Source organism: Sediminibacterium sp. C3 (assembly GCF_000508085.1).
GTDB lineage: Bacteria > Bacteroidota > Bacteroidia > Chitinophagales > Chitinophagaceae > Sediminibacterium.
The window spans coordinates 1,821,844-1,909,142 of record NZ_KI669560.1; the positions used below are offsets into that span (position 1 = coordinate 1,821,844).

At 39.1% G+C, this 87,299-nt stretch carries 75 protein-coding genes, 1 tRNA gene and 2 pseudogenes (1 of these 78 running past the window's edge); 39 read left to right on the forward strand and 39 right to left on the reverse strand.

Going from position 1 to position 87,299, the window contains the following annotated elements; all coding sequences use genetic code 11:
* On the forward strand, window positions 1–550 hold the 3' portion of the coding sequence (locus F777_RS0108475) for a fasciclin domain-containing protein (protein WP_026751660.1). 2 nt of this gene lie to the left of the window's left edge; only the last 550 of its 552 coding nucleotides appear in the window; only part of the start codon is in view: it crosses the left edge, with 1 base visible at window position 1; its stop codon occupies window positions 548–550.
* Here the strand turns inward: F777_RS0108475 and F777_RS0108480 are convergent, their stop codons facing one another.
* The 7 genes from F777_RS0108480 to F777_RS0108510 form a co-directional block, all read right to left on the reverse strand.
* Window positions 551–922, reverse strand: coding sequence for a group III truncated hemoglobin (locus tag F777_RS0108480; protein ID WP_026751661.1), 372 nt, complete (start codon window positions 920–922; stop codon window positions 551–553).
* Window positions 923–933: 11 nt separating this feature from the next.
* On the reverse strand, window positions 934–1,701 hold the full coding sequence (locus tag F777_RS0108485) for an ABC transporter permease subunit (RefSeq protein WP_026751662.1): 768 nt from the start codon (window positions 1,699–1,701) through the stop codon (window positions 934–936).
* Window positions 1,694–2,407, reverse strand: coding sequence for an ABC transporter ATP-binding protein (locus F777_RS0108490; protein ID WP_026751663.1), 714 nt, complete (start codon window positions 2,405–2,407; stop codon window positions 1,694–1,696). The genes F777_RS0108485 and F777_RS0108490 overlap by 8 nt, the downstream gene beginning before the upstream one ends.
* Window positions 2,404–3,639, reverse strand: a complete 1,236-nt coding sequence (locus F777_RS0108495; protein WP_026751664.1) for a nitrous oxide reductase family maturation protein NosD — start codon at window positions 3,637–3,639, stop codon at window positions 2,404–2,406. Before F777_RS0108495 ends, F777_RS0108490 begins: the two co-directional genes overlap by 4 nt.
* Before the next feature lie 5 nt (window positions 3,640–3,644).
* Window positions 3,645–4,646 carry a nitrous oxide reductase accessory protein NosL gene (locus F777_RS0108500; protein WP_026751665.1) on the reverse strand — a complete coding sequence of 334 codons (1,002 nt, stop codon included), beginning with the start codon at window positions 4,644–4,646 and terminating at the stop codon, window positions 3,645–3,647.
* 67 nt (window positions 4,647–4,713) lie between these two features.
* A complete protein-coding gene (gene nosZ, locus F777_RS0108505) occupies window positions 4,714–6,690 on the reverse strand; it encodes a Sec-dependent nitrous-oxide reductase (protein ID WP_026751666.1) in 1,977 nt (658 codons plus the stop codon).
* 11 nt (window positions 6,691–6,701) lie between these two features.
* Window positions 6,702–7,196 (reverse strand): c-type cytochrome, encoded by a 495-nt coding sequence (locus F777_RS0108510; protein WP_152530894.1) that lies wholly within the window; start codon window positions 7,194–7,196, stop codon window positions 6,702–6,704.
* A gap of 104 nt (window positions 7,197–7,300) precedes the next feature.
* On the opposite strand from F777_RS0108510, the gene F777_RS16230 reads away from it, so the two are divergent.
* The 3 genes and pseudogenes from F777_RS16230 (at window position 7,301) to F777_RS0108530 (ending at window position 10,914) form a co-directional block, all read left to right on the forward strand.
* Window positions 7,301–7,924: a phosphatase PAP2 family protein gene (locus F777_RS16230; protein ID WP_051408521.1), complete on the forward strand. Its 624-nt coding sequence runs from the start codon at window positions 7,301–7,303 to the stop codon at window positions 7,922–7,924.
* Window positions 7,925–8,047: 123 nt separating this feature from the next.
* Window positions 8,048–9,595 (forward strand): annotated as a pseudogene (locus tag F777_RS0108525) (ArnT family glycosyltransferase).
* Between the two features lie 29 nt (window positions 9,596–9,624).
* A complete protein-coding gene (locus tag F777_RS0108530) occupies window positions 9,625–10,914 on the forward strand; it encodes a hemolysin family protein (RefSeq protein ID WP_026751670.1) in 1,290 nt (429 codons plus the stop codon).
* Here the strand turns inward: F777_RS0108530 and F777_RS0108535 are convergent.
* Window positions 10,911–11,399 (reverse strand): DUF6702 family protein, encoded by a 489-nt coding sequence (locus F777_RS0108535; protein ID WP_026751671.1) that lies wholly within the window; start codon window positions 11,397–11,399, stop codon window positions 10,911–10,913. The two genes, F777_RS0108530 and F777_RS0108535, sit on opposite strands and share 4 nt — an antisense overlap.
* A 22-nt stretch (window positions 11,400–11,421) precedes the next feature.
* Here F777_RS0108535 and F777_RS0108540 point away from each other — a divergent pair, with 22 nt between their 5' ends.
* The 4 genes from F777_RS0108540 to F777_RS0108555 all read left to right on the forward strand — a co-directional run bounded on the left by F777_RS0108540 (window position 11,422) and on the right by F777_RS0108555 (window position 17,823).
* A complete protein-coding gene (locus tag F777_RS0108540) occupies window positions 11,422–12,030 on the forward strand; it encodes a HupE/UreJ family protein (RefSeq protein WP_235785912.1) in 609 nt (202 codons plus the stop codon).
* A gap of 15 nt (window positions 12,031–12,045) precedes the next feature.
* The gene (locus F777_RS0108545) at window positions 12,046–14,436 is read left to right on the forward strand and encodes a M1 family metallopeptidase (RefSeq protein WP_026751673.1); all 2,391 of its coding nucleotides are present in this window, start codon (window positions 12,046–12,048) and stop codon (window positions 14,434–14,436) included.
* 94 nt (window positions 14,437–14,530) lie between these two features.
* On the forward strand, window positions 14,531–16,918 hold the full coding sequence (locus F777_RS0108550) for a M1 family metallopeptidase (protein WP_026751674.1): 2,388 nt from the start codon (window positions 14,531–14,533) through the stop codon (window positions 16,916–16,918).
* A 77-nt stretch (window positions 16,919–16,995) separates the two neighbouring features.
* The gene (locus tag F777_RS0108555; protein WP_026751675.1) at window positions 16,996–17,823 is read left to right on the forward strand and encodes an alpha/beta hydrolase; all 828 of its coding nucleotides are present in this window, start codon (window positions 16,996–16,998) and stop codon (window positions 17,821–17,823) included.
* A 13-nt stretch (window positions 17,824–17,836) separates the two neighbouring features.
* On the opposite strand, the gene F777_RS0108560 is transcribed toward F777_RS0108555, so the two are convergent.
* The 4 genes from F777_RS0108560 to F777_RS16235 are packed head-to-tail and all read right to left on the reverse strand — an operon-like array spanning window position 17,837 to window position 22,405.
* Window positions 17,837–18,757: a glycosyltransferase gene (locus F777_RS0108560; protein WP_037369273.1), complete on the reverse strand. Its 921-nt coding sequence runs from the start codon at window positions 18,755–18,757 to the stop codon at window positions 17,837–17,839.
* A complete protein-coding gene (locus F777_RS0108565) occupies window positions 18,754–19,248 on the reverse strand; it encodes a glycosyltransferase (protein WP_026751677.1) in 495 nt (164 codons plus the stop codon). The genes F777_RS0108560 and F777_RS0108565 overlap by 4 nt, the downstream gene beginning before the upstream one ends.
* On the reverse strand, window positions 19,197–19,913 hold the full coding sequence (locus F777_RS0108570) for a glycosyltransferase family 4 protein (RefSeq protein ID WP_026751678.1): 717 nt from the start codon (window positions 19,911–19,913) through the stop codon (window positions 19,197–19,199). The genes F777_RS0108565 and F777_RS0108570 overlap by 52 nt, the downstream gene beginning before the upstream one ends.
* On the reverse strand, window positions 19,913–22,405 hold the full coding sequence (locus F777_RS16235; protein WP_051408522.1) for a YfhO family protein: 2,493 nt from the start codon (window positions 22,403–22,405) through the stop codon (window positions 19,913–19,915). The genes F777_RS0108570 and F777_RS16235 overlap by 1 nt, the downstream gene beginning before the upstream one ends.
* A gap of 39 nt (window positions 22,406–22,444) precedes the next feature.
* On the opposite strand from F777_RS16235, the gene F777_RS0108580 reads away from it, so the two are divergent.
* Together F777_RS0108580 and F777_RS0108585 are read left to right on the forward strand one after the other, a co-directional pair.
* The gene (locus F777_RS0108580) at window positions 22,445–22,732 is read left to right on the forward strand and encodes a hypothetical protein (RefSeq protein ID WP_152530895.1); all 288 of its coding nucleotides are present in this window, start codon (window positions 22,445–22,447) and stop codon (window positions 22,730–22,732) included.
* Window positions 22,729–23,511: a queuosine precursor transporter gene (locus tag F777_RS0108585; protein WP_026751680.1), complete on the forward strand. Its 783-nt coding sequence runs from the start codon at window positions 22,729–22,731 to the stop codon at window positions 23,509–23,511. The genes F777_RS0108580 and F777_RS0108585 overlap by 4 nt, the downstream gene beginning before the upstream one ends.
* A 6-nt stretch (window positions 23,512–23,517) precedes the next feature.
* On the opposite strand, the gene F777_RS0108590 is transcribed toward F777_RS0108585, so the two are convergent.
* Window positions 23,518–24,054, reverse strand: coding sequence for a hypothetical protein (locus F777_RS0108590; protein ID WP_026751681.1), 537 nt, complete (start codon window positions 24,052–24,054; stop codon window positions 23,518–23,520).
* Between the two features lie 112 nt (window positions 24,055–24,166).
* Between F777_RS0108590 and F777_RS0108595 the strand changes: the two genes are divergently transcribed.
* Window positions 24,167–24,757, forward strand: coding sequence for a TrmH family RNA methyltransferase (locus F777_RS0108595; protein ID WP_026751682.1), 591 nt, complete (start codon window positions 24,167–24,169; stop codon window positions 24,755–24,757).
* On the opposite strand, the gene F777_RS0108600 is transcribed toward F777_RS0108595, so the two are convergent.
* The 7 genes from F777_RS0108600 to miaB form a co-directional block, all read right to left on the reverse strand.
* The gene (locus F777_RS0108600; RefSeq protein WP_026751683.1) at window positions 24,742–25,695 is read right to left on the reverse strand and encodes a YihY/virulence factor BrkB family protein; all 954 of its coding nucleotides are present in this window, start codon (window positions 25,693–25,695) and stop codon (window positions 24,742–24,744) included. The genes F777_RS0108595 and F777_RS0108600 overlap by 16 nt on opposite strands.
* Window positions 25,692–26,768 (reverse strand): endolytic transglycosylase MltG, encoded by a 1,077-nt coding sequence (mltG, locus tag F777_RS0108605; RefSeq protein ID WP_026751684.1) that lies wholly within the window; start codon window positions 26,766–26,768, stop codon window positions 25,692–25,694. The genes F777_RS0108600 and mltG overlap by 4 nt, the downstream gene beginning before the upstream one ends.
* Before the next feature lie 66 nt (window positions 26,769–26,834).
* Window positions 26,835–27,188, reverse strand: coding sequence for a preprotein translocase subunit SecG (gene secG / locus F777_RS0108610; protein ID WP_026751685.1), 354 nt, complete (start codon window positions 27,186–27,188; stop codon window positions 26,835–26,837).
* Window position 27,189: 1 nt separating this feature from the next.
* Window positions 27,190–28,428 carry a hypothetical protein gene (locus F777_RS17280; RefSeq protein WP_051408523.1) on the reverse strand — a complete coding sequence of 413 codons (1,239 nt, stop codon included), beginning with the start codon at window positions 28,426–28,428 and terminating at the stop codon, window positions 27,190–27,192.
* Window positions 28,429–28,450: 22 nt separating this feature from the next.
* Entirely contained in the window at window positions 28,451–28,972 is a 522-nt protein-coding gene (lptE, locus tag F777_RS0108620; protein WP_026751686.1) for an LPS assembly lipoprotein LptE, read from the reverse strand.
* Entirely contained in the window at window positions 28,956–30,233 is a 1,278-nt protein-coding gene (locus F777_RS0108625; RefSeq protein WP_026751687.1) for a sigma-54 interaction domain-containing protein, read from the reverse strand. The genes lptE and F777_RS0108625 overlap by 17 nt, the downstream gene beginning before the upstream one ends.
* Window positions 30,234–30,243: 10 nt before the next feature.
* The gene (gene miaB / locus F777_RS0108630; protein WP_026751688.1) at window positions 30,244–31,671 is read right to left on the reverse strand and encodes a tRNA (N6-isopentenyl adenosine(37)-C2)-methylthiotransferase MiaB; all 1,428 of its coding nucleotides are present in this window, start codon (window positions 31,669–31,671) and stop codon (window positions 30,244–30,246) included.
* Window positions 31,672–31,786: 115 nt separating this feature from the next.
* Here miaB and F777_RS0108635 point away from each other — a divergent pair, with 115 nt between their 5' ends.
* Window positions 31,787–32,737 (forward strand): DUF3078 domain-containing protein, encoded by a 951-nt coding sequence (locus tag F777_RS0108635; RefSeq protein ID WP_026751689.1) that lies wholly within the window; start codon window positions 31,787–31,789, stop codon window positions 32,735–32,737.
* A gap of 38 nt (window positions 32,738–32,775) precedes the next feature.
* Here the strand turns inward: F777_RS0108635 and F777_RS0108640 are convergent, their stop codons facing one another.
* A complete protein-coding gene (locus tag F777_RS0108640; protein WP_026751690.1) occupies window positions 32,776–33,897 on the reverse strand; it encodes a 5-(carboxyamino)imidazole ribonucleotide synthase in 1,122 nt (373 codons plus the stop codon).
* A gap of 223 nt (window positions 33,898–34,120) precedes the next feature.
* Between F777_RS0108640 and hppD the strand changes: the two genes are divergently transcribed.
* Window positions 34,121–35,254 carry a 4-hydroxyphenylpyruvate dioxygenase gene (gene hppD / locus F777_RS0108650; protein WP_051408524.1) on the forward strand — a complete coding sequence of 378 codons (1,134 nt, stop codon included), beginning with the start codon at window positions 34,121–34,123 and terminating at the stop codon, window positions 35,252–35,254.
* Between the two features lie 120 nt (window positions 35,255–35,374).
* Here the strand turns inward: hppD and F777_RS0108655 are convergent, their stop codons facing one another.
* From F777_RS0108655 to F777_RS0108670, 4 genes are read right to left on the reverse strand one after another with little or no spacing between them, the layout of a single operon-like run.
* Entirely contained in the window at window positions 35,375–36,979 is a 1,605-nt protein-coding gene (locus F777_RS0108655; protein WP_081720492.1) for a Na/Pi cotransporter family protein, read from the reverse strand.
* Between the two features lie 6 nt (window positions 36,980–36,985).
* A complete protein-coding gene (locus F777_RS0108660; RefSeq protein ID WP_037369282.1) occupies window positions 36,986–37,543 on the reverse strand; it encodes a PepSY-associated TM helix domain-containing protein in 558 nt (185 codons plus the stop codon).
* Window positions 37,515–38,039, reverse strand: coding sequence for a GNAT family N-acetyltransferase (locus F777_RS0108665; protein ID WP_026751694.1), 525 nt, complete (start codon window positions 38,037–38,039; stop codon window positions 37,515–37,517). Before F777_RS0108665 ends, F777_RS0108660 begins: the two co-directional genes overlap by 29 nt.
* Entirely contained in the window at window positions 38,020–39,219 is a 1,200-nt protein-coding gene (locus tag F777_RS0108670; RefSeq protein ID WP_026751695.1) for a chloride channel protein, read from the reverse strand. The genes F777_RS0108665 and F777_RS0108670 overlap by 20 nt, the downstream gene beginning before the upstream one ends.
* Window positions 39,220–39,269: 50 nt before the next feature.
* Between F777_RS0108670 and F777_RS0108675 the strand changes: the two genes are divergently transcribed.
* On the forward strand, window positions 39,270–39,500 hold the full coding sequence (locus F777_RS0108675) for a YdcH family protein (RefSeq protein WP_026751696.1): 231 nt from the start codon (window positions 39,270–39,272) through the stop codon (window positions 39,498–39,500).
* Window positions 39,501–39,525: 25 nt separating this feature from the next.
* Here the strand turns inward: F777_RS0108675 and F777_RS0108680 are convergent, their stop codons facing one another.
* Entirely contained in the window at window positions 39,526–41,574 is a 2,049-nt protein-coding gene (locus tag F777_RS0108680; RefSeq protein ID WP_161631502.1) for a tetratricopeptide repeat-containing sensor histidine kinase, read from the reverse strand.
* A gap of 190 nt (window positions 41,575–41,764) precedes the next feature.
* Entirely contained in the window at window positions 41,765–43,090 is a 1,326-nt protein-coding gene (ahcY, locus tag F777_RS0108690; protein ID WP_026751698.1) for an adenosylhomocysteinase, read from the reverse strand.
* Window positions 43,091–43,207: 117 nt separating this feature from the next.
* Between ahcY and F777_RS0108695 the strand changes: the two genes are divergently transcribed.
* Window positions 43,208–43,705, forward strand: a complete 498-nt coding sequence (locus F777_RS0108695) for an Lrp/AsnC family transcriptional regulator (protein ID WP_026751699.1) — start codon at window positions 43,208–43,210, stop codon at window positions 43,703–43,705.
* Window positions 43,706–43,734: 29 nt separating this feature from the next.
* Window positions 43,735–45,189: a protein adenylyltransferase SelO gene (locus F777_RS0108700; protein ID WP_081720541.1), complete on the forward strand. Its 1,455-nt coding sequence runs from the start codon at window positions 43,735–43,737 to the stop codon at window positions 45,187–45,189.
* A gap of 7 nt (window positions 45,190–45,196) precedes the next feature.
* On the opposite strand, the gene F777_RS0108705 is transcribed toward F777_RS0108700, so the two are convergent.
* From F777_RS0108705 to F777_RS0108715, 3 genes are all read right to left on the reverse strand, one after another.
* Window positions 45,197–45,691 carry a GNAT family N-acetyltransferase gene (locus tag F777_RS0108705; RefSeq protein WP_026751701.1) on the reverse strand — a complete coding sequence of 165 codons (495 nt, stop codon included), beginning with the start codon at window positions 45,689–45,691 and terminating at the stop codon, window positions 45,197–45,199.
* On the reverse strand, window positions 45,688–48,315 hold the full coding sequence (locus tag F777_RS0108710; protein WP_026751702.1) for a valine--tRNA ligase: 2,628 nt from the start codon (window positions 48,313–48,315) through the stop codon (window positions 45,688–45,690). Before F777_RS0108710 ends, F777_RS0108705 begins: the two co-directional genes overlap by 4 nt.
* Window positions 48,316–48,379: 64 nt before the next feature.
* Window positions 48,380–48,643 carry a hypothetical protein gene (locus F777_RS0108715; protein WP_152530896.1) on the reverse strand — a complete coding sequence of 88 codons (264 nt, stop codon included), beginning with the start codon at window positions 48,641–48,643 and terminating at the stop codon, window positions 48,380–48,382.
* Between the two features lie 105 nt (window positions 48,644–48,748).
* Between F777_RS0108715 and F777_RS0108720 the strand changes: the two genes are divergently transcribed.
* The 7 genes from F777_RS0108720 to tilS are packed head-to-tail and all read left to right on the forward strand — an operon-like array spanning window position 48,749 to window position 58,516.
* Window positions 48,749–50,080 carry an exonuclease domain-containing protein gene (locus F777_RS0108720; RefSeq protein ID WP_026751704.1) on the forward strand — a complete coding sequence of 444 codons (1,332 nt, stop codon included), beginning with the start codon at window positions 48,749–48,751 and terminating at the stop codon, window positions 50,078–50,080.
* A gap of 34 nt (window positions 50,081–50,114) precedes the next feature.
* Window positions 50,115–52,367 (forward strand): Tex family protein, encoded by a 2,253-nt coding sequence (locus F777_RS0108725; RefSeq protein WP_037369288.1) that lies wholly within the window; start codon window positions 50,115–50,117, stop codon window positions 52,365–52,367.
* A gap of 26 nt (window positions 52,368–52,393) precedes the next feature.
* Entirely contained in the window at window positions 52,394–52,927 is a 534-nt protein-coding gene (locus F777_RS0108730) for a DsrE family protein (RefSeq protein WP_051408525.1), read from the forward strand.
* A gap of 2 nt (window positions 52,928–52,929) precedes the next feature.
* The gene (locus F777_RS0108735; protein ID WP_026751707.1) at window positions 52,930–54,252 is read left to right on the forward strand and encodes a DEAD/DEAH box helicase; all 1,323 of its coding nucleotides are present in this window, start codon (window positions 52,930–52,932) and stop codon (window positions 54,250–54,252) included.
* A 51-nt stretch (window positions 54,253–54,303) separates the two neighbouring features.
* A complete protein-coding gene (locus F777_RS0108740) occupies window positions 54,304–56,772 on the forward strand; it encodes a penicillin acylase family protein (protein WP_026751708.1) in 2,469 nt (822 codons plus the stop codon).
* 11 nt (window positions 56,773–56,783) lie between these two features.
* Window positions 56,784–57,134, forward strand: coding sequence for a hypothetical protein (locus F777_RS0108745; protein ID WP_026751709.1), 351 nt, complete (start codon window positions 56,784–56,786; stop codon window positions 57,132–57,134).
* 2 nt (window positions 57,135–57,136) lie between these two features.
* On the forward strand, window positions 57,137–58,516 hold the full coding sequence (gene tilS / locus F777_RS0108750; protein WP_051408526.1) for a tRNA lysidine(34) synthetase TilS: 1,380 nt from the start codon (window positions 57,137–57,139) through the stop codon (window positions 58,514–58,516).
* A 6-nt stretch (window positions 58,517–58,522) separates the two neighbouring features.
* Here tilS and F777_RS0108755 read toward each other — a convergent pair whose 3' ends face one another.
* On the reverse strand, window positions 58,523–59,167 hold the full coding sequence (locus F777_RS0108755; RefSeq protein ID WP_235785913.1) for a rhomboid family intramembrane serine protease: 645 nt from the start codon (window positions 59,165–59,167) through the stop codon (window positions 58,523–58,525).
* Window positions 59,168–59,180: 13 nt separating this feature from the next.
* Complete coding sequence (locus F777_RS0108760; protein WP_026751712.1) at window positions 59,181–59,654, reverse strand: 23S rRNA (pseudouridine(1915)-N(3))-methyltransferase RlmH; 474 nt, start codon at window positions 59,652–59,654, stop codon at window positions 59,181–59,183.
* Window positions 59,655–59,748: 94 nt separating this feature from the next.
* On the opposite strand from F777_RS0108760, the gene F777_RS0108765 reads away from it, so the two are divergent.
* Window positions 59,749–62,142 (forward strand): hypothetical protein, encoded by a 2,394-nt coding sequence (locus F777_RS0108765; RefSeq protein ID WP_026751713.1) that lies wholly within the window; start codon window positions 59,749–59,751, stop codon window positions 62,140–62,142.
* A gap of 38 nt (window positions 62,143–62,180) precedes the next feature.
* Here the strand turns inward: F777_RS0108765 and F777_RS0108770 are convergent, their stop codons facing one another.
* Entirely contained in the window at window positions 62,181–62,930 is a 750-nt protein-coding gene (locus tag F777_RS0108770; protein WP_026751714.1) for a hypothetical protein, read from the reverse strand.
* A gap of 158 nt (window positions 62,931–63,088) precedes the next feature.
* Window positions 63,089–66,880 carry a YDG domain-containing protein gene (locus tag F777_RS0108775; protein WP_026751715.1) on the reverse strand — a complete coding sequence of 1,264 codons (3,792 nt, stop codon included), beginning with the start codon at window positions 66,878–66,880 and terminating at the stop codon, window positions 63,089–63,091.
* 498 nt (window positions 66,881–67,378) lie between these two features.
* On the opposite strand from F777_RS0108775, the gene F777_RS0108785 reads away from it, so the two are divergent.
* Entirely contained in the window at window positions 67,379–69,307 is a 1,929-nt protein-coding gene (locus F777_RS0108785; RefSeq protein ID WP_026751717.1) for a TonB-dependent receptor plug domain-containing protein, read from the forward strand.
* On the opposite strand, the gene F777_RS0108790 is transcribed toward F777_RS0108785, so the two are convergent.
* Window positions 69,304–70,563, reverse strand: a complete 1,260-nt coding sequence (locus F777_RS0108790) for an aminotransferase class V-fold PLP-dependent enzyme (protein ID WP_026751718.1) — start codon at window positions 70,561–70,563, stop codon at window positions 69,304–69,306. The genes F777_RS0108785 and F777_RS0108790 overlap by 4 nt on opposite strands.
* A 70-nt stretch (window positions 70,564–70,633) precedes the next feature.
* On the opposite strand from F777_RS0108790, the gene F777_RS18170 reads away from it, so the two are divergent.
* From F777_RS18170 to F777_RS16245, 3 genes are read left to right on the forward strand one after another with little or no spacing between them, the layout of a single operon-like run.
* Entirely contained in the window at window positions 70,634–70,951 is a 318-nt protein-coding gene (locus F777_RS18170) for a hypothetical protein (protein ID WP_201767588.1), read from the forward strand.
* A 20-nt stretch (window positions 70,952–70,971) separates the two neighbouring features.
* On the forward strand, window positions 70,972–71,499 hold the full coding sequence (locus F777_RS18175) for a glycoside hydrolase family 3 protein (RefSeq protein WP_201767589.1): 528 nt from the start codon (window positions 70,972–70,974) through the stop codon (window positions 71,497–71,499).
* Window positions 71,500–71,528: 29 nt separating this feature from the next.
* Window positions 71,529–73,310: a beta-glucosidase gene (locus F777_RS16245; protein ID WP_255326571.1), complete on the forward strand. Its 1,782-nt coding sequence runs from the start codon at window positions 71,529–71,531 to the stop codon at window positions 73,308–73,310.
* Window positions 73,311–73,318: 8 nt separating this feature from the next.
* On the opposite strand, the gene F777_RS0108800 is transcribed toward F777_RS16245, so the two are convergent.
* Both F777_RS0108800 and F777_RS18595 read right to left on the reverse strand, forming a co-directional pair.
* Window positions 73,319–74,188, reverse strand: a complete 870-nt coding sequence (locus tag F777_RS0108800; RefSeq protein WP_026751719.1) for a sensor histidine kinase — start codon at window positions 74,186–74,188, stop codon at window positions 73,319–73,321.
* Between the two features lie 309 nt (window positions 74,189–74,497).
* The gene (locus tag F777_RS18595; RefSeq protein WP_081720542.1) at window positions 74,498–74,833 is read right to left on the reverse strand and encodes a PAS domain-containing protein; all 336 of its coding nucleotides are present in this window, start codon (window positions 74,831–74,833) and stop codon (window positions 74,498–74,500) included.
* Between the two features lie 29 nt (window positions 74,834–74,862).
* Between F777_RS18595 and F777_RS0108805 the strand changes: the two genes are divergently transcribed.
* The 11 genes and pseudogenes from F777_RS0108805 (at window position 74,863) to F777_RS0108855 (ending at window position 85,101) form a co-directional block, all read left to right on the forward strand.
* A complete protein-coding gene (locus F777_RS0108805; protein WP_161631503.1) occupies window positions 74,863–75,387 on the forward strand; it encodes a DUF4833 domain-containing protein in 525 nt (174 codons plus the stop codon).
* On the forward strand, window positions 75,387–77,105 hold the full coding sequence (locus tag F777_RS0108810; protein WP_026751721.1) for a hypothetical protein: 1,719 nt from the start codon (window positions 75,387–75,389) through the stop codon (window positions 77,103–77,105). Before F777_RS0108805 ends, F777_RS0108810 begins: the two co-directional genes overlap by 1 nt.
* A 63-nt stretch (window positions 77,106–77,168) precedes the next feature.
* Window positions 77,169–77,242: transfer RNA gene (locus tag F777_RS0108815), tRNA-Arg, on the forward strand.
* A gap of 152 nt (window positions 77,243–77,394) precedes the next feature.
* Complete coding sequence (locus F777_RS17285) at window positions 77,395–77,988, forward strand: TetR/AcrR family transcriptional regulator (protein WP_051408527.1); 594 nt, start codon at window positions 77,395–77,397, stop codon at window positions 77,986–77,988.
* A 103-nt stretch (window positions 77,989–78,091) separates the two neighbouring features.
* Window positions 78,092–79,341: pseudogene (locus tag F777_RS16255) on the forward strand (inositol-3-phosphate synthase).
* The gene (locus F777_RS0108830; RefSeq protein WP_026751722.1) at window positions 79,338–79,790 is read left to right on the forward strand and encodes a phosphatidylglycerophosphatase A family protein; all 453 of its coding nucleotides are present in this window, start codon (window positions 79,338–79,340) and stop codon (window positions 79,788–79,790) included. Before F777_RS16255 ends, F777_RS0108830 begins: the two are co-directional and overlap by 4 nt.
* On the forward strand, window positions 79,784–80,161 hold the full coding sequence (locus F777_RS0108835; protein ID WP_026751723.1) for a GtrA family protein: 378 nt from the start codon (window positions 79,784–79,786) through the stop codon (window positions 80,159–80,161). Before F777_RS0108830 ends, F777_RS0108835 begins: the two co-directional genes overlap by 7 nt.
* 6 nt (window positions 80,162–80,167) lie before the next feature.
* Window positions 80,168–82,717, forward strand: coding sequence for a DUF5686 family protein (locus tag F777_RS0108840; RefSeq protein ID WP_235785914.1), 2,550 nt, complete (start codon window positions 80,168–80,170; stop codon window positions 82,715–82,717).
* A 41-nt stretch (window positions 82,718–82,758) separates the two neighbouring features.
* Entirely contained in the window at window positions 82,759–83,490 is a 732-nt protein-coding gene (locus F777_RS0108845) for a CDP-alcohol phosphatidyltransferase family protein (protein ID WP_026751725.1), read from the forward strand.
* A gap of 78 nt (window positions 83,491–83,568) precedes the next feature.
* Window positions 83,569–84,168: a DUF4833 domain-containing protein gene (locus tag F777_RS0108850; RefSeq protein WP_026751726.1), complete on the forward strand. Its 600-nt coding sequence runs from the start codon at window positions 83,569–83,571 to the stop codon at window positions 84,166–84,168.
* Between the two features lie 9 nt (window positions 84,169–84,177).
* Window positions 84,178–85,101 (forward strand): phosphatase PAP2 family protein, encoded by a 924-nt coding sequence (locus F777_RS0108855; protein WP_037369292.1) that lies wholly within the window; start codon window positions 84,178–84,180, stop codon window positions 85,099–85,101.
* Between the two features lie 12 nt (window positions 85,102–85,113).
* On the opposite strand, the gene F777_RS0108860 is transcribed toward F777_RS0108855, so the two are convergent.
* Together F777_RS0108860 and F777_RS16260 are read right to left on the reverse strand one after the other, a co-directional pair.
* Window positions 85,114–85,734, reverse strand: coding sequence for a phosphatase PAP2-related protein (locus F777_RS0108860; RefSeq protein ID WP_026751728.1), 621 nt, complete (start codon window positions 85,732–85,734; stop codon window positions 85,114–85,116).
* 15 nt (window positions 85,735–85,749) lie between these two features.
* Window positions 85,750–87,299 (reverse strand): PIG-L family deacetylase (locus F777_RS16260; protein ID WP_037369295.1); only part of this gene is annotated, 1,550 nt, incomplete at its 5' end.

An 87,299-nucleotide genomic window follows, 5' to 3' on the forward strand; every position in this document is an offset into this window, starting at 1 on the left:
GAAAACAAAACCGATTCTCTATTCTTGCTTATTTATTTTATTGGGTGTAAGTTGCGCTAGCGAAAACGCTGAAGCTCCTGCTGATGCTGCCAGTACTGAACAAACTTCTGTAGGACAATCTGCTGTTAAGGATGAAACTTCCAGCCCTAATATTGTTCAGGTAGCTATAGGAAGTAAGGATCACAGTACGCTCGTAGCTGCTGTTAAAGCCGCCAGTCTGGTGGATGCCCTTAGTAATGCAGGACCATTTACTGTATTTGCACCTACAAATGCTGCATTTGAAAAATTACCTGCCGGAACAGTTGAAGGGCTTTTAAAGCCAGAAAAGAAGGCTGATTTAAAGAACATCCTGGAGTACCACACTTATGTTGGCGTTTTGAAATCCGAATATATGCAGGATGGACAGGAATTTGAACAAGTGAATGGCGGTATAGTAAAAATCACCAAAAATGGTGATAAGATTTTAGTAAATGGCTCTGAAATTGTAGCCTCAATTGTTACTTCCAATGGAATTATCCATGTAATTAACGATGTTTTATTGCCTAAATAATTAACTGAACATCTTTATTTGCATTACAGTGGCAATACTGGTTGCACGTTGTTTAGCCAGTTCGGCTTTTTCTCCTTCAAATAATTGATCTACCGTTTCAGTAAATAACATTAACCATTTTTGAAAATGCTCCATCTTCATGGGGCATTTTTTATGAATATCCTTGTGTTTGGCCATAGGATTTCCGTCGTAACCACCCGTAAAGAACAGAATATTTTCCCAGAAATCGTACATGACTGGTAAGTGCTTTTCCCAGTTTACGGGAACAATTTCCGTAAAGAAAAACGAGATAGAAGGTTCTTTCAGAACCTTTTCGTAAAAACTGTTAACTAGTTTTTCAATATCCCCTCTATTGGTAATATCTGTTTTCATGTTGAATGATTTTAGAGGTCTTTTCGATTAAATTTTTTCAATGAAATAATCAATGGTAAAACAATCCATCCCAGCAAGAGCATAAATGAAATTATCATGCCTTTGGTGTTACCAAAGAATTCATTGAATATGGCACCCGTATATCCCAGTAATGCGGCAGAATCCAGTTGCAGCAGCATTAAAATTCTGGATAGATCTATTGGGCTTAAAGCTGTTAAGGCAACCATTGGTTTTTCAATAGGGTAGTCTGAGAATTGAAACATCAAAAACAACAGAATGCCATCAAAAAGTAAGGCAAAGTAAATCCAGAGAATAATGGTTAGGCCTATGCCTTTTGCTTTGTCTTTGTAAATGATGGTGCATAGCATTGCCAATGCTACGAAAATGACAGTAATGATTATGCCGATGGCTAACATAAGAATCGACTGGCTAAAATCACTGTAAATTAGCAGGGGAATACCAGCACCTAAAACGAATGCGAGTACCATGCTTCCGGCTAATCCTCCAAACAGGCTAAGCCAGATGTCTTTTCTTTTTATAGGGTGACTTATCAGTAGTTCAATAAATTCAGCGCTATTGTAAATATAAATGGCCGCAAATAGTATGGAAACCAAGGGAACCGTAAGTAATATAAGATTCAGTAATGTTAATATTCCCTTTGCGCTATTGTCTTCAAGCGTAAACGATGACCAGCCTATTACAGCCAGCATAATTGTATAGGCAATAACGAATTTGTTTTTGAGTATATCAAGTAAAATATATTTCAGAATTCTATTCATTTACTTTGCTTTTTAAAATTCTTAGAATGGCTTCTGATATATTAGTAGTTCCTGTAGATGTTTTCAATTTCTCAACAGATTGATGGAAAGCTACTTTTCCTTCCTGCATGAAAATGATTTCTGAAACCATATTGTCTAGTTCACTAAGAAGGTGAGAAGTGATGATTATCAATTTCCCATTGTTTCTTTCTGCAATAATTTTTTCTTTCAGAATTTCAGCCGATATAGGATCCAGACCTGCGGTCGGTTCATCCAGTATCAGTATGGGAGGATTGAACATGAAAGCCAGCACCGCACTTACTTTTTGCATAGTACCACCGCTCAGTGTTCCCATCTTTTTATCAAGAAGGCCATCCATTCCAAAGGATTGATACAAAGAAAGATCCAGGTTTTCACTGGTATTTCTGATGGATTGAACCATTTCAATAATCTGGCCAATCGTCATGTTTTGCGGATAGCGGCCAATTTGTGGCATATATCCAATCATCTTTTTATAAGCTATATCCTTGGTGATTAATTGACCATTAATAATTACTTCACCATTGTCGGCCATCACCATACTAAGAATAATTTTGATTAATGTGGTTTTCCCACAACCATTGGGTCCGATAAGTGCAATACACTGGCCTCTGTTTAAATTAAGATCAATTCCTCTTAAGACTGAGAGTTTGCCAAATGATTTTGATATGTCTTTAATTTCTATCATAATTTCAACGCCTTCATCAAAGGACTTTCATCAATAAAGTTTTCAGGTGTTAAACTGGGTATTTTCTTTTCCGACTGGTCAAGTAGGGAAACAATAAAACTACGGTAGAGTAACATGCTGGTTGGGTTTGATTCTACAATAACAGCATAAAGACTAAGTGGCCTGTAAGGCACATCCCCAATTTTATCTTTGTTCAAATCGTAGCCTGTGTACTTGTCCCAGTAATTGTTTTTGAATTGGTTTAATAATAGAGTTCCATTCGTACTCACATCAAATGTGTTTTTGATGAAGTTATTTTTTTGAATGATATTATCCATACAGTTGGCCTGTATTTTAAGTCCCCATCCGTTATTGGTGAACTGATTGTTTTCAACCAAAGTTCTGTTGCTGCCATCCATAAAAACAGCAGCTGTATTTCTATCGAATGTATTTCCAGTTAAAATACAATCCGAAATTTCTTTAAATAATATTCCAAACGCAGCATCTCCCCAGTTATCAGCAAAATGATTGTTGCGCATGGTTATTTTCTTTGAGAACATAACAGCAACACCTGCTCCGTTTTTACTGAATTTGTTAGAATAGTAGGCATCATCGTTAGAATTCATAAAATGCAGGCCATAACGGATATTGTTGTAGGCTTTGTTTTTCCAGATGGTAGAATTGTTCACAAACTCAAAATAAATGCCATCTCTGCACCCGCTAATACTATTTCCGATTATCTGGAGACTGTCGCTTTTCCAACAGTGTATTCCATTCCCAATTGTTTGTTCTTCTTTGCCAAAAGAAATAATTCGGTTGTTTTTAATTACACATTTTTTGCTGAACTGTATATATATACCAAAAAAGTTATCATACAAATCATTATTGATAATCTTTACATTCTCGGATTCATACACTTTTATGCCGCCGGGGTCATCCAATGTAGCATAACCGGAATGTTGAATTTTAAATCCACTGATTGTTACATTACTGGCTTTAACCGATAAGACTTCAAATTTTCTATCACCATCAATGATGGGAAGATTGATTCCAATTAATGTAACAGACTTGTCAATTAGAATATTTCTTTCTTTGTAAAGACCTTTGAATACAATTATCGTATCGCCTTTTTTTGCATCAGTGATTGCTTGCTTAATCTTCTTGTATTTCTTATCGGGGCCTACGTGTAGTTTAGTTGAATGCCCCGTAATTCCCGATAGCAAGAGTAGCACCAAAAAGAAAACATACTTCATGTTTATTAGTTAATTTCTTCCCAGGTTGAAACTTTTCCTGCAAAACTTGCGGCAAATTTTTCGGCTTCATGTTGCTGTGCAAATGCAGCAGTATTGCCATTCATAGGGCTTTTGATGGTTTCATGCAAAACATACCATGCTTTGGTAGCATCAATCAATACGTTATTGCCATTATAATCGTTGATATACCATTTGTCAATTACCGTTTTTTTATTATTACTGCTGAATGCCAACATGCAACTTAGGTCATCAAACTTAAATACTTTTCCTTTGCTGGTTATATATTCTGCTCCAAATCTAACATCAGCATACGTCATCTTACACGATTCACACAGGTCTTTATTTAAAACCAGCGGCTCTGGATTTTTTGATCCACAGGAACTAAGCGTTATAATAGTAATGAGCAGCATGGTGGTATTTGGTTTAATCCACTTTTTTAGCCAGCCGAATTCTATGGCAACTGCAATTAAGGCTAATAAACCTGCCACAATAAACAACCAGCCGCCAATATCCGGTACAGAAAATGCGCCAAAGTTCAATAATTGTTTAAATCCGATAAGCGGTGGTTGATAAGCCATTCCCGGAACAATGATAGCTGCATTAGGGTCTAAGTTGTGTCCATAGTTGTATTCCCATCTCCAGAAATCTACCATGGCAATTATTCCAAAAACTACAAATGCTATAAAAGTGGTTAGTAGCATTTTTTTTCCGCCTTTTATGCCTGTAATCAGCATTAATAAAGCGTAAAATGAAATGATATAGGGTAGGAGGGTAAATTCAATAAAGTTTTCAGCGTGTAAGGTTTGCATACCAATATAATGGTTCAGACCATTAATAATGTCAACATCACCTCCCAATTTATAAGAGAAAATTTGCAGTCCTAATCCCTCTGGATATTGTGGTGCATCCAGTTCTATTCTCCAGATAGGAACAAAGATGGATATACCTAAACAAATGGCACTTACAATCAATAGCATTTTTGATTGTTTACTTATTTCTTGCTTCATCTTCAAAAATTTTAAATGAAAAAGGAGCAGTAGGTTTTCACTTCCTGCTCCTTTTAATGAATCCAGCTTACTTAGATTCAGGAACTGGTTTGCCTAAACTAAAGCTAAGCGGAACATTGCTTCCTGCAGGGGAAACCCTTACATAACCCTGCATTTCCTGGTGCAAAGCACTACAGAAATCGGTACAATACATGGGGTACATACCTGCTTTCTTAGGCACCCACTTTAAAGTGGTGGTTTCACCAGGCATGATTAACAGTTCTGCATTATCTGCACCTTTAATGGCAAAGCCATGAGGCACATCCCAGTCTTGCTCTAAATTGGTTACATGGAAATACACTTCATCGCCAACTCTAATACCTTCAATATTATCCGGAGCAAAGTGTGAGCGGATAGAAGACATGTAAACATGCACTTTGTTTCCTTCTCTAACCACTTTGGCATTGGCTTCACCGGCAGTAACATACGGATGTTTGTTTTCTCCGATTTTGTAAATTTTATACTGACCGTTGTTTCTGATAATATCAGCTGGGGCAGACTGTGCGTAGTGAGGCTCACCAATGGTTGGGAAGTCTAAAATCAACTGCATTTTATCTCCGCTGATATCATATATCTGAGCACTTTGTGCCAGTTCCGGACCGGTTGGCAGGTATCTGTCTTTGGTGATTTTATTGTAGGCAACCAAATACTTGGGTGATGGCTTCTTGGTATTTCCGCCAGGGATGCTCAAGTGACCAACAGAGTAGTAGGTTGGTACACGATCCACAACGGTTAAATCTTTAATATTCCATTTTACCACTTCTGAAGAAACAAAGAAGGAAGTATAGGCATTACCCTTACCGTCAAACTCTGTATGCAAAGGTCCAAGACCTGGCTTCTTCACTTCTCCGTACAATGCAGCATCATACTTAATTACAGGGATACCTTCGTAATCACCATCATATGATTTATCAGCAATTGCTTTCTGAATTTTGTCAAAGCTAAATACAGGAATCAAAGCAGCTAATTTACCAGAGCCAACAATGTACTCACCGGTAGGATCAACATCGCAGCCATGAGGAGATTTAGGACAAGGAATAAAGTATACGATGTCTTTAAGTTCCTTCACATCCAACACCAATACTTCTTCTTCCATTTTTGAAGTAGCAGAGTGGGTAGCTTCGTTCCATTTGTTGTGCGCATATTTTGCCTTAACTTTCTTACCCTTGCCGGCTTTAATGTATTCCTCAGCTTTTTTCCAGTTAACAGCCATAATAAAGTCCTTATCTTTCTGAGAAGCATTTACTTCCAGTAAAGTACTTGCCTGTTCTGTATTGTAGCAACTGAAGAAGAACCATCCGTGTGATTTGCCTTTACCAGCTCTGGCAAGGTCAAAGTTTACGCCAGGTGTTTTCAACTGAAATGCCAGTTTCATTTCACCGGTTTCCTTTGCAACGCTAACAAAGGAAATATGTCCTTTGAAATTCTTTTTATAGGAGTTGATAGGAACGTCTCCGTTGTCTTCATCAGAAGGTACGCTGAAGCGGGTCCCCGCAACAATGTATTCAGAGTTTTCTGTTCCGAAAGGAGAACTATGGTTACCGGCAGAATTAGGCAATTCAATAATTTCTGCAGTCTTAAATGTTTTCAAATCAATTCTTGCCAAACGGGGTGTGTTGTTACCATTGGCAAATACCCATTTACCATCGATTTCGCCATTGGTCTGGCTCATTTCTGTATGGTGCAAATCGTCCCAGGGAACAAAACCGTTGGAAGTATTCAACATGGGTTTGGTTTCTTCACTGTATCCCCATCCTTTTTCTGGATCCACAGAAAATACAGGGATCACTCTTAAGAGTCTGCCACTTGGCAAACCGTAAACGCTCATCTGGCCACTGAAACCACCTGATACAAAATTGTAGTATTCGTCGTATTTACCAGGTGCTACATAAGCTTTGGCAGCAGCGTCTCCGCTAACGGCACTTCCTGAATTTTTAGGCTTGCAGGAAAATAACGCTGTAGCTGCAAAAACAGCGGCAATTGTGGTGGATTGAATAAGTTTCATAGTTGTTTATTTTATTTAGCGCCATCGTTTTTGCGCATGAATTCTAATATTTCTCTGGCTTCTGTATCAGTTAGGCTTTGATTAGGCATTCTCACCAGACAAAGCTCTAATTGTGCCTGTACTTTAGGATCTTTTTCAATCATTGGATCCGGATTGGTAATAAAGTTCATAATCCAATAAGGAGCGTTTCGGGTTGTTACGCCTTTCCATCCTGGACCAACCAGTCTTTCTTCAGTCATTTTATGACATGAATTACATTTGGTTGCTGAAATTGATTCACCTTTTGCAGCCATGGCCTGATCCAGAGGACCAACCGTTACATTGGAAGCGTCAAATTTACCTTCCCCTCTTTTAGGGTCATAATCGGAAGGAGAAGATGCAGTGGCTGCCGGGGCTTCCTGAGTTGAGCTGGCTGATGAGTCAGCTTTCTGGCCTCCGCCTCCACAGGCAATAACCGCTAATGTACTAGCAGCTATCAGTAGAAAAGCAATTGGTTTGATATTCATAATGCTAAATTTTATGTAAAACTATTTATCTGAAATCCGAACTTTTATGACTGTGGTCATATCCTTAAAAAAATAATAACTGCATATTCTTCTTATTTTGCGTTATGATTCTTTCAATAACCTTATCTGCAGATTGGATACAGAAAATCATACAGGCCGATCAGGAACTGTTTCTGCTATTGAATAAAGGATACACAAATTCTTTTTTAGATGCTATTTTTCCCTGGTACAGAGAAGGGAATGCCTGGGTTCCTTTTTATCTTTTTTTGGTGGTATTTTCTATTTTGAATTTTGGGAAAAAGGCATTTCCTTTTATTCTTTTTGCTGTTATAACCATTGTTTTGACAGACCAAATAAGCAGTAGCTTGGTTAAACCCTTTTTTGAAAGACCCAGACCCTGTAGGGATCCTTATCTCATGAATCAGATTAGAATGCTACTAAATGGGTGTTCAGGAGGATATAGTTTTACTTCTTCGCATGCCACCAATCACTTTGGGTTTGCCGTATATCTTCTGGTCACTATCGGAAGTATGATTGGTAAATGGAAATATTTATTGTTGGTTTGGGCAGCAACAATTGCCTATGGTCAGGTATATGTTGGCGTTCATTACCCTTTAGACATTTTCTTTGGAGCTTTACTGGGATCTTTAATTGGATGGATTACCGGATACTGGCACAATCGTACTGCTGAAAAAATCAGTTTGGCAGAAATATATAATACAATCTAAATGATTAGCAATCGGTTTTATTTTTCCGTTCTGGCTGCCTGTTTGGTGGTTTATTGTCTTGGGGCGGTTATGATCCCCCTAATGGATATTGATGCTTCCCAGTATGCATCTATTAGCCGTGAGATGCTGCAGCGAAACAGTTTTTTACAAATATTTGATCAGGGACAGGATTATCTGGATAAGCCACCTTTATTATTCTGGTTATCCGCTTTGTCAATGAAAATATTTGGCATTTATGACTGGGCTTACAGAATACCATCCCTATTGGTTTTATTGGCTGGGTTGTATGCAACAGGTAAATTGGCAAGAATCTTTTAGAATGAAGATATAGCCCGCATAAGTGTAATGGTACTTGCCAGTTCTCAGGCTGTTTTTTTAATTAGCCATGATATCAGAACCGATACCATGTTGATGGGCTGGGTAATATTAACTATCTGGCAGCTGGCTGAATGGTTTAGGTCTCAGCAATGGAAAAATTTTATTGGCGCCTTTGTTTTCATTGCTTGTGGAATGATGACCAAAGGACCTGTTGCATTAATGGTTCCCAGCTTGGCATTTGCCGCTCATTTTCTTGCACAGCGAAACTGGAAACAGTTATATCGTTGGGAGTATTTATTGGGGGTAGTCATCATTGGTATATTACTCTTACCTATGTGTATGGGGCTTTATCAGCAATATGATCTGCAGCCCGGCAAGTTGATCAATGGAAGACCGATTGATTCCGGTTTGAAATTTTATTTCTGGACGCAAAGCTTTGGCAGATATACGGGAGAGAATTTTTACAAGGAAATGGGGCATTTTACCTTTCTGCTTGAAAATATGTTCTGGAGTTTTCTTCCCTGGATATTTGTTTTCTTGCTGGCTTTGCTAACAGCTTGCTGGAAAATAATCATTCAACGTTGTAAAATCAGTGAACAAGAGGAATTGATTACGCTTGCAGGATTTGTGCTAACTTATCTTGTGTTAGCCAGAAGTCAGGCTCAGTTACCGCATTATATTTTTGTTGTGTATCCGCTAGCTGCCATTCTTACTGCCAGGTTTATCTACGATTTTTTAATACTGAACCAATATCCGAAATGGATTAAACCCATGTTGGTATGGCATGGATTTATATTTTCTGTTTTATGGATTGCCGCTGGAATGATTGTGCTCTTTGTTTTCCCTCAACAATCTTTTGTGTTTATTCTGCTACTGGTTAATGGGGTTACTTTTTTTGTTTTGTCATTTAAAAACATCGCAGTTCAGAGAACCCGATTTCTGATGCCTTTTTTAATCACAGGTATTGGGGTCAATCTATTGTTGTCTACTGGTTTTTATCCTAAACTATTACAATTTCAAATGGGCAACGATGCGGCAGCATTTATTGAACGTAATCAGATAGAAAAAGCTAAATTGAAATTGTATGGTATTCACAATAGCAATGCCCTTCATTTTTACGCCAATCATATTTTCCCATTTAAGAAATCTCCATCTGATTTCCTTCCTTCAGAAAAAGTGCTGACGAGCAAGGATAGTCTGAGTAGTTTTTCTCCTCTTTTTCCAAAAGCTAAAGTAATTCATGAAGGAAATCAGTTTTCCGTATCCTTATTAACCCTGCCTTTTTTAAATCCTACAACAAGAGAGAAGGAAACGCCCAGATACATCATCATCGATTTAGACGGGAAACCTTAGACTTGTGAATTTTGCTTAATTTTACCAAAATGACTGAGTTTTTTATAATTCTTTTCTTAATTATTCTGAACGGATTGTTCTCCATGGCAGAAATTGCCTTGGTGTCTGCCAGGAAAGCCCGGTTGGAAGCCCAGGCATCCAAGGGTGATGAAGATGCTGCAAAAGCATTGAAACTGGCCAATCATCCGGATACGTTTCTATCTACTGTTCAAATTGGGATTACTTTAATAGGTGTACTAACTGGTATTTTTTCCGGTGATAAATTCAAAGAACCTTTGGCCAATTGGCTTTCAGGCTTTCCCGTATTTACTGCTTATGCAAGTACCATTGCAACTACCATCATTGTTATAATTGTTACCTATTTGTCCCTTGTTTTAGGGGAGTTGGTACCCAAACGAATTGGACTGAGTAATCCTGAGGGAATCGCTAAATCTGTTGCAGGCCCTATGCGTTTTGCCGGCTGGCTCACTTTCCCATTTATCTGGCTATTGTCAAAGTCATCTAATATTATAGTTAAGCTGATGCGCATAAAGGCCAATGAGAATCAGGTAACAGAAGAAGAAATTAAGGCCATTATCAGTGAAGGTACTGAACAGGGAACCATTGAAGAGGCTGAGCAGGAAATTATTGAAAGAGTATTTCACTTAAGTGACCGGAATATTACTTCATTAATGACGCACAGAAGCGATATTGAATGGATAGAGGGAGATAAGAAAGTAGGAGAAGTAAGGAGTTTGCTGCAAGACATGATTCACTCTGTGTATCCGGTTTGTGAAGAGGATATTGATCATATTAAAGGTGTCGTATCCATTAAGGACTTGTTCGCAGCCGACGCAGATGCAACTATTTTCTCCATTATGAAGCCAGCCATGTATGTGCCGGAAAACAATTCAGCCTATCAGGTATTGGAAAAATTCAAGCAAACAAAAATTCATCAGTGTTTTATTGTAGACGAATACGGCAGTGTGCAGGGGCTGATGACCTTAAACGATATTCTGGAAGCCATTGTAGGTGATATTCCGCAGGAAGAAGATGAAGCATATGAAATTATTGAAAGAGCAGATGGCTCTTACCTGATAGATGCCCAGATTCCATTCTACGACTTCCTGAGTAAGTTTGACAAAACAGAATGGATGGAAAAATGGGAGCAGGATTTCAATACCCTGGCCGGATTTATCATTCATCATCTGGAGCGCATACCTAAAACGGGTGAAACCCTTGAATGGGAATCCTTTACTTTTGAAATTGTTGACATGGACAATCACCGGATTGACAAAGTCCTTGTTACGTCAAGCGAGCCATTGATTACCCATGATTAGAAGCTAAATTGAATGGTTTTTTGCGGATAATCTAGTTTGTAACTTTTTTGGTTCCCCTTACTTTTTACATGGAATAGATTAATCTGACTGGTTTCGTAGTCGTGAAGAATTGAACAATGAATGTCTACGGTGTTCATTTCTTTTACTTGTTCCACTTCAAAATAAGACCAAACACTTTCTCTTATGATTTCGTAACCGATATAGTTGAATTTTACCGGCTTCCCGTTGATCTTAATTTGTAATGTCTTTCCAATATACTGGTTGATTTGCTGATCTATATAGGCTTTGTTGGCAGGTTTAATGATATCAATGGTACCGGTTGATTGCTTTTGAAGCGTTTTTTCTAGGTCATCTGTAAAAATGCGGATGCTTATTTCAGCCGTTGCTTCTTTTTCGTTATGGTTGATTTCAATCACCGAAACAAAAAAAGGGTGAAAAAGTGCAAGGCTTGCTGATAGCAGCCATTGAACAAAAATTGTAGCCATTGAACCAGTTTATTTACAGCAAATGTCGGTTTTAATTTATATTGCTGCTATGATTGATTTTGGACTTTTTTTCCAGATGGGATATGAGCATATTGCTGATTTAAATGGAATCGACCATATTCTTTTTGTTGCCGCACTTTGCATTCGCTATCAGTTTGCTGATTGGAAAAAACTGCTTTGGCTGGTTACCGCTTTTACGCTGGGGCATTCCATCACCCTTGCTTTAAGTGTTTTTAATATTGTCAATTATTCCGTTAACTGGATCGAATTCCTGATTCCGGTTACCATTGTTATTACTGCTATAAGCAATGTTTTTGTTAAAAAATTTGTGTACAAGGCCAAATTCCCGCTGATTTATTTTTTTGCCGCTTTTTTCGGATTGATTCACGGATTGGGCTTTAGTAATTACCTGAAAAGTCTCTTAAGCAAGGAGGGAAATATTGTTCCGGAATTATTGGCCTTTAATCTGGGGCTGGAGGCCGGACAGCTGGTAATCGTACTCGCTATTCTTATTATTTCACTTATATTCGTTCAGCTTTTTAAAATAAACCGAAGGGAATATTTATTATATGTTTCCGGCGGAATTTTCGCCATTGCTCTGCAAATGGCATTAGAAAGATTACCCTTTTAATAAACCAACTCAATTATGAAAAAAGTTGCGCTGTTCATGGTACTTGCTTTGTTTGCTGCTCGCACACAGGCCCAAAATATCATGAACAATCCCACATCTAATCATGGGAACAAGTTTGAACAGTTAGGAACCATTTTGCCAACCCCTAACGAATACCGGACTGCCAGCGGGGCACCCGGTCCAAAGTACTGGCAACAAAGAGCAGACTATGTTATTAAAGCAGAATTGGATGAAGCCAATTTGAAATTAAAGGGTACAGAAACCGTAACGTATTTCAATAACTCTCCGGACGTATTGACTTATTTGTGGTTACAGCTGGATGAAAATGAGCACAGTTCCAAGAACAATGCTAATTACCAGGATGCTACTTCTATGCCTCGTCAGCTAACCACCAGTCAGCTGGACAATATGGCCAACGCCAAGAAAGACAATGGGAACGGACATATTATTTCATCTTTAACTGATATTACTGGAAAAGCATTGAAATACACCATCAACAGAACCATGATGCGTGTTGATTTACCTGCACCGCTTAAGCCAGGACAAAAATTTGTTTTCAATGTGGCCTGGAGTTATAAAATCACCAACAGAATGGTTGAAGGGGGAAGAGGTGGTTATGAAACCCTGGAAGATGGCAACAATTTATTTACCATGGCACAGTGGTTCCCCCGTTTGTGCGTATACAGTGATTTTCAGGGATGGCAGAACCAACAGTTTACCGGAAGAGGAGAGTTTGCCCTTGCTTTCGGAAACTATGATGTTACCCTAACGGTTCCAGCAGACCATATTGTATTAAGTACGGGCGTTTGTCAAAACTACGCACAGGTTTTAACCCCTGCACAAATGGCCAGATGGAACCAGGCTCAGACTGCTAAAGAACCTGTTGAAATTGCCACTTTAGAAGAGGCAAAAGCCAAGGAAGGTTCAAAAAGTACACAGAAAAAAACATGGGTATACAAGGCTGAAAATGTCAGAGACTTTGCCTGGACTACCAGCCGTAGATATATCTGGGACGCCATGCCGGTTTATGTTGAGGGTAAAAAGATTATGTGCATGAGTGGCTACCCCAAAGAAGCCTATGGTTTGTACAGAAAGTTTTCAACCAAGGTAGTGGCTCATACCATCAAGTCTTATTCTAAGTTTTCTATTCCTTATCCTTATCCGGTTGCCCAAAGTATTGAAGCTTCCAATGGTATGGAATACCCAATGATCTGTTTCAATAATGGAAGAACCAATAAAGACGGCTCTTACAGCGAGCAAACCAAGGTTGGTATGATTGGGGTGATTGTTCACGAAGTAGGACATAATTTCTTCCCGATGATTGTAAACAGTGACGAGCGTCAGTGGAGCTGGATGGATGAAGGTATCAACAGTTTTGTTCAGTACCTTACAGAGGAATTATTCGATAATAAGTATCCTTCCAGAGGAGGCCCGGCCTGGGGTATTGCTGGATATATGCGTTTGCCTAAAGAGCAATTGGAGCCTATTATGACCAATAGCGAAAATATTATTTTGTTCGGCCCCAATGCTTATACCAAACCAGCAACCGGTTTAAATATTCTTCGTGAAACCATTATGGGCAGAGAATTATTTGATTATGCTTTCAAGGAGTACTCTCGCAGATGGGCATTCAAGCATCCTACACCCGCTGATTTCTTCCGTACCATGGAAGATGCTAGTGCAGAAGACCTGGATTGGTTCTGGAGAGGCTGGTTTTATGGAATTGATCCTGTGGATATAGCAATTGATACCGTAAAGCATGCGGTAATGAATCCTGATGCCAAACCAAATGTTCCTCAAGCATCCACACAAACCATGCCTTTGGCCAAGCCTTTGTTTAGTGGTGCGGCTGCTTTTGATGACATTTCAAAGCAGCGAAACAGAAACGATAAAAGCATTATTTTCCTAACCGATGCGGATACCAGCTTAAGAGATTTCTACTGGAGATATACCCGTGGATTGGAGCCTTATGATTCAGTAACCCGCGTGCCTGTCCCTAGTTTCCCTGCACCAACAGAATTGACTGCAGAAGAGAAAGCCAAGTACCAGGATGTGAACCTTTATGAAGTTACTTTTTCTAATAAAGGGGGATTAGTAATGCCAATTATTGTAGAGTTTACTTTTGAAGACGGAACCACTGAAACGGAAAAAATTCCTGCTCAGATCTGGAGAAAAAATGAGCAAAAAGTAACCAAGTTGTTCATGACCACTAAAAAAGCCAAGCATATTAAGTTAGATCCAATGAGAGAAACTGCTGATATTAACGAAGGAAACAATGTATGGCCCAAAAACGGGGTTGCTCCTGAACAAAGCAAATTTAGCTTATTCAAGAGTGCTTCCGGAAGAAGCCGTGGTCAATCCAGCGGTGCGAATCCAATGCAAAACGCCATGCAGAAATCTAACTAATACATAGTTTAAAACAATATACAATGCCACCTGCTTAAATTCGGGTGGCATTTTGTATTTTAGCCTAGCTATAGCAATTCATAAAAAATAGTGTATGAAGAAATTTTTGACGCTTGCTTTTACCATTTTAGCTGTGTATTCCGCAAAGGCGCAAAACATCATGAATAATCCCACATCTAACCATGGGAATAAGTTTGAGCAGTTGGGTACCATATTACCCACGCCCAATGAATACAGAACAGCCAGTGGGGCTCCAGGTCCAAAGTATTGGCAACAGCGAGCTGATTACGTAATTAAAGCTACACTGGATGAACCCAAACTGAGCTTAACGGGGTCAGAAACCATTACCTATTACAATAATTCTCCTGATGTGTTAACTTATTTGTGGTTGCAGCTCGATGAAAATCAGCACAGTACGGTTAACAATGCCAATTATCAGGATGCTTCCTATTTGGAGAATGCCATCAACACGAATCAATTGGATAAGCTGGCTGCGGCTAAAACTGATAATGGGTATGGCCATAAAATTTCAAGGCTAGCAGATGCAATGGGTAAGCCATTGAAATACTTTATCAACAAAACGATGATGCGGGTTGAATTGCCAGCGCCTTTGAAACCTGGTCAAAAATTTGCATTCAATGTAGATTGGAGCTATAAGATTTCCGACAGAATGACTTTTGCCGGAAGAGGTGGATATGAAATGCTGGAAGATGGAAATCATTTGTTTACTATGGCACAATGGTTTCCCCGTTTATGCGTGTACAGCGATTTTCAGGGTTGGCAGAATCAGCAGTTTTCAGGAAGAGGAGAATTTGCATTGACTTTTGGCAATTATGATGTAACCTTAACCGTGCCTTCTGATCATATCGTACTAAGTACCGGCGTTTGTCAAAACTATGCACAGGTATTAACGCCTGCACAATTAAGTCGCTGGAATCAGGCGCAAACCAGCAAGGAGCCTGTTGAAATTGCTACACTGGATGAAGCCAATCAAAGATCAACCGGTAAATCTGCCAAAACCAAAACCTGGATCTACAAAGCAGAGAATGTAAGAGATTTTGCCTGGACAACCAGCCGCAGATATATCTGGGATGCCATGCCTGTTTATATTGAAGGAAAGAAAGTCATGTGTATGAGTGGCTATCCAAAGGAAGCTTACGGACTGTATCGTAAGTTCTCTACCAAAGCAGTGGCCCATACCATTAAAACCTATTCCAAGTTCTCTATTCCTTATCCATATCCGGTAGCGCAAAGTATTGAAGCATCTAATGGAATGGAATATCCAATGATTTGTTTCAATAACGGAAGAACCAATAAAGACGGATCCTATGCGGAAGCTACCAAGTATGGAATGATTGGTGTGATTATTCACGAAGTGGGACATAATTTCTTCCCCATGATTGTGAACAGCGATGAGCGCCAGTGGAGCTGGATGGATGAAGGGTTAAATACATTCGTTCAGTTTTTAACCGAAGAAGAGTGGGACAATAAATATCCCAGCCGTCGTGGACCAGCCCGTCTAATTACAGATTACATGCGCTTGCCGAAAGAACAGCTGGAGCCTATTATGACCAACAGCGACAATATTATTCAGTTTGGTCCGAATGCCTATGCAAAGCCTGCTACTGGTCTGAATATTTTAAGAGAGACCATCATGGGCAGGGAATTATTTGATTATGCATTTAAAGAGTATGCCAGAAGATGGGCATTTAAACATCCAACTCCTGCAGACTTATTCCGTACCATGGAAGATGCCAGCGCAGAAGATTTGGATTGGTTCTGGAGAGGCTGGTTCTATAGCATAGAGCCATGCGATATTGCCATTGAAGGAGTAAAGCATGCAGTGGTGAACAAACAGCCTGCAGCAGTTGCGCCAAGAACCGGAGCACCGGCAATGCGTAGTCTGGATAAGCCATTATTCAGTGGTGCAGCAGCTTTTGATGATATATCCAAGCAGCGGAACAGAAATGATAAGAACATTATTTTTTATACCGATGCTGATACCAGTTTAAGAGATTTCTACTGGAGATATACCCGCGGTCTGGAACCATATGATTCCAGTTTTAAATATCCGGCGCCGGTGATGAATACGCCTGAACCTTTGTCAGGGGAGGCATTGGCCGCTTATGAAAATGTTCATTTATATGAAATCAGTTTTGCCAACAAGGGAGGTCTTGTAATGCCAATCATCGTAGAATTCACCTTTGAAGATGGTACCAAGGAAACGGAAAAAATTCCTGCTCAAATCTGGAGAAAGAATGAACAGAAAGTAACCAAACTGTTTATGACACAAAAGAAAGCGATATCTATTCAGTTGGATCCATTAAAAGAAACAGCTGATATTGATGAATCAAATAACAAATGGCCGAACGGAGTGCTAGATGAGCCTTCCAAGTTCAGTTTATTTAAAGGGGGTGCAGGCAGAGGAAGAGGACAGTCTTCCGGTATGAATCCAATGCAACATGCACAGCAAAAGAATTAATTAAACGATTCAATATAGATAATAATAACGCAACTTGTTTCCATTAATAAGTTGCGTTATTGCTTAAAAAACACACAATGAAAAAACTTGGGATAATTCTTTCTTTCGTTTTAATGGGATTCAATGGCTTTACAGCTGAAGTAGATACATTGATGGTACCCAGTAAGTCCATGAATAAAAATATTCCTGCTGTAATTGTACTTCCTGCCGGTTACCAAAATGCAAAACAAAATTTTCCTGTTGTGTATTTGTTGCATGGGGCAGGGGGTAGCTATCGCAACTGGATTACCCGTGTGCCTCATATAAAAGCGCTGGCTGATCAATACCAGATGGTGATAGTATGTCCTGACGGAGCGGTAACCAGTTGGTATTTTGATAGTCCGGTTGATAGCAATTTCAGGTATGAAACTTTTGTGGCTAAAGAGCTTCCGGTCTATATTGATGAGCATTACAAGACCATTCCAAATAGAAAGGGCAGGATATTAACCGGACTTAGCATGGGAGGTCATGGTTCCTTGTTTTTAGGATTCAGACATGCGGACAATTTTAGTGGGGCGGGTAGTATGAGTGGGGTATTACACGTAACAGTGATTCGACAGGGGTATGGGGTTGAGAAAATATTGGGGGATACACTGACTAATAAAAAATATTGGAACGACTGGAGTGTGTTGAATGCAATTGAGCAGAAACCTGCAGATTCACTGGCCATACTTATTGATTGTGGCATTGAAGACAGGGTGCTGCCCATGAACAGAGCAGTTCATGAAAAAATGCTGAAGCTTAAAATTGCACATGAGTATACAGAAAGACCTGGTAATCATGACTGGAAATACTGGGAAAACGCCATTGATTACCAAATCTTGTTTTTTAGCAAGCATTTCAAAAGGATGCTTGCTAAAAATTAAGTTATTGGATATTTTAGTAACCCAGTAAACCCTTTAGGGCATCAATTCTGAATTGTACTACAGGCTTCATTTTGGCAGGATGCCCCTGTAGAAAATAGCCTAATGCTAATACAAATGAAGCCCCTAATTTGAAAAGGTATTCCAACACTTTGAGCCAATAACTGGTTTTGCCAATTTCATGGGTCCTGACTCTTTCGCCTCTGCCAATACCACTGGCAACCCGGTACATATATTCAGGGGTTAGTTTTTGGGTTTCTACTACATGCTCAACAATAACCTGAGGATGGTAATATATGGTTTTGCCTATTGCTTTTAATTTGAGAAAGAATTCTTTTCCTTCGCCTCCAATTCTCAAAGTCCCTTTTACACCAGGTAGTGCTGTATTAAATCCATTTACCTGTTCAAAATCTAATTTTTTAATAATCATATTCGATTCCAGGGGATATTTATTTGGACTAAACACACAAACCTCTTTGCTGTAATCAAAATTGCCCACGAGAGAGGAAACAAAATGACTCATCCATTTGGGTTCTTCCGGAATATAACGTGGAATAATTCTGCCCCCTAATCCTCCGGCATCCGGATGCGCTGCAAAAAATGCAAGAATCAGTGCCAGATAATCAGGCTTTGCTACGGCATCATCGTCCATGAAACATAAGAGTTCCCCTTTTGCTAGGGCAGCCCCTGTATTACGGGCAAAAGAAGCGCCCTGTTGGGGTTCATTGGTATAAAAAAACAACCCTTCAGGATGATTTGCAATGAAATCTTTGCAGACCTGTTCGGTATTATCCGTTGAATTATTGTTTACTACAATAACTTCAAATTTATTTTTACCGATTGTCTGGTTGTACAAACTGCCCAATGCCTCCGGAAGATAGACGGCCCGGTTATAAGTACAGATAACAACTGATATTTCAGGCTGTTGATGATTCATTTTGGTAAAGATAAAATGGATTCCTGAACTATATGGTCCCAATGAAATTCTTTATAGAAATCAACTGAAACCGATTCTTGCTTTCTATTAAACTCAGTAAACCTAATCATGGATTCTGAAAATAAATTCCAGTTGAAATTACTAATACGGGTCAATTGATTATTCAGCTGTAAGCTGGAAATGCCTTCAGCACTTTTTTCAAATGCGATTACCGGAAGCCCTGCTGCCAGTGCATCTATTAGTTTGGTTTTAACTCCCGCTCCCAAACTAACCGGACAAATAAAACAATCCGTGGCAGCATAATAAGTCTGAACGTCCTGTACAAATCCCTCAAAAATAATTTCAGGGCAATTAGAAATATGAGCTAATAAATCCGGTTCAATCTGTACACCACTAATAATGATTTTATAAGTAAGCGACGATTTGTTCAATTTTGGAATCAGCTCTTGTATAATATCGTAAATGGCTTTTTTGTTAGGGATATAATCCAATGTTCCATTAAAGAAAACAAAACCGTATTATCTGTTAATTGGAATTTATTCAATAATGAATTTTTTAATTCTGCTCTTTGCTCAGGGGGAAAAGGTTTTTTGCGAAAAGTTCCAAAAGGAATTACCCCTGTTTTATGTAGCGGCAGACCCCAATGCTGTATTGCATATGCTCTGTCTGTTTCAGATATGAAAAAACTGAAATTAGCCAGCTGATGAACTTTCTTTTCATACCATTGATAGAGTCTCCATCCTTTTCTCCCCATATCTCTGAATCGGATGGATTCAATATTTGCTGATTTAATGAGAAATTTTTTACTGGTTAATAAACGCAGTAAAAATCCCAGCCATCCAAAATAGCTATGATCAATAATGATCCATTCTATTTGTTCTTTTCGGATGAGTCGAGTCAGATCTGTTAAACGAAATAGATTCTTCCAGCCCTGCCAGTGATTAAATAAAATAGGAAAGAGTACTAATTTGTTATTGGCAATCCTGTCAGCCCCGCATATGCTTTTATCCTCAATATTATTATCACTGGAAACTGCCAATACTACCTTTTCGTATTGGGAAAGCGATTGGTAATACTGTACAATATATTGCTGTCCACCCATATGGGCGGGAAAAACTTTAAAAGAAACAATGCCCAATACCTTGGGTGTTCTCATCAGGCTTTCTTAGGTTTTCTGATAGCGCCTGCTGCTGCCCACAAAAGCAATAACCAGATAATTGCCGAAGACCCCATGGCTGCTTTTAATCCAACCGAATAAGATGCGGGTTCAAAACGGAACTGAATATTGTGTTTACCAGCAGGAACCTGAATGCCTCTTAAAACATAATTGGTTTGAAAGATGGGGGTTTCCTTTTCGTCAACATAAGCTTTCCATCCTGCATCGTAGAACACTTCACTGAAAACAGCAAACTGATTCGTTGCAGCATTGGAAGCATAACTCATCTGATCGTTTTCTGCTTTTACCAGTTGGATACTGGCAGTACTATCGTATTGAATGGCGCCAATTGCGCCCTGATCTTTTTGATAAAGTACAGCTGTTTCTGAGGGATTAAAACTGCTTAGTTCATCCATAATAGCGGCAGGTGTTTCTTTAAATTGCAAAGACTTTACCAGCCATGCAGCCCCCAGTGCTTCCGGATTCTGTTGTACCATTGGCTGTCCGTTTTGTTGATCGGGTACAATAATATATTTCGTATTCAACATGTTTAATACGGGCAGACAATTGGGGAATTTATACAATTGACGCTCTATTAAATCCTGATAAATACTTAGTTTGGCAGGATGGTATCCACCTACGGATTTATGGAAATAGGAGCTGAGGGCACCTCCGTTAAATGCAGCCGAAATACCCTGTGACACATTCAATACCCTGTAATAGCTGGTATCTTTTAATATCTGCAGGTCTGCTGGGGAAGGGGTGAAATTATTTTCATATTCAGCAGCGTCCTGGTAATTATTTTCATTCAGGTATTTCGTGTTAATGCCAAATACATCAATCATGGCAAAAACACCAATGGCTATAATGGCATAAAGGGGCTTAATCTTTTGTTTGATAACGGCAAATACAGCCAATGCTGCAACCAGGCAGAATAAAAGGGTTCTCAGCATATCATTCATAGCCAGCGTCTTTCTGTCCGATCGTAAGCCTTCAACAAAACTTTTTACCGGAGCTTCTAATTGAGCTCTCTGTGTTGCATCCGAAATTTTCGAAATCTGGTCTAAGAGCATTTTATCTGATGAATTGCTGAAATCTGCAGTAAAATAAACCAGTGCAGCAATGGCAAATACGCCCCCCACTACCCAGAGTCCTTTTTTATATTTTTCCCAAAGTATCGAAGGGTTTGCCTCCTTTGTAATGGTGTTTAAGGTAAGTGCAGCCAGCATGCTCATTAAAAATGTGGGAACTACCAGTATCATACTGGGTGCCCTGAATTTATCATACATAGGCAGATACTTGAGCATGGCAATATTGAAACCTTCCAGGTATTTACCCCAGCTAAGTAGCAAAGTGAATACCATGGCTGCCGCCATCCAGTAAGTATATTTTTTATCTACCATTACCAGCCCCATTAAGGCTAAAAAGCAGATGATTGCACCTGCATACGGAGGCCCTGAAGTGCCAACGCCATCAATCCCCCCCCAATAAAATTGTAAATAGCCTTGTAATTGTTGCCCCAGATCTGCAGGCATATTCTGAAGGGCTGCAATGGCAGCTGATTTTTCCTGAGCAAGTTCCAGTTGATTGCTGCTTCCGCCGTAGAATCTGGGGAACATCATCACCAGGGGCTCTGTCTTATAAACACTGTAACTAAGTGCATAGTCCTTGCTCAATCCGGTCTTGGTAACGTTGGTGGTACTATCAGCGAGTACACTCCCCCCGCGAATGGATTTTTTGGCATATTCATAGGTCGTAATCAGGGTTACGGCATTCACCATAATTCCCAGGGACGCCGCCATGATGGCAAGGCCCGCTGATTTCAATAAGTGCGGTGTCTCTTTTTCCTTAATGCATTTAACTGCAAAAGCAACACTCATAAACAGAATGATGATGAATCCATAGTAAGTGATCTGTAAATGGTTGGCGCCTAAGAGCAATGAAGTGAACAGCGCTGTTAACGCAGTACCCGCTAAATATTTTTTATCGTAGATTAAAATTAAAGAAGCGATGATGGCTGGCAAATACGCAATGGCATTCATTTTGGTATCGTGGCCTGCTGCCAGAATAATAGGATTATATGTAGCATAAGTATACCCCAGCGCACTGATGATTCCTATATAGGCATTGATACTTAGAACCTGAGTCAGGAAATAAAAGCAAAGGCAGGCCAGGAAGAAAACGCCTACGGGTTTAGGTAATCCTACTAAAAATATATCTCCCAGATAGCCAACTGAAATAGGGTTTTCACTGATGCCAGTTATTTGATAAGCAGGCATCCCACTGAACATTCCATTGCTCCATAAAGGGAAGTGTCCTGTTTTTTCTTTTGACTGAAAGGAGTTTTGCGCCATCCCTTTCCATTGGGTAACATCGTGCTGTTGCAATACCTTTCCTTCAAGGGCAGGTTTGCAATAAATAAGCGCCACTACAAAGAAAATCACCACCGCCAGCGCATGCGGCATAATCGCTTTCCAATTGATCCTGTTCATAGCTCTAAAAATATGCAACAAACCTAATAACTTTATGCCATGAGACCACTTTTATTTGCCTCCAGAATGGCTTTTATCTGCAATATTTTGTTTTTGTTATGTCTGGTAATTCAACGTACCCATGATTTTCTCCCCAATAAGGAAATCAGTGCATTGGTGTTATTATTGGGTTGGATGGTGGCGCCCGTCCAAAATATGGTAGCGAACTTCTGGTACGGATTGGTGTTACTAAGCAAGTCCACAATTCGGATCCCTAACTGGATTGCTATTTTTAATGTAGTCATCCTGTTGATCCAATTTTTTGTATACTTTATTCTTCCATCGTGATCAGTAAAATATTAAACGACAAGCCCACTAAACTTTTTCTGGGCATCACGGCCTTCTTTGTTGCGAATGCGCTTATTGCCGAGTGTATTGGGGGAAAGATTTTTTCATTGGAGAAGTTGCTGGGCATCCCTCCGTTTAATTTTACCATACTCGGTCAGTCAGGTCTCTCATTCAACCTGACTTGTGGCGTTTTGCTTTGGCCCTTGGAATTTGTGATCACAGATATCGTAAATGAATATTACGGCCCTAAATCCGTAAAGCGAATCAGCTATACTGCAGTAGTGCTGATTCTTTATGCCTTCATTATGTTTTATGCTGCTATGGAAATTCCACCAGCTGATTTCTGGATTTTATCCGGAGTAGATAAAGGAGTGGCAAATATGCAGTCGGCTTTCGGAAGCATTTTCGGACAGGGGATGTGGATTATAATGGGTAGTCTGACTGCCTTCTTGGTAAGCCAGCTTGTAGATGTTACTGTTTTCCATAAAATCAAAAAAGCAACCGGGGAAAAGTGGGTATGGTTAAGGGCAACCGGTTCAACCATGGTATCACAGATGGTGGACAGTTTTGTGGTTTTATTTATCGCATTTAAAATTGGAAATGGATGGAGCTGGCAATTAGTGCTTGCAATAGCAGTAGTAAACTACCTTTATAAGTTTACCATGGCTATTCTACTTACACCTCTTATCTATTTTCTGGAAAATAAAATGGACAATTACCTCGGTAAAGAGCAAGCTCAGAAAATGAAGAGAGAAGCGATGGGGATATCCAATGCGTAAAACTACTTATGCTATGGCGCTGTTTCTATTCTGATCTAAATGATCGATGATATAGTCGTAATGGGCTTTTTCCTGTTTTTTCTGTTCGAAACGATGGCGAACGAGTACACCAATCCCATATACAACATAAGCGGCCTGAATGTAAATAAGCAATTCGTAAATTCCAATTGCAAGGCTATTGTAATAGTCCCATTTCTTGTAGGCAGGGAGTTCCCCCATATAGTATTTCCATTTCAAGTTAATGGGTAGGGCATAAGTATATATCAGGAAAATGGTAGTCATGAGCAGACAAGTAAAAAAGACATGTGCCCAGGAAGCAAAAAAGCTTCTTTGTCCAAGATCTCTTAAAACGGAATGCATCATAAATGGGACCAGTACCGTAATAAGAAGTATCCCAATCATAGAAGGGAAATTCAAAATGTAGTAATTCTCCTCTACAAACAGTATAGCTACGTCGCTGTATGCGGCATAGTTGGCGATTAGGCCAAATAAGATAGGCACCGCCCAGAGCAGATTCTCTGCACGGATGAGACGTGTTGTCATAGGGTTTGACTACGGGTACAGGACAAAAATATATCAATAAATCAAGACTTAATTGCAATTTTGCTCAATTCTGAGTGGTAATGCTTTAAAATACCAACACCTTTGTATTATTATGACCCCAAAAAGAGCGCAAAAAATAGAATCCGTACTTAAAATGCGACAATCCGGACTTACGATTGTAATGGAAAACGTGCATGATCCGCATAATATATATGCTGCCATGCGAACCTGTGATGCAGTTGGAATTCAGGATATTTATGTGTTAAATACCGAGTTGCCCCGATCCGGGTATTTTGGAATAAAAAGTAGTAGCAGTGCCAACAAGTGGCTGACCATTCACCAGTTTGATAAAGTGTCAGCGTGTTTTGAGGCCTTAAGAAAGGAATATAATAGTATTTATACCACCTATTTGGGTGAATCCAGTGCCTCTTTATATGAGATTGATTTTACCCAAAAAGTAGCGCTGGTTTTTGGGAATGAACACAACGGGGTTTCTGAGGAAGCGCGGAATCTGGCAGATGGAAATTTTGTAATTCCTCAGGTAGGGATGATCCCAAGCTTGAATATTTCTGTTGCTTGCGCAGTTTCTATTTATGAAGCCTATAGGCAAAGAAAGCAAGCCGGACTCTATGATCAGGAAGCAACTACTCATCCGAATGCAGAAAGCATCCGACAACTATGGTCAAGTTATTCAGCTGACTGAAGTTCTTCTTTTTTTCTTTGAGCTGCTTTTTGGGTTAAATAGGTAATACTAACATTCAGCTCAAAGCCAATTAATAAAATCATTGAATTAAAATAGGCCAGAATCATCAGAATCATTACCGTACCTATGGAACCATAGATTTTATTGTAGCTGCCGAAGTTATTAACCCAGTACGAAAAGATGAGTGTAGTACCTAAGATTAAAGTTGTTGCCAGTAAAGATCCAGGAGAAACCAATTTCCATCGGATCGTTACCGAAGGTGCGTATTTGTAAATGAAAGCGATGCTATAGAAAAATAAAGCAATGATTACCATCCATCGGATACTATTTAGCCAGGGCATTGTTGATTTTTTTAGTCCGAATAACTTAACAATCAGGTAGGTAAGCTGTGCTTGACCCAACAAAATAAGGGTAGAGGCAATCAGTAGAATTATAATCAATGTGGTTAACTGAATGGCTTTCCATCGCTGGTGCAGAAAGAAACGTTTATGCTCCATAATAGACCGGTCAAATGTTAGAATCAAGGACATCATTGCATTGGAAGCGTAGTACACAACCAATAAAAAACCAAAGGAAAAAATCCCGATACTTCTTTGCATCAGATCGTCCAATATATTCTCAATAAAACGATAGGTATTGGAATTGGGGCTTATGTCTTTAAATAAAGAGAGAATTTGTGGTTTGATATTCAGAAAATCCGGGAAATAGGGAAGTATGGAAAACAGAAAGAGAATCGTTGCAGGAAGTGCCATAATCAAATTGAATGAAATGGCTGCGGCTCTTTCATTTAATCCAATCTTGTTCACCTGCTTAATAAAAAAGAGAATGACGTCATAAAGAGGAATCCCTTGAAACCCAGGTATAATAAAGGTTTTACTCTTCCTGATCAGAAAGGCAATAGGAGGCCAGCTTACTATGATTCTCTCGAGTTTTGTCATTTCTTTTCTGTTCGCTTTTTCTCCATGTATTCATCTAATTTTTTCTGGTACTCCTTGGCATATCTGTTGTGTTCTTCATAGTTGTCACTGAAATGATGATATCCGCTGAAATCACTTTTGGCTACAAAATAGATATAACTGGTTTTGGGTGCATCCAGAACAATATCAATGGTTTTTGGAGAAGGAGTACAAATAGGACCTGGAGGCAGACCTTTTACTCTGTAAGTATTATAGGGGGAGGGATTGCTCAGGTACTTTTCGTAAATGCGGGTGATAGTGAAATCATTCATTGCATATTTTATGGTAGGGCAGGCCTGTAAAGGCATTTGTTTGGCAAGCCTGTTTAAATATACACTGGCAATTTTGTATTTGTCTTCCGTATAATTGGTTTCCTCATCAACAATAGAAGCCAGTATATAAACCTGTTCAGGACTTAATCCCAATGATTCAGCTTTTTGCAGACGGTTGTTTTTTAACCAGAATCTGGTTGATGCTGCCTTCAACTTTTCCAGTATAACCGTCATGGAGGCATCGGCATAAAAGTTATAGGTATCAGGTATAATCTTCGTAAACAATAATGCAGTATCCAGTCCCAGAGCGGTAAGCGAATCAGCAGATTGTAAAAATTGAACTACTTCCGTTGAGTCTGTAAAAAACTGCTTGCTGATTAATCTGGCCAGTTCTGGTTTAGTTCTTACCCTATTAATCACCAGTTTTACTTCTGCCAGTCTGCCATTTTTCAGCATTCTAACAATGTCCAGAACGCTTTGACCTCTTTTGATTTCATATCTGCCCGGTTTCATCTTGTCCCAGATATTAAAAGGGGCCCCAGCAATCCCTAATAAGGAATTGAATCTTAGTATTCCTGCTTCTTCAAAAGCAGCCAGCACCGCAGATTTCTGGGTTTGATCCTTGTAAATGGTCACCATTCTGCTTTTTTCTTCAAAACGGGTTGCAGGCAGAAAGAAAAGTGAAGCAAAAACTAACCCTGTAATAGCAATCAGGCTAATAACTACAATCATCCATTTCTTAGATGAGCTGTTTTTTTTCGGAGCTGTTTTTTTTCTTGCCATAAGGTAAATTAAATAAAAAACCCTGTCATTAAAAAGGACAGGGTTTTAATTATGTAGAAATGCGAATTATTTCTTGCTGGTATCGGTTGTAGCCGGCAAAGTAGCTGCAGGAGCTGCCTGATTATTTGCCGGAGCAGGAGCAGTAGTAGTGGTGTTGATTTTCTGTAAAACTTCTGTATTTACGTCATTGCCACCACCCTTTAAGAAAAGGGTAGAAAACAAAGCCAATACCGCAATAATGCCTGCGAAAATCCAGGTGCCTTTTTCTAATACATCGGTAGTTTGCTTAACGCCCATCAATTGGTTGCTGATACCGCCTACATTTCCAGCGAGACCACCACCCTTAGGATTTTGGATTAATACCATAAAACCAAGACCAACCGCAGCTATAACAATCAGAACCAAAAACAGATAAATCATTTTAAATACCTTTTAATTGTTGAATTTTGTCTGCAAAATAAGCGGTTTTTTCAGGATTTGAGAAACTTAATTTAATATATAGCTGAATTGCCTTGTCAATTTGGCCTTGTTTAGCCAATACTTCAGCCATTGTTTCTGTTAGAATTTCTTTGGATTCATTGGAAACCAGGGCCGTTTCTGCTACTTTTTTCTCCTGTTCCGGTGATGTACCCAAATCTTCCGGATTGGGATGATGGTTTTTCATATCCTTCAGCCAATCGGTAAACCGTCTGAGTTTAGTAGTAAGTTTATCCTGGGGTATTTTACTCAGATCTATCTGAATACCTTGTGAGGCAAAGTAATCAATGGTATGCAGTTTATCCTGAACAGGTTCAATGGTTAATTCTGCATTGTTTTCTATGGGCTTTTTAAATTCCGCCAATTGGCTGGAAAGTATACTGGCAATTTTTGCATCGCTCTTGTCCTGATCGGGGTGTTGCAATTTGCTGCCTTCCTCTTCTTCACTGTATTCTTGTTCAGGTAATAGTAAGGAGGCTGGGGGAGCAGTAACCGCGGCTGTAACAGGTGGCTCCTGAATAGGAACAACCGGCTCAGAAACCATTGCGGCAGTATGTACAGATTCAGTGTTGTCTGGTTCGGCAGGCTGCTCTGGCTGATTCAGTGTGCTGAAAACAGGGTCAAATGTTTCTGAGGAAGGAACTTCTGGCAATGTATAATCAACAGGCTCTGAAGGTGAATTCTCACGAATAACCGGTATAATGGTACCTGGTTTGTCTAGAGGTTCAATTCCTTTCATTAATTCTCTAACTGATTCTATGGTTGGAATAGAAATATCCGGATTAGGTAGTTCAGGTGCAACAAAAGACTTTTCTGCATCTTCCAGGGTTTCTTCAATCTTGGGCAGATTAATCATTTCATCCCACTCCAGATCTTTTTGTCTGATTGATCTTAACAATGCAGTATCCAATTCCTGCTTAGGTGCCTGATCAATTCCAGGATCTTTCAGCGCTTCTAATTGAAATTGCAGCCAGTGAGGATTGGTAAAATAAAGGGCTGTTCTCATGGCCTGAGAACCCACCAAAGGGTGATCTTCCTTTTTTAGTTTGGCTGCAAACAGGTATTGACCCGGGGAAAAAAAGGGATATTCATGCACCAGCTTTTCTATGACTTCCATTTTAGTGGAAGACAAATCGGAATTCCCGGTTAAGTGCATCAGTGCTTTTTCCTGCGTAAACTTCATAAACTATAAAGATACAACTCTATTACCAGTTATTAAATATTCGATTGAAGATTTCATCCGTGATATTCCGAATTACTTCGTCTAGTAATTGACCTTCTGCCTGCTGCAAAGTAAGATTGGCTGAGAAGTCGAAACTTCGGGTTACATCAAACTCCTCAACTTTGTTTTCAAGCGTCTTTCTAAGTATGATATGAACAGTAACCGTTAAACGGTTTGTGCTGGCTTGTTGTGCAGACACACCCACGGTCTGACTGGGGTCATAGTTGGTAATGCTGCCATTGATTACATAGTCGGCATCATCGTTATTGGTTCTGGTTAATTTCGTCTGGCTGGTAATCTTGGCTTGTAGCTTATCTGTTAGTTTAGGACTCAGTTGTGGATTTACATACCGTGCCTTATTGTCTATAAATCCAATCTTTACTGTTTTAACATTTGCAGGTATTACTGCATCGTTGAATTTATAAACAAAGCAACCTTGCAATAAAAGAATCAGACATGCGGTTACGGTAAAGAGGCCAGATTTTAAATTATTCGTCAATATCATATTCTTTTAGTTTTCTGTATAATGTTCTTTCGCTAATGCCTAGGTCTATGGATGCGTCTTTTCTTTTGCCTCTGTGTTTCTTCAGCGCTTTTACAATTAATTCTTTTTCCTTATCCATAATATTCAGCGATTCCTCTACTTCTTCATGCATCTGTATGGCATCATCGTGCAATATTACCGGTGAAGTGGTAACCGAATGCTGTGCAGGTAATAAATTATTGCCGCTATTGCCCGGAGCTGTAACGGTATTGATTATGGGAACTTCATTAACCGCAGGAGAATAATCATTCAGAATGGACTCTTTGGTAAAAGAAGCTGCAGCACCTGCCAATGAAGGATTCTGTAATATTTCTACAAACATCTTTTTCAATTCCGTAACATCTTTTTTCATGTCAAAAAATAGTTTGTATAGTATTTCCCTCTCGTTGGCAAATTCTCCGGAAGCAGATCCGCCGGCTATGATTGGCATTCTGTTCTCTTTTTTATCCGGAAGGAACAAACTCATTTCTCTGGCATTTACCATATTCGACTGGCTCAGTACAGATATTTGTTCAGCAATATTTTTAAGTTCTCTGATATTACCTGGCCAAGGATAGTTGATGAGCAACTGCTTTGCATCATCATCCAATTGAACAGGTGATGTTTTATACCTTTCGGCAAAATCAACTGCGAATTTTCTGAAGAGCAAAAGAATATCTTCTTTTCGGTCTCTTAATGCAGAAACGCGAATAGGCACAGTACTTAATCTATAATAAAGATCTTCCCTGAATTTTCCTTTTTGTGTAAAATCTAATAGTTCCCTGTTGGTTGCTGCAATTACCCTTACATCCGTTTTCTGAACTTTGGAACTACCCACTCTGATGAACTCTCCGGTCTCCAGCACGCGAAGCAATCTTGCTTGTGTTCCCAAGGGCATTTCCCCAATTTCATCCATAAATAGGGTACCTCCGTTCACTGTTTCAAAATAGCCTTTTCTGCTATCTACCGCACCTGTAAAAGCTCCCTTTTCATGGCCGAATAATTCTGAATCAATCGTGCCTTCAGGTATGGCTCCGCAGTTAACGGCAATAAAAGGGTTATGTTTGCGCGAGGAGAGCGAGTGTATGATTTGCGAAAATACTTCCTTACCAACTCCACTTTCTCCAACAATTAATACGGTTAAATCGGTGGCGGCAACCTGAACTGCTGTATTCAATGCATGATTCAGTGCAGTAGAGTTACCAATGATGCCGAAACGATTTTTAATACTTTGTAAATCCATTTATTTTGGTTTATGGATGATCAACAATTTTTCCCAAAAGGGTAGCCCTGGTGCAATCCGTAATATTAACCCATACATAATCGCCGGGTTTTTGCAGACTGCTCGATTTAGGGAAAACAGTTATTTTGTTCTGACTGGTTCTGCCTGTCCAATCATTGCTATCTCTTTTTGAGTCAGCTTCAATGAGCACTTTAAAAGTCTTTCCAATATCCCTATGATTGTTTCTAGTAGATAATTCTCCTTGTTTATCTACAATTTCCTGCAACCTTCTTTTCTTAACCTCCAGTGGAATATCATCTTTAAATCTCCTGGCAGCCAGGGTTCCTGGTCGTTCACTGTAGAAGTACATATAACTCATGTCAAAACCACAATAATCCATCAGACTTAAGGTATCCTGATGGTCTTCCTCTGTCTCTGTACAAAATCCTGCAATCATATCCGAAGTAATTCCACAGTCAGGTAATAGTTCCCTGATTCTGTCTACTTTAGCCAGGTACCACTCTCTGGAGTAAGTTCTGTTCATTAACTGAAGCAATCTTGTACTTCCGCTTTGTACCGGTAAATGAATGCACTTGCAAATATTTTCATATTTGGCCATGGTCATCAACACGTCGTCCGTAATGTCTTTGGGATGTGAAGTGCTGAAGCGAATTCTTAAGTCAGGACTAACAAGGGCTGCCATTTCTAGCAGGTTGGCAAAAGTTACCATCTGCTTTTTTTCTTCATCTTCCCAGTAATAACTATCTACGTTCTGACCTAATAAAGTAACTTCTTTGTATCCTGTATCTACCAACTGTTGTATTTCCTGTAAAATGGAGTATGCGGATCGGCTTCTCTCTCTGCCTCTCGTAAAAGGAACCACGCAAAAGCTGCACATATTGTTACAGCCCCTGGTAATAGACACAAAAGCGGTAATGCCATTGCTGTTTAAACGAACTGGAGAAATGTCTCCGTAAGTTTCATCTCTGCTCAATAATACATTTACTCCTTTTTGTCCTGAACTCGCTTCTTCAATTAGCGCGGGTAGTGAACGGTATGCGTCTGGACCAATAACTAGATCAACCAGTTTTTCCTGCTCCAGCAGCTGTGATTTCAGTCTTTCTGCCATGCATCCCAATACGCCAATCAACATTCCGGGTCGGCTCTGCTTTACCTTTCGGAATTCAGTTAGTCTTTTTCTAATGGTTTGTTCTGCTTTTTCTCTGATAGAGCAGGTATTAATTAAAACCAGATCAGCCTGTTCAAACTGAGGGGTAGCACTGAATTTATTTTCCTGAAGGATTGCAGCCACTACTTCACTATCCGAAAAATTCATGGCACACCCATAGCTTTCTATATAAAATTTTTTATGAAAATCAGCCGTAGATTCATCCGATTGAAAGGCTTCTCCCTGTCTGGACTCATCGTGTGTTTTATTCATTAATTCCACCAGTTCCATTCTTTGTTAATTAAGTTACAAATGTACAATTATTCCCTTGTTTATGCCAGTTTGTCAGCGTTAAATCCTCTAAAATAGCAGGGGTTTATTATATTTGAGATAGAAATAAGTACACATGAGAATATTTTTCCTGTGGTTAACCCTTTTGTTAACAACCGGATTTATTGTGAGAGGGCAGGACAATGTGGTTCAGGCATTAAAAAGAGAGATTAATCGAACAATAAAAAAGGATAATGACACAACAGGCTGGAAATGGAAAAGAGGGGGACTTTTTAGTTTCAATCTGGCTCAGGGTTCATTGAGTAACTGGGCAGCCGGAGGGGATAATTTTTCCCTTTCTGCCAACGGATATATGAATTATTTTATTCTGTATAAACAGAATCGTCATTTCTGGGATAATTCGGTAGATATTAATCTTGGCTATATTCAAAGTACCAGTTTAGGCAGTCGTAAAAACGACGATCGTATAGATTATTTAAGTAAGTATGGGTACAAAATGGACTCATCCGGCAAATGGTATGTGTCTACGCTGGTTAATTTCAGATCGCAGTTTTTTGATGGCTACACTTTCAATAACAATATTCCCACTTTTACCTCTTCATTGCTTTCACCGGCATATATCATTTTGTCAGCAGGTTTTGATTATAAGCCAGACCCCTATTTATCCGTCTTTATCTCGCCGCTTACTTCCAGGTGGATTGTCTTGGCCAACAAATCCCTTTCAGAGCGGGGGGGATATGGTGTTCCGCCAGGGGCCGGTTCCTTTAATCAGATTGGTGCTTTTGTTACATTGAATTACAACAATGAAATTGCCAAAAATATAACTTACAGGGGTAAGATGGATCTCTTTTCCAATTACCAGAACCGCCCCCAGAATGTAGACCTCTTTATGACCAATCTCTTTTCTTTTAAAATCAATAAATTCTTCTCTGCCACTTACAGTCTAGATTTAATTTATGATGACGATGTAAGATTGTTTGGGCCTTCCAAACAATCGCCGGGACTACAAACCAAAAGCCTGATTGGGATTGGTTTTTTAAAGCCACTTAATACAAAAAAAAGCTAGGACTTTTTCTATGCTAATAAACAGCCGGTAATAATTATTTATTGACTGATTACGCTCAATAAATTTTTAATTTTATTTGCTTTATGCGTAAGATCCTGGTAGTCTTTATGCATAACCGTTACATGTCCCATTTTTCTGCCAGGTTTTGTATGAGTTTTACCGTATAAGTGCACGAAAGCGTTTTCAATTTTTAACACTTCTTCCAGCCCCTTATATACCGCATTTCCGCTATGACCTTCAGCGCCAATTATATTAATAATGGCTGCTGGTAATATGGCATCGGTATTACCCAGCGGAAATTGTAACATAATTCTCCAAAGCATATCGTATTGACTGCAGTAATTGGCTTCTATAGTATGATGTCCGCTATTATGAACTCTGGGGGCTGTTTCATTTACCCAAACTTCATCTTTTTCGTCAATAAACATTTCAACAGCGAATAATCCGGGACTATTCAGTGCTTTAACAAGTTTAATGGCAATTGCTTCAACCACCCAAAGCACTTTGTCAGGGATAATGGCAGGACTCACCTGATAATCGAGCAAATTCAAAACCGGATTGACCATCATTTCAGAAGCCGGGAACAAGGCGGTTTCCCCCTTATCGTTCATGGCTACAATCATGGCAATTTCCTTCTTAATACGAACTTTTTTCTCCAATACACTGGGCGCATCAAACGCTTTATCGGCATCGAAATGGTCGTTGATAATCTGAACACCTTTTCCATCATAGCCTCCTTCCCCAATTTTATGGACAGCGGGCAAAAAATCCATATGGTCCAACACTTCTGACTTTGAACTTGTTATTTTGAAATCAGAACTGGGTATCCCATTGGATTTATAAAATTCCTTCTGTATTATTTTATTTTTTATTGTTCTGATAGCGGAGGGATGAGGATAAACCCGAACTCCTTCTGTCTGTAATTTTTCCAACGCATCTACATTTACGGCCTCAATTTCAATGGTGATGGCATCCAAACCTTTCCCGAAACGGTATACGGTATCAAAATCGGTGATATCACCTTTGGTGAATTGATGACAAAGATGTGCCGCCGGACACTGTTCATCATTCTCCAAAACATGGGTTTCTACAGTATAATTGGCAGCTGCTTGCAATAACATGCGGCCTAATTGGCCTCCTCCCAGAATTCCAACTTTCATAAGGGTAAAGATAGTTAAATTTGCAGCTATGTTACCCGATTATCCTCATAAGCGTTTCAGTGATTTACGTGTTGCCTATAATCTGCTGATAGAAGCTTTAACCATCAGTCATTGATGGGGCTCAATTTCTGGGCTGTATTCATTAGTTTACTAAATTAGAGCAGGCCCTCTCATTTTACTGTCAACTTATTTCTTGAATTTTAATTATCATAATATCAATTTTATGAATACAATTTCTGCTATGCCTGTAAACCCTGAAGTTAAACAGGGGGATTTTTTGCCATTGCACGGTACGGATTATGTTGAATTTTATGTTGGAAACGCTAAGCAAGCCGCTCATTTTTACAAGACAGCTTTTGGATTTCAGAGTCTGGCCTACGCTGGTCCTGAAACAGGTATTAAAGACAAAGCCAGTTATGTGGTAAGACAAAACAAGTTAACTTTTGTGTTTACCACTCCTCTTCGTGCTAATAATCCGATCGCTGACCATATTTACAGGCACGGGGATGGGGTTAAGCACCTGGCTTTAATGGTAGATGATGCGACAGATGCTTGGTTTCAGACAACTAGTAGAGGAGCAGTTTCTGCTATGGATCCGGTAAAATATACTGATGAAAGCGGTGAAGCAGTAATAAGTGGAATTCATACGTATGGCGATACAGTCCATTTATTTGTTGAAAGAAAAAATTACAGTGGAGTTTTCTTGCCTGGTTACGTCGCTTGGAATTCATCTTATAATCCTTCCAGTACTGGGCTTCTGTATGTGGATCATTGTGTAGGCAATGTGGGTTGGAATCAAATGAATAAATGGGTGGCTTTTTATGAAAACGTACTTGGGTTTAAAAACATTCTGAGTTTTGACGACAATGATATTTCTACTGAGTATTCTGCTCTGATGAGCAAGGTAATGAGCAACGGAAATGGATTTGTAAAATTTCCTATTAACGAACCAGCTGAAGGAAAGAAAAAATCACAGGTTGAAGAGTATCTGGATTTTTATGACGGCGAAGGATGCCAGCACGTTGCATTGGCAACTAATGATATTGTAGCTACCGTTACTGAATTGCAGAATAGAGGCATTGAGTTCCTGAAAGTGCCTGCTTCCTATTATGATGAACTACAAGATAGAGTAGGTGAAATTGATGAAGACATCGCTCCGTTAAAAGAACTGGGAATTCTGGTTGATAGGGACGAAGAAGGTTATTTGTTACAGATTTTTAGTAAACCAGTTGAAGACAGACCAACCCTGTTCTTTGAAATAATTCAGCGCAAAGGTGCCAAGAGTTTTGGAAAAGGAAATTTCAAGGCATTGTTTGAAGCCTTGGAAAGAGAACAGGATTTAAGAGGAAATTTATAAGTTCCATCTACAGCAGCCGGATGATAAAACAACAATCCGGAAAGTTAATGATGGGGCGTTAATCATTTGAAGAGGAGCTTTTTAGGCTCCTCTTTTTATTTTATTCTGTAGTTATATTGTTTAAGCAGCTTTATATTGTTCAACGGCCAATGCAATGGCTTTACAGGATGAATAAATTTCCCTGTTTAAATTGAACAGGGTTGAAATGTCTTTTTCTCTAAGACTATTCTGACCTGCATGAAAGTAATAATGCTCTATTCTGTCATTGAATCCTTTTCTGATTTGCTCTGTTAATTCATCCAGTTTCAATGCAGTGTTATTGCCGGATTCATTCATTAAGAATTGGTGTAGTTCTGTATAAAAAATATTCAGTGATGCCTGTAACTCATGAAACATCTCATATTTGACTTCATTGGTAGAATTGCTAAAATCGGTTTTGTCAGCGTTTATGTCTTTCATGCTTTTGCAGGAATACATGGCATTTCTTAAAGACTCCAGGAGCTGGTTAATAGATTTCATTTCTTCTGTTTCTCTTAACTGAGGAATTGTTTTGGCATAATATGCCAATATCTCACCTTCTGTTTCTTTAAGTATCTGATAAGATTCCAATAGCGGTAGTTCTGTTTGAAAGTTTTGAATCCAGGCTGGTTTTAAATGAAAGCTTCCCAGATTAAATGCTATCGCTTTGTTCAGATATGATTCAACTTCTTTTTTAATCATATCTGTTACAGTGGATGGAATTTCAATACTTGCATTTTGAAGGAAACTAGTGTAAGATTTTTTAAGCTCTTTAAACTGCTTGTCCAGAAAATCACCATATGGATTCAGAAAAAAGTAGATGACAATTACCCCTACAATATTGATGAATGTCTGAAAGGCAACTAATATGAGAATGGGGTCTTTGACTCCCATTTTGGCAATCAAGGCAATGATGGGCTGTATAAAAATAAAGCCCCCTGCCGAAGTAAATAGATTGAATAAACTGTTTCCTAGGGCCACTCTCTTTTTTGCAGCATTGCCACCAATGGCACCCAGAATAAGTTTTACCGTGGTTCCGAGTTCTGCACCAAGTACAACAGTAATAGCAGTTTCAATAGGGATAATATTAGAGTATAATGCGGTAAGCACTACAACTACAGTAGCAGAACTTGTTTGCACCACAGCCGTAATGGCAAATCCAATTAATAAAAAGAGGATACCGGGATAAGCAAGGTATGGCGTAAAATCAAATGCTTTCATTAATGAATCCATGCTCTCTTTCATGAATTGCAATCCTAAAAACAGCATACCAATGCCCATAAAAAAGAGGGCAATCCTTTTCAGGTTTTTTTTCTTGCTGAAAATAATCAAACTAATTCCCGAAAGTCCAATCAATGGGAAAGTAATGCTATTCAGCTCAACCTTAAAGCCCAGTAATGCAACCAGCCAGCTATTGAAAGTGCCTCCAATATTGGCCCCCAGCACAACTGCCATTGCGTTTCGCATGGTAAGAATACCAGCACCTACCAGTGACAGCACCATCAGGTTTACAATTGAACTACTTTGCAGCAAAGCAGTTACAAGAGTTCCACTAAATATGGCCCTGAGTTTCTGTTTGGTATTTTTTTGCAGGAATAGCTTAAATGAACGGCCTTCCATTTGCTTGAGTGCCTCTTCCAAATGAGACATCCCGTAAAGAAAAAGGCCAAGTCCCGCTACCAGCATCCAAAATTCACTACTACTCATTTTATCTTATTTATTGCGCATCAGTTTAGGCCCGTACCAGAGCCAGAAACCCGTTATGGTAAATACAATCAGGGCCAATCCCATAATTAAGGTATAGAACAGTTTAAAATAGCCATCCCATCCTAAATAATAGTCGATAATAGAACCGTCGTGTATTTTTTCTATATAATCTGCTCTTCTTTTTTCTATAAATAAAAGATGGCCTGTTTTTCCATCCAGCTGAAGCCCGGTAAAATGATCTTTAAAAGTAAATTTTACCATTCCCTTGTCTTTTCTAATGTCAATCCGGTCAACTTCTGTAGAAAGGGTGGGGGAAACAGAATCTCTTAAATAGTTACAGGCGTTTTTATGTAAACTATCCAGGCTAATCCATTCGGCTAAATTATCGGACTGACCCTTGTAGGTCTCGGCCATAATGAGTCCCCCGCTGTTTTTTTTCCATCCCAGTAAAATGCCGCTAAGACCTACAATAAAGAAAAAGGCAAATAGCAAAATACCTGTAATGCGGTGTATTTTTCTGAAATCCCTCAGCGTTTTAGCTTGTGCCTGTCTTTTTAATTTCATATTCAAAATTTAAACGATCCGGTTCTCCATAATAAGGCATTACCAATTCTCTGATTTTCTTGGCTCCCAGTTTTTCAATGGCTTTTTGAGAACGATAATTCTCGGCACCAATAAAAAAGTGAACGCTGTTGACCAATTGAAAGGCATAGTGAATCATTAATTCTTTTACGGCTTTGTTAAATGATTTACCCCAATATTTTCGGGCAAAAAATGTGTAGCCGATTTCAACGTAACTGGCATCTGCATCGTAATTGTAAAATCTGCTGCTTCCAATCGCTTCTCCGGTTTGTGTATCTCTGATAATAAATGCTCCTTTTGACTGAATGGCCCCTTCAAAAAAATTAAGAAATACATTTCTTTGGTATCGGTTTTTATTGGGATGTTGTTCCCATATCAATGGGTCAGATGCTACTGAATATAGCTCTTCAAAATCAGCTTCCTTTAATGGAATCAAACAAACTTTTTCATTTTTTAAATCAGTGGGTTGCCAGTTCATTGCTATTCAATTGATATATGGAGTTCTTACCTGCTGTTTTGTTTGAAATTATGGATATTAATAACGCGAAAGGTAAAAAACCGATGCCAAATAGTTCAGCAGCCAAAATTGCAGCAGTTATCGGCGACTTTGCTGCAGCTCCAAATACAGCTACCATGCCCATTCCGGCAAGGTATGCTGGAGAAAGCGGTATATAAATACTTAGTGCACTTCCTAATGTGGCCCCTATAAAAAATAGCGGAGTAACTTCTCCTCCCTTAAATCCGGATTGTATGGTGATAACGGTTAATGCTATTTTCAGAATGAATATTTGCATAGGTGCCGCTTCATTGAAACTATTGATGATAGATGGGATTCCCAGACCAGCCAGACTGTAATATGGGCTAAATAAAAGGAAACAGGAAACAATGGTTCCTCCCAGTACTACCCGTGTGTATTTATTGGTCAGACATTTTTGATTGAAGCTGGCTGTTCTTTTCATCAGGTATTTAAATAACCAGGCGGATAGTCCGAAAATAATTCCAGCCAGGATGTTCCATAACAAAGGATTAGGAGGAGTCTTGAAAGTCAATGGTATTGAATAAAGCGTATGTTCTATGCCCAGACTTCTGGTAGTCCAGTCTGCAAGGAATGAACAAATAATAACAGGCGCTAACGCAGATATTTTTTTTGGCAGGAATGATTCCCATTCAAAGGCAAATATGATTCCGGCAACGGGCGTTCCAAATACAGCACCAAAACCAGCTGCTACTGCGGATCTTAAAAAAATGCTTTCTTCTTCAGGTGAAAGATTAAACCAATGGAAGAGAGGAGAGGACAGTGAAGCAGATAGCTGCAATGCTGTGCCTTCTCTCCCTGCAGAGCCCCCCATCAAATGGGTGATCAATGTACCCATTAATACCAGCGGGGCCATCAATAGTGAAATGGGTTTTCCGCTTTGTTTTTTTATTCTGGCTAATATCCATTTGTTTCCGCTTTCGGCATTTCTGCATAAAAGATTGTAGGAGCAAACGCAGATTAAACCACCCAAAGGTAAAAGGCAGATTATCCATGGGTTCCCGGTTCTAAAATTGGTAACAATATCCAGGGTGTATAAAAAAAAAGCGGATGATAAACCCGCTAGTAAGGACACTACAAGTATAAGTGTGCTGTATTTTATTAAATACCTGATATTAATCATTTTTTAAAAAGGGTGCTGTTGCTAACTTTAATCTATAAAATTACAACAATATGGAAAAACACGATTTGCACCATGAATTCCCTGAATTTGATGCTAAAATCTCTGAATTAAAAGTAGCAGATGCGCATTTTAAAAAATTATCGGATCAGTACGATGAAGTAAATCATTCAATACATAGAATTGAATCTGGAGTAGAAAATCATGCTGATGAAGTATTGACTGAGTTAAGAAAAAAAAGACTTCATTTGAAGGATGATATATATGCTTTGTTAAGTAAATAAAACATTCAATTTCAAGTTTAACTGATTAGGATAAGGGTAGTGCTACAATAAAAGTGCTACCCTTTCCTTCTTTGCTTTTTACACAGATTTTGCCATCGTGTGCTTCTACAATCTTCTTACAGATATTTAATCCCAGACCGTAAGATTTTTCACCTTCCGTTCCTTTTCGTTTCCCGGATTTTGATATGTTGAATATCTCGGGAAGCAGTTTTTCCGGTATCCCAATGCCTTCATCTTTTATTTCTATGATGGCCTGATTGTCTTTTATCTGTAAGGAAAGTTTGATGCTAGTATCCCTTTTACTGAATTTAACGGAGTTGGTTACCAGATTAAAAACCACTCTTTTCATTTTTTCTGGATTCATAGGTACGCTGATATCCTTGTCTAAATACTGAACCGTTAATTGTTGATTTTTTTCTTTGACTTTGATATCTAATATGGCTGCGCAATCATTTATAAACTCATTGAGTAAAGTAGGTTCCTTTTCTATATTACTGCTCGAAATATCTGCAGTCGCCATGATTTCTGAGATAAGCGTCAGCGAGCTATTACAAGCAGATTTTATCATTTCCAGGTATTCTTTCTTCTGCTCTTCGTTTTCCTCCGTCATAATGATTTCAACCATGGTAGGGATGGAGGCAACCGGTGTTCTTAAGTCATGAGCTACCAGTTTCAGAATGCTGTCTTTTTCACCCAGTGTTTTTTGCAACGCCCCCATGGCAATTTCCAGTTGTTCGTTCTGAGAATGAACGGTCTCATTCAATTCTTTTAATTTTTTTACGTGCCTTTTTGATAAAATCCAGTTCCTGGCCAATACAATACTGAGTAATATGATGAAGGCTAATACAGCCAATGACATTAATAAATAAGCGCGGGAAATTTCATTTTCCTTTCTGGCAATCTGCAGCTGATTTTCCTGTTCCAGCAGTTCAAGCTGTTTATTTATATCAACTTCGTAAATTTTTTTAGTCAGCTTTTCCTCTTCTTCAAATAAGTGCTGGTATTTTGATAAATGATAGTAGGCCTTGTTGGGGTCGTCTGTCAATTCATAATATTTCCAGGAAAGTTTATGCCATTTAATTTCTCCCTTTTGATTGGGCGTTTTGTTCAGGGAGAGTCTGATTTCTTTCAGGGCATTTTCCAAATCAGTTATTCTTTCTGTTTCCTGATACAGTTCAGCCAGTTTTAAATAACTATGCTGTGCATCCATGGTTTCCCCGCCTTTTTTAAAATTTATCTGAATACTTTTTTTATAAAGGCTTTCGGCTTCTTTCAGGTTCCCTTTTTTACGAAAAACGTCTCCCATATTTCCGTATAATACCCCTTTTGCCATTTCATCATAAAACTGAGTAGATGTATCCTGCTGTTGGTGGTTACTAATGAAATTCAGTGCTTTATTATAGTAGAAGCTTGCGCTGTCATAATTCCCCAGCATATAAAAGCTAAGGGCAATATTATTCATCAACTCCTGTTTTCTGTAATAACTGGCATATTCTTTTCCTTCATCGCACAGTTCAGCATCTTCAAGACTTCTTCTAAAACTGTAGGCTGCTTCTTTGAACTTTTTCTGTTTGTAAAGAATCATTCCTAGCCGATAATTGTATTCCTTCTGAGAGCAGAAGTCGGTTTGTGTAGATTTGAACTGCCTTGCTTTGTAATAAAAAGTATAGGCTTCATTAAATAAATTGCTGGCATATAAAGCATCTCCCTTTGTATAATAGGCCATAGCAAACGCATTAGGATATTGATCAGGAGAAAGCTTATTCAATAATAATAAGACCGAATCCGCATATAAGATGGCAGAATCGCCTTTTTGCAGATAATAACAATAATAGGATGATTTATAACGATAGTAATGACCTTTCTGCTCGTCTGATAATTGCATTTTTCGAACAAGAGAGTCAATAAAAAGGCTTTCTTCCCTTTTATCTGTCACTTGTTGTTTGCTGATTAAACTGATATTAGAGTCTATAAAGCTCCCTTTTGTACTCCAGTCATTGTGGGTATCGGGCTGTTTACATCCCCAGATGATAAGCACAACCAATAATGCTGTAATGAAAGAGTTCATTTTCATTGGTAACCTGATTTTCATTTTGGCTGAGGGGTATACAATATTAAAAAAATTAATTCAAGAATTGGTGCCTGGAAAAATGATTATTGTCATAAAAGCATGGGTAGCAAAGTCCTGTTGAGTCAGTGGGAAAATAAAAAAGGCTCCACTCGGAGCCTTTTTTGTAAGAAACAGATCATATCTGCAGATTCAATTAGTAACGGTACATATCAGACTTGAAAGGACCATTTTTGCTGATACCTAAGTAAGCAGCCTGCTCGTCTGTTAACTCATCTAATTGCGCACCTACTTTTGCAAGGTGTAAACGGGCAACTTTCTCATCCAGGTGCTTAGGAAGAACGTACACTTTGTTCTCGTAGTTTTTGTGGTTCTGCCACAATTCAATCTGAGCCAAAGTCTGGTTACAGAAGGAGTTACTCATTACAAATGAAGGGTGACCCGTTGCACAACCAAGGTTCACCAAACGACCTTCAGCCAATACAATCACGTCTTTGCCTTCAATATTATACAAATCTACCTGAGGCTTAATGGTATCTTTTGTATGACCATAGTTTGCATTTAGCCAGGCCATATCAATTTCAATATCGAAGTGTCCGATATTACATACGATTGCTTTGTCCTTCATCAGGCGGAAATGCTTTTCAGTGATTAAGTCTCTGCAACCAGAAGCAGTTACAATGATATCAGCTTCAGTAACAGCAGCAGCCATTGGCTTCACTTCAAATCCATCCATAGCAGCCTGTAAAGCACAGATAGGATCAATTTCAGTTACAATAACACGGCAACCAGCACCACGCAATGAAAGCGCAGAACCTTTACCTACGTCACCATAACCACCAACAACGGCCACTTTACCAGCCATCATTACATCAGTAGCACGACGGATTGCGTCCACTAAAGACTCCTGACAACCGTATTTGTTATCAAATTTAGATTTGGTTACAGAATCGTTTACGTTGATAGCAGGAATAGGTAAAGTGCCTTTTGCCATACGCTCGTATAAACGGTGAACCCCTGTAGTGGTTTCTTCAGAAAGCCCCTTGATATTGGCAATCAATTCAGGGTACTTGTCAAATACCATATTGGTTAAGTCGCCACCATCATCCAGAATCATATTCAATGGACGATCGGCACCGCCGAAGAACAAAGTTTGTTCAATACACCAATCAGCTTCTTCCTGGGTTTGGCCTTTCCAGGCAAAAACACCAATACCTGCAGCAGCAATGGCAGCAGCAGCCTGATCTTGTGTAGAGAAGATATTACAAGAGCTCCATTTTACTTCGGCACCCAATGCCACTAAAGTTTCAATTAGTACGGCAGTCTGGATAGTCATGTGAAGACATCCGGCAATTCTTGCTCCTTTTAAAGGCTGAGAAGCACCGTATTCTGCGCGTAAAGACATAAGTCCTGGCATTTCGGCTTCTGCTAAACGGATTTCCTTGCGACCCCAATCAGCTAGGCTGATATCAGCCACTTTGTATGGAAGGCTGAAGTCAATGGTAGATGTTAATGTAGACATAATAGAATTTTATTGGTTGCAAAGCTAATTTTAAAGAATAAAAGCGCATAATTATTTGTAAGAATAGAATAAATATCTATTTAATAGCTAATTTGCAGTATATAATAGCAGAATAACATGCCTAAAGTCCTTAAAAAAGCCGAATCCACTGTTTCTTTTTCACTGGACGCCAAAGACCTGGCGATTCTTAAGTTGTTACAGCACAATGCAAGGGCAACGGTAAAAGAAATAGCCGATCAGGTTCACCTGAGTACCACCCCGGTTCATGAGCGTATTAAAAGAATGGAAGAAGCCGGGGTAATTAAGCAGTATGCAACATTGGTGGATCATACGAAAGTGAAGAAGGGATTGATGGTTATTTGTTATGTTTCTTTAAAACAACACGATAAGATAGCCGGGGGGAAATTCATCAAACGCATACAGGAAATGCATGAAGTAATTGAGTGTTACAATATTTCAGGGGAGTTTGATTTTATGCTGAAAGTGGTTGCAGAAAGTATGGATGACTATTATCATTTTCACGTTAACAAATTGTCCCAGGCAGAAAATATTGGTCATGTACAATCGGTTTTTGTAATGGGCGTAATTAAACAAACCCATGTATTGGTACATTGATTGGTTATTTTTGTAAAAACGAATTAATATTGGATTCTCTATTTCATTTCAATCATAGTTATCAATCGCTAGGAGAGGCATTTTTTAAAAAAGTGTTGCCCACGCCTGTGGGGGCTCCGGCCTTGCTTTTATTTAATCATTCGCTTGCCCTTGAGCTTGGAATAAATCAGGAACTAAATCAATCGGTACTTGCAGCCATTTTAAGTGGGAATCAATTAGCTGCTGGTTCAACACCCATTGCACAGGCTTATGCCGGCCATCAGTTTGGTTATTTTACCATGCTGGGCGATGGGAGGGCGATACTGTTGGGAGAGCATATCAGTCCTGACGGTAAAAGATGGGATATACAGCTAAAAGGAGCAGGGCCAACACCCTATTCCAGGAGAGGAGACGGCAGGGCAACTTTACGTGCTATGTTAAGGGAATACCTGATTAGCGAAGCCATGCATGGTCTGGGTATTCCCAGTTCCAGAAGTCTTGCTGTGGTAACTACCGGAGAAAAAGTTTTTAGGGAAGAAATACAAGCCGGTGCCGTTTTAACGCGTATCATGAAAAGCCATATCCGAGTAGGCACTTTTGAATATGCGCGACAGTTTTTGAAAACAGAAGACCTGGAGAAACTAACCCTGTATACTTTGGAGAGACATTATCCTGATGTGAAGGTTGAACAGAATGCAGCCCTGACTTTACTGGAACAGGTGCTGCATCAACAAGCCCGTTTGATTGCCAACTGGATGCGTGTAGGTTTTATTCATGGGGTAATGAATACCGACAATATGTCGATTGCAGGGGAGACTTTTGATTACGGACCCTGTGCGTTTCTGAACAGTTATGATCCCACCAAAGCCTTTAGCTCCATAGATACCAATGGTCGTTATGCTTTTGGTAACCAACCAAATATTGCGCACTGGAACCTGAGTTGTCTGGCCAACGCATTGCTTCCTATTATTCATTCCGATACTGATACAGCAGTGAAAATGGCTACAGAAGTGTTGAATCAGTTTCCTTCTTTGTACACACAATTGTATACAGCCACCATGGCTGCAAAAATCGGGTTTGATGAAAAGAGTATTTCCAACGAAGTAATTGATTTGCTGAAAGAACTTATGCAATGGATGCAGAAGGAACAGGCAGATTATACCAATACCTTTTTAACCATTCAAGGCACACTGTTGCCATCAGGAACTTACAATGGCAATAGCTTTGAATCATGGATGGAGAAGCGCAATTCTCTTTTATCCGTTGCAGGAATAAATGTAGATAAGGCTAAGCTAATGATGCATCAGCAGAATCCGTTACTCATCCCAAGAAACCACAGGGTAGAAGAAGCGCTGGATGCAGTGGTAGCAAACAACGACTTGCGGCCATTTAATCAACTCTTGCAGGCGGTTCAGCATCCTTATGATCCCGCGGCCGATTATAGTGCATTTCAGGAGCCACCTGTTAATGGGGATGGTTTTTATGCCACTTACTGTGGTACGTAAACAATATTTATGTGAGCGAAATTCCCATAACATAATCGTCCATTACAAAACCATGGTCTAATTCAAAAACTTTTTCGCTTTGAATGGTTAGTCCCTGGCTTTTGTAAAAAGCAATGGCTGTATTCTGTTTGTTTACCTGAAGGATTAATTCTTTCCCGCCCTTTTGCTTAGCATATGCTTTTACTGCATTCAGCAAAGCTTTGCCTGTTCCTGTTTTGTGTGCACTGGGCAGTACGTATAATTTATTGAGTTTAAATACACCATTGTTTTCATCTGAAACGGAAGCAAAACCCATGACTGCATTTTCTTTCTCTTCTGATTCAGATAAAAAAAACTGATGTCCCTTACTCATTTGCTGCACCAGGGATTCTGTGCTGTACATCATGTCTAACATATACCGGATTTGTTCTTCCGATATAATGCTTCCATAAGTAGAAGGCCAGGTTTGGTATGCTATTTCCTGAATAACAGGGATATCGTCTAATGTGGCTATTCTGATCATGCCAATGATTTCAGACTTTCTTCAATGGTTTTCATTCTGGCTTCTGCATCTGCCTGTTTTTTTCTTTCCAGTGCAATGATTTCAGGCTTCGCATTCTGAACAAATTTCTCGTTGCTTAATTTTTTCATTACAGATGCAAGGAAGTTTTGCTCATATGCAAGGTCTTTCAGCAAACGCTCTTTAATAGCATCTGTATCCAGTTGCTGGGCGGCTTCAATGAAGAACTTATCCTGCTCAATATTAATTACAATGGTATTGGGGATGGCTTCTGCCGTATAGGTAATTTTATTGGCATTCACCTGTTTCATTAATATTTGCTCTATTGCCTGATAGCCTTTGATATCCCCAGCCATAATGTGCAAGGCTACTGGATCTTTAGGCTTTAACTGATTTTTGTTTCTGGCGTCTCTTAATTTAGTGATAACCTCCTTTAATAGTGCGCCCGAAGCCAGAACAGTTTCATCCGCTTTTGCTGCTTTTTGTTGCAACTTAACAGTCAGGTCTTCTGTTTGTGGTTTTGACAGATGGAAGATTTCCTCTGTAATAAAAGGCATGAACGGATGCAACAATTCCATTAATCTTTCAAAAAAAGCAATCGTCTTATCATAAACGAGCGGAGATACCGGTTGTTCAAAACCTGGTTTGGCCCACTCCAGATACCAGCTGCAGAAATCGTCCCAGATTAAGGAGTAAATGGTTTTAAGTGCTTCACTCAATTTAAACTGAGTCATCAATTCTTCTACTTCCGAACTTGCCTGATTCAATCTGTTCTCAAACCAGTTGATGGCAAATGCAGCATCAGCAGTATCTGTTGTTGCTGCTGAATCCAGTCTGCCTTCCCACATTTTAATGAGCTTCAGGGCATTCCATAACTTATTATTGAAATTGCGACCTTGCTCCAGAGAACTCTCATCAAATAAAATATCGTTACCTGCTGGAGAAGCAATCAGGATACCAAATCTTACTGCATCAGCGCCATACTGATCAATCAGGGCCAACAGGTCGGGTGAGTTGCCAAGACTCTTGCTCATCTTTCTACCCAGCTTATCCCTTACAATCCCTGTAAAGTATACGTCTTTAAAAGGTTTCAGTCCTTTGTATTCATAGCCAGCTATGATCATTCGGGCCACCCAGAAAAAGATAATTTCCGGAGCCGTTACCAAGGTGCTGGTTGGATAGTAATAATTAACTTCTTTATTATTCGGATCGCTTAAGCCCTTGAATACTTCAAAAGGCCATAACCAACTGCTGAACCAGGTGTCCAGACAGTCATCGTCCTGGTGAATATCCGAAAGGGTTAAAGCAGTATTACCCGTGTTTTGTTTCAGCTGCTCCAACGCTTCTTCCGCTGTTTTCGCTACAGCAAAAGAGCCGTCTTTTGTATACCATGCGGGTATTCTATGTCCCCACCAAAGCTGTCTGCTGATACACCAGTCCTTTACATTTTCCATCCAGTGTCTGTAAAGGTTTTTAAACTTGGCAGGATGAAAATGTATTTCATCGTCCATAACAGCGCTTAAAGCAGGTGCAGACAATTCTTTCATGCTAACCCACCACTGTAAACTTAAACGAGGTTCTACTACTACATCCGTTCTTTCACTAAAGCCTACCTGATTGGTGTATTCTTCAATTTTTTCAATATGTCCGGCCGCTTCCAAGTCTTCCACAATTTTCTTGCGCACAGCAAAACGATCCATGCCCACATAGAGTTGGGCGGCTTCACTCATGGTACCATCGTCGTTCATGGTATCAATAATTTCCAGCTGGTATTTCTGACCCAACTGGTAATCGTTCATATCATGGGCTGGCGTCACTTTTAAGGCACCGGTTCCAAAATCCAGTGCCACATATTCATCAGGAATGATTTTGATTTTTCTGTTGATTAATGGTACAAATGCATACTGACCATGCAGTGATTTGTATCTTTCATCTGCAGGGTTTACGCAGATGGCAGCATCTCCCAAAATTGTTTCTGGTCTTACAGTTGCAATGGTAATAAAGCCTCCGTTTTCCAGTTTGTATTTTACGTGGTACAATTTACTTTGTACCTCTTTGTAAATCACTTCTTCGTCGCTTAATGCAGTCTTTGCTTTTACATCCCAGTTAATCATCCGCTTCCCTCTGTAGATATATCCTTTCTGATACAGGTCTACGAATACCTGTATAACAGATGCGTAGTAGTCCGGGTCCATGGTAAAACTGGTTCTGTCCCAGTCGAGGCTGCATCCCATTTTGCGTAATTGCTGTAGAATAATCCCTCCGTATTTCTCCTTCCATTCCCAGGCATAGTCTAAAAATTCGGATCTGCTTAGAGATGATTTGGCAATCCCTTTTTCTCTGAGCATGCCCACTACTTTGGCTTCTGTAGCAATGGAAGCATGGTCGGTTCCCGGAACCCAGCAGGCGTTTTTCCCCTGCATACGGGCCCTTCTCACTAAAATATCCTGAATGGTATTGTTTAAGCAATGGCCCATATGTAAAACCCCGGTTACATTGGGAGGGGGAATCACAACAGTATAAGGCTCTCTTTCGTCGGGTTTACTTGAAAAATATTGACGGTCAATCCAGTGTTGGTACCACTTTGCCTCAATTTCGGTAGGAATGTAATTCTTGCTCAGCTCCATAAAATCAATTGGCTGCAAATTTAAGGAAACTGAAGGAGCTGTCAGTATTTCTCTATTTGGGTTATTACCAGGTAGAAATGATCTCTGTTTTGTCGGTAAACTGATTGGAAAGGGAGGGGGACCCAAAAACATCCTCCATTTCCGGAATGCAATCTTTGGGATTGATCTTTGCACTGGTGCAAAGTTGTCCTACTTTTTGTCTGGCTTGTTTTCCTATTATTTTTACAGTCTGCTCAGGAGAGTGACAGGCGCTGAATCCCATGATAATTCCCACACAGCCAATGAGCAATGACTGGGGAATCTTTAGTAAAGCAGCATTTGGTTTCATATTATCAATTAAACGGGTTGATTGATGATTTGTTACAATCAAGAGCCGAATTTTTATCATTAGTTGTAATTTTTATCAGAATATTACAAATCTTATCTTGCAGCCATGCGATTTGCGGTAGTAGATATTGAAACGACAGGTGGATTTCCCAGTCAGCATGGAATCACAGAAATAGCAATAGTATTACATAATGGTACTGAGATAGAGGGAGTTTATGAAACATTGGTGAATCCTCACCAGCCCATTCCTCCTTTTGTTGTTGGCATGACCGGCATCACCAATGCCATGGTAGAAGCAGCTCCCTCTTTTCACGAAGTGGCTCCGCAGATTTATAATCTGTTGAAAAACAGGGTATTTGTGGCGCATAATGTAAATTTTGATTTCAGCTTTGTTAAACACCATTTACAGGAAGCCGGTTTCGATTTGGGAACGCCAAAGCTTTGCACCATCCGGTTGAGCAGAAAGGTATTTCCGGGATTCCCCAAATACGGTCTGGGGCATTTGTGCAGACAATTGAATATAGAAATTGAAAATCGGCATAGGGCAGGAGGCGACGCAAAAGCTACTGCCAAAATTCTGGACATGGTGCTTCAGAACAACGGAGAACGCCTGGTAAAGGAAATGTTGCAAAAAGAAAACCGGGAACAGTTGATGCCCCCCAATTTACCTGGTCATTTCCTGCACGATCTTCCACAGGAGCCCGGGGTATATTATTTTCATAACAAGCAGGATAAAGTGGTGTATGTTGGCAAGGCCAAGAATATTAAAAAAAGGGTTTGGAGTCATTTTACCGGTTTAGACCTCAGTAAAAAAAGACAGGATTTTTTAAGAGAGATTTATGCGGTCCGTTACGCGGTTTGTCCAACCGAATTCATTGCCAGTTTACTGGAAAGCATTGAAATCAAAAGATTGTGGCCGGCATTCAATAAAAGCCAGAAAAGGTTTGAACAGTTATGGGGCATTTATTTGTTTGAAGACAGCCGGGGTTATCTGCGTTTGGCCATAGATAAAAAACATAAAAACACACAACCCCTGCAGGCTTTTTCACTGTTGGCCGATGCACATCGGGAACTCTGGAAATGGGTCAGGGAATTTGAATTGCATCCCGCACTTTGTTTCCTTGATAAAACCATTCCCAATGAATGGCCCGATGTTCAGTTGCACAATCAACAGGTGGAGAAAGTAATTGCCTGGATTGCCGAAGAAAAAGAATCCTATATCATCAAAGAAAAAAACACCGCCATATTGGTAGAGAAGGGAAGGTTTGTGGGGATGGGAACCATTGATCATATTGAAGTGGCCGAACCGCTGGAACCCGCTTATGCTGCAGCCATCAAGGAAGCAGTAACACCTTATGCGGAAAATGAAGTGATTAAATCAATGCTCAGGAAATATCTGGAAAGATATCCTCATCGTGTGGTACGTATAGTGGAATAATCTACATTCGCCTCCCTAAAATTGAAAACTGATTATGTCTTTTGCTCCCATTATTTCCGCAAAATTGAATTTGCGTGTTACACAGGTTGAAACGGTACTGGAACTATTGGCTGAGAGTGCTACCATTCCCTTTATTGCCCGATACAGAAAAGATAGTACAGGTAATCTGGATGAAGTTCAGATTCAGCAAATACAGGATGAACAGAAAGTTTTGCAGGCTTTTACCGAACGTAAGGAATTTATTGAAAAGACCATTACAGAGCAGGGTAAGATGACGGAAGCCATTCAGGCTAAAATCAATGCAGCTACAACCATTGTAGAACTGGAAGATATTTATCTGCCGTTTAAAGTGAAGCGAAAGACCAAAGCAGTGGTGGCCAGGGAAAATGGATTGGAACCGCTGGCATTATTGTTACTGGCTCAGGGAAATGAAGACCCTGAACAGGAAGCCGCTAAATATTTTAATGAAAAAATCACCACGGTAGATGAAGCTTTACAGGGAGCCAGAGATATTATTGCAGAGAATGTAAATGAGCAGGCAGACGTACGAGCCAAGTTGAGAAAATTGTTTGAGGATACTGCTGTACTGCAGAGTAAGGTATTGGCCGATAAAGAAACCGAAGCCATCAAATACAAGGATTATTTTGACTTTTCCGAACCCATATACAAAGTTCCTTCACATAGAATTTTGGCGATTCTGCGTGGGTTCTTAGAGGGCTTCCTGAGAATCAGTATTGCTCCCTCCGAAGAAGAAGCCATTGAAATGATTGAAGATTTTTATCTGAACGGACAAAGTCCTGCTGTGGTTCATATTAAGAAAGCTATTAAGGATGCTTACAGAAGATTATTGCAGCCCAGCCTGGAAAGCGAATACCGCTCTGCCTTAAAACAGAAAGCAGATGAAGAAGCCATCAATGTGTTTGCAGAAAATTTACGACAACTATTATTAAGTGCACCGCTCGGAAGTAAAAGAGTGCTGGCCATTGACCCGGGATACAGAACAGGCTGTAAAGTAGTTTGTCTGGATGAGTCAGGAGAATTGCTGACAACAGACCTTATCTATGTGCACGAAGCGGGTAAGCTTTATGACAGTGAATATAAAATCAAACAATTGGTTAAGCAGTTTGAGGTTCAGGTAATTGCCATAGGAGATGGTACTGCAGGCAGAGAAACAGAACAGTTTATTAAAAAAATGAACTTAGGACTTCCTGTGTTTTTAGTAAATGAAGACGGTGCATCTGTTTATTCTGCTTCTGAAATTGCCAGAGAAGAATTCCCAGATTATGATATCACCGTAAGAGGATCAGTAAGCATTGGCAGAAGATTGATGGATCCATTGGCTGAACTGGTTAAAATTGATCCGAAAAGTATTGGAGTAGGACAGTATCAGCATGATGTAAATCAGTTCAGATTGAAGGAGAAACTCGATCAGACAGTAGTCAGCTGTGTTAATACGGTTGGGGTAAACCTGAATACAGCCAGCAAGCAATTGCTTAGCTATGTGAGTGGTATTAATGAATCGGTGGCGGATAATATTATCAAGCACAGGAAAACGATTGGCGCATTTAATTCCAGAGAAGAATTATTAAAAGTACCTAGACTGGGGGCTAAAGCTTTTGAACAATGCGCGGGCTTTTTAAGAATTCTTAAAGCCAAGCATCCCTTAGACGCAAGTGCTGTGCATCCAGAAGCATACCCGATCGTAGAGAAAATGGCGGCCGACCTGGGCACCAATGTAGAAGCCCTGATTGGCAATGAATCACTATTGAAGAATATAGATCCTAAAAAATATGTAACTGAACAAGTTGGACAGCTTGCATTGAATGATATTATTAAAGAATTGCAAAAGCCAGGGCTGGATCCACGTTCCGAACTGGAGCAGTTTGAGTTTGCCAATATTTATACAATTGAAGAAGTTACGGTGGGTCTGGTATTGCCGGGTGTTGTGACGAATTTAACCCGTTTCGGGGCATTTATTGATATAGGGGTGAAGCAGGATGGATTGGTGCATGTAAGTGAAATTGCCCATCGATATATATCAGATCCTAGTGAAGCATTGAAGTTAGGTCAGAAAGTAAATGTAAAAGTGCTGGAAGTAGATATTGCACGCAAGCGGATTGCACTCTCTATCAAACAAACAGAAGCCGCACCAGCAGCGGGTGTAGGAGGTAGAAAGGACATGGCGCAGCATAAGCGTTCTAATCAACCTGTAAAGAAAGAAGAAGACCTGAGTAATATGAATGTTACAGACGCATTACAGGCTTTAAAAAAGAAGTTTGGCAAATAATGTAACTTAGGAGAAAATGTAAAGCAATGAAATATTGGTTATTTGCAGTTATTGCCTCTGCCTTCTTTATGGAAGCTGCTGCGCAGAAAACAATTCGACCCTATATAACAGCATATGGGGATGTTTTCGAAGTAAATGCTCCCAAAGAAGTAGTAAACAAAAAAAATAAATATAAAATACTGATTGATATTGTGAGTCCCGCAGCCAATGCCAAAGAAATCAGTGAACATTTTGAAAACATAGCCAGAATTGCCAACCTGCATGTTGCGGCAGGGGTAAAGCCCGAGAACCTCTCTGTAATGGCGGTAGTTCATGGGTCGGCTGTCTCTTTCATTTTAAATAATGAAACCTATAAGCAGAAGTTTGGTGTAGACAATCCCAATCAACCCCTGTTTACTGCATTAAAAGCAGCTGGAATTCCTTTGTATGTATGCGGGCAGACTTTGTTCAAAAGAAAAGTAGACGCAGCAACGCTGGCACCTGAATTTGAAATTGTGCAATCTGCTGTTACCACTATTACTACTTATGCACCTCAGGGATATACGGTGCTAAAATATTAAATATGAAGGCTTCTAATGCAACTCAAACTGTTTTAAATAATCTGGGAATTGCCGGGTTCAATGAAATGCAAAATGCAACCAGATCTGCTTTTGAAACAGCTGATGGTGTATTGTTGCTTTCTCCAACCGGGTCAGGGAAGACCCTGGCTTTTTTGTTCCCTATTTTACAACAATTGAATCCGAAGGGTAATAAAGTGCAGGCATTAGTGTTAACACCTTCCAGGGAACTGGCCATTCAAATTGAACAGGTCTGGAAAAAAATGCAGACCGGCTTTAAAGTGATTTGTGCTTATGGTGGTCATGATATGCCTGGTGAAATTAATAGTTTAAAGGAAGCACCTGCGCTGTTAGTAGGAACTCCCGGAAGAATTGCCGACCACCTGAAACGAAAGTCATTTGATCCAACAGCCATCAGGCATTTTGTTTTTGATGAGTTTGATAAATCCCTGGCACTCGGATTTGAGGAAGACATAGAGTACATTACCAATCAAGTCAGAACGGCTGCACTTAGGGTATTTGTATCTGCAACAGCCTCTATTGTTATTCCTGAATTCGCTGCTCCTAAAAACCTGTCTGTTCTTAATTTTCTGAAGCAGGAAGAAGCCGTTCCGTCTGTTGAAATGTTTACAGTATGGTCCGATGATAAAGACAAAGTGAAGACGCTGTTTCAATTGCTTTGTTCCATAGGTACAGAACAGGTGTTGGTCTTCTGTAATCATCGGGAATCCGTTGAAAGAACCAGTGGCCTCTTAAAAGAAATGGGTATTGAAACGGGGATTTTTCATGGAGGCATGGAGCAGATGCAGCGTGAACAGGCGCTGATTAAATTCCGCAACGGAACTACCCAGTTTTTAATAACAACAGATTTGGCAGCCAGAGGCCTGGATATCCCCGATATTGAACATATCGTTCATTATCATCTGCCATCCACATTTGCAGAGTTTACCCATCGAAATGGCAGAACTGCCCGTATGAATAAAACGGGAAATATTTATATCATCCTGCATGAATCAGATACCATCCCCAACTATCTGGGAGAAGCACCGCCTGCTTTTACGTTACCGGAAAAACAGAAACTACCTAAGCCTTCAGGGTGGGGAACGGTTTATATTAATGCCGGGAAAAAAGAAAAAGTCAATAAGGTTGATATTGTTGGTTTCTTTCTGCAGAAGGGAAAATTACAGAAAGAAGAGCTGGGATTGATTGTTGTAAAAGACCATAACTCCTTTATTGCTATCAGAAAAAAAGTAATACCAGGCTTGTTGAAAGCGGTTCGTGACGAAAAGCTGAAAGGGAAAAAATTCCTGATTATGGAAGCCAGATAAGGATATACCTTCTGCTGAGAATTGCTTATTTTGAGTCTTTAAATATTTGCTATGAGGATAGTTCCATTGCTTGTGTCAGCCCTTTTAACCTGGGGGGCAATTCATTTATTCAATACCCAACTCTCAGTAGGAGGAAGTAAAACCCCCAGACTGGGTTATTTCTTATCTCCTCAACATGGGTTCTGGCAGAATGCGGAATCTACAGAAACCAATTACAATGATAATATTGTATTGAAAGATCTTCAGGGTAAAGTAGAAGTGTATATTGATGACCGTCTGGTTCCTCATATTTATGCAGATGAAGACAATGATGCCTACTATGTGCAGGGATACCTGCATGCCAAGTTCAGACTTTGGCAAATGGAATTTCAAACCCATGTGGCTGCCGGAAGATTAAGTGAAATTGTGGGTAAGGAGAGGGTTCCTACTGATCAGTTTTTCAGAAGGCTGGGAATGGTATACGGCGCAGAAAAAACAAAGGCCTTTGTAGAGAAAAACAATCCTGAAATGCAATCAGCCATTGATTCCTATGCGAAAGGGGTAAATGCCTATATTGCTCAGTTGAAGCCCGAGGAAATACCATTTGAATATAAATTATTGGATTATAAGCCTGAAGCCTGGACTTCTTTAAAAACGTACCTGTTCCAGATGTTCATGTCGTACGACTTAACAGGCAGAGGCGCTGTAACCGATTTGCAAATGAGCAATGCCAGAAATTATTTTGGCTACAAAGATTTTGATCGTTTGTTTACGGATGTGCAAGATTCGCTGGATCCAATTATTCCTAAAGGAACAGTGTATGCAAAACCTACAATTAAAGTAGTGCCACCTGCTGATGTTCAAACCGCTTATCTAGGGGATACTTCCGGAAATTCAACCGCAATGGCTCCATTTGTTCCCAATAAGAGCAACGGTAGTAATAACTGGGTAGTAGGCGGAAGTAAAACCAAATCGGGCAGACCCATTTTAGCAAATGATCCGCACCTGGGTTTAAACCTACCTTCTCTCTGGTTTGAAGTACAGATTTCCACACCCACTCACAGAACTTATGGAGCAAGCTTTCCAGGTTCTCCGGCTGTCATCATCGGATTCAATGACAGCATTGCCTGGGGTGTAACCAATGCCGGAAGGGATGTATTGGATTACTATGAAATGAAATTTAAAGATTCTACTTTAAATGAATACTGGTACAATGGTCAGTGGGTAAAAGCTGAAAAACGGACAGAGACTATCAAAGTAAAAGATAGTGCCAATGTGATAGAAAATATTGCTATGACGGTTTACGGACCAACCATGTACGATTATCATTATAAAAATAGTGGTTCTGGGGGGAAAAATTTAGCACTGAGATGGACTGCTCACGACGGAGGAAGCGGACTACTGGCGTTCTACAAGTTGAATCATGCCAAAAATTATGAGGATTACCTAGAAGCTATTTCTCATTGGAATTCAACCGGGCAGAATTTTGCTTTTGCCTCAAAAACAGGAGATATTGCTTTGAAACAACAGGCAAACTTTGTTGCCAGATGGTACAGACAGGGTGATTTTATTTTACCTGGTCAGGATAGTACCTATGCATGGCAGGGTTATATTCCCACCAATGAGAACCCAATGATTAAAAATCCGGAAAGAGGTTTTGTGAGTAGTGCCAATCAAAAGTCTACGGATCATACTTACCCTTATTACCTTGGTGCAGCTTCCAATTTTCCTGTTTACAGAGGGGTTATTATCAATAGAAAGCTGGCGGCTCTTAGTAATGCCACTGCAGCTGATATTCAAAAACTGCAAATGGACAACTATAATGTTTTTGCTGAAATGGCCAGACCAGTGATCATGAAATATGTAAATCAAGCGGCACTGACTGCTGATGAAAAGAAGTATGTGGATATCATGAACAGCTGGAACCTGGTAAGTGATGTAAATGAAAAAGGGGCTACTGTATTTAATGTTATTTGGGATAGTCTGGAAACAAGTATCTGGGGAGATGAGTTTGCAGGTGCAACTACCAATATTGGTTGGCCAGATGAAATAACCCTGTTGGAGAGTTTGAAGCGGGATAGCTTATATTCTTTTGCAGACAATATTAAAACAAAGAATAAAGTAGAAACAATTTCAGGTGCAGTAATGGACGCCATTAAAAAAGCTACTGTTGTTTTACAAAAAGCGGATAAAGAGGGTAAACTAGGATGGGCAGCTTTTAAGGATACCCGGGTGAGTCACCTGCTCAAAATAAATCCATTAAGTGCCTTGCATTTGCCTATTGGCGGAGGAAGGCATATCATTAACGCCACTACCGAAACCCATGGTCCAAGCTGGAGAATGATTGTGCATATGACTGATGAAATTGAGGCCTATGGTGTGTATCCGGGTGGTCAACACGGTAATCCGGGAAGCAAGTACTATGATACGTTTATCAATCATTGGGCTACTGGAAAATATTACCCGATTTTGTTTTTACATTTAAAGGATGCCCCAACCCATAAGCGTATCAAGTGGTTGATGACATTTACCAAAGCATAAAATTTTATTGTATGAAATTCATTGTATCTATATTGCTGACCGCTTTGCTTGCCTTTGTTGCCGGATTATTTACTCAGTTACCTTGGTGGATATTTGCCATCAGTTCTTTTGTGGTATCTGCGTTGATTACACAGTCTCCGGGTAAATCTTTCCTGAGTGGATTTCTGGGCTTATTCCTGTTATGGGTGATACTGGCGATCATCAAGGATGCTGCAAATGAGCATATTCTTTCTACGAAAGTATCTCAGATATTGCCATTAGGTGGATCCTATATCATGTTGATTTTGATTACCGGAATAATCGGCGGACTGATTAGTGGCTTTGCTGCTTTAACAGGAGCCTATTTAAAGAAAACCTCATAATCTTGTTAACGCGTTTTCAGCAACACTGGAATGAACATTTTGCCGGGTTACAAAAACCAGCGCAGCCTTTTTTACTCGCCATGAGTGGGGGAGCAGACAGTACTGTGCTGGCTGTACTGCTGAAATCGATTGGGGTAGCTTTTAACGTAGCCCATGTGAACTATCAGCTAAGGGGTGAAGAAAGCAACAGAGACGAAGCATTTGTATCATCCTTTTGTAGTAATCATGCTATCCCTTGCTGGATTAAACGGGTAGATACAATCCAATACAAGACTGATACGGGTTTATCTACTCAGGTAGCGGCCAGAAAGATTCGATATGATTGGTTTGATCAGTTGAGAAAGGAAAATGCAGCACTGGCAGGCTCCTGGGTAATTACTGCGCATCATGCCAATGATGCCATCGAAACCAGTGCTATGCATTTCTTCAGAGGGACGGGATTAGAGGGATTAAAAGGGATCGTAGCTGTTCATAGAGAGAAAAAAATCATCAGGCCATTACTGCCTTTTTTAAAAGAAGAAATTGAAGCATTTGCAATTGGTCAATCCATTGCTTTCGTAAAAGATTCTTCCAACGATACGGATGACTACACCAGAAACTATTTCAGAAATCAGTTAATTCCTTCTGTAAAAAAAGTGTTTCCAGGTGTGGAACAGAACCTGCTGGCTAATCTCACGCGATTCACTGAAGCAACTGAATTATATAAACAGGCAGTGATTGGGCACCTGAAAAAGTTATTGCATTGGAAAGGCAAGGAATGTCATGTGCCGGTAATGCTCTGGCAAAAAGCGAATCCACTCCATACTATTACCTGGGAAATCATTTCTCCATTTGAATTTACGGCAAATCAGATTCCGGAAGTGATAAAATTACTCACTGCCGCGAACAGCAGTTATATACAGTCAGCTACACATCGGATTATCAGGAATAGAAGCTGGATGATTATTGCACCTTTGGCAAGTGAAGAGGCAGTGAATATTGTGATTGATAAGCCAGGAGTGATTCATTTTTCAGAAGGGAAACTGGAGCTTAGTTTGCGCAACAAATCTGATGCATCCTTGTCTTCTGCAAATTCAGGTAGAGATGCGGAGGCCTCTATTGAACTACTGGATGCCCGTGCTGTGAAATTCCCGCTATTACTACGCAAATGGAAAACCGGAGATTACTTTTATCCGCTGGGGATGGGAAAGAAGAAAAAAATTGCTAAGTTTTTGATGGATCTTAAATTAAGTAAAACAGAAAAGGAAAAAATCTGGATTCTTGAGTCTGAGAATAAAATTATGGTTGTGTTGGGCAAAAGAATTGACCATCGCTTCAGATGTCTAGAGGGTACCACCCAACAATTGGCTATTACATTTACAGCCGGTTCCAATCCCACCTGAAAAAAATTAATAGCCCGCTATATAAAGTTTTATTGCATTGATGAAATTTTCAAATGCATTGAATTTGCTTAGAAAACTGGTGGTGATAATTAAAAATACGATACCGAAAATAGCTCCCCAGATATGTGCTGAGTGATTGATATTTCCGTGCCCTTTTTTAGCCAAATAAGCAGATAAAATAAGATACAGTGGGCCAAATACAAAGCCAGGAATATGAAAAGGAATCGGGAAGATTCCCATGCCCATTGTAGGATATAGAAATATGCCAGCAAAGATGACAGCAGAAACAGCACCCGATGCCCCCAAACTTCTGTAGTGATAATTATTCTGGTTATTAAAATAAGTAGGAAGCAAACAGACGATTAACGAAATGATATACAATATCAGGTATATTAATTTTCCCGACTCGCCGAATATTTGCACAAAAGTTCTTTCTACCAGATCTCCAAACAGGTAAAAAGAATACATATTAAACAACAAGTGCATGATGTCTGCATGGATCAATCCACTGGTAATAAACCGATACCACTGGTTTCTGTTGGTGATGGCCGGAGGATAAAAAATTAAATCGTCTAAGACTTTCTGGTTAGAAAATCCGGTAAAGGAAATGACACTGGTCAGTAATATGATGCTGAGTGTTATGGTTATCATAGTATCCTGGACATTAAATATGATGGTATTTTTCGTTTTTAATGATTGTACAGGCTCTGTACACCTGTTCTGCTAATATCAGCCTTACCAGCATATGGGGAAATACCAATGCCGATAAACTCCATACTGCCTGAGCACGCTGTGTAATAGCATGCTCTACACCGAATGCACCTCCAATTAAAAAGACCAGTTGTTTACAACTTTCATTGGCTCTTTGTTCAATAAACTTTGCCAATTGCGGAGAATTGAAGCTTTTCCCCCTTTCGTCCAGCAAAACCAGATAATCGTCTTTATCAATCACATTTAATATGAGCGCTGCTTCTGCTTTTTTTAATTCAGCTTCAGGTAAACTGGCTGCATTTTTGGGAGGGGCAATAATTTGCCACTCTGTTTTATAGTATTTATTGATTCTTTTGGTAAAATCATCAATTCCTTCGCTTACATAAGATTCATTGGGCTTGCCAACTGAAATCAGGCGTAGTTTCATAGATTGAAAGTAAGCACAATTTTGGGTAAATCCAATTGGCATAGCTTTTGTTCTTTTCCAAACTCAAAGTATATTACATACAAATTGCTTTCTAATGAGAAATTTAACTGTTAGTATCATTTGTTTATTGGTGTTTGGGGTAAGTACTGTGGCAAATGCACAACAAATTGATTCTATGATGAGTGTGTATGCAGAAGGATTCCCAAAAGAAAAAATACATGTTCATTTTGATAGACCCGTTTATAACACTGGAGATACCTTATTTTATAAAGTGTATTTGCTGGCGGGCAATGAACCCAGTGTGCTCAGCAAAAACCTCTATGTGGAATGGTACGACACAACCGGAACCCTCATAAAGCAGACTGTAGCCCCATTGTATCAGGCAACGGCCAAGGGCAGTTTTGAAGTACCAGCAAATTATGGAGGCGGATTTCTTCATGTAAAAGCTTTCACCAGATGGATGCTGAATGATGATGTAGCGTATTTGTTTCAGAAAAACATACCAATCAACGGGGGCAATGTAGTTATCGGTAGAATGCCCTCTCCAACGCGGGTAGATATTTTTCCGGAAAGTGGAACTTTAGTTGAAGGGGTAAATTCAAGAGTAGCTTTTAAAGCCATAAATCAAGCTGGATTACCTGTGAAAATTAAAGGGGTGTTGGTAGATGCACAGAAAAAAGTACTGGATAGCCTAAAAGTTCAGCATGACGGGATGGGCATATTTGTACTGAAACCATTGCCGGGTCAGCAATATCAGTTAAACTGGACGGATGAATTTGGAAGAGCAGGAACAACTCCTGTAAAAGATATCAAGAAAGAGGGGGTGGTGTTAACGGTTAGAACCAATAATGAAAAAGCCTTTTTGCAATTTGAAAGATCTGAACCCGCTTCTGCCAACTTTAAGCAAATGAATTTGCTGGTACATATGAACCAGTCACTTATGTACAAAGTGGGTCTGAAAATGTCCGAAAGAAATTTTCAAAGGGCAGAAATTCCGATTGATGAATTACCAACCGGCATTGTACAGTTTACTTTATTTACCTCAGATTGGATACCAGTAGCAGAGCGTATTGCTTTTATAAACAACCATACTCATGACTTTAATGCCAAGATAAATCCTATTGTTACAAATCTGGGCAAACGTGCTTTAAATAAGTTTGACATTTTTGTTTCAGATACTTCTATGACCAATATGTCGGTTGCAGTAATTGATGCCAATGCCAATACGAATGATCCGCATTCCATTTTTTCCAATTTTCTTCTGGCAAGTGAAATAAAGGGATATGTTCATAATCCTTCCTATTACTTTCAGAGTGACGCAGACAGCATCATGAACAGGCTGGATTTGGTAATGATGACAAATGGCTGGAGAAAGATAAACTGGGAGAAACTAAGAGAAGGAATCGGCCCACAACTAAAATATATGCCAGAGACAGAGTACATGTCGCTGAAAGGCTCCGTATTTGGTATTAAACCGGGAATGGTAAAAGACCAGCAACTGAATTTTGTAATGGCGGCTAAAGACAGTAGTAAATCCCTTCAGTTTGCGGCCATTGACGCCAATGGTAATTTTGAGCAGCCAGGTATATTTTTCTATGACACAGTAAAAGTTTATTACGGATTTAATAATAACTCTAAATTGAGTGGTGCAACCCAGGTGAAAATTGAGAACGGATTATTGAGAAAGGAAAATGGAGCCAAAGTGGGTTTAGGTAATTTACCCCCTATCTGGGGAGGGATTGATTCCATGGCCATTGTACGCATGAATTTTTTATTATCCGAACAGGAAAAACTTCGCAGATTAAAAGCAAGCACTACATTATCTGAAGTAATCGTTAAAACCAAGACCAAATCCAAGATTGAAATCATGGATGAAACCTATACTTCAGGTTTATTTTCCAGAGGGGATGGTTATAGTTTCGACTTAACAGAAGGAACCAATCTGGCAATTGATATCTTCACCTACTTACAGGGCAAAGTGGCTGGATTGCAAGTAACCGGAAACGGATCCGCTGTTAATTTAAGTTGGCGTGGAGGTATTCCGGATATCTACCTAAACGAAATCAGAAGTGATATTCCAATGGTTTCTACCATTCCAGTAGCAGATGTTGCGTATATAAAAGTTTTCAGACCTCCATTCTTTGGAACAGGTGCAGGTGGAGGAAGTGGTGCTATTGTTGTTTATACTAAGAAGGGAGGAGGCCAATCCAAAGGTGGCCAAAATGTTAAAGGTCTCGAAAGCACTTTGTTAAGCGGATATTCAGTTTTCAAAGAGTTCTACAATCCTGTATATGATAAAACTGCTGCATCATTTGAACCAGACACAAGAAATACCTTGTACTGGAATCCATATATTATAACCAATAAAAAGTCCCCAAGGTATCAGGTAGAGTTTTATAATAACGATGTATCTACAAAATTGAAAATTGTATTGGAAGGATTCAATGCTAACGGTAAAATGACTAGGGTAGAGCGAATATTAGAGTAATGATTTCCAGCGATTGTTATTATACTAAAATTGTGGGTTTATTGAAGTTGCTTTGTTCGGAAACGTATTTTTCTTAACCTGATAATCCCTAATAAAAACACGGTTATAATAACCAGGATGATAAGGGAGTATGCGCCATTGTCAATATTGTCGAGTTGGTATTTGGCATCGTCGTTCCAGAAAATAGTGAGCATTGTCTGATGTTTAATATTCTTATATAGAAATAATCCATATAAGATAGCAAAGTAACATTGGAAAAGCAAAAAAAGATAAACCAGTGAAGCAAGTGATGCTACTTCATGTTCAAAATTTTCCGGATGCTCAGCATCTTCTTTAATAACAATGTAGAGCGAATAAAAAAGATAAAAGGTTAAATGCGTCAGGCAGGCCAACCCTGAATAGATAGAATTGGGTGGATCTGATAACTCATTATAGAATACAATGATTACACTACTAGAAAGTATAAATGGGATAAGTTGAATCCAATGCTGCCTGATATTATTAGACTCCTGTTTGAAGAAATTTTTTACAAATAAGAAAAGCAAAGGTCCCAAAATCAGTAGTGAACCATTGGCAACAAAGAATGCAACCCTATTTAGTCCGGAATGTTCACCATATCTAAAATAGTATTGACTGGCAAAAAGCAATAAGCTAATTTCTATATAAATACCAATCAATGTCTTCTTGGTTTCTTCAAACTTACTTATTAAGTAAATAAGCAGAAAGCTGGCTATTCCAACAAATAAGGAAGAGATGATTATAATAATATCAATAGGGTAAAAAATCAATGGTAAAGTTCCGGACTATCCAATTGATTTATTTTCCCTAAACCTATTTGGATGTATAAAAAATTGAGCAAAATCGTCTCGATGGAGTTAATTTACTAAGGGGAATTAAAAAGCCCCGTCTTGTGGACGGGGCTTTGGTTTTAATTAAGTTGGTTTTGTTACTTCACTATCACTACCGTAGTAGGGGCGAACTTAACGCCTTTACCTTCTAAGGTTAGGAAGTGTGTACCAATTACACCGTTGTTCAGTCTTACCGGTACGGCGTTCGGACCTTTTACTACGTTCACCTGTTTGGTGAAGATAGAGCGTCCGGAAGCGTCGTTGATCTTCATGGTCAACTCACCAGCTACAGGGCTTACAAAGCTAGCAGTGAACACATTGTCGGTTACAGGGTTAGGGAATACCTGGATGGTTTTCTCTTCCTGATCGTTTGTATTCAATACTGGTTTTTCTTTGGTGAAGCTGATATTGCTGAAGGTAGAAGCAATTGGACTGTTTCTTCCTGCATTTACTTCAACAGTAAATACCAGTGTAGTAACGTCTTTTGGATCTATGTTTTTGGTAGAAGCGGCAGATTTGAACTGGCTGAAAGGAATAAAGTATTCCTGCTGACCAGAGCCTAGTCTGATATCAGTAGTGTATTGATTTTTCCACTCACTGATGCCGTTTTGTACCATGGTAACTCTTAGGTTATATCCACCGGCAGCGGTAAACTTAAGACCAGCATATCCGCTTAGGTCAGCTTCCATACCACCTGCTTTCAACAGTTTGAATAAAGAAACGAAATCAGAGCTATTGGCTTTTACTTCTACATTTCTTAGTACAGGGAATTCGTTGGCAGAGATCGTACGCTTAGCGTCGTTGGTAACGGTAAAGGCACTTACACTGGTAGTGTTTCTGTTGTAATCAATAGCCCATGTACCGTCAGACATGTAAAGCATATCTTTTACTTCACCGTTTAGTGACATAGAGATAGAGCTTTCATATTTGTCACCTACTGGAACAGTGATGGTAGAAGTACCATTCGCGTTTACAGTGAAAGGAACGTTACGTGTAACAATGCCAGTAGAAGATTCATTAGATCTGTCTTCGAACTTAAAGAATCCGGTTGTAGCAGCAGTACCGTTCTTGATTACCAGTTTCAGGTTAGCACCTTCGCGCTTACCAGACTCGATATATGTATCAGGACTAGCATTTACAATTGATTGGTTAACCGGAGCAACATCTTTTAGTTTAGCCAATACTTCTTTCACCATATCATTCACGATAGAAGGAGAAGCAGCCCAGATCTGGAAGTTGTACATCTGATCTTCGTTTACATAGCTGGTTGATAAGAACGCACTTTGTAAGTTAAAGCTGTTTCTGCCTGCTTTAGCACCCACTGTGAATGCAGTAGCATATTCAAGGTTTCCTTTGTCGTTTCTGATGGTGTAGTTGATGAAGTCGTATCCATCAATTTTCACTGATTCAACATCTAATAAAGTAGCACCTTTTAAACGGTCACAGATTGGTTTGGTGTGGTCGTATAATTCACCCAAAGTTTTGGTTGTGAAAGCAACCGCTTTGGTTTCTTTATTGGTATTAACATAGTCAACCGCAAATACTTCTTTGGCATTGGTAAAGCTTACGATATCAACAGGAGAGCTGTTGTAAGCTTTGTAACCTCTGTTAGACAGATCCGGCATGATGCTGGAAAGTTGCAGGCTGAAGATGCTGTTGGTGCTGGCAGAACGGATGGTTCCCTGAGCAGTTTCAACAACAGGCAGTTTGTTGTAATCAACTGCACCGTTCATATCATTGATGGCATTGTTGAGCACACGCTGAGCAATAGCATCACCCAGGCTCTTACTTTCAAGACCACCGCCGCCACCGCCGCTTACAAAAGAAGACTCACGACGATAAAGGATACGATAGTTTAGTTGAGTAGTACCATCTTCAGCAGTTACCAGGATTTCGATGATATTGTCACCTTCTCTGATTAGGAAAGGTGCACTTGCAACACCACTAGTAAGCGGAATATAAGCACCAGGTCCCATACCGGTATCAATTCTTGCCTGAATGGTAGCAAACTGATTTTCAACAGTTGCAGTAACAGTGAATTGATCAATGGCGGTTAGAACATAAGTATCATAATCCAGATCGTACTTATTGAATGCAGTATTCAATGGACCAGTAGAAGCTACCAGGTTACTTAAAAATGCATTATTATTCGGTACAACACTTAATTGATTGGCAACATACGAAATGGTATAGTTACTTGCATTAAAGGTTCCACCTGTTGCAGCACTTGGAACCACTGCACCTGGGTATACACCTAAATTGCCTCCTGAAGCCGCATTTGGACCATAGTCCATAGTAACGGATCCAATGGTTTCACCATTCTGTAAACCAGTAGAGGTAAAGGCAGTTACACCGGTAGCAGGTGAAGCAATTGTTTCACCATGGAATTTAGAAACCGCATTTGCCGTAATGGTTAATGGGGCAGGGGTTATATCTGCTGATAAGCCAGTTGGCTGAGTTAATGTATAGTTAGCAGCATCGCCACCAGAGATGGAATATCCCGTAACAGTTACTGATATAGTAGGGCCTACTGCTGCAGTAGCAAAAGAGGCAGCTGCAGTTCCACCAAGGGTAACCACATCACCAGATTCTACACCAACAAGAGCAGCTGTACCGCTTAAGGTAGCAGTCGTCAATCCATCATATACTTTGTTGTCAGCAGTTACACCTGAGATGGTTAGCGCTTTAGCAGTAATATTAGCAGTTAATCCCGAAGGTTGAGTTAAAGTGTAGTTAGTAGCGTCGGCACCATTGATTGTATAGCCAATCACCGTTACGGGTTTTGCAGTACCTACGGTTTTGTCTGCAAAGGAGGCAGTACCAATTACATCAATGGTTACCACATCACCCGATTCAATACCTACAAGAGCTGCTGTTCCACTTAAAGTTGCTGAAGTGGAAGCATCGTATACTTTATTGTTAGCAGTTAAACCAGAAATGGTTAAACCTTTCGGAGTAATATCAGCAGATAATCCAGTTGGTTGTGTTAAAGAGTAGTTAGCAGCGTCGGCACCAGTAATAGTAAATCCAACCACCGTAACTGGTTTTGTAAGACCTACCAATTTATCTGCAAATGAAGCGGTACCAGTTGCATCAATTGTTACTACATCGCCCGATTCAACACCACTTAAAGCAGCAGTGCCTGCAAGTGTAGCAGTAGTTAAACCATTATATGCTCTGCTATTAGCAGTTAAACCCGAAATGGTTAGTGCTTTTGCAGTAATATCCGCATTGGGAATTGTTGGTTGGCTTACACTGTATTTTGCAGCATCTGCTCCTGAAAGAGAAAAACCTGTGGCAGTAACGGTTTTACCTACTCCGACTGTTTTGGTTGCAAAGTTTGCAGTACCTGCCGAAATAGTAACAACGTCTAAACCAACTAAACCTCCAGTTAAAGTAGCTGTTCCAGTTAAAGTAGCAGTAGTTAATCCATCATAAACTTTATTATTGGCAGTTAAGCCAGTAATAGTAAGTGGTTTAACGTTTACTGTACTAGTAGGAATTGCAACTGTGTTATTTGTTGCGCCCTCCACTAAAGTGATATTGCCCCCCGTAATTGAACCAGGATTAATATTATCTGGCATTCTTACGTATATAGTGGTTGATGCTACATCTCCGGATCCGTCTGTTGGAACGTTTACCGAAGCGGCGAATCCTGAACCTGAAGATAAAGACACTTCAAAATTCGCAGGCGCAGTAACAACTACGTTGGTAGACGCAGTTAATCCTGTTGCTGTAAAAGTAAAGGATTGCTCTGTTGCGGCAGATCCATACGTTGCTGTAAACGCAGTGATGCTACCACTAGGAGTAATGGACTGCGCAACTGAGGTAAATGCAGTTAGCAGGAAGAAAAAGGGCATCAAAATTTTGAGTAAAATTTTTGATTTCATGAGCCTAGTTTTAATTAAATAATTTTTAAATGCCGTGCTTAAAATCAAAGCAGTTGGGGGATACGAATAGATTTAAGTATACGCGCATTTACCATAAAATTAGCCAATATGTTCCCTTTTTTGTAAGCAATTCCGCAATTGATATCAATTTTTGTGGTTTTCCAAAAATGGGAAAGCTAGTTTCTTTGTGAAACTGTCTTTTCAAAGCCCAACTTTCTATTATATCTACCAAGCAGTTTGTATTTTTTTGCAGAATTTTAGCATATAAATAACTAAAATTCAATATTTTATGAGAAGTTCTGTTAAAATTAGCCTTTGCTTGTGGAAGGTTCTGACGCAGAATATGCTTAAAATACCCCACAAATTGCGCCTTTTAAAATGTGGATAACTTTTTATTTATTCGTTTTTCGTCGCCTAATGTCAAAGTTTAGTCATCAATTCAGTTTTTAGCAGTAGATAGGAATTAGCCCATAGATTTGCTCCCCAAACTGACACTTCTTGAAAAAGACATTAATCATTCATCTTCTAATGCTATTAATTGGTCGTTTAGTTGCTCAGGATAGCAATTCCAATGCGCACCAAAAGGTATCCTTTTTGGACCCTATAACTGTAACCAGTTCTTCCATTGAAACAAGAGCTTCCAAAACAGGTAGGAATATAACTGTAATCACTGCTAAAGAAATTTCTCAGCTTCCTGTTAGAACTCCGGACGAATTGTTGCGTTTCCTTCCTGGTATCGATGTACAAACCAGGGGTGCGTTGGGGGCACAAAGTGATATCAGTATGCGGGGAGGAACTTTTCAGCAGGTTTTGGTTATTCTGGATGGGCTAAGATTGAATGATCCGAATACCGGACATTTCAGTGGCTATATTCCGGTTGTTTTAGATGAAATTGAAAGAGTTGAAATATTAAAAGGTGCTTCATCGGGGATTTTTGGATCTGATGCAGTGGGTGGTGTTATTTACATTACTACGAAAAGCTTTGCTAAACAGAAGGCCAATGGTAAAAGGGGGATTATACAAGTTGCTGGTGGAGACCTCGGACTTATGAGTAGCTCTGGTTTTTACAGCGTTTCCAATCCCTCCAATCATTTTCAGATTTCTGCGCTTAGAAACAGGGCTGACGGACCCAAGCAAAGAGGCATCAATGGATATATGCAGGAAGATGCATTTTCATTTGCATTCAGCAAACAAAAAAATAACTGGCTAACTTCTTTCAGATCCGCTTACAATGAAAGAGAATTTGCTGCACAAAATTTTTATACTTCTTTTGTTTCAGACACGGCAGTGGAAAAAGTAAAAATTTTCTGGAATCAGTTCAATGCGAATTACCAGAAAAACAAAGACCAGCTTTCTGTCTATGCAGGGTTTAAAAATACGGAGGACAATTACAAATTCAGTTCGGTTTCCTCTGCTAATTCCAGTTTCTCCAATCTCTTTCAAATTAATACTATTTATACAAGAACAGCAACAGAGCAGACAAAATTTTCATTGGGGGCTCAGTACATAGGAAGAAATATCCGTTCCAATGACAGAGGAAGACACACGGTAAATCAGCTGGCTGTTTATGGTATTTTGCAACATGCATTCAGCAATCAGTTTATATCAAATACTTCCTTAAGAACTGAGTATACAGATAATGCTGGCTGGATAGTTGTACCACAGGTTAATTTTTCGTATCAAGTTAATCAACTGCAACTTAGGGCAAGCCTTGGTTATGCATACAGAAATGCAGACTTTACAGAACTCTATAATAATTATAACAGAACGGGTGTAAGAAGCGGATCAATTGGTAATCCCAATTTATCAGCAGAAAAAAGTATTAACTACGAGGTGGGTTTTGATTGGGCAAACAATCAGTTGGGTAAATGGTCATTTAGTTTGTTTAGCAGAGATAGCAGGGATTTAATTGACTGGTCACTCACAGCATACGCTGATATGCCCAGAAAAGAAAATCTTGTAGTGAATGGAAATTATTTTTTAGCTAAAAATCAAAACCGGATTTCTGTTTCCGGTCTCGAACTGGATTATATGCTGGAAAAGAAATTAAACGAACAAAATTCCATAAGAGTAAAATCAGGATTGATCTGGTTGAGTACAGAAAGCAAGGAAGGACCTTTAAGTTTTTATCTTTCTTCTGCCCCTAAATTTCTTGCCAATTTTGCCGCAGGAATCAAATTGAAAAATGTGGATTTTAGTTTTACAGGATTATACAAAAGCAGGTCTGCACAAACCAATAACCCTTTATTAGTACCATTAAGCAGTAACTACTTCGTAATGAATTCAAGAATTAATATTCATTTCAATAAGGTTAAGCATATCCTGTTTTTACAGGCCGATAATGTTTTTAATAAATCTATTAATGACTTTGTTGGTACGCCATTGCCGGGAAGATGGTTACAAGGTGGTTTCCGATTTATTTTTTAACCAGCCATTTCCATCAGTGCATTTACAAAAGCATCCAATTCTTTCAATGTAGTAAAAACATTGGGAGTAATCCGGCAACCATGAACACCAGCTCCATCAATTGCTACTGTGTAAATTTTATATTTATTTAGTAGCGTATTTGCCATATCTGATGGTTTCATCCCCTTTATTCCCACATTGGCAATGGCGCAAGAACGTTCATTATCAGTAGGAGTATTAATTTGAATCTTTGGTAGATTGGCCACCTGCTTTGTCCAGTACTGCTGCAAAAATCTTAGTCTTCTTTCTTTATTGTCTGCACCAATTTTATTGTGAAAGTCAATTGCGAATTGAAGTGCCAGATAGGTATGTACCGGATTGGTTCCGAAATGATTCAAACGGTTGATTCCTGTTACAGATTCATTTTCACCCAAGAGTGGCCAAATTTTGCTCTGGTGTTTTTCCTTTATGTATAACAATCCCACACCTAAAGGAACTGCCAGCCATTTGTGTAAACTGGCTCCATAGTAATCACAATTTAAATCGGGTATCTTAAATTGAAGATGTGCAATGGCATGTGCTCCGTCTACCATTACTTCCACTCCGTATTTATGTGCCATATCGCATATTTTTCTTACAGGTAAAATTTGCCCCGTAATATTGATCATATGGCATATCATGATCAGTTTTGTCTTAGGGGTAATGGCACGCTCGTACAAGGAAACGATTTCTTCATCGGAAGCTGGAATATTTGGAATAGAAATAATAGTGTTTTTAATACCATATCTATTAGCTACTTGTTTAAACATATCAATCATGGCTCCGTAATCCTGTTCTGCAAATATGGCTTCATCGTCTTTTTGCCAGGGATATCCACTGATAATTAAATCGAGTGATTCCGTTGTATTTCTGGTTAAAACAATTTCTGAGGGATTACAACCAGTGAATGATGCTATTAGCTTGTTCTGTTCGGCTCTCTCATTAAACTGTCTTTTTCTCATGTAAAAGGACGCATGATAGTTTACTTCCTTAATGATAGAGAGATATTTTTCCAATGTAGGTTCAGGAAGTAAATTATAATACCCGTTTTCCAGATTTATATAATCGGGTTTTATTTTGTACAAGTTTCTGATGCCAGCCCAGTAGTTCTCATCTTCTGCAATCGGAAAAGATGAATCCTTTTTGGGTAAGCTTATTTCAGTTGCCATTGCATTGCTTAATTCCGGAATGGCCAATCCTGTAAGTGCAAAGCTTTTTATAAATGATCTTTTATTCATGCTATAACCTTGTTTATTAAAGTTAGGAATAATCAGGTTTCAGCATGGTTGTTTTTCTTAATTTCATTCTATGTTAAGACCAATTGTATTTCTATTGTTGTTGATGGGTATATGGAATAATGTATGTTCTCAGGAACAAAGTCCTCTTTATAAAAATCCCAGGTATTCCAATGCTGAAAGAGTAGAAGATCTTTTAAAACGAATGACCCAAAGAGAAAAATTCTGGCAGTTATTTATGATTCCGGGAGACCTTGGTGAACAACCGGATTTGTATAAGGAAGGTTTGTTTGGTTTCCAGGTAAGTGCAGCTAACGCCAGAAATTCTGCTGGTAATCAGATGTTGTTATACAATACAAAAGAAGATGCTTTATCCTTAGCCAAAAAGTAAACCAAATTCAATCTTATTTTGTGCATCAAACCAGGTTGGGTATACCTATTATTCCTTTTGACGAAGCATTACACGGGCTAGTACGTAATGGAGCAACTGCATTTCCGCAGTCCATTGCTTTGGCTGCTACTTTTGATACAGCAACGATGGGTGCTGTATCCAGAGCCATTGCAATTGAATCAAAAGTGAGAGGTATCCGGGATATTTTATCACCTGTACTCAATATTGCATCTGATGTAAGATGGGGCCGTACCGAAGAAACCTATGGTGAAGACCCCTTATTGGTAACACAGATGGCGGGTACTTATATACGGAATCTGGAGCAAAATGGGATTGTTGCTACTCCTAAACATTTTATTGCGAATGTAGGAGATGGTGGAAGAGATAGTTATCCAATTCATGCCAGCGAATTATTATTGGATGAGTTGTATTTTCCCCCATTTAAATATGCTGTACAGCAAGCTGGTGCAAGATCCATTATGACTGCTTATAATTCTGTGAATGGAATTCCTGCTACAGCCAATGATTGGCTGTTGAATAAAAATTAAAGCAGGACTGGGGCTTTAAAGGATTTGTAATTTCAGATGCGGGTGCAGTTGGTGGATCAACCGTTTTGCATCATACCACGGCTGATTATCCTGCGTCTTCAGCTGATGCCATTAATAATGGCCTGGATGTGATTTTTCAAACTCAGTATAAGCATCACGAATTGTTTATGCCCCCTTTTTTAGATGGCAGCATTTCTAAAGAAAGAATAGATGATGCAGTAAGAAGAGTTTTGCGCATTAAGTTCGAATTGGGGCTTTTTGATCAACCATTTATTGATGAAAATGAAGCAGCTAAGTGGGTAAATAATTCGGTGCATAAAAAATTGGCCAGGGAAGCTGCTGCTAAATCCTTTGTGCTGCTTAAAAATAGCCAGGAAGTGCTACCAATTCAGCCTGCTGTGCGAACCATTGCCGTGATTGGTGAAGAAGCAGTCAAAGGAAGGCTAGGTGGATACAGTGGCCCGGGCAATGGTGTCGCAACTATCCTGGATGGAATAAAAGCTGCTGCTGGAAAGAATCGTAAGCTTATTTATTCCAAAGGGGCTTCTGTTCAATCCGATCTTTTTTCGGTTATTCCAAGTGAAAATTTATACACCGACAACTCTGGAAGTACCAGAGGTTTAATGGCCAATTATTTTAATGGGCTGGAACCTGGTAAAAGTTTGGTAAAGATTAAAAAAGTAAATGAGCTGAATGAATCCTATACTTTTATGTCGCCTGATAGTACTCTTGATGCCAACCATTTTTCAGTCCGGTATACTGGTTATCTGGTTCCATATAAAACAGGAAAATACCAGCTGGCATTGGAAGGAAATGACGGGTTTAGAATGTATTTGGACAATCGTTTAATCATTAATCAGTGGAGTAAGTTATCCTATAGAAGAAGTATTGTGTCGCTGTTACTGGAGAAAGGAAAGCAATATGCTATTCGGGTAGAATTTTATGAATCAAAAGGCAATGCTAAAATAAAATTATTATGGAATCGGGCAGTGACTGATAGTACTGATAGGTTAATTGCAGATGCAGTCGCAGTAGCCAGACAATCCGATTTGGCATTGGTTGTTGCAGGTATTCATGAAGGAGAATTTCAGGACAGAGCTCGTTTGTCCCTGACTTCAAATCAGGAGAAATTAATTGAAGCGATTGCTGCAACCGGAAAACCTGTGGTTGTAATGTTGACGGGTGGTAGTGCCATTACTATGGAAAAATGGCTGAATAAAGTAAATGGTGTAATTATGCTTTGGTATCCGGGAGAAGAAGGAGGAAATGCGGTTGGAGATATTTTATTCGGGAAAAAGAATCCAGCCGGAAGATTGCCAATTACATTTCCTATTAGTGAGGGGCAAGTGCCCCTGGTATATAATCATAAGCCTACAGGACGAGGAGACGATTACCATGATTTAAGCGGAGAGCCGCTTTTTCCATTTGGTTATGGGTTGAGTTATACAGATTTTCAATATAGCAATCTTCGTTTTAGTAATGACAGTCTTAGTGAGACAGGAGAGATAAATATTTTTGTGGATGTACAGAATACAGGTAAAAAAGAAGGAGAGGAAGTGGTTCAGCTTTATGTAAATGATTTTCTTTCCTCAGTTGCCACTCCAGTGCAGTCTTTAGCTGATTTCAAAAGAATTCATTTAGTGCCACGTGAAAAAAAGACAGTTGTTTTTTCCCTTAGCAGTAAGTTGTTTTATCTGATTAATAAAGAAAGAAACGCTGTTTTTGAACCAGGCTTAATAAATATCATGATTGGTAAGAACAGCAAAGAACTGTTACTGAAGAAAAAATTAATGCTTTGGAAATCTGAATAAGATGAAACTTACTGAACAGTAATCGACGGGAACTCAATGGTTACAGTGGTGCCTACATTTTCTTCACTTACCAATGATATTTTTCCGTTTTGCATGTCTACAAAATTTTTCACAAGCACCAATCCAAGGCCATTTCCTTTGATATTTTTGGTGTTGGATCCCCTGAAATACGAACTGAAAAGTTTTATTTTCTCCTGATTAGGGATCCCGATTCCATAGTCTTTCACAATAATAAGTGTCTGCTCTTTTTCAAATTTAACCATTACTTCAGGCGCCTTCCTTTCTTTGGAATATTTAATAGCGTTGGCTATAATATTATCTAATATATGCATCATCAGTATTTCATCGAGAAGTAAAATAGAAGGTTCACCTGTGATGGTTAAATCAATCTGACGTTCATTTTTATTCATTAATGCAATCCGGTTAATGGAATTTTGTATAATGGGGATGATTGAGATTTCTTTCTTATTAACCGTTATTTTACCCGACTCCATTCTTCCCACAGTAAGAAACTCAGTAATTACATAGGTAAGTCGGTCAATTTCTTTGTCTATGACTTGTAATCTTTTAATGAGTTCTTCCGGCAAATCAATTTTTAGCTTCTTAAGATATATATCCAGAATTTCCATGCTGGTTCTGAAAATGGTAAGCGGGGCTCTGAATTCGTGCGATACATTTGTGACAAATTCAGACTTAATCCTGTTAAGTTCAATTTCTTTTTCAAGCGCTTTATTGGTAGAAATATCTAATGCTGTTACTGAAATATGTGTGGGAACATTTTGTTCGTTCCTATGTAACAAAACAACCTGCCAGACAGTAATTTCCTTGTTTTTTAAATTCAGATATGTGTTTGACCCGATCCAGCTGCCGTCCTTCAATAAAATATTTAAAAGTTCATCCAGTGTAAAAGCTGCGTCAAGGATTCTGAATTTCCTTAAATTAATTTCATTAACATCGGTTGATTCCTCTAATCCTATATTTCTTAATAAAGCTTTATTGGCATAAGTGAACTTGAAATTTAAATCGAAAGTGGCAAGGAAGGCAGGAGTATTATCAAGAATGTCAAGTAATTACGTCTCTAACGGGTTGTTGCGTAGCAATCGCCATGGGTACCGGATGTTTCTGGCCTGGAAATGGAGATCCGTCGCTGTGAATTACATTCCAGTCAGGATCAAAAGATGTTTTGCCTAAAAGCTGATCCTCTCGTTATTTTTCAGCTCAGAGATATTTCGACCAATAACAATGGTATCTTTCGTTTGCTCATCCCAGATAAAACTCCAGCATAAATAAATTTCAGTATTATCCTTGCTTAAAATTCTGTTTTCAAAATTGTAAATCTTACCCAGTTGTCTTACAGAAATAAATGCTTCCTGTGTGCTGGATTTATCTTCTTCAACAACTTTATCTAAAATAGAAGTACCTATAATGGTATTTGCAGGGAAGCCCAGGATGAATTCAGAAGACTTATTGCAAAATAGTATCCTTCCTTCTAAATTGATAATTTGAAAAGATGTGTATGTTATTTAGTAAATTACCGTTACAAATAATGGTGATGAGATTTTGTTTTTTTATTGGATTTCTGCTTGTTTATTCGCTTGTAAATGCTCAGGAGAATTATCCAGTTCCGGCACCTACTGAAAATAGGCTTTTTATTATTCAACACAGTAAAAACCATAATACCTATGTGTATGATGCCAATTTCACTTCAGGCAAAGTATTAAATGAGCGTGAACCTGTTACCGTATATCGGGTGGTGTACACCGAAGGTGGCGTAATTAAACCTTTGTCAGCTATTCAACGTAAACTGGCGTATGGTATTCATGCCAGAAAAGTTTCAGAAAGTTTGTTCAAGCTTAAATTGGTATCCTATAGTGGTTTAGACCTTTGGATGAAAATTGGGCAGGACGGAAAGGCATTTGTAGAAACATATATACAAAATCAAACAATTATTCTAACCCGGTTGTTCTTAAAAATGAAAGAGGGTCGAAGTGATTTGAATCCAAAGCTAGAGCATGTAATCCTATTTGGATTTGATAGTGCGGGTAACAGGACAAGTTTAAAAATAATTCCTGACTAATGAGAATAATAAAACTTTTTTGGTTGCTGATTTTAGTAATTGCGGGTAACACTTCCTTGAATGCCCAACAGCCTTCATTTCATTCTTTATATGCACATCAGGCAAAATCTGTTTATGGTGCAGGTGAAAGAATATATAGCAAAATTTATGTTCGTCAGAATAACAGGCTTTTAATGCAGCCTGTTAATGTGTATGTAGACTGGTATAATGCAGAAGGGCTTTTACTGGAGCATCAGGCCTATCTGGCTCAGAAGGGAGGTGCTGATATCAACTTTCTGGTACCTAAGCAATATGCTTCTGCCTTTCTAAGGATGCGGGCATATACACTAATTTCAATCAATCAAATCCCTGAATTTCGTTATTGTGACCAGGTTGTTCCTGTTTATCAGAGCAATTTAAGTGCTGTTGTAACCGACTCTGCATATAATAAATCATTCAAGGCTGGCCAGGATACTGCGATGAATATGTCAAATGATTTGATAATGATAACAAAACATTCACAGTCATTTGATGCAAAAGGTAAAAATGAGTGGTCTGTTATTAATAAGACAGGTGATTTTGTGAATCTTTCTGTCTCGGTTATTGAGGACGAAACTTATCTACCTTCTGTTTATTCTATATTAAAAGACAGCAAAACAGCTAGTTCTTTCATCGTTCAAAAAAGTCCTGCGTATACGGATGCTTTTATTCAGGTGAAAGGGACATTTCTAAACGACCCTGAAGTATTGAAGAATACAATGGTTTCTTTTTCATTGATGAAAAGAGGTACTGTTCCCATAATTGATGATGTGCCTGTAACAGACACCCGAACCTTTTTAATTGATCGTTTAGTTATTAATGATTCTGCCAGCCTTGGCATACAGCTAAACACTCGTAAAAAGAAGAATCAAAAGTTTGCACTACAGTTTCAACAACTGGGTTTGTTTTCTGATGCCCCGGCTTATGTGAATGATTTCGGCTACCCTTTGCCTGAGTTGCGGTTTCAATCCCCCCAAGCCAGAGATCTGGCCTCTTATGTACCTGCAGAGAATGAAGTAGTGGTATACAGTACAAGTAAAAGCCCATTACAGGTTTTGGAGGATAAGTATACAACCGGATTATTCAAAGGTGGGGATGCAATTGGGTTTAATATGATGACACCTAATGCAATTTCTTTCCCTAATATTTTTCAATTCCTTAGAGGAAAAGTTCCTGGGCTTCAAATTTCCTTTGATGATCAGATGAATGCGGGCAATGGGAAACCCCGTTTATATTGGAGATCTCAACAAGACACACTGAAATTTTTTCTGAATCAAATGATGGTGGAAATGGAGGTTATACAAACGTTGAATATTAATGAAATTGCTTTTGTAAAAGTATTCAGACCCCCGTTTTTAGGAGCTGCATTGGGAGCACCCAACGGGGCAATAGCTGTTTACACCAAACAAGGTGATGAAGCCAATTATATACCTAAAGGATCTATGCTTGCACAGATCCCGATTAAAGGATTTACTACTTATCAGCCCTTCATTGGACCACAATATAATTCTGAAAAACAGAAATCTGTAATAGATAAACGCAAACTTTTGCATTGGGTTTCTTCCCTTCATTTAACTCCTGAAGAACCTGAATTTAAAATCAATTATTTTAACAATGATAGAAGTAAGCGACACAGGGTTATTGTGGAAGGGGTTCAGCAAAACGGAAATCTAATTAGAAAAGAATGGATTTTAGAGTAAAAGAAGCGAACTTATTTTGCCATTTATAATGTTTGATTTATATTTGCAGCCCGTTAACGGAATGGCTGCGTAGCTCAACTGAATAGAGCATCTGACTACGGATCAGAAGGTTTTAGGTTTGAATCCTAACGCGGTCACTAAAAGCCACTGTAACTCTTGTTATGGTGGCTTTTTTAGTACTTGAATTGTCAGAAGTCTGTAAGATTTCTTGCTTTTCACCGATAATTCAATCAATGTACCAACATTTATTGTAATTTTGGACTCCAAAACTAATTTGGTCTAAAAGTTTATGGTAAAAGAAGATATTTTTAAGGAGGATATTATACGGGAAGCCCAGAAGCTTTTCCAGCTATACGGCCTTAAAAAGACCACTATGGAAGACATTGCCAAGGCATTGGGCAAGGGGAAAAGTACATTGTATTACTACTACCAGAGCAAGGAACTGATTTTTGAAGAGGTTCTGCAACGAGAACTCCAGGAAGTATTCAGACAAACCCAAATTGCCGTTGAAAGTGTAGAATCTGCCGAAGAAAAATTAAAAGTTTTTGCTGTCACAAGAATTAAGGTTCTTAGCAATATGTTGAATCTCTATCGCTTGGTTTGTGGAGAATTCGTTGAACAAATTCCCTGCGGAAGGGTTTTATTTAATGAGTATTCACAACTGGAGATTAATCTGATCAGGTCTATTCTTTTATACGGTATAGAAAAAGGGGAGTTCAATCAGGAGATTGAGCAGGAAATGGATTTATTGCCATCGGTTGTGGTGAGCAGTATACGTGGGATTGAGCGGGATTTTTTCAACGATAAACTCGTGGGGCTGGAGAACAGAATCGGGGCAATTTCCAATCTGTTCATGAAAGGGCTAAAAAAAACTTATCAATAAATATTTTAATAAATAAAGATCACTAAATATGAAACAAAACATCGCCCCTGCAGAAGGGAAACTAGGTATCTTGATTCCAGGTTTAGGCGCAGTAGGAACCACCATGATTGCAGGTGTAATAGCTGTTAATAAAGGATTATCTCAACCTGTTGGCGCACTGACGCAGATGGGTAATATTCGTTTAGGTAAGCGTACCGAAAATCGCTACCCTTTAATAAAGGATTTCGTTCCTTTAGCTAATCTTACGGATATCGTTTTTGGCGGATGGGATGTTTATGCAGATAATGTATTTGAAGCTGCAATGAATGCAAAGGTTCTTGAGCCCATGTTGTTGCACGCGGTTAAGCCTGAATTGGAAGCCATTAAGCCGATGAAAGCTGTTTTTGATCGTGAGTATATTAAAAACTTAGATGGTACACATATTAAGGAAGGAAGTTCCAAGTGGGATCTGGCTCAACAAGTAATGAACGATATTGAGCAATTCAAAAAAGACAATGGATGTAGCCGTGTTGTAATTGTATGGTGCGGATCTACAGAAAAATATATTGAAACCAGTGCGGTGCATGAAACCCTTGCAGCATTTGAAGCAGGATTAAAAAACAACGATCCGGCCATTGCTCCAAGTATGATTTATGCTTATGCTGCTTTAAAACTGGGTGTGCCATATGCAAATGGTGCTCCTAACTTAACCGTTGATATTCCTGCTTTGGAAGCATTGGCAAAAGAACCCAAACACCTATTGCAGGTAAGGACTTCAAAACAGGTCAGACTTTAATGAAAACCGTTCTGGCACCTGGTTTACATGCAAGAGCGTTGGGCGTGAAGGGTTGGTTCTCTACTAATATCCTGGGTAATAGAGATGGTTTAGTGTTGGATGATCCGGATAACTTCAAAACCAAGGAAGTTTCCAAGCTAAGTGTATTGGAAGACATTCTTCAGCCTGAAGTAAATCCCTCTCTTTACGGCGATTTATACCATAAAGTAAGAATCAACTATTACCCTCCTCATGGTGATAACAAAGAAAGCTGGGATAATATTGACATTTTTGGCTGGTTAGGCTATTCAATGCAAATTAAAATCAACTTCCTTTGTCGTGATTCCATTCTTGCAGCTCCGATTGTATTAGACCTTGCATTGTTCATGGATCTTGCGAAGCGTTCTAATATGAGTGGCATTCAGGAGTGGTTATCATTCTATTTTAAATCTCCTCAGACTTTACCCGGATTAAGACCAGAGCACGATATTTTCAAACAATTGATCAAGTTGCAAAATACTTTGAGACATATCATGGGTGAAGATTTGATTACACATCTTGGCTTAGATTACTACCAGGATGTAGTAGAAGCACTATGATAAAATTGCATGAAATATTATCCAGCTTTTTTAGTATTGGATATATAAAAAAAGGTGGAGGCACGGTCGCAGCTATTGCAACAGCTTTAATCTGGTTTGTTGCAGTAGCTGAGCCCAGTTCTCTGCTGGTTCTTGGCATTACCTTATTGGTAATCATGTATGGTGTTTGGGCGGGAAATGAAGTAGAAAAGAAATGGGGTAAGGATAGTAGCAAAGTGGTAATTGATGAAGTAGCAGGTATGCTTGTATCTTTATTATTTATTCCTGTTACAGCCTTAAATGTTTTTGTTGCCCTGGTACTATTCAGGTTTTTTGATATTCTTAAACCGCTGTTGATTCGCAGGTTAGAGAAGCTTCCCGGAGGCTGGGGAGTGATGGGGGATGATGTGCTGGCTGGTATTTACAGCAATCTAGTTCTGCATGTATTTCTTCTATTAAAACTATGGTAAAATCTGCATTTATAAAAGCCCAGGCATCTTCCTTAATGGCATCGGTTATAGATTTTATAATGACCGTGATGATGGTTGAATGGGTTAAGTTATATGCAGTTTTGGGCGCAGCCATTGGCACAATAACAGGGGGGGTAGTAAATTTTTTGTTGGGGAGGAATTGGGTTTTTACAGGGGGATCAAAGCCGGTTTTTGTGCAGGCCTTCCGGTATTTTTTAGTGTGGGTTGGGAATTTCATTTTAAATATTGCAGGGATGACGCTGATGATTCAGGTTATACATGCGAATTATATTTTTTCAAAAATTTTAATTTCTCTGTTGGTTGGTATTTTTTATAACTATCTGATGCAGGGAAAATTTGTATTTAAATAAATGTCTATGAAAGACAGATTTGGATTTAAAATACTTGTTGTATTAATGAGTATTTTCTTTGTTCAACTGGTTAATGCGCAGGAAACGGTGGTAAAAGGGATTGTAATAGATTCCATCACAAAAAAGCCGTTGCAGGGTGTAAGTGTTTATTTCCTGAAAGGGAGAGGAGTGGTTACCGACAGCCTTGGCCGTTACATGATTATTACCAATACCAATATTAATAAAGTTGTTGTTTCGTCTGTTGGATTCCGTCAGGTTCAGTTTACCGTGAATCGTTTTAAGATGCAGGAACTGAATATTGAATTAGGACCGGATCCATCCCTGTTAACCAATGTAACGGTCTCCACTAATAAAAGAGCTAAGTACCGGAACAAGGATAATCCTGCAGTAGAACTAATTAGAAAAGTAATTGAGAACAGAGAAAATAATAAAGTAGCCAGTTACGATTTCGTGGAGTACGAGCAGTACGAAAAAATCAATGCTGCCTTAAGTAGTTCCAACGATAAGATCACTAATTCCCGGATGTTAAAAAAGTACAGTTTTCTTTTTGAGAACAGGGATAGTTCAAAACTGAGTGGTAAATCTTTGATTCCCATTTATATGGAAGAACGCTTGTCTAAACAATATCTCCGTAAAGATCCAGCTGCTTCCAAGTCAATTATATTGGGGGAGAAGAAAGTAAATTTCGGAAGTTATATTGATAACGATGGCTTGAGTTCTTTGCTGAATCGGTTGTATGAGAATATTGATATTTACGAAAATAATATTCCCATTTTCACTTACCAGTTTCTGAGTCCTATTGCTAATGCGGCTCCTACATTCTATATGTACTATATCAGAGATACCGTCGTTGATGACTATGGTACAAAGTTGGTGAAATTGTATTTTACTCCCCGTAATACCAATGATTTGTTATTTAGGGGAAATATGTTTATTACATTGGATGGTAACTATGCTGTTCAGAAAATCAATATGTTCATCAGTAGAAATGCCAATATCAACTGGATTAAGGAATTACATGCTGATTTAGATTTTGAAAGAGGGGAGGATAAAAAGTACCATGTGGTCAAAAGTAATCTGATGGCTGATATGGGCTTGAGTAAAAGTAGTACCAGTGGTGGATTTTTTGGTGAGCGAACCGTGTCTTACAAAGGTTTCACTACCAATAAGCCATTGGCTGATTCCATTTTTCAGGGACCTGCAATCGTAAGAAATGATGCGGTAATCAGCAAGATGCCAGACAGTTTCTGGCAGTCGCGTAGACACAATCCTTTGTCTATACCTGAGTCAAAAGTATATAGCAATATTGATAGTCTGGAGAAAATGCCTTCATTCAGAAGGACCATGGCACTTTTTACTTTATTGTTTGCAGGGTATGGAAATCTTGGTCCAGTTGAAATTGGACCTGTTAACACTTTCTATAGCTTTAACCCGGTTGAGGGATTTAGGTTGCGTGTGGGTGGAAGAACAACGCCGGTTTTAAGTAAGCGTTTGTATTTTGAAACCTATGGTGCCTACGGGTTTAATGATAAGCAATGGAAGGGATTCCTGAGTGCAACTTACTCCTTAAACAACAAGTCTATTTATACATTCCCGCTGAACTATATCAGAATCAGTGCACAGAGCGATACAAAAATTCCAGGACAGGATTTAGAGTTTGTACAGGAAGACAACTTCTTGCTTTCCTTTAAAAGAGGAAACAATGAAAGATGGTTGTATAATAATATCTATCAGGCGGAATATGTAAAAGAATTTAAGAACAGATTATCATTTAGTGTTGGATTTAAAAACTGGCACCAGCAACCAGCTGGTATTTTAACGTATACCAAGGCGAATAATGATAATATTCAAAATGTAATTACCACTGAAATCAATGGTCAGATTCGTTATGCACCCAATGAAAAATTCTATCAGGGTAAAATATACCGTATCCCCATTTTTACAAAGTATCCCATTTTTACTTTAAGTGCAGCCGCTGGTGTTAAAGGTTTGTTGGGTGGGCAGTACAATTATCAGAAACTGGATTTGCGTATTGAAAAGCGAAATTACATGGGACGATTAGGGTATGCTGATGCAACGTTGGAAGGGGGATATACTTTTGGTCAGGTTCCATTCCCATTGCTGACTGTTCACAGAGCCAATCAGACTTTTGCCTACCAGCTGAACTCTTATAATATGATGAACTTCTTGGAATTTGTGAGTGACCGTTATGCTTCCTTTACCTGGGTACATCACTTCATGGGTATTGTATTTAACAGAATTCCTTTGTTGAAAAAATTGAAATTCAGAGAAGTAGCTTCATTTAAAATATTATATGGTGGAGTGAGGAATGAGAATAATCCATCATTGAATCCCAATTTATTTAAGTACCCAACCATTAATGGCGCTACCACAACTTTTGCACTGGATCCTGCCAAACCTTATATGGAAGCCAGTATTGGGGTTGAGAATATTTTCAATGTACTTCGAGTAGATTTTGTAAAACGATTGAGTTACTTGGATAATCCTGGTATTTCACCTTATGGTATAAGAACCAGATTTAGAGTTGACTTTTAATTTAAACAAGGATATATAAAAATTGAATTCAATTTTTTAAAATGAACCATTCAAAGCCAAGATTCAGAGATAAAGCACAACAAGCCATTTATGTTGTGATTAACCCCTTTGTTAAATTTTTAATTAAACTTGGACTTACACCCAATGCGGTTACTTTTATCGGATTGCTGTTGAACATACTGGTCACCGCCATATTTATTGAGGGAGCAGAGAAAGGGCATAGAGGAGAATTGAGTTATATAGGCTGGGCAGGGGCATTGGTTTTATTTGCCGGCGTATTTGATATGCTAGATGGACAGGTGGCTAGACTGGGTAAAATGTCTTCTTCTTTTGGAGCTTTGTTTGATTCGGTTTTGGATAGATACAGTGAATTGGTATTGTTTCTCGGTATTTGTTATTACCTGATTTCGCATAATTATTTCTACAGTTCTCTTTTTGCGTTTATAGCAATGATTGGTTCTTTAATGGTGAGTTATACCAGGGCAAGAGCTGAAGGGCTTGGTGTAGAATGCAAGGAAGGTTTAATGCAAAGACCTGAAAGGGTAATCACCATTGGTGTTACAGCAATAGCTTGTGGTATTACTTCTTATTTTATTGGCGGAGAGTTTAAAGTGTATTTGCCAGGTACTACAGTTCTGGTGTTTGAAACCATTTCCGTATTCACTTTCCCATTAACCATTATGGCGGTACTTACCAATTATACAGCCTTTAAACGGTTAGTGGATGCAAAGGCTGCTTTAGACTTGAAGGATAAGCAAAAAGCAGAAGGATAATGATTCATTGAAACAGGTTGGACATATTGGTGTGTCTTTAAAAGAATTAGAAAAACTTAAAAAGAAAAATTGTTAGGCGTGAATTTAGTGAGAAAGCAAGTATGGGGTTTTATTATAATACTCGTAGGTATTATCAGCAGTGTAAATATTTTATTTGCAGCAACCAGCGAAGCAGCATTTAATTTGCCTAATGAAACAGATCCACAGGATACATTTCCGGTTCCTTCAGGAATTAAGAATCAATTGTTTTATTTGCAGAGAACCACTAATACCAATACGGTAATTTATTCTCTGAATGTAAATGATAAAGGAGAACTGGATGAAAGTACACCTGTGAAAGTTTTCTGGATCCGTTATCCAGAGGGCGGGATGCGCAAAGAATTAAATTTTATACAGAAAGCATTTGCTTATGGAACTATTTCCAAAAAAAATAAGGATGGAAGTTTTACGATTCAACTGGTTGCCTATAAGAAAAAAGAATTTACACTGAAGAAATCGCCAATAGACAATACATATAAAATGTATACCCTGATAAACAATAAGGAGTCTGAAATTAAAAGGGTTTATATTCAGATTGATCCCGGCGGCACTTTGTTTAATCCAAATGTAAGGTATATAGAAATGAAAGGTAAGGAAGCTGCCACCAACAAACCCATCATGGAAAGATTTAAACCATAATTGATTTGTATGCCATTGAAGTCGAAGAAAATAAAAGCATCTTTTTTAGTTTTATTATTTTCTGTTGCCTATCTGGTATTGTCTTATTTCCTGATTGGGTTTAAGACAGATCAGCTGGTACTGGTTGGCTTGTTTAATTTTATGTATTATTTATCGGCTGTTACCCGGAAATTTATTCTTGGGTTTACTGTCTTCATTGTTTTCTGGATCATATTTGATTATATGAAGGCTTTCCCTAATTACGAATACAATACAGTCAGTATCAGGGAATTATACAATCTGGAAAAAAGTATTTTCGGATTCAATTATAAAGGATCCGTAGTTACTCCTAATGAATACTGGCTGATGAATCATAATGCCACTCTAGATGTACTAACAGGTATATTCTATTTAAGCTGGATTCCAGTTCCTTTAACTTTTGCTGGTGTTTTGTTCTTTACCAGAAAAAGAGAGTTCTTTTATTTTTCACTAACATTCCTATTAGTAAATCTTCTGGGTTTTTGTATTTATTATATTTATCCTGCTGCCCCACCTTGGTACGTTCAACAATTCGGATTCGATTTTATTGCCAATACAAAAGGAAATACCGCAGGACTTTATCGTTTTGATGAATTCTTCGGTGTTGAAATTTTTAAGGGACTGTACGAGAAAAGCTCAAATGTATTTGCGGCAATGCCTTCACTGCACTCTTCTTATCCACTTATCGTATTGTACTATGCTATACGGAATAAACTCGGTCCGGTTAATTGGGTGTTTGGTGCCATCATGATGGGTATCTGGTTTGCTGCAGTTTACAGCAGTCATCATTATGTTTTAGATGTGCTGGCCGGAATTGTTTGTGCCATTACTGGTATCTGGCTATTCCAGCGTTTTATCCATTCAAAAGGTTGGGTACACCGGTCCGTTGAAAAAGCAATTGACGCGCTGAAATAAAAAGTGAATTCATTAATTGAAAGGCTTACAAATCCTTTTAGCAATAGGCACCAGTACAAAAGGAAAAACAAAAGCTGCAATTACATCTATAGTATAATGCACGTGTTGAATCAACACCAGAATACCAACAGCTATTGCACCAGCAAACACAATGAGTTTATGGCTTTTTTTGTGCATGCATAGTGCAAAAGTTACCAGGGTTGCAGTATGGCCAGAGAAAAACAAATCTTTGGTAATAAACCTCGCACCGTAAATGGTATTGGTTATAGGGTCAATTAATTCTATCAAATCAGCCGGGGGTTCAAGGGGTACCAGGTAAATACTAAGAATTCTGGAAAGGGAAAGGACATTGAATGCCCAAAGCATTTGCAGCATTCTTGCTGGGACCTGTATGTTTACATACAGAGTCCACAAGCTTAAGGACCAGATTATTATAAAAGTAGGAATAGAAACATTGGCACTATCTATATAGTCCAATACCAGGTCATTGATGATAATGCCCTTTCTGGCTTCTATAAAAGCAAAGTAATAGGGTAGAAAAGCTACCAGTAACACCAGCACCAGAATTCCTAAGGCGAGCTTGTTTCTGAAAGCTTTTATCCTCAGAAATTCTTCCCAGTTCTTTTTCATCATGCCGCAAAAGTAGGGCTAGTAATGCCAACGAACAAATGCTTCCATGGCTGCATATTTGGTCATGCCCAGTGCAGCATATAAATTGGCAGTATTGGCATTTCTGTCTTCTGCACGTTGCCAGAATTCTCTGTTATCTGATCCCTGAAAAGGTACCATGTCTTTTTGTGACTGATGGATGAAAATGCCGAAACGCTTTTTCTTAACCTGATCGGGGCTCATAGGAATAGCCATTTCAATTTCTGCTATATCCCATTCCTGCCATGCGCCTTTGTACAACCATACCCAGCAATCTTTTACCCAATCATCGCCGGCAGCTTTGATCCTTCTGAGTGCCTCAAATACGGCTTCCAGACAAACGCGGTGTGTACCATGCGGATCTGCCAAATCTCCTGCACAATAAACCTGATGGGGCTTGATCTTTCTGAGCAGCTCCATCGTAATGAGAATATCGTCTTCGCCCAAAGGCTTTTTTTCTATGGTTCCTGTTTCGTAAAAAGGCATATTCATAAAATGCCATCTGCCTTCAGGAAGTCCTACATAACGGCAGGTTGCTTTTGCTTCCCCTCTTCTGATCAATCCCTTGATGGCTCTGATTTCTTTTGTATCCATCTGGTCTTTTTTCTTGGAAGCAATGAATCGTTCTGCTGAACTTAGCTGTTCAATACTCTTGCTGTTGTCTACGCCAAACATTTCTTCAAATCCTACAGCAAAGTCGATGAAGCGGGTAACAAACTCATCTGTAACAGCAATATTGCCACTGGTTTGATAAGCCACATGCACTTCATGTCCCTGGTCGTGCAAACGCATGAAAGTTCCACCCATACTGATGATATCGTCGTCGGGGTGAGGAGAGAAAATCAAACATCTTTTGGGGTGTGGTTCTGACCTTTCAGGGTGTGCCGGAATCACTGCATTGGGTTTGCCTCCAGGCCAACCGGTTATGGTATCTCTCAGCATATAAAATACCTGCAGGTTAATCTCGTATGCATCATCCTGTTCTACCAGTAAATCGGATAATCCATTCTCTGTATAGTCGAGTGCTGTAAGGCTTAACACCGATTTATTTAATTTCAGTGCCAGGTTTACGACCGCTCTTTTTATCATCTGTTTTGTCCAGACGCAATCTCCGGTTAACCAGGGAGATTTAATTCGGGTAAGCTCTGTAGAAGCTGTCTGATCAATAATGAAAGTACAATCAGCATGCTGTTGTAATATACTGGCTGGAATACTTTCAGTAACATTTCCTTCAACAGATTTGGCAACAATACTGGCTTTATTTCCCCAGGCCAATAATATAATTTTTTTGGCTTTTAAGATGGTACTTATACCCATGGTTACGGCCAGTCTGGGTACTTTGGTAATGGTGCCAAACTCATAGGAATTCGCCACTCGGGTACTGTTTTCAAGATTCACCAATCTGGTTTTGGATAATATACTGGAACCGGGTTCATTGAATCCAATATGACCGTTTTGTCCAATTCCCAATACCTGCAAATCAATGCCACCTGCAGCTTCAATAGCCTGTTCGTACGAAGCACAGTATTTTTTCATTTCCTCTTTAGGTG

Excerpts from the sequence above, each read along its gene's own strand:
- F777_RS0108480 (WP_026751661.1), bottom strand. The coding sequence starts at position 922 with ATGAAAACAGATATTACCAATAGAGGGGATATTGAAAAACTAGTTAAC.
- F777_RS0108485 (WP_026751662.1), bottom strand. The coding sequence starts at position 1,701 with ATGAATAGAATTCTGAAATATATTTTACTTGATATACTCAAAAACAAA.
- F777_RS0108490 (WP_026751663.1), bottom strand. The coding sequence starts at position 2,407 with ATGATAGAAATTAAAGACATATCAAAATCATTTGGCAAACTCTCAGTC.
- F777_RS0108495 (WP_026751664.1), bottom strand. The coding sequence starts at position 3,639 with ATGAAGTATGTTTTCTTTTTGGTGCTACTCTTGCTATCGGGAATTACG.
- F777_RS0108500 (WP_026751665.1), bottom strand. The coding sequence starts at position 4,646 with ATGAAGCAAGAAATAAGTAAACAATCAAAAATGCTATTGATTGTAAGT.
- nosZ (WP_026751666.1), bottom strand. The coding sequence starts at position 6,690 with ATGAAACTTATTCAATCCACCACAATTGCCGCTGTTTTTGCAGCTACA.
- F777_RS0108510 (WP_152530894.1), bottom strand. The coding sequence starts at position 7,196 with ATGAATATCAAACCAATTGCTTTTCTACTGATAGCTGCTAGTACATTA.
- F777_RS16230 (WP_051408521.1), top strand. The coding sequence starts at position 7,301 with ATGATTCTTTCAATAACCTTATCTGCAGATTGGATACAGAAAATCATA.
- F777_RS0108530 (WP_026751670.1), top strand. The coding sequence starts at position 9,625 with ATGACTGAGTTTTTTATAATTCTTTTCTTAATTATTCTGAACGGATTG.
- F777_RS0108535 (WP_026751671.1), bottom strand. The coding sequence starts at position 11,399 with ATGGCTACAATTTTTGTTCAATGGCTGCTATCAGCAAGCCTTGCACTT.
- F777_RS0108540 (WP_235785912.1), top strand. The coding sequence starts at position 11,422 with ATGTCGGTTTTAATTTATATTGCTGCTATGATTGATTTTGGACTTTTT.
- F777_RS0108545 (WP_026751673.1), top strand. The coding sequence starts at position 12,046 with ATGAAAAAAGTTGCGCTGTTCATGGTACTTGCTTTGTTTGCTGCTCGC.
- F777_RS0108550 (WP_026751674.1), top strand. The coding sequence starts at position 14,531 with ATGAAGAAATTTTTGACGCTTGCTTTTACCATTTTAGCTGTGTATTCC.
- F777_RS0108555 (WP_026751675.1), top strand. The coding sequence starts at position 16,996 with ATGAAAAAACTTGGGATAATTCTTTCTTTCGTTTTAATGGGATTCAAT.
- F777_RS0108560 (WP_037369273.1), bottom strand. The coding sequence starts at position 18,757 with ATGAATCATCAACAGCCTGAAATATCAGTTGTTATCTGTACTTATAAC.
- F777_RS0108570 (WP_026751678.1), bottom strand. The coding sequence starts at position 19,913 with ATGAGAACACCCAAGGTATTGGGCATTGTTTCTTTTAAAGTTTTTCCC.
- F777_RS16235 (WP_051408522.1), bottom strand. The coding sequence starts at position 22,405 with ATGAACAGGATCAATTGGAAAGCGATTATGCCGCATGCGCTGGCGGTG.
- F777_RS0108580 (WP_152530895.1), top strand. The coding sequence starts at position 22,445 with ATGAGACCACTTTTATTTGCCTCCAGAATGGCTTTTATCTGCAATATT.
- F777_RS0108590 (WP_026751681.1), bottom strand. The coding sequence starts at position 24,054 with ATGACAACACGTCTCATCCGTGCAGAGAATCTGCTCTGGGCGGTGCCT.
- F777_RS0108595 (WP_026751682.1), top strand. The coding sequence starts at position 24,167 with ATGACCCCAAAAAGAGCGCAAAAAATAGAATCCGTACTTAAAATGCGA.
- F777_RS0108600 (WP_026751683.1), bottom strand. The coding sequence starts at position 25,695 with ATGACAAAACTCGAGAGAATCATAGTAAGCTGGCCTCCTATTGCCTTT.
- mltG (WP_026751684.1), bottom strand. The coding sequence starts at position 26,768 with ATGGCAAGAAAAAAAACAGCTCCGAAAAAAAACAGCTCATCTAAGAAA.
- secG (WP_026751685.1), bottom strand. The coding sequence starts at position 27,188 with ATGATTTATCTGTTTTTGGTTCTGATTGTTATAGCTGCGGTTGGTCTT.
- F777_RS17280 (WP_051408523.1), bottom strand. The coding sequence starts at position 28,428 with ATGAAGTTTACGCAGGAAAAAGCACTGATGCACTTAACCGGGAATTCC.
- lptE (WP_026751686.1), bottom strand. The coding sequence starts at position 28,972 with ATGATATTGACGAATAATTTAAAATCTGGCCTCTTTACCGTAACCGCA.
- F777_RS0108625 (WP_026751687.1), bottom strand. The coding sequence starts at position 30,233 with ATGGATTTACAAAGTATTAAAAATCGTTTCGGCATCATTGGTAACTCT.
- miaB (WP_026751688.1), bottom strand. The coding sequence starts at position 31,671 with ATGGAACTGGTGGAATTAATGAATAAAACACACGATGAGTCCAGACAG.
- F777_RS0108635 (WP_026751689.1), top strand. The coding sequence starts at position 31,787 with ATGAGAATATTTTTCCTGTGGTTAACCCTTTTGTTAACAACCGGATTT.
- F777_RS0108640 (WP_026751690.1), bottom strand. The coding sequence starts at position 33,897 with ATGAAAGTTGGAATTCTGGGAGGAGGCCAATTAGGCCGCATGTTATTG.
- hppD (WP_051408524.1), top strand. The coding sequence starts at position 34,121 with ATGAATACAATTTCTGCTATGCCTGTAAACCCTGAAGTTAAACAGGGG.
- F777_RS0108655 (WP_081720492.1), bottom strand. The coding sequence starts at position 36,979 with ATGAGTAGTAGTGAATTTTGGATGCTGGTAGCGGGACTTGGCCTTTTT.
- F777_RS0108660 (WP_037369282.1), bottom strand. The coding sequence starts at position 37,543 with ATGAAATTAAAAAGACAGGCACAAGCTAAAACGCTGAGGGATTTCAGA.
- F777_RS0108665 (WP_026751694.1), bottom strand. The coding sequence starts at position 38,039 with ATGAACTGGCAACCCACTGATTTAAAAAATGAAAAAGTTTGTTTGATT.
- F777_RS0108670 (WP_026751695.1), bottom strand. The coding sequence starts at position 39,219 with ATGATTAATATCAGGTATTTAATAAAATACAGCACACTTATACTTGTA.
- F777_RS0108675 (WP_026751696.1), top strand. The coding sequence starts at position 39,270 with ATGGAAAAACACGATTTGCACCATGAATTCCCTGAATTTGATGCTAAA.
- F777_RS0108680 (WP_161631502.1), bottom strand. The coding sequence starts at position 41,574 with ATGAAAATGAACTCTTTCATTACAGCATTATTGGTTGTGCTTATCATC.
- ahcY (WP_026751698.1), bottom strand. The coding sequence starts at position 43,090 with ATGTCTACATTAACATCTACCATTGACTTCAGCCTTCCATACAAAGTG.
- F777_RS0108695 (WP_026751699.1), top strand. The coding sequence starts at position 43,208 with ATGCCTAAAGTCCTTAAAAAAGCCGAATCCACTGTTTCTTTTTCACTG.
- F777_RS0108705 (WP_026751701.1), bottom strand. The coding sequence starts at position 45,691 with ATGATCAGAATAGCCACATTAGACGATATCCCTGTTATTCAGGAAATA.
- F777_RS0108710 (WP_026751702.1), bottom strand. The coding sequence starts at position 48,315 with ATGGAGCTGAGCAAGAATTACATTCCTACCGAAATTGAGGCAAAGTGG.
- F777_RS0108715 (WP_152530896.1), bottom strand. The coding sequence starts at position 48,643 with ATGAAACCAAATGCTGCTTTACTAAAGATTCCCCAGTCATTGCTCATT.
- F777_RS0108720 (WP_026751704.1), top strand. The coding sequence starts at position 48,749 with ATGCGATTTGCGGTAGTAGATATTGAAACGACAGGTGGATTTCCCAGT.
- F777_RS0108725 (WP_037369288.1), top strand. The coding sequence starts at position 50,115 with ATGTCTTTTGCTCCCATTATTTCCGCAAAATTGAATTTGCGTGTTACA.
- F777_RS0108730 (WP_051408525.1), top strand. The coding sequence starts at position 52,394 with ATGAAATATTGGTTATTTGCAGTTATTGCCTCTGCCTTCTTTATGGAA.
- F777_RS0108735 (WP_026751707.1), top strand. The coding sequence starts at position 52,930 with ATGAAGGCTTCTAATGCAACTCAAACTGTTTTAAATAATCTGGGAATT.
- F777_RS0108740 (WP_026751708.1), top strand. The coding sequence starts at position 54,304 with ATGAGGATAGTTCCATTGCTTGTGTCAGCCCTTTTAACCTGGGGGGCA.
- F777_RS0108745 (WP_026751709.1), top strand. The coding sequence starts at position 56,784 with ATGAAATTCATTGTATCTATATTGCTGACCGCTTTGCTTGCCTTTGTT.
- F777_RS0108755 (WP_235785913.1), bottom strand. The coding sequence starts at position 59,167 with ATGATAACCATAACACTCAGCATCATATTACTGACCAGTGTCATTTCC.
- F777_RS0108760 (WP_026751712.1), bottom strand. The coding sequence starts at position 59,654 with ATGAAACTACGCCTGATTTCAGTTGGCAAGCCCAATGAATCTTATGTA.
- F777_RS0108765 (WP_026751713.1), top strand. The coding sequence starts at position 59,749 with ATGAGAAATTTAACTGTTAGTATCATTTGTTTATTGGTGTTTGGGGTA.
- F777_RS0108775 (WP_026751715.1), bottom strand. The coding sequence starts at position 66,880 with ATGAAATCAAAAATTTTACTCAAAATTTTGATGCCCTTTTTCTTCCTG.
- F777_RS0108790 (WP_026751718.1), bottom strand. The coding sequence starts at position 70,563 with ATGAATAAAAGATCATTTATAAAAAGCTTTGCACTTACAGGATTGGCC.
- F777_RS18170 (WP_201767588.1), top strand. The coding sequence starts at position 70,634 with ATGTTAAGACCAATTGTATTTCTATTGTTGTTGATGGGTATATGGAAT.
- F777_RS0108805 (WP_161631503.1), top strand. The coding sequence starts at position 74,863 with ATGAGATTTTGTTTTTTTATTGGATTTCTGCTTGTTTATTCGCTTGTA.
- F777_RS0108810 (WP_026751721.1), top strand. The coding sequence starts at position 75,387 with ATGAGAATAATAAAACTTTTTTGGTTGCTGATTTTAGTAATTGCGGGT.
- F777_RS17285 (WP_051408527.1), top strand. The coding sequence starts at position 77,395 with ATGGTAAAAGAAGATATTTTTAAGGAGGATATTATACGGGAAGCCCAG.
- F777_RS0108830 (WP_026751722.1), top strand. The coding sequence starts at position 79,338 with ATGATAAAATTGCATGAAATATTATCCAGCTTTTTTAGTATTGGATAT.
- F777_RS0108835 (WP_026751723.1), top strand. The coding sequence starts at position 79,784 with ATGGTAAAATCTGCATTTATAAAAGCCCAGGCATCTTCCTTAATGGCA.
- F777_RS0108840 (WP_235785914.1), top strand. The coding sequence starts at position 80,168 with ATGAAAGACAGATTTGGATTTAAAATACTTGTTGTATTAATGAGTATT.
- F777_RS0108845 (WP_026751725.1), top strand. The coding sequence starts at position 82,759 with ATGAACCATTCAAAGCCAAGATTCAGAGATAAAGCACAACAAGCCATT.
- F777_RS0108855 (WP_037369292.1), top strand. The coding sequence starts at position 84,178 with ATGCCATTGAAGTCGAAGAAAATAAAAGCATCTTTTTTAGTTTTATTA.
- F777_RS0108860 (WP_026751728.1), bottom strand. The coding sequence starts at position 85,734 with ATGATGAAAAAGAACTGGGAAGAATTTCTGAGGATAAAAGCTTTCAGA.